This window comes from Ochrobactrum sp. XJ1, assembly GCF_024701725.1.
GTDB classification, from domain to species: domain Bacteria; phylum Pseudomonadota; class Alphaproteobacteria; order Rhizobiales; family Rhizobiaceae; genus Brucella; species Brucella anthropi.
The window spans coordinates 112,647-195,103 of record NZ_VDGD01000012.1 but is presented as its reverse complement, the minus strand read 5'-3'; the positions used below and the strand labels follow the sequence as shown (position 1 = coordinate 195,103).

The following is an 82,457-nucleotide window of genomic DNA, read 5'->3' as shown; positions in this document are numbered from 1 at the left end:
ATGGGTGCTGAACGTCAGCGCCTGTCGCATCCCTAACTTGCTGAAGATGGCGCATCCCTAACTTGCCAAAACAATGTACGTCACTAAGCATTAGCCGATTGTATCCTGCCCTTCATACCGATTGGACGCGCAGCAGCCTGCTTTACATCGTTGATTTCAATCATTTCGAAGAATCGCGTGACGTGAGAAACACGACCAGTATCACAGCAATCTGTCTTGGCATCTAAGACCAAAGCATGCGTGTACTGTCGGTCCATATAGGCTATTACCCGGGCGGCGCCGTATTTCGCAGATGGTCGGTAGCGAATTCTTGCTTTCGAGACGGTGAGCGCCATTTCCGGCTCAAGTCCGGATGGGAAGGAAGGTAGATTTAAAGATGTTGGAAGCACGTATTCGAAACACTTCGCTTCGAGACAAGATCATTACCGCTGAACAGGCCGCGAGCCTTATCCAGGACGGTATGGTCGTCGGCATGAGTGGATTTACCCGCGCTGGCGACGCCAAGGCTGTACCCGTTGCCATGGCTGCCCGTGCTGCGACAGATCCCTTCAAGATCACGCTGATTACTGGCGCTTCCCTCGGCCACGACGTCGACAAGATTCTTACAGAAGCACACGTGCTCTCGCGGCGCATGCCGTTTCAGGTCGACAGAACCCTGCGTGCCGCGATCAATCGCGGCGAAGTGATGTTCATCGACCAGCATCTTTCCGAAACTGTAGAGCAATTGCGCTCAAACCAGATCGGTCCTATCGACTACGCCGTGGTCGAGGCTCTTGCCATCACCGAGAGCGGCGGAATCATTCCCACGACATCGATCGGCAATTCGGCAAGTTTTGCCATTCTGGCCGATAAGGTCATCGTTGAAGTGAACCTTAATCAGCCTATGGCGCTTGAAGGTCTGCACGACATCTATATTCCAACGAAGCGCCCTTCCCGCGACCCTATACCGGTCACGGCGTGCGACAGCCGCGTCGGCCTGCCCTATATCCCGATCCCACCGGAAAAGATCGCAGGCATCGTAATCACGCAGGAAAATGACAGCGCCTCGACCGTGGAACCGGCCGACGGTGAAACAATAGCCATTGCGGGCCATCTGATTGAATTTCTGATGCAGGAAGTCGCTGCCGGACGTCTTGATCTGACGCTCAATCCGCTTCAGGCTGGCATCGGCACCATTGCAAATGCCGTATTGAACGGTTTTGCCGATAGCCCGTTCCACAATCTGCGCATGTATAGCGAAGTGCTGCAGGACAGCACCTTCGACCTGTTCGATGCCGGAAAGCTCGACTTTGCATCAGGATCATCGATCACGCTCAGCCCCACCTGTGGAGAGCGTGTCTTCAACAATATCGACCGTTACCGCGACAAGCTTATTCTGCGCCCGCAGGAAATCAGCAACCACCCGGAAGTCATCCGTCGTCTCGGCATTATCGGTATCAATACAGCGCTCGAATTCGACATTTATGGCAATGTGAATTCCACTCATGTCGACGGCACGCATATGATGAACGGAATTGGCGGTTCAGGCGACTTTGCCCGTAACGCCTTCATCTCGATCTTCGTGACCAAATCCGAAGCCAAGAACGGCGCGATATCGTCCGTCGTTCCGATGGTCACGCATATCGACCATACGGAGCATGACGTGGACATTCTGGTAACGGAACAGGGCCTTGCCGATCTGCGCGGCCTCGCCCCTCGTGAGCGGGCCCGTGTCATCATCGACAACTGTGCGCACCCGGATTATCGCCCACAACTCAACGATTATTTCGACCGCGCTTGCGCACGTGGCGGGCATACACCTCATCTAATTGAAGAGGCTTTCAGCTGGCATCAGCGCCGCCGCGAGACGGGCAGCATGCGTAGCTGAATATCTGAAAAATCTTGCACCGTTCGGTGCCAGCTTGATTTAAGTTATTGCTTACAAAGCGGAACCTTCTTTTCCTTGGAACGTTAACCGGCACATCGTTTTTGGATTGGAGACGATGTGCCGCTAGCAAGAGCCCTGCTCTTTCTTTCGGTTTGAACGGGCTCAATCGGCGGCGTCGAGGAACGGTCGTCGGTTAGGCAACGCAACCCCAAGTTCCGGGAAGGATCAGACCGCCTATGTCCATCCTCATCAGCCTTCTGATAACAATTCTTGTTATCTTCCTCGTACTTTATCTCATCAACATGCTGCCTCTGGATGCCAAGGTCAAACAGATCGCTCAAGTTATCGTGATCATTATTGGCATCATTTCGCTTCTGAAATATTTGGCGGTCTTCTGATTCAAGCCATCAGCAGTCATAGTGCCGGCGAAATCCCGGCCAAAATCCCGGAGTGTCAGGCCGCTCCGGGATTCGTTACAATGCCTAACCCAGGGTATTTCCTGACTTATATTAGCCACTTACGATTTATGTCTCATTGAGACGGTTCTTTTAAACATAGTTGTGCTTAATTACATTTCCTCGTAACATATATTCGCTATGCTACCTGTGATTGTGTCAATAATGGCACTCATAGACAAAAAATTGCAAGAAGCGCATGGTGGTATCTTTCCCCTCTCCGGCGTTCCTTTTATAAGGCCCACAAAATAAATGCCCGTTCTTAATAGGGATCAGGCGCGGGTCGTAGATCATCCTCACTCAGGGTTGGGAGCGCGAGGAAATGAAGAAGACTGCTCTACTAAAAGCAGCCTTGATAACGTTGTCTGTCGTGTTGTTCTCTCTCGGGGCAACCTCGATAGTGGCGTTCACTTCTGGCGTCACGCCTGGCATCGTCGCGCTCGGCCTCAGCGCGGGCATTCCCGCAGCCACGGCCTTCCCTTCTCTTGCCTATATTTTTCATCAACATAGCAAGTTGCAAGACGCATATCTCCAGCTTGAAAAAGCGCATGTCGAACTGCAGGCACGGTCACGGATCGACCACATGACTGGTCTTCTCAACCGTGAAGCGTTGTTCGAAGCCATGAAGATCAGCCGCTCCCGTATCGAAACCGGCACCTTGCTCGTTATCGATGCCGACCATTTTAAGGCGATCAACGATACGTTTGGCCATGGCGTCGGCGACCGTGCCTTGAAGCTGATCGCATTCGCGCTTCAGAATGTGACGCGAAAAGGCGATCTTGTCGGCCGTATCGGTGGGGAGGAATTCTGCGTTTTTCTGCCGGGTGCCAGTGGAGAGACCGGTATGCGGGTTGCACAACGCATACGCGCAGAAGTAGAAAATACGCCGTTTCACACAACGGAGTATCAGGTCTATCCGTTGACGATCAGTATCGGTGTTGCCTCTGCGCCGAAAAATGAGACGAACTCGCAGGTACTCAGCCGCGCTGATCGCTGCCTCTATATTGCGAAGCAGCGGGACGCAATTGCGTGGTCTTCGATGAAGAAAGTGAGCGCCTTGCCAGCGCATCTGTCGTTTCTATCGTAAGTGCTCGGGAAGTGGCGCGCGGATAGCGCCGCGCTTCATTCCCAGGGTTCAATTACCTCTTCAGACCAACCGACCGGCACGAATCCCATTTTCTGATAGAGTTGCAGAGCTCTTGGGCTGTCGAGCGTATTAGTATGGATCGTCACCTTTTCCGGTCCATGCACCCAGGCTGCGGAAATGGCCTCACTCAGGAAAAACTTTCCGAGACCCTGCCCCTGAAAATCATCGATGAGACCGAAATAGACAATCTCGGCAGCCTCCGGCAAAGCGGTCAAGTCGAGTTCGACAAATCCAGCGGGACAGCCTTCTGCATAGAGAACGTGGATTTCAGTCGTATCTGCATGAATTACGGCTTCAACTTCCGCGTCCGTCTGAACACGGCGCATCATCCAGTGATGCTTACGCCCGATCTGTTCATAGAGATAGCGGTAGTAATGGACCGGCATGGCACCCGCGCGCATCATAGCGAGGCGGATACCAGATGGCACCGGCACCTGAACTGCCTGACGGGCAGACATTTCCAGGTGGGTGATGCGGGCGGTCAGTTTTCCGGTCATGCTTATTCAGCTTCACCGGTGACAACTGGTGTATCCTGCCTGCTTCCCCATTCACTCCAGGAACCGTCGTAAAGACGATTATCCTTGTGACCGACCGACGCCAATGCAAGCATGATGACCGCTGCGGTCACGCCAGAGCCACAGCTCGTAACGACCGGTTGTGAGAGATCAACACCGGCCTCGTCGAAAATCTTGCGCAGGCTTGCAAGGTCCTTTAGCTCACCGTTTTCAGACAAAGTGCCAACGGGAACGTTGCGTGCACCGGGCATATGGCCGGAGCGCATGCCTGCCCGTGGCTCGGCATCGCGTCCGGTGAAGCGTCCGGCTGCGCGTGCATCGGCGATCTGCGAGCCTCGCTCGTCCACGATTTCGCGCATCTGCACGAAATCGACCACTGCGGCCTCGTCGAATGATGGCGTGAAAAGCGTTGGCGCAATCTTTGTAGCTTCTTCGGTCACCGGATAACCAGCCTTTTTCCAGCCGTCGAAGCCGCCATCAAGTACATAGACATTCTTCACACCCATCACGCGGAACATCCACCAGACGCGCGGTGCGGAAAACATGCCGACTCCGTCATAGACAACAACTGTCTCATCAGCCGTGATTCCCATGGCACCGACATGCTGCGCAAAAAGCTCTGGCGATGGCAGGGTGTGCGGCAGACCGGATTCCTTGTCGGCAATCTTGTCCTGATCGAAGAACACAGCGCCTGGAATATGTGCAGCGTTGTATTCTTCCTGCCCGTTGCGTCCAGCAGCCGGGAGATACCAGGAGGCATCGACAATCGCGATGCCCGGCTTGCCGAGCCGTTCTTTCAACCAGTCCCGTGAAACGACGAAGGCGCTTTTCTCTACCATAGGTAAACACTCCTCAAGCATGTTTCGTAAAACCGGGAAACACGCAGAAAACAATGGGTTCAGGCTTCTGGCAGGGGGCCAAAGCGAATGCGGAACCGGCGGTTTTCCTTGCCCTTTTTCTCGATCTTGCCGATGTGGATTTCACCCACTTCCTGCGTTTCGGAAACGTGCGTGCCACCACAAGGTTGCGAATCCACCACGCCGTTTTCACCGATAAGAACAAGGCGTATGCGACCGAGCCCCACCGGAGGACGCACATTCTTCGACTTTACGATATCCGGATTTGCAAGGAATTCTTCATCGCTGATCCAGCGAATGGCAACCGCGTCATTGGCATTCACCCGCTCCATGAGCCTTTCGGTCACGAATTCCTTGGTGTAGCTCGGATCGGGAAGATCGAAATCAACGCGACTTTCATCCTCGCCCACCGCAGCGCCGGTAATCGGAAACGGGCAGACAACGGAAAGCAGGTGGCAGGCCGTATGCATCCGCATCAGCTTGTAGCGACGCGGCCAGTCAACATGCAGGACCAGCTTTTCACCGACAGTGGGCGAAGCCTGTCCTTCTGCCGGAACATGAATGATTTCGTTCTTGTTTTCGCCCGTAACTGTTGCTGAAATCTCGATACGAGAACCATCCGCGCGCTCGAGAAAGCCGATATCCCCCGGTTGGCCGCCGGAGGTCGCATAGAAGTTTGTCTGGTCGAGAATAATCCCGCCCGTCTCGGTAATGGCGAGTACCGTGCCCTCCGCCGTTGAAAGATAGGAATCTTCGCGGAAAAGCGCTTCGGTCTCGTATACCATGATTATCCCTCGAACGGTATGTCTATCTCGGTCTTCCTCTCCAGCCATCCCGGTACTGGCAGGTTCTTGCCACGCAGGAAAGCAGGATTGAACAGCTTGGACTGGTAACGATTACCATAGTCGCAAAGCACCGTCACAATTGTGTGGCCCGGCCCGAGATCTTTTGCAAGCCGGATTGCGCCTGCAATATTGATACCCGAAGAACCGCCGAGGCAAAGTCCCTCATTTTCCACAAGGTCGAAAACAATATCGAGCGCCTCCGCGTCGGAGAGGCGATAAGAGAAATCAGGGGTGAACCCCTCAAGATTGGCGGTGACACGCCCCTGCCCGATGCCTTCGGTGATCGAGTCGCCTTCGGCTTTCAGCTCGCCCGTCGTGTAGAAGGAATGGAGTGCGGCTCCATATGGATCGGCAAGTGCGATCTTGATATCAGCATTGTGGTCCTTCAGACCGAATGCGGTGCCGACAAGCGTTCCACCCGATCCGACAGCGGCGACAAACCCATCCACCTTGCCGTCGGTATCCCGCCAGATTTCCTGCGCCGTAGTTTCAATGTGGGCCTGTCGGTTGATCGGATTATCGAATTGATTGGCCCAGACCGCACCGTTCGGCTCGCTTCTGGCAAGTTGTTCAGCCAATCGTCCCGACAGACGCACATAATTGTTCGGATTGCGATAGGGGGCGGCTGGAACTTCAATCAGTTCGGCGCCAAGCAGGCGCAGCGCGTCCTTCTTTTCCTGGCTTTGCGTTTCGGGAATAACGATAACTGTCCGATAGCCAAGCGCTTTCGCGACCATCGTGAGGCCGATGCCGGTATTGCCGGCCGTACCTTCAACGATGACACCACCGGGTTTCAGAAGCCCACGCTTTTCGGCATCGCGAATAATATAGAGCGCTGCGCGGTCCTTCACCGACTGTCCGGGATTGAGAAACTCGGCCTTGCCATAAATTGCGCAGCCGGTCAGTTCGGAAGCCTTTTTCAAATGGATCAATGGCGTATTGCCGATTGCGTCGAGCACCGATTGGAACATGGCTTCCGTCCTTCCTGTTTTGAAGAGGAAATTATGAGGAACGGCCCTGCCCTTCAAGCAAGCATGGAATATTTTTCCAAGCCATTACGCAAATTGAAACCCATCCTGCGCTCATAAATAGAAAAGCCGCCCGAAATGGGCGGCTTTTTGAAAAAATATTCAAGGCAAGCTTACGCTGCGCGCTGTCCGCCATTGCCGTTGGCATTGCGGCGCTTGCGGCGGAACGGACGCTTCGCTTTCGGAGCGGCTTCACCTGCTGCGTGACCGCCTGTACGATGGTCGCCTGACTTCGGGGCTGCACGACGCGGCTTCTGCGCCGTTCCGCCCTTGCGATGCTGGGTCTTCTGCGGGCGTTCGCCCGGAGCCGCCGTACGCGGTGCCGGAGCAGGTGCAAGCTCCACAGGTGCATCCTTGATCGGAAGCTTGTTACGCGTCACACGCTCAACGGCTCTCAGCTTGGATTCTTCCGCTGCCGGATCATAGAGCGTGATCGACGCGCCGCTGGCGCCATTACGGCCGGTACGGCCAATACGATGCACATAGGTTTCCGGCTCGTCAGGCAGATCGTAGTTCACGACGTGGCTAATACCCGGCACGTCGATGCCGCGAGCAGCAATGTCCGTTGCGATCAAAATCCGCAGCGATCCATCACGGAATCCGTTCAGCGCACGCTGACGTGCATTCTGTGACTTGTTGCCGTGAATGGCGGCGACTTCATAGCCATCGCGTTCCAGATGACGGACCACCGCATCGGCACCGTGCTTGGTGCGGGTGAAGACGATGACCGAACGCATAGCCTTGTCACCCAGCAGCGCGGAAAGAAGACGGCGCTTCTCCTTGGTGTGCACAGGATGCACAACCTGCGTGATTTCAGCAGCCGTCGTTCCCTGCGGAGCGACTTCCACACGAACCGGATCACGCAGCAAGCTTCCTGCCAGCGACGCGATTTCCTTCGGCATGGTGGCCGAAAACAGCGCGGTCTGACGATCAGAATGCGTCGCTTTTGCAATGCGCTTCACATCGTTGATGAAGCCCATGTCCAGCATACGGTCCGCTTCGTCGAGGACGAGCCAACGCGTCTGCGAGAGGTCAACCAGACCGTCACGCATCAGATCGGTCAAACGACCAGGCGTGGCGATCAGAACGTCGATGCCCGGTGCGATGCGCTTGATCTGGGACAGCTTGGAAACGCCGCCCAACACAAGCGCTGTCGAGATATGCGCGTGTTTGGAAACATTGCGGATCGTCTGTTCAATTTGCACGGCGAGTTCACGCGTTGGCGCCAGGATCAGTGCGCGCGCGGTCTTCGGACGGCGCTTGTCGCCGAGGCCGATGATCTTCTGCAGGATCGGCAGGCTGAAAGCTGCGGTCTTGCCGGAGCCCGTCTGCGCGATACCAAGAATATCGCGGCCTTCAAGCTGGTGTGGAATCGCCTGCAACTGGATCGGCTTCGGCTCGGTCATGCCAGCGGCTTCGACGCCCTTGAGCAAAATGCCGGTAACGCCGAGAGCGGCAAAGCCGCCCGTAATTTCTTTTGTCAATTCAATCTCTTTCGGCGGCACCATGATGTCATGGTCCGCATACAAATGCCGGTCAAGCGCAACTTGCCGAACTCTATCTGTTCAATGGTAACGACGGGACGCCGAAGCTTATAAACTCCAGGCGACTTGCGCTGCCGTGCCCGAACATTTTCTCGGGTCTCCCCGCTTCCGGACCATTCCGGAAGACAGAGGCGAGACGCAACAAGTCCAATGCCGGGAAAGCCGACGAACACGTCGGCCCATGCGCCTGACGCGGCATATGGGGTGTTTTCGTCGAAAAAGCAACTGATTTCGCTTAAGGCACCGAAATCAGATGATGAAATCAGCGAGCACCTGATTGTCCGTTATGTCCTGATAGGCCCAACCGGCTTCTGCGAATTTCTTTTCCAGAAGCTTGAAATTCGCCGCGTTCTTCGTTTCGATGCCGATCAGCACAGAGCCGAAATTACGCGCCGATTTCTTCAGATATTCGAAACGCGCAATATCATCTTCAGGACCCAGAAGATCAAGGAACGACCGAAGGGCGCCCGGCCTTTGCGGGAAGCGGAAGATGAAATATTTCTTCAAGCCTTCGAAGCGCAGTGCACGCTCACGAACATCCGGCAGGCGCTCGAAGTCGAAATTGCCGCCCGAAACAACAATGACGATGCGCTTGCCTTTGAGGTCGCTCTTTTTGAAGTCCTTCAACGCATCAATGCCGAGCGCGCCCGCTGGTTCAAGCACGACGCCCTCAATATTGAGCATTTCGATGATTGTTGCGCAAAGCCGGTTTTCCGGAACCGTTATAACAGTTTTCGGATCGAACCCTTTGAGAAGCTTGAAGTTTTCTTTTCCGATCTCGGCAACAGCTGCACCATCGACGAAATTGTCGACATGCGTAAGTTTGATACGCTTGCCTGCTTCAAGGCTCCCTTTCAGGCTCGCAGCGCCCTGTGGCTCGATAAAGCGGAAACTCGTCTTCCAGCCCAGATCTGAAACATATTGCGTAACGCCGCCGGACAATCCGCCGCCACCGACAGGCAGCAGAATAAAGTCGGGCTTCTTTCCCTCCGGCAACTGCCGCTCGATCTCAAGCGCCACCGTCGCCTGCCCCTCGACGATACCGGGATGATCGAAAGGTGGCACCATCACGCCCTTCTGGCTTGCGGCAAACTCCTGCGACGCGGCATAGCAAACGTCGAAAATATCGCCCACCAGCTTGATTTCAATGAATTCGCCGCCAAAAGCGCGGGTCTTGTCGATTTTCTGCTGCGGCGTCGTAACCGGCATGAAAACGACACCCTTGCGGCCAAAATGGCGGCAGACGAATGCAAAACCCTGTGCATGGTTGCCTGCGGAAGCGCACACGAACACCGCATTCTTGTCGGTCGTTTCGACTGCCTTGGAGATGAAGTTGAAAGCGCCACGAATCTTGTAGGACCGGACCGGTGTGAGATCTTCGCGCTTGAGCCAAATTTCCGCACCGTACTTCCGTGAAAGGTAATCGTTGAGCTGCAGCGGCGTTTCAGGAAACAGCGCGCGCATTGCCTTTTCGGCCTCGGATACGGATTTGACGAAGGCGGTCATTATTCAACTTTCTGCATTTCCTGCTGGATTTCCGCCCATGGCTACATGGGTTTGACAATGCAGACAAGGTTGAAGCTCGTCAGGTCGCCAAATCAACGATTTAGAGTAAGCATATATTCGGCAATACTAACTGTTGATGTTAACAGGCTTTGTGGCTTGAATTCGTGACACAAATCATGACATAGACGAGGGTAATTGCTGCGGTCGTGGCGAAATTGGTATACGCAACGGACTTAAAATCCGTCGTCTTTTAGACTTGCGGGTTCAAGTCCCGCCGACCGCACCACCTCCTCCTTTTGCGCTCAGTTTTCCCATATCCGCTCCAGGCAACCTCGCCTTGACAATTTGCTGCCCTATCCTCCAGTTTTCCCCTACTCGAAACAGATGCAGACGGAACAATGGAAGAGCAAGCCACACAGTTGATCGCAAATACAAACGCATTCGTTCTCCAGATGTACGACCTTCTCATACGATACTCAGTCTCCACACTCGGTGCGCTGATTATCCTTTGCGTCGGCTGGATACTGGCCGGAATCCTTCAAAAATGGACCATACAGTCGCTGTCGAAAATTCGCGGCTTCGACCAGACAATGGTCGGGTTCTTCGGCGCTGTCGTCCGCTACAGCATACTCGTCATCATTCTGGTCATGGTTCTCGGGCAGTTTGGCGTCCAGACCGCGTCCATTCTCGCAGCGCTAGGCGCTATTGGCCTTGCTATCGGCCTCGCCCTTCAAGGTACGTTGCAGAACATCGCAGCAGGCATCATGATTCTGGTCCTCAGACCATTTCGCGTTGGTGAATATATCAGCGCAGGCACCGTCGTCGGCACTGTGCAAGACGTCGGCTTGTTCGCGACGGAGCTCAAAACCATTGATGGCCTTTACGTGCTGGCACCCAATTCTTCTCTTTGGAATACGCCCGTCACCAATTACAGCCGCATGAAAACCCGCATGCACGAGTTCAAGGTGGGGATTGGCTACGAAGACAATATCGATCAGGCCTTCGCGATCATAAAGAAGGTTGTCGAAGATCAGAAAGGTGTTCTCTCAACACCCGCACCGGCCTATTTCGTATCGCAACTGGGCGACAGTGCCGTTGTTCTCAGCGCCAACTACTGGATAAACAGCGCCGATTATGCGCAGGTGTCGCGTCACACGATCAAAACGGTGAAGATCGAATTTGACAAAGCCGGGATCAACATACCTTATCCGCAAATAACTTATCATGTCATTGAAAAAGATAATAAAACAGAAACGGTTAACTGATCTTTCTAAACTCTTTTTTCAGAGAAGCCGCAGATTGAATCTGCGGCTTTTCAATAGCTGCTACTCCGCTCAACTGTTCAGCTTGGCAGTGATTTCCGCAACACGCTTGCCCTGAAATCGCGCCCCGTCCAGTTCCTGTTCCGAAGGCTGGCGCGAACCGTCGCCATCTGCAGTTGTCGTCATCCCATAGGGAGCACCGCCGCGCACCACATCATTTCCCATCTGCCCCTGATAGGCATAGGAAAGCGGGACGATAATCATGCCCTGATGCTGCATCTGCCACTGTGTGGAAATCAACGCCAGTTCCGCGCCACCATGCTGCGTGGCTGTGGAAACCATCACCGACCCGACCTTGTTAATGAGGGCACCCTTTGCCCAGAGACCGCCGGTCTGGTCGAGGAAATTCTTCATTTGAGCCGCCATCATGCCATAGCGGGTAGCAGTGCCGATGATGATGGCGTCGTAATCCGCGAGTTCAGCCGGCGTGGCAATCGGCGCATCCTGATCGATCTTATAGTGCGAGGCTTTCGCGACATCCGGCGGAACCAGTTCCGGCACCCGTTTGATCGTGACCTCCGCGCCGCCTTCGCGCGCACCTTCAGCCGCTGCCTTGGCCATTTTTTCCATGTGACCATAGGCCGAATAATACAGCACCAGCACTTTAACCATGTGACGTCTCCATATCCCGATTTGTGAGGCCCCAACCTCGACAGTTCAATTAGGGGAGCCGCCTTCTTTGGGAAGGCACAACTTCTCGCGCCCAAATAAAATGCTGCAATAAAGCAGTTGCAGCCTTGTCCTGCTGGCGCTTAACTGATGCCAGAAAATGGAGTCTGGATATGACCAACAATCCGCAGCAAGCCGTCAAGGCAGCCATGCTGGCAATTGGCGACGAGCTTCTCTCAGGCCGCACCAAGGACAAGAATATCGGACATCTCGCTGATGTCCTGACAGCGGCGGGCATTGATCTCAAGGAAGTACGGATTGTTCCGGACGAAGAAAACGCCATCATCGCCGCTCTGAATGCACTGCGACCGCATTATGACTATGTTTTCACGTCCGGTGGAATTGGCCCTACCCATGACGACATCACCGCCGATGCGGTTTCTGCGGCCTTTGGCGTGCCTTGTATCTATGACGAAAAAGCCATGAAACTGCTTGGCGACAATTATGCAAAGCGCGGGCTGGAATTCACCGACTCGCGCAAGCGCATGGCGCGTATGCCGCAAGGTTCTGAGCATATAGCGAACCCGATCTCCGCTGCGCCCGGTTTTCATATCGGCAATGTCTATGTGATGGCAGGCGTGCCTTCCGTGTTTCAGGCAATGCTTGACAATGTACTGCCGACACTGAAGACCGGCCGCAAGCTTCTGTCCAGGTCGGTGCTTTGTCCTTTTGGCGAAGGCGTGATTGGCGCTCCCCTGACGGAAATCCAGAAAGAAAACCCCGATACGATCATCGGTTCCTATCCGAAATTCGAGAACGGGCGCTTCAGCACGGAACTTGTCGTCCGCGGGAGCGATCCTCAAAAAATCGATACGGCAATTGATGCAATCGAAAAAATGATCTCGTCGCTCGAAACAAAAGGTGCCGCTTAATCCTTTGCAACCTTTTGCCCGCGCAACTCGTTGCACTATATGCTAAAATAGAAACACAGCCGGAAGGAGTTCGGTCATGTCCTACAAGACGGTGGTTGCCTATTCTCGCAGTGAATCCGAGTTGAAGCGGGTTGTGTCCGCCGTTGGACTTCTAAAGCAGAAGGTGCCCGATATTCACGTCATCGGGCTTTATTCAATCCCTTCGCCCATCGTCTATGCCGACCCGAACGGCTTCATCGATCCGGGAATGTTCGAACTGCATGACAAGCAGCACAAGGAGCTTTCCGAAAGGCTGAAACATCTCTTCGAGGAAGAGATGCGCCGTCAGGGCACCAACTATGAATATCGCATCACGCGGTCCGAAACCGGCACCGCTGCTGATGGCGTGCTGACTGCTTGTCTTGGAGCCGAATTGCTGGTCGCCGGGCAACCCGACCCCGACGATCCGGCCACCAACGACGAAACCGCCGATACGATTGTTTTCAATTCCAGCTGCCCTGTTCTGCTGGTTCCCTATGCACCGGTGCTGCAGATGATTTCGCTCGACCGGATCGTCGTCGCCTTTAACGGCAAGCGGGAAGCGGCCCGGGCCGCTTTCGACGCCCTGCCCTTGATGAAACATGCCGACAGAACGGAAATCGTTTGGGTCGATCCACCGGAAATTGAAGGCGAGGATCAGGCTTTGGCGAGCCACGATATTGCGGAATCACTGTCTCGGCATGGGATTGATGTGACGACCACAGCACTGGCATCCAACGGACGTTATGCGCAGGATGCCTTGAGGGAACATATCATCGCTGAACGCGCTGATCTTTTCGTGATGGGCGCTTACAGTCATTCCCGGTTGCGTGAACTCGTCTTTGGCGGGGTGACGCGCTCCATGCTGAACGAGCTGCCCATTCTCACGCTTTTCTCGCGTTAGAAGACACGATTGAAGCCAGTTTGATCCGGCAATTGGCCAACAACTGGCCGACAACTAGCCTGTGATGACACGACACGCTTGCAAGAACACCATTTTTGCGGTTATCAGCATCACCCGGCGCTGACTGTGCCGGGTGGAGAGCCTTTTCCTCTCTTGCCGCCCGCCTGAAAGGGCGCAGACGAAGAAAAGCCGCAGATCCTGACAGTTACAGCGCTTGGCAATCCGTCATAGCGCATTTTTGGTTTTTAAAGGTCCGGAGAACGAGCTCCGGATCGTTCCACGGAGCGTTTCGATGTCCTTGCCAGATAAAGCCTTCCCAGTTTCATGGGATCAGTTCCACCGTGATGCCCGCGCCCTTGCCTGGCGGATTGCCGGTATGAATCGTGATTGGCACGCAATTGTTGCCATCACGCGTGGCGGTCTGGTCCCTGCTGCCATCGTCTGCCGCGAACTCGGCATTCGTCTCATCGAAACCGTCTGTATTGCCTCCTATCACGACTACACGTCGCAAGGCGACATGCAGATCCTCAAGGGTGTGAGCGAAACACTGCTGGAAAATGGCGGCGACGGCGTCATCGTCGTAGACGACCTGACCGACACCGGCAAAACCGCAGCCATCGTGCGGGAAATGATGCCGAAGGCCCATTTTGCGACTGTTTACGCCAAGCCGAAAGGCCGTCCGCTGATCGATACCTTCGTAACGGAAGTGTCTCAGGACACCTGGATCTACTTCCCTTGGGATATGGGCTTCACCTATCAGGAACCGATCGCAGGCGACAAGCGCGGCTGAAGCCCGACAGACTTGAAGCCATAAATCCATCGAATGCACTTCCGATAAAACTGGCGGATTCACATCCGCCAGATCAAAACACTGCGAAACGAAAACAAACGAACGCGATTGCGGTGACATTTCCGCCGCAATCGCACCTTATGGAAAACGCAACGAAATAACGCTGATCGAGGGCGGATAGCGTTTTCAAAGCTGTCATCCCACCCTGAAATTTCAGTAATACCTTTAAAATAAAAGCTTTTTTCGGATATTTTCAAAGGTCTGTTGCCTAACTAATCAGTTGTTATTTTGGCGAATCGGATCATGCTATAGATAAAAAGGGGATTTTCGTGGTGAAGTCGCAGGCCAAACAACTGATTGCAACCGAAAAGCGTATTTTGACGCCTTCCGGTCGTTTGCAGCAGGTTGCGGCGCTTGTCTATCGTCGCGACATGGGCATCCTCAAGGTTCTCGTCATTACGAGCCGCGGTACAGGCCGCTGGATCATCCCCAAGGGCTGGCCGCAAGTCGGTCGCACTCTGGCGGATACTGCTCTTCGTGAAGCTTATGAAGAAGCCGGCATTCGTGGTGAGGTCTCACCAGTACCAATCGGCAGTTTCTGCTACTGCAAGACCGACCTACCGCCTGAACGCATAAACCAGTTCACGGCAGCAGTATTCGCGGTGCAGTTCACCGGGCAGGAGAAAGATTGGCCTGAGCGGGATCAGCGCATCTGCGAATGGGTGTCGCCACAGGAAGCGGCCAATCGCGTCGAAGAGACAGAACTGAAGCAGTTACTGAACCATTTTGGTGATTCGGGCATTGCCGCTGCTGCTGAGTAAGCAGCCGGCAAGCCGTCTTCAATGCAGCATTCCCCCGGATTATGATCCTTTTGCAGGGATTTTCTCTTTCGACAGTCGACACTGCCGTGCTTGTTCCTCTAACTGCTAGTAATAGCGGCTATCCAGGCTCCCCAAATCACATAGCCGGCTTGGTTCGCAAAAGTGTCGCTTCTCCCCGTTATCCACATTTGCCCCAAGCTGTTACGCACAATATCTAGATGCTGGAGCGTTACAACAAACCATTGCTTGACGCTCGAAGCCGAGTCGTTTTTTATGATACTATCGTTGCGTAAGTAGCGTGATCGGGCGTTGTAATCTGCCGGTCCTTTTTTCGGTCAAGTTGAGTATCGAACGAGCGTTGCGCTTTGAAAGTGCGGTTTTCGCTCGGTGCTTTCTTGCGCCCAAATTCTGGGTGCGCCCTTCTCTGGAGAAGCAGATGCAACATCGATCAGAAACAGCGTTAACACTAGATTTAGTATTTGCGCTCATGCTTCTTACAAGATAAGGTATTTTTCGTTCCGCCGATTTTTGATCGCGATCGCGCTAGCAAGGTTGCAATTAAGCTCCCCTGAGGCGTTTTTTCGTGGGCTTTGATGAGGTGGAAGCGGATTTCCGGGAGTTTTCTCCCCAACAAGACGCTCCTCCCCGCAGAAGAGCTGTTTTGACAGAGACGCGATACAGACAGGCCGTGGCTGAAAACCGTCACTAGAGCTACTATATATAGAACGTTTGGATGGGACAGATGAAGATCGAACGCCGTTTCACGAAAGAGAATCAGTCGGCCTATGCGGACATCGCGTTCCGGACTGCGACCAGCGAGATCAAGAATCCCGATGGATCCATCGTATTCCGTCTTGAGAACATCAATGTGCCCGCGCAGTTCAGCCAGGTCGCTGCGGACATTCTTGCACAGAAGTACTTCCGCAAGGCTGGCGTTCCCGCACAGCTGAAGAAGATCGAGGAGAACGACGTTCCCTCATGGCTGTGGCGCTCGGTCGCTGACGAGGACGCGCTTGCCAAGCTGCCTGAAAATGATCGCTACGGCTCCGAAATGGACGCCTGCCAGGTTTTCGACCGTCTCGCCGGCACTTGGACCTATTGGGGCTGGAAGGGTGGCTATTTCGCCTCTGAGGAAGACGCCCTCGCCTTCCGCGACGAGCTTGCCTATATGCTCGCGACCCAACGTGTGGCTCCAAACAGCCCGCAATGGTTCAACACCGGCCTGCATTGGGCCTATGGCATCGACGGTCCCGGCCAGGGCCATTTCTATGTCGACTGGCAGACCGGCAAACTGACCAAGTCCAAGTCGGCCTATGAACATCCGCAGCCGCATGCCTGCTTCATTCAGTCCGTTGGCGACGATCTCGTCAATGAAGGCGGCATCATGGATCTGTGGGTCCGTGAAGCGCGCCTGTTCAAGTATGGCTCCGGCACGGGCTCTAACTTCAGCTATCTGCGCGGCGAAGGTGAAAAACTTTCCGGTGGTGGCAAATCCTCCGGTCTGATGAGCTTCCTGAAGATCGGCGACCGCGCCGCAGGTGCGATCAAGTCGGGCGGCACGACCCGCCGCGCCGCCAAGATGGTCGTCGTCGACATCGATCATCCGGATATCGAGGAATATATCGACTGGAAGGTCAAGGAAGAGCAGAAGGTTGCTTCGCTCGTCACCGGTTCCAAGATCGTCAAGCAGCATCTGACCGCCATCATGAAGGCTTGCGTCAACTGCGAAGCGGACAATGATGATTGCTTCGATCCGGCGAAGAACCCTGCCCTGAAGCGCGAAATCAAGGCCGCAAAGAAGAACCAGGTTCCGGAAAACTACGTCAAGCGTGTGATCCAGTTCGCGCGTCAGGGCTACACCGACATTCAGTTCAAGACCTACGATACAGACTGGGATTCGGAAGCCTATCTCACTGTTTCGGGCCAGAATTCCAACAATTCCGTTTCGCTGAAGGACGAATTCCTGCGCGCTGTCGAAAACGACGGCGACTGGAACCTGACAGCTCGTCGCGACGGTCGCGTCATGAAGACGCTGAAGGCGCGCGATTTGTGGGAAAAGATCGGTTACGCCGCCTGGGCGTCCGCTGATCCGGGCCTGCACTACAACACGACCATGAACGACTGGCACACCTGCCCGACCGCCGGTCCGATCCGCGCTTCCAATCCGTGCTCGGAATACATGTTCCTTGACGACACGGCTTGCAATCTGGCGTCGATCAACCTGCTCACCTATCGCAACAAGGATGGTTCATTCGATATTGCGGCTTACGAGCACACGGCACGCCTGTGGACCATCGTTCTCGAAATCTCGGTGATGATGGCGCAGTTCCCGTCGAAGGAAATCGCCCGTCTTTCTTATGAATACCGCACGCTCGGCCTCGGCTACGCCAATATTGGCGGCCTGTTGATGACTTCCGGTATTCCTTATGACTCCGATGAAGGCCGTGCAATTTGTGGCGCGCTGACGGCGATCATGACCGGTGTGGCCTATGCCACCTCCGCTGAAATGGCAAAGGAACTCGGAACCTTCCCGAGCTATGAGCCAAACGCCGAGCATATGTTGCGCGTCATTCGCAACCACCGCCTCGCAGCCCATGGCCAGACGGAAGGTTATGAAGGACTTGCTGTCAATCCGGTTGCACTGATTGCCGAGGATTGCCCGGATCAGGATATGATTACCCATGCACGTGCTGCCTGGGACAAGGCGCTGGAACTTGGCGAAAAGCATGGCTACCGCAATGCACAGTCCACCGTCATCGCGCCTACCGGCACGATCGGCCTCGTCATGGACTGCGACACGACCGGCATCGAGCCTGATTTTGCGCTGGTGAAGTTCAAGAAGCTCGCTGGCGGTGGTTACTTCAAGATCATCAACCGCGCCGTACCGGAAGCACTCCGCACGCTCGGTTATTCGGAAAGCCAGATTGCTGAAATCGAAGCCTATGCTGTCGGTCACGGCAACATCAATCAGGCTCCGGGCATCAACCCGTCTTCTCTGAAGTCCAAGGGCTTCACCGACGAGAAGATCGAAGCCCTGAATGCTGCTCTCAAAAGCGCATTCGACATCAAGTTCGCTTTCAACAAGTGGACGTTGGGCGAAGACTTCTGCAAGGACGTGCTGAAGCTCACCGATGAACAGCTCAACGATTTCTCGTTCGAGATGCTCCCGGCGCTGGGTTTCGCCAAGAAGGACATCGAAGCTGCCAACATCCATGTTTGCGGCGCAATGACCCTCGAAGGGGCGCCGTTCCTCAAGGAAGAGCACTACGCCGTGTTCGATTGCGCCAATCCTTGTGGCAAGATCGGCAAGCGTTATCTCTCGGTGGATAGCCACATTCGCATGATGGCAGCCGCACAGCCGTTCATTTCGGGTGCGATCTCCAAGACGATCAACATGCCGAATGACGCAACCGTCGAGGACTGCAAGAACGCCTATATGCTGTCCTGGAAGCTGGCGCTCAAGGCCAATGCGCTTTATCGCGACGGCTCCAAGCTTTCGCAGCCGCTCAACGCCGCCCTCATCTCGGATGATGAGGACGAAGACGATGCAGTCGAGGCACTGATCGAAGCCCCTGCTGCAGCCCGCGCCGTTCAGGTAACCGAGCGTATCGTCGAAAAGGTTGTCGAAAAGATCGTGCATGAGCGCGAAAAGCTGCCGAACCGTCGTCAGGGTTATACGCAGAAGGCAGTCGTTGGCGGTCACAAGGTCTATCTGCGCACCGGCGAGTTCGGTAATGGACGTCTCGGTGAAATCTTCATTGATATGCATAAGGAAGGCGCTGCTTTCCGTGCAATGATGAACAACTTCGCCATCGCCGTATCGCTCGGCTTGCAGTATGGCGTACCGCTCGAGGAGTATGTGGAAGCCTTCACTTTCACGAAATTCGAACCGGCAGGCATGGTCATCGGCAACGATGCCATCAAGACCGCAACGTCGATCATCGACTATGTCTTCCGTGAGCTGGCGGTGTCCTATCTCGGACGCAATGACCTCGCCCATGTCGACACAAGCGATTTCGGTAATACGGCGCTCGGCAAGGGTATCAAGGAAGGTAAGACCAACCTGGTCTCGACCGGTTGGACGCGTGGTTACAAGCCCACTCTGGTGACCAACTCGACTAACGAAGCCAAGGGATCGACAAATTCTGCGCCGCAGGCTTCCAACGTCACAACCTTGAAGTCGACCACGCCGACGGGCAATCGCCCCGCAACAATCGGTCTGGTGACGGATGGTGCGACCGCCTTCAAGCGGGAGTTGGAAGAGCAACCTGCTCCGGCACAGCAGCAGGAAAGCACATCAGCAACGGCAACCGAACTTTTCTCGGATAAGGCTGCAGCAGACGCTGCTTCCGCCCGCGCGGAAAGTGCGAATGCCGCCAAGAAGCTGGAAGCTGACCGCCGCATCAAGTCGATGATGCAGGGCTATACCGGCGACAGCTGCACCGAATGCCAGAACTTTACCATGGTTCGCAACGGAACGTGTCTCAAGTGCGACACTTGCGGTGCAACAAGTGGCTGTAGCTAAGTCTAGTTCGTTGAATATGAAGATAAAAAAGCCCGCTTTATGCGGGCTTTTCTTTTCCATAAGTATTTTCAAAGAAAAATTATATAGAATTATATTTCTATGATGAAATATTGAGATTCAACAAATTTCGGAACGAACCGACTATTTCCACGTTCAACCTAAGCAACCGAACGTATAAAGGAGATAGTTATGTTCAGGACTACACTTCTGACGACGACGTGTGCATTGCTGATAGGTGGCGCTGCTTATGCTCAGACAACTGCACCAACGCCAGCACCTGCCGAGCCACCGGCTGCGGCAGAGGAAATGCCGGTTTTGTCCAAGGACATGTTTGGCAATCCCACATCGGGTGAGACCGACAAGGTCGGCTTTCTGGAACCGAAAGAGGGCCAGCTTCTCGTCACCTCTTTCATCGGACAGAGCGTCTATGAAAGTGATGCTGCTGACGCCCAGACTGTCGGCAAGCTGAATGATCTTATCGCCAGCCCCGAAGGTGATATTGAAGCTGCGGTGATCGGCGTGGGTGGTTTTCTTGGAATCGGCGAGAAGGACGTCGCTGTAAGCCCGGATCAACTGCAGCTTGCAACCCGCAGTGACGGCAAAAAATGGCTGGTCATAAAGGCGACCAAACAGCAGTTGACCGATGCGCCGGCATTCGATCGCTCGAAGCTTTTTGTGGACGGTGTAGCCGATCCATCAGCAGCAAACGAGACCAATGCCCCGACGACTGATGCCCCGGCAAGCGATACAACTCCGGCATCACCACCTCCAGCCCAATGATACGGTCTCGATGAGCAATACGACAAGTCTACCCCCCGGCCTTCTGGCCGGGGTTTTGATGCAAATAACCATTACTCGCGGTTGAAATATTCATATGGCCGCCTTAATTCCTGGTAGAACATGATACAAGCATCGCAACACGGCACCCAATTTTCACCAGGTTAATCTCAGGAAAGTCTATTGTCCGAATTTTTTATTGCTCATCCCTGGGCGGAAACCCTTGTGGCGCTTGGAGGATTATTTCTTTCAGCTTTCATTGCAAACTTTCTAATCAAGGCGATTTTACTCAAACTACTCGAACGTCTTGTCCAGAAAACCTCTTTCGGACAAGACGAAGAGCTTAAAAGACACAGTGTCATCAGCCGTCTTGCCAATATCGTTCCGGCGTTGATTATTTCATCTGGAATCATGGCGGTGCCGGGCCTGCCCGAAGGCGTGATCACCGTTATTCGGAATGTAGCGATAGCTTTTATCATTCTGACGCTGGCTTTGGCGGTCAATTCAGTCTTTGGGCTGATCGATACGCTCTATCATCGCCGTCCCGAAGCCAGATACCGCCCCATAAAGGGCTACATTCAGGTGGCCAAACTTGCTGTCTACATCGTAGCGGCAGTCCTTGTCATTGCGACACTGCTGGACAAGTCGCCGGTTATCCTTCTTTCCGGTGTCGGTGCTATGGCCGCGGTGCTAATCCTTGTCTTTCAGGACACATTGCTTTCTCTGGTCGCCAGTATGCAGATCGCTTCGTCCAACATGGTTCGTGTCGGCGACTGGATCGAAATGAAGAATCTCGACGCCAATGGCGATGTCACGGAAATCGCGCTCTATACCGTCAAGGTCCAGAATTTCGACAAGACGATCACCACCATTCCGATCCGCAAGCTCATCACCGAGCCGATGAAGAACTATCGCGGCATGCAGGAATCCGGCGGGCGTCGCATCAAGCGCGCGCTTTATATCGATCAAAACACCATTCGTTTTCTGTCGGATGACGAGCGAGCCAGACTTGGCACAGTTGATTGGCTGGCGGATTATCTGCCCAAGAAGGCCAAGGAAATCGCCGAATGGAACCAGAAGCTTGGCGACCGCGCCAACAATCCGGTCAACAGGCGTCAGTTCACCAATGTCGGTACGTTTCGGGCCTATGTAGACAATTATCTGCGCAATCACCCCGGCATACACAAAGGCATGACATTGCTGGTGCGCCAGATGGACCCTACTCCCGAAGGGCTGCCGCTGGAAATCTACTGCTTTACGAACACGACCGTCTGGGCGTCGTTCGAACAGATTCAGTCGGACATTTTCGATCACCTTTACGCGGTGTTGCCGGAATTCGGCCTCAGTGCCTTCCAGAATCCGAGCGGTAACGATTTTCGCAAACTGACAATCAATGCGCCTGTCGAGCAGCCTCAATCACCTTGGCGTTCAAACGTTGAACATTATAGCGTGCCCGGGACGGTGTCAGGCCAAGACGGACGACAGCAAGATGCATTGAAGGAACGATCATGACGCTTTGCCCGTCATGGCCCGACATCCAGAATGCGTCTTCCGGAATGCCATCCTCACCTGCCTTCACACCGCTAATCTGCAGCCAGACCTGAGCGGAACCATAGCGCCCTTCGGACTCGGGCCTGGGTTTGCGCATAAATGAAATATAGTCCGCAGGCAGGATCGGTTTTCCGTACAGGTTTCCACCGTCCGCGAGAAACGCGCCCAACCGAGCCCAATCACGGGCGGTAGCGTACATATAGGAAGAACCGGCAAAGACGCCTGACGCATCCGTCTCCAAAATGACGCTGTTCATGCCAAGCGGACCGAATAGGGCAAGCCGCGGATAAGCCAGCGCCTCCTCGCGGCTGTTAAAACTATCCATGAAAAGATCTGACAGAATATTCGCCGTTCCACTGGAATAATTGAATTTCGTCCCTGACGCCGCCTCCAGCGGCAAAGACGCAGCAAACCCGGCCATATCCGGCTCCAGATAAAGCATGCGCGTGACATCCGTTACTGTGCCGTAGTCCTCATCGAAGCGCAGACCGCTATTCATCGCCATCAGATTTGCGAGAGAAATCTTTGCCCGCTCATCGTTCTTCCATTCCGGTAAAAGGGCTGTGCTTTCCAAACTCATGCGCCCTTCAGCAATGCGCATGCCGATCAGTGTCGCGATGACGGACTTGGTCATGGACCAGCCCAGCAAAGGCGTATCCGCATTAAAGCCCGGACCATACGTCTCCGCGATCAGCTTGCCATCGCGAATAACTGCGATTGCACGCATTCCCGGCCCGGCCAGAGCCTGATCCTCAATCACAGCCTGCACCGCTGGATCGGTCTCAATCCGGATCGGTTCTGCGGGCACCTGCGGGCCGGTCGGAATTTCAACGCGCAAATCATCTTTCTGGATATTCGCGCATCCCAGCGCTGGGCGATAGATTGCGGTACTTGGTGCAAAGAAGCCGAAAATCCGCACCGTCACACTGCTATTATTCTTGTCGAGGGAGGCATTCAGAAACCGCAGCAGCGGGTTTCCCGGTGCCTGAACATCGTCTGCAAGGACGGCATCAGCATCCCGACCGGCAATGAAAACATTTGAACAGACAATCTTGGCAGCATAGCCGGTGCCGACACGCAACAGCTCAGGCGGCCGAACCGCCAGCCAGAGAATTGCTCCCAGCACGATGACGAGCAGAAGACCACCGACAAACTTCAGAATACGCTTCATGCTGCCCCTCGCAAATAGTCGTTACGTCAATCATACGAAGCCGAGATAACTTGCCAACTCCCGCGCGGCGGCACCACCTGCCCTGTTTGCACCGATGGTCGAGGCAGATGGGCCATAACCAACAAGATGAATACGGGGATCGGCGGCCACCTGTGTTGCCAGGCGTCCAGTCATGAGAATACCGGCTTCCGCATTGCGCAATTGCAGCGGGGCAAGATGGTCGAGCGAACTGCGAAATCCTGTGCACCACAAAATAACATCAAAGGATTGTTCACTTCCATCGTCCCACCGAACACCTGTTTCCGTGATTTCGCTGAACATGGACAAACGGTTGAGCACACCGCGAGCGTGTGCCGCTTCAATGGCCGGCGTCAACGGCAGCCCCGTTACTGAAACGACCGATCCAGGTGGCAAGCCCCGGCGTACCCTTTCCTCAACCAAAGCCACGGCAGCACGGCCCAACTCCGGTGTAAACGGACCTTTCCGGAAAGCAGGTTCTTTGCGCGTGACCCATACGGTTTTCGTCACACGCGATATCTCGTCCAGAAGCTGCACAGCCGAGATACCCGCGCCTACGACAAGAACACGTTTGCCCTTGAAGGCGTCAGCTGTCTGATAATCCCGCGTGTGAAGTTGCTGGCCTTTGAAAAGCTCCGCACCCGGATAGGGTGGGATATAAGGAGACTCCCATGTGCCGGTCGCGTTGATGATCCCGCGTGCCGAATAGTTGCCCCGATCTGTCTCCACACGAAGCCGTTCGCCACGATCGCAAACGACTTTCACGGCCACAGGACGGTGCACCGGAAGATCGAAGGCTTCCTCATAGGCGCGGTAATATTGTGGGACGGCAACCGATGCACGCACCTCACCATTGGTCGTTTCGACAATATCCTCGAACTTCATGCCGGGGAGATCGTGAATGGCGTTGGCAGTCTGGAGAGTTAGCGAAGGCCAGCGGAATTGCCAGGCTCCGCCCGGCCCTGCGGCCTTGTCCAAAACCACGAATTGCCGTTCGCCTGCGAGACCAAGTTTATTCAGATGATAGGCCGACGAGAGCCCCGCCTGCCCGGCTCCAATAACCACAATGTCGACCTTGCGGGCGACTTTCACATGGCCATTATCGGCTGGCTGCTGATCGACGGACTGTATATCTGACATGATGCGCTATAGGCTTCCGAAATATGATTTGTGTCCGTAGATAGGGATCGGACGGCGGCGTCGAAAGCCCACCTATCCTACCATCGCAGCCGAGCGCAGTCTTTTATTGCGCCCCTCCCAAACACTCACGACCAGCATGATAACCGTCGTCAATATGCCCATTTCCAATAAATCGGCCATATAGCCGACCGGGATCGCTGCCAGTAGAGCCAGAACGCCAAAGACGTGGGACGTGGGAATAACGCCATAGACAACCTTCTTGTAGATCGCGCTGCCAATCAGATAGATCGCCGGTCCTGCGACAAGAACAAGAACGTAAGCAGTCTTCAACGGATCATGTGGATGGGCCATGACAAGATCGTTTCCAACTGCCGTTGCGATAATCCCGGCCACCAGAATGGCGTGAACATAGTGGAAATATGCGCCAATCCGTCCAGGATCAGTGGAGTGGGTGATCGTATCTGTCGCATCCTTGCTGGAGGTGCCAAAGTAGAGCCACCACATGGCAAGCGTCCCGAGAAAAGTGGCCAGCAGCGCCGACATGAGGGCCAAATTCCAGACTTCAGCATTTGCAAGGGTTGCCCCGGTAGCCAAAACCGTTTCGCCAAGTGCCACGATTACGAACAACTGGCAACGCTCCGCCAGATGTCCGCCTTCAATGGTCCAATCACTGGTGTGAGAGCGTCCGAGACCCGGCAGTGCAAAGCCGAACATCGGCGATAAATACTCGCAAAGCACGGCAATAAGCCACAACACCATACGGGCTTCATGCTCGACGAAACAACCGGCTATCCAGAAGACAGCGGAAATAGTGAGCCAACCGAGCATACGCCTGTAATTGGCGGCGAGTGGATGGTTCTGCCCCAGAACAAACACGATATAGGCTGTTTTGCCGACCTGAATCGCCACATAGGCCAGAGCAAATATCCAGCCTTTGTCAGCGAAAGCACCGGGGATGGACGATGCCATCACCAAACCGAGCAGCATGACGCAGAACAAAAGGCTGCGTATCTGCGGCGTTTCCGGGTTGAACCAGTTTGTCACCCAGCAGGTATATTGCCAGCCGAGCCATACCGCGAACCAGAGGATCAGCGTTTCGACAACGCCGGTGAGCGTCAGATTATGCAGAAGTTCATGACTGAGCTGCGTAACCGCGAAAACATAGACCAGATCGAAGAACAATTCCTCGAATGTCACCCGGGCATGGTGCCCGTCTCTTTGTCTCAAAAGCGGATGTGAAGCGACGGCAGAAGCTGAATTCATGTGAATGTACCTTCCCCTCAGACGGCAAGCATTCAATGCCACTGTCCGGCAGCTTAGCCCGCAGTCGATCAGCCGTATATCCGAATGTGCTGATTTCCACTTAAAGAAGTCAGTGTCGTCTTATTTCCCGCCGAACGTGTTACCCGCCTCGAGCCATGCATTGATACCGTCCGCCGCCGCGCGGCCCATCGCGAAACAGGCAGTCAGGAGATAGCCACCAGTTGGAGCCTCCCAGTCGATCATTTCTCCGACAACGAAAATGCCGGGTAGCTTCGGCAGCATGTAGTTCTTGTCGATTTCATGCCAACGAATACCGCCTGCCGACGAAATCGCTTCATCCAGCGGGCGCGGACGGAGCAGTGGAATGGAAATAGCTTTGATCGCAGTGGCCAGCACTTTCGGGCTTCTGTCGCGGGTAAATTCCGTCACAAGAGCTGCCTTCACGCCCGTCAGACCTGCAGCCTTGCGCAACAGATTGCCGAAGCTCAGCTTTGTATCCTGCCGAGCAATGTCGCTTTCCAGTCGCTCGATAGTTCGTCCAGGAACAAGATCGAGCGTCAGAAATGCCTTTCCATGTTTCTGCAAGCTGTCGCGCAGAGCTGCGGAATGCGCATAGATGAGACTACCCTCAACCCCACCGCGTGTAATGACAAACTCGCCCTGTGTCGCGCCTGCATGGGAAGTTGCGATAACAGACTTCACCGGTTCACCGGCGAAGCGTTCAGCAAAGAAGTCGCTCCAGGCAACGTCAAAACCGCAATTTGCGGGTTGAAACGGCGCTATATCGATTGACCTTCGCTGAAACTCATTGATCCAGAGGCCGTTGGAACCGAGCTTCGGCCAGCTGCCACCGCCAAAAGCAAAGAGCGCGGCATCACATGTAATCGTCTGAACACCGTCGGGGTTCTCGATCTTGAGACTATTGCCCTCGAAGCCAATCCAGCGATGTCGGGTGAGAATGCGAACGCCCTGATCTTCCAGACGTTTTCCCCAAGCCCGCAAAAGCGGAGACGCTTTCATCGCTTTGGGAAAGACACGACCGGATGAGCCGACAAATGTCTCGGCACCCAATTCATCCGCCCAGGCACGCAATTCGGTCGAACCGAAAGCCGTCAAGGCTGGCAATATACGGTCAATGCTTGAGCCGAAGCGTTTCGCGAAAGTTACATAATCTTCCGAATGCGTAATGTTCAGCCCTGACTTTCCGGCAAGCAGGAACTTGCGGCCAACTGTCGGCATCTGCTCGTAGACCGTCACGCGATAGCCTCGCGCTGACAGTCTTTCAGCGGCCATCAGACCAGATGGCCCGCCTCCGAGAATGGCGATATTGCCTTCAGGCATCACGGTATCAGCCTCGCAGAAGTATTAATCCTGCTTCTCCAGCATTTCCTTAACTGTGGTCGCCAACTGCTTGAGTGAGAACGGCTTTGGCAGGAATCCGAACTTGGCATCAGCTGGAAGATTGCGCGCAAAGGCATCCTCCGCGTAACCCGACACAAAGATGAATTTGATATCAGGATACGTCTTGCGAAGCTCACGCAGCAGTGTCGGGCCATCCATTTCGGGCATGACGACATCCGATACGACGATATCCACCTCACCGCCAAGTTCTGCCATGACTTCAAGCGCTTCGACACCGGAAGCCGCTTCGTGGACTGTATAACCGCGTGACTGGAGTGCGCGCACGCCGCCCATACGGACCGCGTCTTCGTCTTCCACCAGGAGAACGGTCGCGGAACCGGAAAGATCGGTTGCTTTCTCGACCTTCTTTTCCTTCACGACAACCGGCGCATCGTCGGCGCGTTTTTCCTCGATGAGGCGCGGCAGGAAGATCTTGAATGTCGTGCCTTTTCCAACCTCGGAATCACAATAGATGAAGCCACCGGTCTGTTTAATGATCCCGTAGACCATCGACAGCCCAAGGCCCGTACCCTTGCCCACTTCCTTCGTCGTGAAGAACGGCTCGAAAATCTTTTCGAGCACATCCGCAGGAATACCCGTCCCGGTGTCTTCCACTTCGAAGACCACATAGTCCGCTTCCGGAAGATCGCGATAATGCAGCTTTGCGACTTCCTGCGCCGACACGTTACGGGTGCGCAACGTGATTTCGCCGCCGTCCGGCATGGCATCACGTGCATTGACCGCGAGATTGACAGCAACCTGTTCGAACTGTCCGAGATCGGCCTTGACCGGCCAGAGATCACGTCCATGATCGATCTTCAGCTCTATATCCTTACCGACAAGGCGAGCCAGAAGCATACGCAAATCTGCAAGAACGTCGGTCAGGTCGAGTACTTCCGGACGAAGCGTCTGACGGCGCGAGAATGCCAGCAGCTGGCGCACAAGCGAGGCCGCGCGATTGGCGTTCTGCTTGATGTTCATAATGTCCGGGAAGGACGGATCGGATGCGCGATGGTTGGTCAGCAGCAGGTCCGACGACATGATGATCGCCGTCAGAACGTTGTTGAAGTCGTGCGCAATACCACCTGCAAGCTGGCCGACAGCCTGCATCTTCTGGCTCTGCGCCATCTGGTTTTCAAGGGCTTTCTGCTCGGTTGTTTCGACAGCCGAGATAATCGCCGCTTCTTCGGCGCGCTCGCCGCCCAGATCAGTGACAGGGCTCAAATAAAAGCGGATGTGCCGCTCTTCGTTGCCCGGCAACACCGTATCAACAGGCGAAATGCTTGCCTGTCCTGCAAAGGCTGCGGCAAGCGCTCTGTTGAAGGTCTCGCGGTCGCGTTCATGCACGACAATTTCAAGCTTCGCATTGCCGTCAATCGCATCGCGATCGACAACAGGAGCGAAAATATCGAGGAAGCGCGCATTGGTGCGCAGTATATGTCCGGCAGAATCAACCGCAGCGATGGCCATTGGAGCCGAATTGAAGAAACGCGTGAAGCGCACTTCTGCAGAGCGCAGCGCCATTGATGAATCCTCGCCCTCCGCACGATCCAGAACGATGGTACGGCTCGTACCGCGCGTTCCATCACGCGCAGCCTGGACACGGTGATAGAAGCGGACGGCGAGGCTCTGTCCGTTCCGCTTGATCAGATCAAGATCGATGACGGTGTTGCGGCTTGTGCCCGGCTCGGCTTTCACCGCCTTGATGAGCGCCATTCCACTGCCTGCCACTATATCGTTGAGTGTTAACGATCCCGGTGTGAACTGGGTCAGATCGACACCGAGCCACTCTGCAAGCGTCGCATTGAGGTAGATGATCCGGCCGGAAGGGTCGGCAGAAAAGAACCCGGCTGGCGCGTGATCGAGGTGATTGATCGCTTCCTGCAGCTCTTGAAAGAATCGCTCCTGCTCCGCACGCTCGTCGGAAATATCGGCAATCTGCCACGCGACGAGCGGGCTTTTGAATTCGTGTCCGGCTTCAACGGGACGCGCCTTGATGCGATACCAGACAGGCGCCAGCGAGCCATGCCCTTCACGGGAAAGGCCGCCGGAAAGACGCACTTCCTCCTGTGCCGACAGACCATCGCGAACGGCATTCGTCAGACGGTATATGGCATCGGATGCCGCGGGTTCTGCCGTCAATACATTATCGAGCGAACGGACTCCTTCGGCATTCGCAACACCAGTCATGACGGCATAAGCCTGATTGGCATAAACGATCTGGCCGCGCGCGTCGGAAATGACAGTCCCTTCCGGCTGCGAATCCATGAAGGAATGAGCGAGGTCCTGTTCACCGTTCTTCTGGCTGAATTGAATGAGACCCGTTGCTGCGCCGAAAAGGTAGAATACGCCGACCATCGACAGAACGCCCATAAGAACGAGGGCGAATCCATCTCCAAGCTGGTCGCGGAACACAAAATAGGCGATTGCGGCGACCGTAAGCAGAATACCGACGATCAGCAGGCGAAGAGCTCCGCTGCGATTGCGCTTGGGCATTACGAGCGGTTTCGGGTAAGCGTTGTCCGTCTGTCGCGACATCAAGCCTGCTGCCCTTTCATGTTGCGTGGCCGAGCACCAACAGGCATCCGGGTGCCCCGGGTTCCAGGCATTTTTTCGATCAGCCAAGACGTCATTTCAATCATCCGCATATCCGATTTTCTCGAATGCACTTTTCCGCACAGTTCAGCTCTCACGTGGGAACACGCAGCCAATATGTCAGGGTATATCCGATTCGCAGAATGCTTTAATCGGCGAGCAGTACAAGCATTGCCGTACTGAAACGGTGCAAATTGGACTTTTTTGCACCGTTTTGCCTGGGGATCATATATTTCTCGCATTTCCAAGAAACATTCCCAAGGCTTAGAAATTCAACTACTGTACCAATCATGTGATGATGCGGAGTGCCGGGGGAAGCGCAGTCTCCATTCGTCGCAGGTTTTTCGTTTATTGTATAAGAGGGTATCCGCATGAAGGAATGGCTCAGCGGCATCGTTGGAGAGAGTGCGGCTAATATTGTTGGCTTCATCCTAATATTTGCGATCATTCTTGGCGGAATTTTCGTTGTTCTCAGTATCATTCGCCGTTTCAGCGGTGGTACTTTCGTTTCCAACGGGCGTACGCGACAACCGCGCCTTTCGGTAATGGACGCAGCAGCAGTCGACAGCCGACGCAAGCTCGTGCTTATTCGCCGCGACGACGTGGAACATCTCCTGCTCATCGGCGGACCAACCGATGTTGTGGTGGAACAGAATATTGTCATGGAATCGCGGGCTCATGCGCGTGTGCAAGCTTCACGCATCGAGCCTGAACATATCGAACGCTTCAAGCAGCACGAAGCAACCCTGACCAATGACAAGGCGGAGCGCCCTGCTCTCTCACTGCAAACACCGCAGGCCGAAGAGAAGGACGAAGCGATCCAGATCACCTCCGCAATTGAAGCACCGGTCTACCGCAAGCCTGAGCCAGCACGAGAAGAGCCGGTCCAGCAGGCTGCTGCACCTGTTCGTGTGCCGCCGCAGGCGCCGACGGCACCAATCCCGCCGCGACCACCTGTCGAGCAGAAATCCGCTCAACCACCTCAGCCACGGCCTCAACCGCGCCCGGCGCCGAACTATCCGCCACAGCCACGCACCGTATTGCCGCCCCGCCCCGCGCAAGCACAGCCGCAGTCAACACGTGCACATCCGGCCTATCCATTGAGCCAGGTTTCGCGCGGCGTTCTGAGTTCAACCTCGTCCGGTGCGACCGCCACTGCGGCCGGTGTTGCCGCCGCCGCATCGGTTGCTTCAGCAAATCTTGGCAGCATCGTTCCCGAGCGTGAAACAACGGTTGCAGATAAGTCTCCTCCGGTCGATGTAACCGGACCTACAGTCTCTTCGACTGCAGCTCCGGCATTCAGCGCCCCTTCGGAACCGGAGCGCGTCGAGCCTGAAATCGTGGTTGCCGAGTCAAAGCCTGTAGAAACAGAGGCCGTAGCAGTAGAAACGCCGAGCGATAATCTGGCCGATCTCGGCGGTGCGTTGCACGAAGCAATTGCTGCAGACGTCAATTCGGAGAGCGCCGCCAGCGATGACGCCAAGGACGCGATCTCATTCGATACTGAATTCTTCGAGAATGAGCTTCTAAGCTCACTTGATATTTCCGCAACGGACGACGTTGTCGAAGACAAGGCGAAGGATGATATCGAAGATGAAATGGAAAAGCTTCTCGGTGAATTGACCAAGGATGAAACTCGCAGAAGCTGAACTTCCGGCCAAAATTTGTCTCGATACAAAGAAAATAGGCTGCGGAAACCGCAGCCTATAAATTTTTCAAACCGTCTCGAAGCTTAGTCGTCGCGATAGACTTTCTCACGACGCTCATGGCGCTCCTGCGCTTCGATAGATAGCGTAGCGATCGGACGCGCATCAAGTCGCTTCAAGCTGATAGGTTCTCCCGTTTCCTCGCAGAAGCCGTATGTTCCTTCATCAATGCGGCTCAATGCTGCGTCGATTTTGGAGATCAATTTGCGCTGTCTGTCGCGAGCACGTAGCTCAATTGCCCGATCCGTTTCGGAGGATGCCCTGTCCGCCAGGTCCGGGTGGTTTGCATTTTCCTGCTGTAGCGCCTCAAGCGTTTCACGCGCTTCTCGCAGAATATCATTCTTCCACGCGACCAGTTTCGCGCGGAAGTAAGACTTCTGCCGCTCATTCATGAACGGCTCGTCTTCAGTGGGCCTATAGTCAAGGTCAATCAATTCACTCATTCTGAATTACCCCACATCTAGGAGACGCGAGCGGTTATATAGTTCCATAGCAACAAGGACACAACATCAAACAACCGTATCCCACTACTTTTTAGTGCATCAATTTTGTATGATTTTGCATCAAAATTATGCAATTCAAAACTGCACGCAAAAAATTGCTCTTTGGACTTTCAGAATAACTTCAATCAATTGCCAATAAAGTGGGTATATTTTCCAGTCACTGTCGCCATCAACCTATGGAAGCATAATCAGCCCAATAATTAGGCATGTGGCACCTGTAAATAATGCTGACAGACATCAAAAAATCGGGAGAATGGACCACCGGAGTGCTCAATTGCGCTCGAAATATGGTCGAAAATGCTCACAAAATACAGCTTGGAACGTTACAGATGAGTCGTTTGCTTCTCCTTAGACATGCTAAAGCCGTGTGGGCGAAACCTGGAATGAAGGATTTTGACCGCCCTCTTGATCAGGAAGGCAAAGCTTCGCTCGACCGGCTTGCAAGGACGATGAAGTCAATCGATCTTTATCCTGATCGGGTGGTTCTTTCCGGTTCATGTAGAACGCGAGAAACCGCGTTAGGCATTATTGAACGTCTGGGTATCGAGGTCGAAACCATCGTCGACGATACGATCTATAGCGGCGGCGCGGCTGACTACATGCAAGCCATACGTGAACATGGCGATGTGCCGACGCTGTTGCTCGTGGGACACAATCCCAGCATAGAGGATCTGGCGCTGGCCTTATGTGGCGATGGCAATAAGGATGGCCTCTTGAAGCTCCGGGCAGGTTTTCCCACTGCCGCACTGGCAAATATTACGTTTCCTGCCTCACTGGGCGAACTCGAACGTGGAGCAGGCTATCTCGAAAGCTTCATACTACCCCAGTAGATTTTCCGTAAGTGCACCAACATTCCTTGCCAAGACCGCTGACGCAACCCTATCTATACCGCTGACAGATCATTGAATTCGGCGAGGATTAATTGGCTAAGCTGACAAGTATCGGCGACGAAGCGAAGATCGCACTGGATACGCTGGCAGATCGTGCGACCGGGCTTTTGTCTCCATCATTGCGGCTCGGTGTGACTGGTTTGTCGCGTGCCGGAAAGACGGTCTTCATCACGGCTCTCGTTCACAACATGCTGCATGGCGGCAGGCTTCCAATGTTCGAGGCCTATAAATCGGGCCGCATTTCACGCGCGCTGCTCGAACCGCAGCCCGATGATGCAGTCCCCCGCTTTCAATATGAAGAGCATCTGTCGGCTTTGATTGATGAGCGTATCTGGCCGGACTCCACGCGCGCAATCTCGCAATTGCGCCTGACAATCGAATATGAATCCGCTTCTGCCTGGGGGCGCTGGTTGTCACCGGGCAAGCTTTCGGTCGATATTGTGGATTATCCCGGAGAATGGCTGCTGGATCTGCCTTTGCTGGGCAAATCCTATGCTGAATTCAGCGCGGACTCCTTTGCTCTGGCCCATGAACCGACGCACAAGGATCTGGCTCAGGGTTGGATCACCGAAGCTTCACTCATCACCTCTTCCGAAAAGGCAGATGAACTGACCGCACAGCGTCTGGCCAAGAGTTTTACGGCTTATTTGCGTGCAGGCAAAGCCGATGAGCGTGCATTATCGACCTTGCCGCCGGGGCGTTTCCTGATGCCGGGCGATCTCGAGGGATCACCGGCACTGACATTCGCCCCGCTTCCCGACCTGAAACCGGAAGATCTGAAGGCCGGCTCTCTGGGCGCAATGATGGAGCGGCGCTACGAAGCCTATAAAACCTATGTCATCAAGCCCTTCTTTCGCGAACATATTGCGCGGCTCGACCGGCAAATTGTGCTTATCGACGCCATGCAGGCAATGAATGCCGGTGGCGCGGTCGTTGCCGACCTCGAACGTGCACTCACCGATATCCTGTCTTGCTTCCGACCGGGACGCTCTAACCTGCTAACCGGGCTGATCCAGCGACGGATCGGCCGGATTCTCGTGGCTGCAACGAAGGCCGACCATCTGCATCATGAAAGTCATGACCGTCTGCAAGCCATCGTGCGCCGTCTCGTGGAACGGGCTATAGCGCGCGCCGATTTTTCCGGCGCGGATATTGATGTCCTCGCAATGGCTGCAGTGCGCGCCACGCGCGAGGCAACCGTTACACAAGGTAAGGAAACTCTGCCCGTCATCGTCGGCACGCCGCTGAAAGGCGAAAAGATCGACGGTGAAGTCTTCGATGGCGAAACCGAAACAGCTATATTTCCCGGCGACTTACCGAAGAATCCCAATGCGATTTTTGAAAAGTCCTTTGCGCAGGATGATCCAGCCATTCGTTTCGTCCGTTTCCGGCCACCCCGGCTTGAACGTACCGCCGAAGGCATCACGTTGTCCCTGCCCCACATAAGGCTGGATCGTGCCTTGCAGTTTCTGATTGGGGATCGTCTCGCATGACAGAGAAGACACCACGCAAACCAGCTTCCTTTACGGTAAGCCAGCCCTCCGCCCGCACAGAAACAGTGGATGAAGCGCCGCGCCGTCCTCGTGCAGTGCGGGACCTTGATGTTGTTGTCGCCCAACCAGATGTTTTTGCATTGAGCGAAGAAGAGGCGGCAGAGCTGGAAATCCTCGATCCGTCGTTTGAAGCGCCTGAACGCACGGGCTGGTCGCTCAGCAGAATACTTTTCGGTGCACTCGGTATCCTTGTTTCATTCGCCATCGGCATCTGGACCGAAGACCTTATCCGAGCGCTATTTTCCCGCGCGGATTGGCTGGGCTGGACTGCTCTAGGTGTTGCGATAATTGCGCTTGCCGCCTTTATCGCCATCGTCGTTCGCGAACTGGTCGCATTACGCCGCCTCGCTTCGGTGCAGCACCTTCGCAAGGACGCGGCAGATGCCGCGGAGCGGGACGACATGGCCGCGGCCAGAAAGGCAGTGGACGCCTTGCGCTCAATTGCGGCGGGCTTGCCGGAGACGGCACGCGGACGACAGCTTCTGGACGGTCTGACAGACGATATCATTGACGGCCGAAACCTGATCCAGCTTGCCGAAACAGAAATCCTTCGCCCCCTTGACCGTGAAGCACGCACACTTATTCTGAATGCTTCAAAGCGGGTTTCGATTGTCACGGCAATCAGCCCACGTGCGCTGGTCGATATCGGTTACGTCATTTTTGAATCAGCTCGGCTGATCCGCCGACTGTCACAACTTTATGGTGGTCGTCCTGGCACACTAGGCTTTCTGAAACTTGCCCGCCGGGTCATTGCCCATCTGGCCGTGACAGGAACGCTGGCCATGGGGGACAGCGTGATCCAGCAGCTCGTCGGCCATGGTCTTGCGTCCCGGTTATCGGCCAAGCTCGGTGAAGGCGTCGTCAACGGACTCATGACGGCGCGCATCGGGATTGCCGCCATGGATGTGGTGCGTCCGTTTCCATTCAATGCGGAAAAACGCCCCGGCATCGGCGACTTTATCGGCGATCTCGTGAAGATCAACGGCGAACGACCGGATAAAAAGCATCCCGGAAAATAGCGGTTTATTTCCGAAGCATTAACCATTCGCGACGATTATGGATAGATAGAAATCTGCGCCAGAATCGAGCGACCAGGTGTATCGGCACACTCCCCTGAACCGTGCCCTTCTCTGTCAATCGGCTTATGGCAACGTCGGCAAATCCGACGGTTTGCGAGGCGCGACCAGCTTTTGGTCGTGACATGCTGGAAAACAACGATTAGGAATGACGTCCGATCAAGGTCGTGAATCCGGGACAGAGCTGAATATGAAGAATTGCATCGCCGCCTGCCTGACGCTGCTGCCCGTGTCATTTTCCGCTGCGCCGGTTCTGGCCGCTGACAAGGACAAACAGTTCTTTCAAACGATCGAAGGCCAATGGTCAGGCCCGGGTGAAATCGTCGCCGGGAAATACAAAGGCACGAAGTTCGTCTGCAATCTCGCCGGGTCGACCCCGGATGAAGATATTGGCATGACACTCGACGGCACCTGCCGCGTCGGTGTCTTTTCGCAGCCGATGAAGGCCACCGTCACGCGTGTCGGGTCCGCTTATTCCGGCAAGTTCAATGACGGTGCAGCGGGCAAAGGCCTTGATGTCACGTCGGGTTCCGTCAGTGGAAACAAGGTTGTTTTCGGCCTGAACCGCAAGCAGCTCAATGGTGCGATGCTGGCACGTGTCTCCGATCCGAACACGATGAACGTGACGGTTTCGGTGCGGGTCGACAAAGAACTGGTTCCGGTCATCGGCATGAGCCTGAAGCGCGTCGATAATATCGCTGTCGGCAGTATCGCCAAGAACTGACCGGAACGCTATTCACGCCACCAGCCCGCATCCGTGCGGGCTTTTTCTATTCCGGATTGCTCTATCCCGGCATTCCAGTCCGCAACGGCCTTGCCTGCAATCTCGAGAGACGGTGCAATATCGTTCAGGGGCACGAGGACGAAAGCCCGCTCGTGCATACGCGGATGCGGAAGCTCGAGAGCAGCATCCGTCATGACGACAGCCTCTCCCGCATCATCCTGCATTGCCAGTATGTCGATATCGATGATGCGCGGGCCCCATCTTTCAAGCCTGACACGCTTCAAAGAACGCTCCACATCAAGGCAGGTCGCAATCAACTCCAATGGCTGCAACGACGTTTCTATCTCTGCACAGGCATTGTGAAACCACGCCTGATCCGTCTTCCCCCATGGCGGCGTGCGATAGACTACCGAAACCGCAACGACATCCGTGTCGGCTCGTTCGTCCAATATACGCAACGCCTTGCCCATCGAAGCGACAGGATCATCGATGTTTCCGCCAAGCCCCAGCCAGGCACGATAATGTCTGCCTGTAGTCACTGCGGATAAACCACCGTCACTTCAACATGGTCCAATACGCCCGGAACAGGTGCATTCGGCTTGCGGACGGTAATTTCTGCGCGCTTTACCTGCGGAAACCGGGCGGTCATTGCCTTGGCCACGTCGAGAGCCAGCGTCTCGATCAGATAGCGCTGACGACCAGTGATAATGTCTTCAATGACAGCAAAGGCGATACCGTAATGCACAGTACCGTCGATATCGTCATTCTCCAGCGCATTGCCCGGATCGACATCAAGGATAGCATCGACGTAAAAACGCTGACCGAGCTTGTGCTCTTCATCGAAAACGCCGTGATGCGCGAAAAACGCGCAGTTCATCATTCGGATCGTGTACACGGCTTCACTTTCTATTTTCACTGCGTCTGGATTGCAGGATATCATCTGCAACGGCAAGTGCATCTCTATTAAAAGCGACATTGTGAACACGGAAGATGTCGGCACCTGCCAAACGCAGTGCGACAGACGTTGCCGCAGTTCCTATGTCGCGGTCGAGCGGATTGTCCCTGCCCGTCATGCCGCCGATAAAGCGTTTGCGCGACGTGCCGACGAGCAACGGAAATCCGAATTTCTGCAATTCGCCTGCTCTCGCCAGCAGCGCAATATCCTCATCCTTGTTCTTGCCGAAACCAAAACCGGGATCGAGTACGATGCGGGTTTCTTCAATGCCTGCCTTTTTCGCTATATCCAGTGAAGCATCCAGGAACGAGAACTGGTCCTCGATGACATCAGCAAGAACGGGTCGATCCCTGCTGGTATGCATGATGACCAGCCCTGCGCCGCTCCTTTTGGCGACATGAGCGATTTCTGGTTCTCGTTGTAGCCCCCAGACATCATTGACGATATGTGCCCCGGCACTAACTGCCGCCTGCGCTGTTGCTGCGCGGTAAGTGTCGATGGAGATGATGCAATCGTATTTTTTCACCAACGCTTCGATGACCGGGACAACGCGCGTGATCTCCGTTTCGGAATCGATCGCAGCAGCTCCGGGCCGGGTCGATTCTCCGCCAACATCAATGATCGTCGCTCCATCGGCAAGCATCTGACCGGCCACTTCGACGGCCCTTTCCAGCTCATTGTGGTGGCCGCCATCGGAAAATGAGTCTGGCGTGACATTCAATATGCCCATGATCACGGACTTTTCCCCCAGACGAAGGCTTCTTCCATGAGCAATGTGCCATTCTTTCGTCATAGCGAAATGTTCCTGTGTCATTTCCTTGGGCTGTTTACCTGGGGCATTTCATTGCGGCGAGGTTGCAACCAACCTCGCCTGAAGTCATTTTGTGAAGGGCGTTATAGTTCTCTTGACGATTGCATGCCATGCTCGCGGCAATAAAAAGCGAATTTCTTACTGGTTTTAGAAAGAGGTGCCAGGACATGAATTTGAGGAAGAAGGTTCTGGCTCTCAGTGCAGTTCTTGCCATCGTAGCTCCCCAGGCGGAAGCCGCCGCGATCTTTCGCGAATTCAGCTACTATACCGTGAGCGGCAAAACGGCAGCGGACCTCGACAAGGCTCTTTCCCGCAATGGACCCTTCCTCAAGAAGACTGGTCAGCATCATCCCGGTGCCGCTGAAATCCGTTTCGATGCGAAGGTACGTTATGGTCGCGCGCCCGGGAAAGCCTGCAAGGTGCAGGACGTTTATGTAAACGTTCACGCAAAGGTCTCCCTGCCCCGCTGGAAACAGCGCCGCAAGGCCACGCCGGAACTGGCGCTGATCTGGGATACCCTGTTGCAGGATATTCGCCGCCACGAAGAGAGCCACATCGTCATTGCCCGCAGCTTTGCAAGCCAGATGGAACGGGAAATACGCGGACTGCGCACCCGCACGGATTGCTCTGTGCTTCGCGCTGACATCGACAAAGTGACTGCACGCCTTATGGAAGCGCATGATAAGGAGCAACAACGGTTTGACCGGGTTGAGACGATCAATTTCGAAAACCGCTTTGCACGCTTGCTGACTTATCGCATGGAGCGCGCCCAGCAGGCTTCCAAATAACAGTAGTGCCGAACTATCTCAATTCGCGGCGTATAGCCTGCGTCATCAATGCTGCTTCATGGAAGCCTGACAGGATAAGTTTCAGCTTGCCCGGATAGTGGCAAGCATCGCCGATAGCGTAGACCTTCGGACTTGAAGTTCTGAAGGTCTCGGGACTAACAGCCAGCATGTTGCCCGTCTTGATTAAGGAAACTTCGGCCAGAGGGTCGGGACGGATAACCTGTCCATCGAGACCGAAAGCACCAAGACCGGATGCAATCACCGCTGTCCGTGCTTCAAGCTTGTCGCCATTGCTAGTGTCAACAGCCACGCGGTCATCATCGACCGCGATGCTGACCGCGATCTTGTTGAAATGAAAAACAGGATTATATGGCGCGATCTGCTTGAGAAGCCTTTCGACAAGCTCCTCACCCATGATTTCAGGAAACCCGGGCACGTCGTAAATCGGCTTGTCGGCATAGAGTGCCGTACATTGACCACCGGGCCGATCACTGGCATCAATGAGATGGCACCTGAAACCGAACAGCCCAAGCTGAAAAACGGAAAAGAGTGCAACAGGCCCGCAGCCGATAATGACAATATCATTCTGCGGTTCGGCGCCCATCACATCACCATCTCTTTCAAAACTTAATTCTGGCGTTCGGGCACCTGCACGACAAGGCCGTCAATATCGTCAGAAACCCGGATCTGACACGAGAGGCGTGAAGTAGGACGAACTTCATAAGCGAAGTCCAGCATGTCCTCTTCCATCGCGTCAGGTCCGCCGACAGTGTCCGTCCAGTCTTCATCAACATAGACATGGCAGGTTGCACAGGCGCAAGCACCGCCACATTCCGCATCAATGCCCGGAATGCCATTGCGAATGGCAGCTTCCATCACGCTTGACCCGTTGTCGGCTTCGACTTCGGTCCGTGTCGCGCCATCAGCTGATACGAATACGATCTTCGTCATTTTTATTCCTTGAAACACGCAAGTTTCGCGCGATCTTCATCCTGAGCGCCCGTCACTGCCTTGGCAGGGAGACGCAAATAAACTCGGAATGGCAGATACGGCGTTCTGCAATTAGTTTCAACCTTGACCGCGCTTGCGCCTACAACTGCGCCAATATGCCGTGCATCGACGACGAGTTTCCCTGCCTGATAAACCCGACAGTTGGGCCCAAAACCCGAAAACTCTTCCTTGCCGTCTGCGGAAACTGCATCATATGATGTGAATTGAGGGACGGAATCCAGCGCTCCAGTGGATGCAATCATGAAATGAAATTCAGCCATCCAGACACTCTTTACGGGTATTTTTGTTAATAAACTCGTAGAGCCTTCCTAGATGAAGGAAACGGTCCGGATCGATTTCCACAACTTGCTGGTAAATGCGGAAAGCCCGGAAATGTCGAATTTTCATGAATTGAGCCGGTTTCTGTTAACCTTGTATTTAAAGTTTTAGGTATCGGCATAAGAGGCCTATTTCCTTAACAAGCCCGAGCCGATACGATGCAAAATGGCGGAGAAAGTTTTGTAACGGCCTTTTTATGGTCCGGCCGTCGCAGTAATGAGTACGAGGTAGGCAAACAATGGCTTCCAAATCCAAGGCACAGAAGCTCGACCTTGAGGTTGAAAAGGCGCTGGAACAGGCACTTGATATCGATTTCGGTGACGATCTTGATATCGACATGGACTTGAGTGCGTTCGATGAAGGCTTCTCCGTCGATGATCTGGAAGAGCAGATTTCGCGCGCGGCTGAAGAACTTGTTGCTGAGCAGAAGACCAAGACGGTAGAGCCCGTTGCCGTTTCCCCTGTGGAAACTGCTGCAAAAGTGGCCACCATCACCACTGCCTCGGTGATTGCAACGCCTGCAGCGCCGCCGGTCCCGCCGGTTGTGAAAGCTGCCGGACCAGTTTCGCAAGGTACGGCCAACGTTCAGCACAAGCCTGCCAACACCTCGAAGGTCGCAACGCCCGCGCCCGAACCTGTTGTCAGCAAGCCTGTTTCCGCTGCACCTGTTGCAACCGCCGCCACCGTTGCATCCCCTACCTTCATGCCGGCCAATGACGATTCCCGCAGTGAAAAAGCGATTATCGCCGCTCCACGCCGTGCGACGGAAACCTCCTCTAAGCTTTTCTGGACGACAACTGCAATCAGCGTGCTCTGGGCCGCTGGCGGCGTCGCCCTGAGCAAAGCCATCAATCCTGATGTCTTTTCGACCCTGCAAGCTACCAAGGACTTCTTCACCTCGCCCGCCGGCCTCGGCGTCGTTGCGGGTGTAGCATTGCCGGTAGCCATGTTCTGGGGCTTCGCGCAACTCGTAAAGCGCGCGCAGGAAATGCATACGGCAGCACGCAGCATGTCGGAAGCTGCGATGCGCCTGCTCCAGCCGGAAGCCGTATCCGGTGATCGCGTTTCTACCCTCGGACAGGCAGTGCGCCGCGAAGTCGCCGCCATGAACGAAGGCATCGAACGCACCTTGGCTCGTGCCGTCGAGCTGGAAACGCTCGTTCAGTCCGAAGTCAATCAGCTTGAGCGTGCTTATAGCGACAATGAAGTTCGCATTCGTTCGCTCGTCAGCGATCTGGGCAATGAGCGTGAAGCTGTTGTCAGCCATGCCGAACGGGTACGTTCATCGATCTCCGGCGCGCATGAGCAGCTTAAGGAAGAACTTTCCAGCGCGTCCAACATCATTCGCGACAATGTTCTGTCTGCCTCGCAGCAGCTGAGCACCCTGCTCGGCGAATCCGGTGAACGCCTGATCGGCAGCATCAACGAAAGCGGCGGCGCTATTGCCGAGGCCATTGAAACCCGCACCGGTGACATCGGCTCCCGCATCACGACTTCGGGCGAAGCTTTTGCAAACCTGCTCGATACGCGCATTGCAACGCTTGATGAACAGTCGCGCACTGTATCGGACCGCCTGACGGAAGCTCTGGACGAACGCACGACCGGTATTGCCAATCTGCTTGGCGGTGCAACGCAATCCATGGTCAGCGAATTCGACACCCGTCTTGCCAACCTCGAAAGCACCCTTTCCGAGCGTGGCCGGTCGCTTCTGTCCGAATTCGAAGCCCGTGCGCATGCTCTCGACAGCAGCACTGAGAAGCTCAATGCAGCTCTCGAAACCCGTTCGCGCCAGATCAACGAAAACCTCATCGCTCGTACTCGTGAAATCGCAGAGACCTTCTCCAGCGGTCGCACGTCTCTGAGCACGATGATCGACGAAACCAAGACAAAGATCGGCGAAGATCTGACGTCTATCGGCGAAAGCGTCGGCAATATTCTTGGCGAAAAGGCCGATGCCTTTGCAGGCAAGCTTGCCGAAAGCCGTGATGTTCTGGCTGCTTCGCTGGAAGGCGAAACGGAACGCGTTTCCTCCGTCATCCGCGGTCATGCCGATACGCTTGCTGCACGCACGAGCGATATCGAGAATGCCGTTAACGTCAGCGCATCTGCCCTCAACACCGTTGCCGATAGTCATGCGGCAATTCTGGAAGAGCGGACCAACGCATTGCGCGAGACGATGGCAAGCCATTCCGCACTGCTTGATGCAAGCTTTGCAGACCACGCTCGTTCGCTGGAAGAGCGCGCCACCACGCTTCATGGTGTCATTGCGGGCAATCAAGCCATGCTTGCTCAACTGATGGATGAGCGTGCCGCCGCAATGCGCGATAACTTCAACGAAAACCGTGAGGTTCTCGCTCGCACTTTCGATGAGCGCGTAAATTCGCTACAGGCGCTCATCACTGATAATCAGAACACGCTCGCACGCATTCTCGATGAACGTGCAAGCAGCATGACTGATTCCATTGGTGCCGGTCGCGATGCATTTGTTGCCGCCTTGGGCGAACATGTTCGTCAGGTCGAAGAGCGCACGAGCGGCCTTCATAACGTCCTGAACGATCACAACAATGCCCTCTCCGGCATTCTGGACGGTCACGAGCGCACAATTGAAACGCGTGCTGCCGAAATCCGCTCGACCCTGAGTGAGAGCACGACATCGCTGAGCCAGACGCTGCAGGATCACAGTGATATCCTGGAACAGCGCACGACCAACCTTCACAACGCAATTGCCGACAGCAGTTCGACCATCAGCCGCGCATTCGAAGGCCAGACCGGCATTATCGAAGAACGCACACAGACGATGGAAAAGGCACTCACCATCGGCGTCGACAATGTCCGCCGTGCACTCGAACAGAGCGCTGGCATCGTTGCTGGCACGCTGCGCGAGAAGATCGGCGAAGCCGCGAGCACGCTTTCGGCTGAAGCAGCCAAGGCTGGTGAAGCTCTGGACGGCTTCGGCGAAGCATTCAGCGCTCGCCTGATCGATAATCTGTCTGGCACGGAAGCACGTCTCGGCGACCGCGCCGACGCGATTGCCGGCCGCCTTGGTGAGATCGAAAACCGCCTTACCGGCGAGCTTGGCTCAATCGAAGCACGCATCGCCAACACGGCAAGCAGAACCAGCGAAACGCTTGCTGGTCACAGCGAAGCCTTCGCTGCAAGCGTCGCCGACAACCTTGCTGGCACCGAAACGCGCCTCAATGAACGCGCCAGCGCTATTGCCAGCGGTCTTGAAGCAATCGAAAGCCGCCTCACCGGCGAACTTAGCTCGATTGAAGCGCGGATTGCCGATACGGCTTCCAAGACGAGTGAAACGCTTGCAGGCCATAGCGAGTCCTTCTCGGCCAGCGTTGCCGACAATCTCGCTGGTACCGAAACGCGCCTCGCTGAGCGTGCTGACGCGATTGCAACCCGTCTCGGTGATATCGGCTCGCGCATCACGATGGAACTCGGCTCCGTCGAGGCTCGTATTGCACAGGTAACCGACACGACTGCGGTGACGCTGGAAGAACGTACTCGTGAGCTCAATGCCGTTCTCGCTGCCCGTTCGCAGGAAATCACCAAGATCCTCAACGATACTGCAGAACCGCTTGTACAGCGGCTTGCTGATAGCGGTCGTGGACTGGCGCAGCAGCTTGAAGAAGCAACCCATGCCGCAACAGATAGGCTTCGTTCGGAAAACGCCGCTCTGGTCAATGCGCTTGCAAGCCGCACAGCGGAAACAATTGCCGCTGTTCAGCAGGCCAAGACCGGTCTTTCCGACAATGTCAGCGAACTGATCGATCGTCTTGCAGCCTCCAACGGCGAACTGGGCAAGTTGATCGACACTGCAACGCGCAATCTCACCGATATCGATGGTCGCCTTGTCGACACGACGTCGAGCTTCGTTGAGAACACCAACCGTGCAGCGCAGATGTTCCAGGCCTCCACGGGCCTGATTGACGGCAATATCGGTACGCTGCGCGCTATCTCCGACAGCACGCTGTCGCAGATCGCAGACATCGCCGACCGTTTCGAAGAGCACGGAAAGGTTCTCTCTTCGGCTTCCGACATGATCAACACGGCCCAGAACGGCCTTGTCAGCACGCTTGAAGATCGCCATCAGGCGCTCGACAAACTGGCATCCGGTCTCGTCGAGAAGTCGGAAGGCGTGGAAAAGCTGATGCAGTCCTTCGAAGGGCTGGTGACCTCCGCATTCCAGCGCGCCGAAGGCCAGACCCGTTCGTCTGCCGAGAAGATGCGGGAAAGCGTTTCGGAAATCGTTGAACAGGCAGCACAGAAGTTCTCTTCAGCAACCGACGATATTCGCCGCACTGCAAGCGAAATTCGAAACGAGCTCAACACGACCCGTGGCGAACTGAAGCGTGGCGTTCTCGACATGCCTGCCGAGGCCAAGGAAACAACGACCGCTATGCGCAAAGCCGTGAGCGAGCAGATCAATGCGCTCAAGGAACTGGCCGAAATCGTCAATAAGTCTGGTCGTCTGGTAGATGTCGGCGAAAGCCGTGCTGATCGCCCGGTTTCGCGTCCGGCACCGGCAGCAGCTCGTCCAGCCCCTGTTCAGGCACCGGTGGTACAGGCAGATGTTGCAATTCGCCAGCGCGCCTACGAAGCGCCGAAGGCTCAGCCTGCACCGGCAGCCGCACAGGCAGAAAAGCCGCGTGGATGGGTGTCTGATCTCCTGGCCCGTGCTTCCCGCGAGGAAGAAGAAGCCGCGCAGCCGAAAGTACAGCCGGTCGCAACGCCTCGTTCACCAAGCCATGTCGTTGAATCGCTGAACTCGCTTTCGGTGGACATTGCCCGCGCTATCGACCACGAAGCTTCGGTGGAGCTTTGGGACCGTTATCGTCGCGGTGAACGAAACGTCTTTACTCGCCGTCTCTACACGCTGAAGGGTCAGCAGACTTTTGATGATATCAAGCGCAAGTATCAGACGGATGGTGAATTCCGCCGCGCCGTCGACCGCTACATGGACGACTTCCAGCGTCTGCTTGAAGATGTAGCCCGCAACGACCGTGACAACATGGTGACGCGGACTTACCTCACCTCGGACACTGGCAAGGTCTACACCATGCTTGCCCACGCAAGCGGTCGCCTTCGCTAAGACCAGAACTAAAAGGAAACGCGGCCTTCGGGCCGCGTTTTTGTTTGTCTGGCTCGGATTAAACCGGCTGGTTCCGTTCAATAAAAAAGGTCGGCGCAACACGCCGACCTTTTTTATTGTTCCACCTTGCCTCGGTTGGAGTGCATCTCGAAAAGTGTGAAACGGTTTTCAGACAATATGTGCTTTAAAAAAACGGTTAGAGCGCTGTCACTGTCCAGCTAACAATCTCACTAGCAGTCCGTTCAAAAGCCGCGTCGAGTGCCTTCACATAGGCCGCATTCGTCGCACCGCTTACCGGAATGGCCGTACGGAACACGCGGGTGGCCCGAACCTCGCCATTCTTGTCATTCATCAGTTTGACAGCCAGTTCGACCACTGCGAGCTTAGGCGATGCATAGGCCTGAATGCCGAACATGCGCAGATCGGTCAGAATCTGATAGTTGATTGCCAGCCCGTCTCCTGGGCGGCCAATCCCGCCGAACACACCTGTATTCTCATAGGCCTGCACCAGACGTGATTGCACAATGTTCGTCAGCCTGTCGCCCCATTGAGCACCCTTCAGATATTCGATGGAACCGGGCGCTGAGCTGACAACGATATTCTCGCTATCGAGCGCCTTAAGGGCTGTTGGCGTCGGAACCAGCAACTGCGTGTTCTTGCGGCTTGGCGAAGAAACACCCGGCTGCGGTGCAGACAGATTGAACGTGTCGAGCGGCGTTGTCGTCCCGCAGCCAGCAAGAAGTATGCTGAGCAGAACAGATATTGAAGTTGTACGACAAAGAGTGCGACGTGATTTCATGTCAACAAGGCTAGCTTTGGAAATCAATGACGCGTCCTCCCGTCATACTGAGGTACATTCCCTTTACCGCCAAAGATAAGGCGCTGAGGGTTACGCTCGAGATCGGTAATTGCCTGTTCTATCCGCTGAATGGAGCGGCGGCTATCCACCACGACGGATTGCACATCACGCAATCCCTGTCCCGAAAAACGCTGGAGATTGTCCGCAATCGGCCCCATCCGCTTGTCGAGATTGTCGGATGTCTGGCGGATGGATTCCAGCGTTGCCTTAGCCTGTGCAACAACCCCATCCTTGTCGTCGCTCGACAGGAGCTTGTCGGTCTTCGCCAGAATGGCGTCAACACGCACAGAAGCAGCGTTCAAGCGAGCCATCATATCCTTGGCGTCAGTGACGATCTGGTTGATGTTTCCGGTGTTCTCACCAAGTTCCTGAATAATGTTGGCGTTCTGTGCCAGTGCGTCGGTGAAAGTCTTCGTGTTGTTGATTGTATCCGTCAGCGGTCCACGAGCATCCTTTACGAAACCCTCCAACTGACCAAGCACGGCATTGGCTCGTGCAGCAATATCCTGTGCGGTAGCAAGAAGATTGTTGATTGAGGACGGATCGGCATCAATACGCGCAACAGAATCTACGTTTGCAGCCTCGGTCAGAAGATTGGGTTCATCAAGACGACCGCCCTTCAGTTCAATATAAGCCTGCCCGGTCAGTCCCTGAAAACCGAGGGTTGCTGCAGTTGAGCGGGTAATAGGTGTTGTCGCGTTGACGCGAGTTTTGACGATCACCATTTCTGGATTGGACGGATCAAGACGCAGCGCCCGAACATCGCCAACTTTGATACCGTTGAATAGAACCTGACTCCCGATCGAAAGGCCAGTCACGGAACCCGGGATGCGAACATCAAGCTCCAGAGAATCGCGTGCTTCCCCAAAACGGGCGATCCAGAACACAAACGCGAAAGCCAACAGGCTGACGATCAGCGTAAAGACACCCACCAGTACATAATTGGCTTTAGTTTCCATATCTTATCCAGTCTGCAAGCGGCTGCCGGGCCGCCGTCTCGTTGGCGCCGATGGATCAATCTGGCGCGCACGCTTGCCCCGAAAATAGGATTTAACCCACGGATCGTCTACCGTTAGCATGTCTTCAATGGTGCCGCTGACGAGTACCTTCTTGTTTCCAAGAACGGCAATCCGGTCGCAAATTGCAAAAAGACTATCGAGATCATGAGTGACCATATAGACGGTCAGACCCATCGTATCTCGAAGATTGGCAATCAGGTCGTCAAACTCTGCAGCGCCAATGGGATCAAGACCCGATGTCGGTTCGTCAAGGAACAGAATATCCGGATCTAGAGCCAGAGCACGTGCAAGCGCAGCACGCTTGATCATGCCGCCGGAAAGTTCGGACGGAAACTTTTCTGCCGTGTCAGGCTTCAAACCGACAAGGTCGATTTTCAGTCGCGCCAGCTCGTCCATCAGCTTCGGCGACAGATCAAGATACTCGCGCATCGGAACCTGAATATTTTCAAGAACATTCAGCGCCGAAAATAGCGCTCCGTGCTGAAACAAGACGCCCATACGCATGTCGATGGACATTTTTTCCATCTCATTCAGCTGATCGATGTTGCGACCGAGAATCTCGATTTCACCCGACTGTTTCTTGTTGAGACCGAGAATGGTCCGCATTAGCACTGATTTTCCCGCCCCCGAAGGACCGATGAAGCCCAGAACCTCGCCCTGGTAAATCTCAAGCGACAGCTTGTCGAGCACCGTCTGACGCCCGAACGAAACCGTCACGTCGCGCACCGAGATCATCGGCGCGGTCGTCTGGCGATTGTCTTCGTCCTGCAGTTGCGACCGGTAGTCGATGCCGTTCTCCATAACCATTCTTTAACCGAGCTTGGCTTCGGACTGAACCGTTGAACACGATTGAGGGGTCAATTTTCTGTGCAACTGTGTCTCAAAGAACCCATTAAAAACAAATAACATAAGCAGTTTCTAAAAATTAATGGCCGCATAGAACATCGCAAACAAACCATCCACGACAATAACCACAAAAATTGCTTTCACAACGGAAGCAGTAACACGACGGCCAAGTGATTCTGCACTGCCACCGACCTTCATACCTTCTACCGAGGCGAGAATCCCGATGATCATGGCCATAAACGGTGCCTTGATAAGACCGGCGAAATAAGTATTAAGCGCCACTGCGTCATGCAGGCGGCTGATGAAAGCATCGGGCGAAATATTGGAGTAGAACCAAGCGACCCCGCCTGCCCCGATCAATGCAGCCAGGTCGGAAATGATGGTGAGCAATGGCAGGACTACGACCAGCGCAACGAGACGGGGAAAAACCAGAACGCCGACCGGATTGAGGCCGATAACCGTCAGAGCATCCGTCTCCTCGCGCATTTTCATGGAGCCGATTTCAGCTGTGATCGCACTGCCTGAACGACCGGCGATCATGATAGCTGTCAGAAGCACCCCGAGTTCACGCAGCACCAGAATGCCAACCAGATCGACGACAAAGATTTCTGCACCGAAATAGCGCAACTGAAATGCGCCCTGCTGGGCGATGATCGCACCAACGATCGTCGACATCAGGATGATAATGGGAATCGCACCGACGCCCATGCGGTCCATCTGCGTAACGATGGCAGCGATTGGAATACCGCTTCCTCGACCGTATTTCAGCTGGGCCCCGCGGATGGTGGCGCCCAGGATATGCATCGCCATCTTGAAGTCGTTACCCATAGAGATAACGCCACCGCCAAGCGCGGCCAGAAACGAGATGAAAAAGAACGGCTTCTTCTGACGTGGAATATCCAGAGTACGTTCGACAGCCTGCCCCACTTCCTCCATCAGAGGGAGCCAGGATTGACGCACGCCTTCAAGCTGGGCGTCGGCACTCTTTGCAACGAGCCGCTGCCGCAAGCGTTCAATCAGCCAGGCACCTGCCGTATCGAGACCGGATACGCCAGAAACATCGATTATCGTTGCTTTGTGTTCGTCCGTTTTCTCAAGACTGCGCATCTTGTCATCGACAAGATTGACGCTCTGCGAGACCCAGCGACCGCTCAACCTGATATGGCGCGCACCGTCCTGCTCCGTCAGATCAATCTTCGGCGCAGGATTATTGGTGGCTCTTGCTTTGTCGGCAGTGTCGGTCAACATGGCCTACCTCATATACGAGTCGTTGAACGACCGAAATACTGCGTCCCAGAGGGCATCTCTATGCACAATACCTTGAATATCATTGTCGAACGCTATCCCATCGCCGGAAAATTCACAATCTCCAGAGGTTCCAAGACGGAAGCCGTTGTCGTTGTGTGTGTGATTGGCAACGGTCTCAATCAAGGGCGCGGCGAATGCGTTCCTTATGCGCGTTATGGCGAAAGCATTGAGAGCGTGAGTGCCCAGATTGAAGCCGCCCGTACAGCTATCGAAAGTGGCGCCACACGACAGGATATCCAGACTTTGATGCCAGCCGGCGCTGCTCGCAATGCGGTCGATTGTGCCTTATGGGATCTCGAGGCAAAGGCATCAGGCAGAAGCGTCGCCGATATGCTCGGTACGCCAACCCGACCACTTGAAACCGCAATCACCGTTTCGCTCGGCACACCCGCCGAAATGGCAGAGTCGGCAGCCAAGGTCGCTCACTATCCTCTCATCAAGGCCAAAATGGGTGGTGAAAACGATATCGAGAAGATACAAGCGGTCACGACTGCGGCTCCGAACAGTCGCATCATTATCGATGCGAACGAAGGTTGGACGGCCGACAATATTGCCGAGAACATGCGCGCAGCAGCCGACGCAGGCGTCGTTCTTATCGAACAGCCCTTACCAGCGGATAACGATCAGATTCTCAGTGAAATTGAACGGCCTGTCATTATCTGTGCCGATGAAAGCGTTCATACGTCGGTCGGACTTGAGGAACTGGCCAAGCGCTACGACGCGGTGAACATCAAGCTCGACAAAGCAGGTGGACTGACTGAAGGTCTCATCATGCGAGACAAGGCAATCAACTACGGTCTTCAGATCATGGTCGGCTGTATGGTCGGCACATCGCTCGGCATGGCGCCAGCTGTTCTGCTCGCCCAGAAAGCCAATGTGGTTGACCTTGATGGCCCGCTACTCCTCGCCCATGATCGTGACCCAGGCTTGCGCTATGATGGGGCTCTGGTTTACCCGCCGGAAGCCGCCGTTTGGGGCTGACTTGCACGTTGATAACTCTCGCTCGCGGTTCCGCTTATCGGAGCGAGAGCATCTTCGAAAATGTCCGCACAAGCGTCCCAGGTGAACTGCCTGAGCACCTGTGCGGGCTCAAACGGCTCCATTTGCAGGGCTGACAGACACGCCTTCCCAAGATCTTCGGAGAGAACGCCTGCCCCGGTTGCCCCCACGACATCCCGTGATCCGGGAACGGGATAGGCCGCCACCGGCAAGCCGGAGGCAATCGCTTCCAGCAAGACGAGACCAAACGTATCTGTCCGGCTTGGGAAGACAAACACGTCGGCTGCGGCATAGGTGTTTGCCAGCGTTTCACCTTCCTGCTTCCCGACAAACACAACCTCCGGGAAACGCGCACGCAGATCGTTGAGGGAAGGACCATCCCCGACGATCAACTTTGTGCCGGGAAGATCAAGCTCCAGAAACGCTGGCAGGTTCTTTTCCGTGGCGACGCGTCCCACACAAATGAACACCGGACGTGGCAAGTCCTTGACCACTTCCGGCCGAGGATAAAACAGATTGCGATCGACACCGCGCGTCCAGAGGTCCAGCCGCGTAAAACCTCGCCCCTTCAGATCATCCACAATAGATTGGGTCGGTACCAGCGTATGCTGGGCCGCATTATGGAAACGTCGCAGGAAAGCATAGGTCCATTGTGGCGGGACAGGAAAGCGTTCCGCGAGATATTCGGGAAACCGCGTGTGAAAGCTTGTCGTGAAGGACCAGCCCATTTTCAGGCAGGCGCGCCGTGCCATAAACCCGAGTGGACCCTCGGTTGCAATGTGCACATAGTCCGGTCGCATGACCTTCAGACGTCGCCTAAGCGCACCTGGCGTCGTCAAGGCGAGCCGGATTTCCGGATAGGTCGGACAGGGGACCGACCGATAATCCAGCGGAGATATGACGGTGACGTCGTATCCGCGCTCAATCATCAGATCACGACATTTGGTCAGCGTGCGCACGACGCCGTTGACTTGAGGATGCCAGGCGTCGGTAACGATGACAATTTTCTTCATCAGCGGAAGGTCGCCAGTTCGCGGACGGGAAGTGGGAGCTGGATTACCCTATCCTCGTCACGCTCTTCACTGTCGGAATTGACAATACCTGTCGTCGGGCGGCGATCACGGCGTTCCGTCCATTCGATGAGCTCCATACGGCCATCGAAATGTTCAATCACGGCCGTGCAGCTTTCCACCCAATCGCCCGTATTGATGTATTCCACGCCATTCATGCTCTCGATCGTGGCGTGATGAATATGGCCGCAGATAACACCATCAACCCCGATACGCTGCGCTTCTTCCGAAACCACGCTCTCGAACTGACCAATGAAATTGACCGCCTTTTTGACGCGAAACTTCGCCCAGGCTGAAAATGACCAGTAGCGCAGGCCGAAAAGCGAGCGAACCCGGCTCATAACCGTATTTATCCAGATCGCTGTGTCATATGCCCAATCGCCCAGATAGGCGATAAAGCGGGCATTGCGTACAACCACATCGAACTGATCACCATGGATTACCAGAAACTTGCGACCGTCTGCCGTCTCATGGATCGCGCGGTTCATCACTTCGATGCCGCCAAAATGCGTTCCCTGAAAATTGCGCAGGAACTCATCGTGATTACCGGCAATGTAGATGATGTTGGCGCCCTTGCGGCTCTTGCGAAGCAGCTTCTGGACTACGTCATTATGCTCTTGCGGCCAATGCCAATTGCGCCGCAGGCGCCACCCATCGACAATATCGCCGACAAGATAGATCGTCTCGGCTTCATGATAGCGAAGAAAATCCAGAAGCAGTTCCGCCTGTGCGGCCTTGGAACCGAGATGCACATCCGAGATAAAGAGGGTTCGGAGTTTTCTGGGCTGCGGAGCGTCGGTGCTCATGTGGTTGTCCCTTTCAATGGCAACCTGATCTGAGCGCAGAAAACCCGATTCATGTCACAGACATATGACGGTCGGCTTTGAGGCGCGGAAGGTGGCGTCCGCGCCTCCTGTTGTGTCCACTTTAGGCGACAAGTCCCACAGTTGGGCCGACATATCGCGACTGCGGACGAATGAGCTTGTTTGCCGCCACCTGTTCACGACAATGCGCTATCCAGCCCATGGTTCGCCCCATAGCGAAAACGCAAGTGAAAGCCTCACGCGGGAACCCCAGTTGTTCCAACAACAAAGCAGTATAGAACTCGACATTGGTTTCGAGGGAACGGTCCGGCTTGTGGCGCTTTAGAACTGCGATAGCGGCTTTTTCAACGGCCTCGGCCAATTCAACGCGGTGTTTTCCACGCCCTTGTTCTAGGGCTTCGATGTGCTTCAATGCACCTTTCAAGGCATCGGCACGAGGATCGCGTACACGATAGACCCTGTGACCAAACCCCATCAGCCTGTCTCCATCGGCAACAGCAGATTCAAGCCAACGCTCAGCGTTGTCGGGTCTACCGATTGCATCCAGCATATCGAGGACCGGTCCGGGTGCACCACCATGCAGCGGTCCTTTCAATGCGCTGATTGCGGCAAGCAGCGATGAGGTCAATCCGGCTCGTGTCGATGCCACGACACGCGCAGCAAAAGTCGATGCGTTCAATCCATGGTCGGAAACCGTCATAAGATAGGTGTTCAGCCCCGCAACTTCTGCTTCATCCGGCATTCCCGCATTCATCATACGAAGGATGTCAGCGCTATGGGGAAGCGTCGGATCAGGATGTATGGGACGGCGCCCCTTCTGGCCCCTCAGAATGGCCGTCGTAAAGACTGCCGGTGCCGCCATCAGGTGTAAGGCTGCGGTCAGATCATCGTCGTCAGGGATGCGCGCCATCAATGCGCGAAGCGCTTCGATGGGAGACATTTCCATCAATGTATCGTCAAGCGCATCCGTATGATGAAATACCTGTACGCGCGCTTCACCGAGCGCTTTTTGAAGCTCTTCCCCTTTGGGAAGGTCATTGAAAAAGCCGCCCCACAGAAGTTCTATTCCATCTTCGACGCTGCTATGCGGGACCAGATCGTCCAGCGACCGACCGCGAATAACCAGCCTGCCTGCAAGCCCATCGACGTCAGACAACACGGTTTCAGCAGCAATCACATCTTCAAGTCCGCTATTCATAATTATTCTCCTTGTTTGCCTTTCGACATTGAATCCAAGTATAGTTGACGTCAATCTTGACGAAATAGATCAATGTAGGGGGCAATAATGGACTGGCTAACTGCGGAGGAAGCCCTCGCTGTTCTCCAGACAAAGCCGCAGACTCTCTATGCAAATGTGAGCCGTGGCCGCATCCGTTCCAAGCCATTGCCGGATGATCCGAGACGCAGCCTCTATCGGTCGGAGGATGTCCATCGTCTGGCTGGCAAGCGTCCCGGTCGCAAGAGAGATAGCGTGGTTGCCGCCGACACCATTCGTTGGGGCCTGCCGATCATGCGCTCGGGCATTTCGACCATCCTGGATGGCCGCTTGCTCTATCGCGGCTGCGACGCTGCTGAGCTGTCCGAAACAGCGACGCTGGAGGAAGTGGCTGCACTGCTGTGGCAGATGGATTTCGACGGTATCATCAGGAGTGACAACGAATCGACCTTGAACATTCGTCAGACCGAAACTGCGCCTCTGGAACGGCTGTTTACTGTCCTTGGTATTCGCGCTGCGAATGATCTACCCAGTTCGGGGCGTTCAACATCGATTCTGCAGCAAGAGGCTTTTGGTCTGCTGCAACTGTTTCACAATACCGTTCTTGGCGTTTCCGCATCGAATATGCCGATGCATGAACGCATTGCTCAGGCTTGGCAAAAGCCGCAGGCAAGTGATGTGATCCGGCGCATTCTTGTGCTTCTGGCCGACCACGAACTCAATGCATCGGCATTCGCTACACGCGTTGCGGCGTCTACAGGTACACCGCTTTCCGCTGCGGTTCTCGCCGGATTATCAACATTGATTGGCCCGCGACATGGACGAGCGGCTACAGCGGCGGCGGCTATTATTACGCAAACCCGGCAAATAGGAGCAGAAGCAGCGATCAAGGGCCAGCTCAGGCAAGGAACACAGTTTCACTTTTTCGGCCACCCGCTTTACCGCGAAACAGGTGATATTCGCGCCGCCGCACTATTGGAACATCTGGAATTGCCTGCCTCCTATAGCGATCTGGAACAAAGTGCCGCGAACATTCTCGGAGAAAAGCCAAACGTCGATTTCGCCCTCGCCGCCGTTACAGAAATCTATGATCTACCGCCCGACGCACCGCTATTTCTGTTTGCGCTCGCACGCATTGTGGGATGGCTCGCCCATGCACTGGAACAGGCTGATAGCGGATCGCTCATACGCCCGAGGGCAGAATTCATGCCGCCGCTTGAATAGCACTTCACCAAATATTGTTCGCAATGAACGCATATTCTGCCGGTAAAAGGTGGACATATGCGCCCGTGAACCAGAATCCGGTTGATCGGACTGCTCGCTTGGTGGCATGTCTCTAAAACTTGAACAAGATGTGAGGATCGAGCCGTGGACTTGGGCCTGAAGGGTCGAAAAGCAATTGTGTGTGCTTCCAGCAAGGGACTCGGACGGGCATGCGCGGAGGCGCTCGCCGAAGCCGGTTGCGATCTGGTTCTCAATGGACGCAACGAAGAAACTCTCGCCACAACCGCGGAAGCAATTCGCAAAACATTTGGCGTGAAAGTCGATGCTGTCGTTGCCGACGTGTCCACTGCTGAAGGGCAAGCCAAACTGCTTGCCGCCTGCCCTGCACCCGACATTCTCGTGAATAATAACGGCGGTCCAGCCTTCAAGGATTTCCGCCTGCTCGACCGCGACGCGATCCTGCAGGGTGTGACACAGAATATGGTCACCCCCATAGAATTGATCAAAGCTGTTATCGACGGAATGGTCGAGCGCCGTTTCGGCCGTATCGTCAATATCACATCGACGTCGGTTTACGCCCCCATTCCCGGGCTTGATCTCTCATCTGGCGCCCGCGCCGGTCTGACTGCATTTCTGGCTGGCGTCGCCCGCACGGTTGCAGCCTCCAATGTGACGATCAACAACATCCTCCCCGGGGCCTTTGACACGGATCGCCTTCGCAATGGCTTTGCATTCTCAGCCCAGAAGAACGGCACGACAGCGGATGCGGAAGCTGCAAAGCGAGCATCAGCAATTCCCGCCGGAAGAATCGGGCAGCCAAAGGAATTTGGTCAGGCCTGTGCCTTCCTATGTTCGGAACATTCCGGGTTCATTACCGGGCAGAATCTCGTTATCGATGGCGGCGCCTATCAGAGTGCGTTTTAACAGCATCAAATAATAGATCTGCAAAATTGGAAAAACTCATTCTCGAAAACGGGCCTACTGAGATTTGAGCCGATAGACTAAGAACAATGACGGCCCAGAGTGCGGAAGTCGTGTACGGAAACTGTATGCGGATACCGCACCCTCCACGTGCAAACGAGCTTTTGCCCTGCACGAAAGATTTTGGAAAGCGATGCGACCATGACCAAGAAAACACCTTCCACTTCCCGTTCGGATTTCGATGAAGCAGCTCTGTTCTTCCACCGTTATCCGAAGCCCGGAAAGCTGGAAATTCAGGCGACAAAGCCACTTGGCAACCAACGAGATCTGGCGTTAGCTTATTCTCCCGGCGTAGCCGCTCCCTGCCTCGCAATCCACGAAGACCCGGCAACTGCCGCCGAATACACCGCTCGCGGCAATCTCGTTGCCGTCGTGTCAAACGGCACTGCGGTTCTCGGCCTTGGTAACATTGGTGCGCTTGCTTCCAAACCGGTCATGGAAGGTAAAGCCGTCCTTTTCAAAAAATTCGCCGACATCGACGTGTTCGACATTGAAATCGACGCGCACGAAATCGGTCGCATCGTTGATGTTGTTGCCGCTTTAGAGCCGACTTTCGGCGGCATCAACCTTGAAGACATCAAGGCACCGGAGTGCTTCGAAGTTGAAGAACAGCTTCGCGCGAAAATGAACATTCCGGTTTTCCACGACGACCAGCACGGCACAGCGATCATCGTTGCTTCGGCGGTGTTGAACGGTTTGGAACTTGCCGGCAAGAAAATCGGGGACGCCAAGATCGTTACATCGGGCGCTGGCGCTGCTGCCCTTGCCTGCCTCAATCTTCTCGTCAATCTCGGCGCGAAACGCGAAAACATCTGGGTCTGTGATCTCGAAGGCGTTGTCTACGAAGGCCGTAACACGCTGATGGATCGTTGGAAGGAAGTTTACGCCCAGAAGACTGACGCGCGCGTTCTGGCCGATGTCATCGGTGGTGCTGACGTCTTCCTCGGCCTGTCGGCTGCTGGCGTGCTGAAGCCTGAACTTCTGAAACAGATGGCCGAAAAGCCACTCATCATGGCCCTTGCCAATCCGAAGCCGGAAATCATGCCGGAAGAGGCTCGTGCGGCCCGCGCCGACGCCATGATCTGCACCGGACGTTCGGATTATCCGAACCAGGTCAACAACGTTCTCTGCTTCCCCTATATCTTCCGCGGCGCACTCGATGTCGGTGCGACTGCAATTAACGAAGAAATGAAGCTGGCGGCTGTCCGCGCAATTGCCGCTCTTGCCCGCGAAGAGCCTTCGGATGTCGCTGCACGCGCTTATTCCGGCGACACACCCACTTTCGGACCAGACTACATCATTCCATCGCCATTCGATCAGCGCCTGATTCTGCGTATCGCCCCGGCAGTGGCCAAAGCGGCCATGGAAACAGGCGTAGCAACACGCCCGATCGAAGACATGGAAGCCTATCTCGATCGTCTGAACCGCTTCGTCTTCCGCTCCGGCCTCATCATGAAACCGGTTTTTGCTGCCGCCCGCGCACAGGAAAAACCAAAGCGCGTCATTTATGCAGATGGTGAAGATGAACGCGTGCTCCGCGCTGCTCAGGTAGTCATTGAAGAGCGTATCGCAGCTCCGATTCTCGTCGGACGCCCGCAGGTTATCGAAACACGCTTGCGCCGCTACGGCCTCAAGATTCGTCCGGGAACGGATTTCGAACTCATCAATCCGGAAGACGATCCGCGCTATCGCGACTATGTAGACCTTTATCTGTCCTACACCGGCAGGCAGGGCGTCACACCGGAAGCTGCACGCACCATCGTGCGCACGAACTCGACCGCAATTGCCGCTCTCGCGGTTATGCGCGACGAAGCAGACGCCATGATCTGCGGTCTTGAAGGTCGCTTCGAACGTCACCTCCGTGTCGTACGGCAGATTATCGGCAAGGTTCCCGGTATCCGAGACTATTCCGCCTTGAGCCTGCTCATCTCGCAGCGTGGCGCCCTCTTCCTCACAGACACTTATGTCAACGTCGAACCGGGCGCGAACGAGATCGCCGAAATGGCAATTCTTGCCGCAAAGGAAATCAGCCGCTTCGGTATTGAGCCAAAGGCTGCCCTAGTATCCCATTCGAATTTCGGGTCGAAAGAATCAGCCAGCGCCGAAAAGATGCGTGAAGCAGCGGCAATTCTTGCCGAGAAGGCACCTGAGCTGGAATCCGATGGCGAAATGCACGGCGACTCTGCTCTCTCTCAGGCTCTGCGCGATCGTGTGTTCCCCAATTCGCGCCTGAAGGGCGAAGCCAATCTTCTTGTCTTCCCCAACCTTGACGCTGCAAACATCACGCTGAACGTAGTCAAAATGGTTACAGATGCGCTGCACGTGGGTCCAATCCTGCTCGGCGCGGCACGTCCGGCACATATTCTGACGCCATCCGTCACCTCGCGTGGCGTCGTCAATATGACAGCACTGGCAGTTGTTGAAGCCTTGCAAAAATCAGGAGAGACTCTTCGCAAGAAGAAGTAATTTAACAACAACTAAGTTAGATAATTATAACATAAGTTTAAATAACGGCGAGTATATTTAGATATACTCGCCGTTAGTATTTAATTTACTATATTTTTTAAACATGATATCGCCAGCATCGTTATCGAGGTTATCATGTCTTTTATTTCAATTAATTCTAATAGATCACTGACTTACTCAGTAGTTTTGATATTCTCGGGAATATTGGCTGGCTGTACAACTATACGCCCTCCAGAATTATGCACGCCTGCCGAGCAGATACAGCTTAAGAAGCAACTCCGCGTCACCCAGTCACTCCTTGATCACAAGGAAGCAGAGCTTTCTCAGATGAGAAAGACCTCGGCTCAGAATCGTTGCGTCGGGAGCCTATTTACACCTGCTGTCAAATCCGCACAGTGCACGAAATTGCTGACCAGAACAGATCATCTGGCAACCGAAACACAGACTTTGCGCGAACGCGCCAATGAGCTGAATATGGCGCTTGCCGGACGTCCGTCTGCGTCCAAACATGTCAAATCGTGCAAGGCCTCCTGGGTGGTGTCCCCTAAGAAACCTCAGTCGAAAACTCTCCACGTACCACAGCGGAAGTCCAGAGGCATCGCCAAGCCGAGCGCCGAGATGGCCAACTCAATTGCATTGCCTGCCTATGAAACTCCCGCTCCTGTCGAAACAGAGAAAGTGGATTACACGTCATCTGCAACGGTGCAGACCTCGAATACCACACCAGCCTATGTTGCACCTGTCGCAACGACACCGCCTGTGGAACGCCCCTATACGGCAAACGCAAAAGTCAGGGTCGTCGGGTCAGGGTTCTTTCCGGACCAATCAACACCAGCAAGTCAGCCAACTCCGGCCCATGCGCCTGCCCCGTAAGCGCCAGTCGCAAGGGCATGAAAAGGTTCTTGCCCTTGCGCCCAGTTGCAGCCTTCACTGCTTCGGTCCAGACTTTCCATGTCTGATGATCCCAGGGAGTTGGTGGCAAAAGGGCAAAAGCCTCTTCCAGGAAAACACGATCCTCTTCTGACAGGTCCGGCGTTTCTGGCAGATCACCGTCAACGATAGACCACCAATGTACCGCATCCTTGAAGCGGTCGAGATTTCCTCGCACCGCCTGCCAAAACGGCTCAGCCTTCTCGCCGCAAATGCCCATGGCAGCCAGACGTGGCTGGGCTTCTGAAAACGGCATCTCGTGCAACAGGGCACGATTGAGCGTGTCCAGTTCCGCAGGATCGAACTTTGCCGATGACTTCGATATGGATGCCAGATCGAAACGTCCGGCGAGACTTTCCATATTGGGTGCCGCCGAAACATTTTCCGAGGTGCCGATCAAAATCGCCAACGAGGCCACTGCCATCGGTTCGAACCCGGCGTCGCGCAGCGATCCTACAGACAGTGCGCCGGTTCGCTTTGAAAGCCCCTCGCCCGAAATTGTCGTCAGTAGATTGTGGTGCCCAAAAACCGGAGCCTTGGCCCCCAGTGCCTCGAAAATAGCAATCTGCACACCGGTGTTGGTTACGTGGTCGTCACCGCGAATGATGTGCGTGACACCGAGATCAATATCATCCACCACCGACGGCAAGGTATAAAGATAAGTGCCGTCTTCACGCACCAGCACAGGATCGGACATAGAGGCCAGATCGACAGTCTGCGGGCCCCGAACAAGGTCATCCCAATGAACCTCCGTGCGCTGGGTCTCGAACGGATCAGCCTCGAAATTTGGCAGCAGGAAACGCCAGTGCGGCTTGCGCCCTTCGGCTTCAAACGCAGCTTTCTCATCGTCAGTGAGTTTTAAACCTTCACGGCCATATACCGGCGGCAGACGACGTGCGAGGCGCAGTTTGCGGCGACGCTCCAATTCATCAGCCGTTTCATAGCAAGCATAAAGCAAACCAGCCTGTTTGAGCTTCTCTACCGCCTTGCCATAAACATCAAAACGCTTCGACTGATATTCGACGCGATCAGGTTTGACACCGAGCCAGTCAAGATCGACTGCGATTGCCTGTGCGTATTCTTCTTTGGAGCGTTCAACATCGGTGTCGTCATAGCGCAGAATGAACTTGCCGCCATTCTTCTGTGCGAAAAGCCAGTTTGAAAGCGCAGTGCGCGTATTACCAATATGGATATAGCCCGTCGGCGACGGAGCAAAACGAACGGTTACTGTCATCTTATTGTCTTTCAGCGGTCGCGGAAGCGGTTCGTTATAGGGTAGCGGCGATCGCGTCCGAAATTCTTCTTGGTAATTTTAACACCGGGCGCCGATTGTCGGCGCTTGTATTCAGCCAGATAGAGCAAATGTTCGATCCGTTGAACGGTTTCGAGCGGATGCCCGCGTTTAGCAATCTCGGTGTTGCTCATTTCGTTTTCGACAAGGCATTCAAGAATATCGTCCAGAACCGGATAAGGTGGCAGACTATCCTGATCCGTCTGGTTTTCACGCAGTTCAGCAGACGGCGCCTTGGAGATGATGTTGTGCGGGATCACGTCACCCGATGGTCCGAGTGCGCCGTTCGGAACATGGCTGTTGCGCCATTCCGACATCGCATAGACCTGCATCTTGTAGACGTCTTTGATCGGATTGAACCCGCCATTCATGTCGCCATAAAGCGTCGCATAGCCTACCGACATTTCAGACTTGTTGCCGGTGGTGACAACCATCGAACCGAACTTGTTTGAAACAGCCATCAGAATGGTGCCGCGTGCGCGGCTTTGCAGGTTTTCTTCGGTAACGCCACTCTCGGTGCCTTCGAACAGCGGATGGAGCGCTTCAAGAAAGCCTTCAACTGGCGCAGAGATCGGAACAATATCGTACCGAACACCGAGCGCTTTTGCACAATCGGCCGCGTCTTTCAGAGATTCATCGGATGTATAACGGTAAGGTAGCATGATGCAGCGCACGCGATCCTTACCCAACGCATCGACGCCGAGAGCCGCGCAGATTGCCGAATCGATACCGCCCGAAAGCCCGAGCACCACATCCTTAAAACCGTTCTTGTTCACATAATCCCGCAAGCCCAGCATGCAGGCGGAATAATCAGCTTCAAGCCCTTCAGGAAGATTAGCCTTTTCGCCTTCGTCACAGCGCCAGCCGTCATTCTCTCTACGCCAAACGGTCAGCGTGATCTGCTCCTCAAACTGAGGCATTTGCAGACAGAGCGACCGGTCAGTGTTGAATGCAAACGATCCACCATCGAAAACCAGTTCATCCTGTCCGCCAACCTGATTGGCATAGACCATCGGTAACTCGGTTTCGATCACCTGCTTCAGGACAACCTGATGGCGCCGGTCCATCTTCGCACGATGATAAGGCGAACCATTCGGTACGAGCAAAATCTCTGCGCCGCTCTCAGCCAGCGTTTCCGCCACACCGAGTTCGCCCCAAATATCTTCACAGATTGGAATCCCGATGCGAACACCACGGAAATTGACTGGCCCAGGCATTGGGCCTGCCTGAAATACGCGCTTCTCGTCAAACTCGCCATAGTTGGGCAGATCGACCTTGAACCGTTCGGCAATGATCTCGCCGCCATCCAGAACTGCGATAGAATTGTGCAGACCGCTTTCACGGCTAAGCGGCGTGCCGATAATGACGCCTGGTCCGCCGTCGGCAGTGTCGCTCGCCAGCGCACGAACAGCCTTTTCACACGCAGCAAGAAAAGATGGTTTCAGAACCAGATCTTCCGGCGGATAGCCGGAGATGAACAATTCTGTAAACAAAATGAGATCGGCCTTCATCCTGGCCGCCTCAGCGCGTGCCGCGCGTGCCTTGGTCAGATTTCCGGCGATATCGCCCATGATGGGATTAAGCTGCGCAACGGCAATACGGAGCATGGCAAGATTCTCATGAGAGGCTAACATGCCCAAGCTTTAGCGCGCTTGGGCAAGCAAATGCAACGGATGCAATCAACAGACTACTCTGTTTGTCAGGCCAAATAGGTATTGGCGAGGATATAGCCCCAGATCGCGACGACGAACACAATGGAAATCAGAACAGCAAGAGAACCGCAGTCCTTCGCAATCTGAATTTCCTTGTGAAAATCCCGCGAGACGGCATCACACGTTGCCTCGATACCAGTGTTCAACACTTCCACGAGGATGAGAAACAAGATCGAGCCAGTCATGAAGAGGAAAGCGAGCCATGTCGGCGCAAGGAAAAAAGCCACCGGCAGAGACAGAAGAAACAGCACAAGCTCCTGTTGGACGGCCTTTTCATGTCCTGCGAGGTACTTCAGTGCTCGCATGGAATTAAGAAAGGCCAGGAAAATGCGCTGCATCATTACCCTCAATCAAATTGGTTACAGCTTGGCCCGAAAATCAGAGCCAATTTTCTGAAAGCATAAAGCGTCCTTTATGCATCCATTCAGACACATGCCGCTCCAAGGCAATCAATAGGTGAGTTTCCCCGAAATGCAACAGGGCGGAGATCGAAACCTCCGCCCTGCAAGCTCTAGAATGTTGGAAGCCGGTCAGGCACTCGCAACCTGCTTGTCCGCACCGGCATCGCGCTCCTTCTTGAGGAGTTCGGCCAGCAAAAACGCGAGTTCCAGTGCCTGATCGGCGTTGAGACGTGGATCGCAATGCGTGTGGTAACGATCGTGCAGATCTTCTGCCGAGATCGCACGCGCGCCGCCCGTGCATTCCGTCACATTCTTGCCGGTCATTTCGACATGGATACCACCCGGATGCGATCCTTCAGCGCGATGGATCGCGAAGAAGGACTCCACTTCCTTGAGGATACGGTCGAACGGACGCGTCTTGTAGCCACCGGCAGTGATCGTATTGCCGTGCATAGGATCGCATGACCATACGACCTTGCGACCTTCCTTCTCGACAGCACGGATAAGCTGCGGCAGATGATCACCAACCTTGTCGTAGCCAAAGCGCGCAATCAACGTCAGGCGCCCTGCTTCGTTTTCCGGATTCAGAAGATCGATAAGGCGGATGAGATCATCCGGCTGCAGCGACGGCCCACACTTGAGACCGAGCGGATTCTTGATTCCACGGCAGTATTCGATATGCGCATGGTCAGCCTGACGTGTGCGATCACCGATCCAGATCATGTGGCCGGACGTGCCGTACCAGTCGCCGGACGTCGAGTCCACACGAGTCAGCGCTTCTTCAAAGCCAAGAAGCAGCGCTTCATGGCTGGTGTAGAAATCGGTTTCACGCAGCGAATGATTGCTGTCAGCCGTGATCCCGATTGCACGCATGAAGTTCATGGTCTCGGAAATACGCTGCGCCAAAGCTGCATAGCGCTCTGCCTGCGGGCTCTTGCCGACAAAGCCGAGCATCCACTGGTGAACGTTCTCCAGATTAGCGTAACCGCCCTGGGCGAATGCCCGCAGCAGGTTAAGCGTAGCCGCCGACTGGCGATATGCCATGTCCTGACGCTGCGGATCGGGAATGCGCGATGCCGCGTCGAACTCGATACCGTTGATGATATCACCACGGTAGGACGGCAGTTCCACACCATTCAGCGTTTCCATGTCCGATGAACGTGGTTTGGCAAACTGACCGGCGATACGACCGACCTTCACGACGGGCTTCGACGCACCGAATGTGAGTACAACGGCCATCTGAAGAAAGACGCGGAAAAAGTCGCGGATGTTATCCGCGCCATGTTCAGCAAAACTTTCGGCACAATCGCCGCCCTGGAGCAGAAATGCCTTGCCTTCCGCCACTTCAGCCAGTTGCTGCTTGAGCTTGCGTGCTTCACCTGCAAAAACCAGCGGCGGATAGGTGCGAAGACGAGCCTCAACGTCGTTCAGAGCCTGTGCGTCCGGATAAAACGGCACTTGCTTGATCGGTTTGTTTCTCCAGGAATGCGGGGTCCAGTTCTTCGTCATTTGAGCACCTGTTTGCTTCTATCCGCTCGATTTCTCTCGGATTATATCCTCCTTACACGAATGCTGGAATCCTTTAACGGACAGCTCGCATCTGACAAAGATGACAGCCTGCCCCGGAAAACCGGCCTGCGTGGTCGCGCTGATATAATGCAGGCCGAGACTTTATGCCAGCAATAATCGTTAACCGGAGAAACCGGTCGCGAAAGAGTTAGCCGCCGACTTTCTCACCATTCACGACGCGATAGGTCGGCTTGTACATGGTGACCAGTTCTTCGGCCGCAGTCGGATGAACCGCCATCGTGCGATCGAAGTCATCCTTGGTCGCACCAGCCTTGAGGGAAATACCCAGAAGCTGAGCCATTTCACCGGCATCTGGCCCCATGATATGCGCCCCGACCACCCTGCGGCTCGCGGCATCAACGATGAGCTTCATCAGCATTTTTTCATTGCGGCCGGAAAGCGTGTTCTTCATAGGGCGGAACAGCGCTCGGTAAACCTCAAGTTCCGGATACTTCTTCGCAGCCTCATCTTCCGGCAAACCGACCGTGCCAATTTCTGGCTGAGAGAACACCGCCGTCGCAATCAATTCATGGTCGGGCTTCGTCGGATTGTCCTTGAACGCCGTTTCGAGAAAGCACATGGCTTCGTGAATTGCCACCGGCGTCAGCTGGACGCGGTTCGTAACATCACCGACGGCCCAGATATTCGCGACATTGGTACGCGAATAATCATCGACCGGAATTGCGCCAAGCTCATCCATCTTGACGCCAGCTCTCTCTAGCCCAAGACCCGTCGTGTTGGCCTTGCGCCCGATCGCCATCATTGCCTGACCGACTTCCAATGTATCGCCATTGTTCAACGCGATTTTCAGATTACCGTCGGACTGCTTCTCGATTTTCTCGAAAACCGCTTCGCAAATGATACGGATACCTTTTGCTTCCATGGTTTCATGCAAAAGATGGCGCAAGTCCGGGTCGAAACGGGAGAGGATTTCCTTGCCTCGATACACGAGTGTCGTTTCGACGCCAAGGCCGTGGAATATGTTCGCGAACTCAACAGCGATATATCCGCCACCCGCAATGGCAATCGCTTTCGGCAGCTCAGCGAGATGAAACGCTTCGTTGGAGCTGATGCAATATTCATGTCCAGGCATAGATTCGGGCATGCTCGGATGACCGCCGGTCGCAATCAATATCTGGTCTGCAGTAACGCGACGACCGTCTGCCTTCAGCTCGACAGTATGTTCATCGATCAATTCGGCGCGGCTGGCAAAAATTTCGACATCGGAATTCTGGAGGCCCTTGGTGTAGAGCCCTTCAAGCCGGGCAATTTCTTTGTCCTTGGCATCGATCAGCTTTTTCCAGTCAAACGTCGATGTGCCGACCTCCCAACCATAGCCGACTGCATCCTCGAAATGCTCAGGAAACTGCGAAGCATAGACGAAGAGTTTCTTCGGTACGCAGCCACGAATAACGCAGGTTCCGCCCATGCGATATTCTTCTGCAAGACCGACCTTTTTGCCCATGGCCCCAGCGAGACGCGCTGCCCGAACACCGCCAGAACCGCCGCCGATAACAAAAAGATCATAGTCGAAGCCGGTCATGGGATTCTCCAATAGAAATTAGGTTGGCTGTTATGTAAGCAAAAGAAAAAGCCCGGCCAAGGGACCGGGCTTTCAAATTCCTCGTTACCGCAAAAATTACTGCTGCGCAGGCTGTGCCGGAGCTGCAGCAGCGCCAGCCTGTGCCGCCAGAACCTCAGCTACGCCGGTCGCCAGATCACGGGCGATGCCATTCTGCCAGATATTTGCTGCTTTCACGACTTCGCGCGTCACAATCGGGCCTTCGGACAGGAGCTTCTTGCCTGCGGGCGACGTATAGAATGCTGCTATGGCTTTGAGTTCGTCTTCGGAAAACGCTTTTGCATAGGCGCGAGCGGATTCGGTTTCGAGATCGGCACGACGGGAAGCAAGAGCGAGAGCCTTGTCATCGACAGTCTTCGTGATCAGGGCTTCCAGATTCGGATCTTTCTGGATCAGTTCACCCTTGAGGGAGCGCGCTGCGTTCGGCAGAATTTCGTCGAACTGCTCAGTAGCACTAATCGCAGAAATAGCAGCACGGGCAGCTTCCAGATGAGCTTCAGTGATTTCCTGTGCCGAAGCTGCATGAATGCCCGACATCAGTACGAGCGCGGAAAACGGTGCAATCAGACGGCGAAAGCCAGTTGCCGGGATCATAAGGTCAGTACTCCGTTCAATCAGTTCAAGACCGGTTCATGGTGCGGATGCCGTCGTTGCCGGCAACCACTGCCGCACGCGCCAGTCCGATGAAAAGTCCGTGCTCGACAACGCCTGGAATTGCGAAGAGAGCGTCAGATAGTGTCTTTGGATCGGGAATGCGGCCAAAAGATGCATCCACGATATAATGCCCACCATCTGTTACGAAGGGTGAGCCATCTTTTAAACGCAGTGCCAGTGGGCCTGCAAGACCACACTTCGCAGCTGCCTCTTCAATCGCGTGCATGGTAGCACCGAGACCGAAGCGATTGACTTCTATAGGCAGTGGAAAACGCCCAAGCGCCTCAACTACCTTTGAGCTGTCGGCAATAACGATCATTGCGTCAGATGCCGCAGCCACGATCTTTTCACGAAGAAGCGCTCCACCGCCGCCCTTGATGAGCGAAAGGTTGGTATCGACTTCATCGGCACCATCCACGGTAAGATCGAGATGAGGCGTTTCATCGAGCGTCGTAAGCGGAACCCCGAGTTCCTCGCAAAGTTTTGCGGTGCGTTCGGAAGTAGGCACTCCAATGATCTTGAAGCCGTTGCTTACCTTGTCGGCAAGCAGGCGCACGAATTCCTCGGCTGTCGAACCAGTACCAATCCCCAGACGCATTCCGTCCTTGACGTGCGTGAGCGCTTCTGCGGCTGCTGCGATTTTCAGCTTGCGAGCTTCGTCCATACTTGAATTCCCGATATTCCCCTGCGGATTCTCATTGTGGTCCGGTTCGCCTCTAGCATGCGGACGCGGCACAACAAAGCGCCTATTCGAACTATGACGCAGAATTTCGGTTTTTAGAGCGCATCCCGATCGCGAGGTTGAGCCGAAGTCGACAATCAGATAGGACTTCCTTATTCCCCATTTCACACACGAGAAGCTAATGTCTGCTGCCAACCCCAAGCCCATCATCGTTTTCGATCTCGACGGAACCCTTGTCGACACAGCACCAGACCTTCTCGACAGTCTCAATCACTGCCTCGCTATATCGGGCCTGAAAACAGCAGATCGTGAATCGTTACGCAGATTCGTAGGGCAAGGCGGGCGCGTCATGATCGAGCGTGCTTTCGCTGCGCAGAAGAAACAGGCTGACGAAGCACTGCTCGACAACCTCGTGGAAGAGTTCCGCGAACATTATGCGGATCACATGCCGGGACATTCAACCTTTTTCCCAGGCGTTGTGGAAGCAATGGACCGCTTCTCGGCAAGTGGCTACGAGTTGGCAGTTTGCACGAACAAATTTGAGGCCTTGTCGGTAAAACTCCTGACTTCCATGGGTGAAGCCGAACGATTTGCTGCAATCTGCGGAGCCGATACATTTGCTTATCGCAAGCCTGATCCGCGCCATCTCACCGAGACCATCGTACGGGCTGGTGGCAATCGTGAACGGGCAATCATGGTCGGGGATAGCCGAACCGACATCGACACCGCAAAAGCTGCAGGCATCCCCGTTGTTGCCGTCGACTTTGGGTATACCGATCTTCCCGTGCAGCATTACGATCCAAGCCGTGTGATTTCGCATTTTGACGAGTTCACCCTCGAAATGGCCGAACAGCTCATCGATGCGGTCACCGATCCCGTATAAAGGGAGAATGGTAAATGATTACGCAGCGTTTTCTTATATTTGGCTTTGTTTTCTTAGCCACGGTATCAACAGCGTCTGCGAACGACGGATCGCCGGGACTGCCCGGCGTTCAGGCTCAAAAACCCATTGTGACCGCCCCGCCGCCTGCTCCCGAACCGGAACAGGCACCAAGCGGTAACTGGAAAAATTTTCGTGTTGGCAATACTGACGTTTCGGTCTCTGGAAGCATCACGATTGATGTCGGCACCAAGAACAGCCGGACGTCCGGTCGTTAATTGCGAGAGGATCGCACCAATGCCGACAGGACAGCAGGTATCTGAGCAGGCAAATCTTCCGCAATAAGTCCATGGCCAAAGCGTCGCGCAGCGTCCGCATGCATCCACACGGAAGCACAGGCCGCTGCAAATGCGGGCATCTTTTGAGCAAGCAGGCCGCACACAATTCCCGTCAAGACATCGCCTGATCCTGCAGTGGCGAGCAGCGGGGTTCCATTGGCATTGACCACTGCCAGACCACCCGGTTCTGCGATCACGGTATCGGGACCTTTATATATAAGGACTGCGTTAGCACGCCTTGCAGCCTCGCGAGCCTTTTCGATCTTTGATGTCGAACTCTTTGCTATATCTGGAAAAAGCCGCCGGAACTCTCCCTCATGTGGTGTAAGCACAAGAGCAGTCTTTATGCCCTGTCGCTTATCGAAAAGCTCAGCTGGATTCTGCTCAAAGGCCGTAATCCCGTCGGCATCAAGAACCAAACCATGAAACCCCTCAGCCTCACCGCTTGCGAGAAACAGGGCGTGCTCACGCGCGAACGCGGGATTTCCATAGCCCGGACCGAGTACCGCTGCTGCGACCTTACGTTCGGCAAAGAACTGTCGAACATCCCTCAAACCACGGGTTTCACGGATCATGATACTGGTCAAATGCGTGGCATTGACCGTCATAGCATCGGGTGGAGAAAGAAGTGTTACCGCACCAGCTCCACTACGGGCCGCGGCGAGGGCTGATAAGCGTGCAGCACCTGTCGAATGAGCGCCACCGGAAAACACGGCTGCATGGCCGCGACTATACTTATGGGCCTCAACGCCAGATACTGGCAGGGCGCTTGCCCAAAGGTCTGGAGCATTCTCGAATGCATGCGGTTCGATCGCCGCGAGTATGTGATCGGGAATGCCGATATCGGCCGCATGAAGTACACCGCAATGCGCCCTTCCCGGTTGTAGCAAATGGCCGGGTTTCTTGCGAAAGAACGTAACTGTTGCTCGTGCACGGATCGCCGTTCCGAGGATATGGCCGCTTTCACCGGATATGCCGCTAGGTAAATCAACCGCCACAACCGGCACATCAGAAGTGTTCACAGCATCAATCGCAACGCCTTCAGCTCCGTGAACATCGCGGGCGAGGCCTGCGCCAAATAATGCATCGATTACGCCACCGAAACTCGCGACCGAAAATTCACCTAAGTTCGAGACAGGCCCCTTGTAGAACAACGACGCACGCATGGCATCGGAGCCTTTCCTCGGGGGAGCGGATGCGAAGCACACAACTTCCAAACCCGTTTCCAGGAGAAACTGCGCCGCGATGTAGCCGTCGCCACCATTGTTGCCAGGCCCGCACAGAACAGCAACTGGAGCATTGCGAGGAAACATCCGCTGTGCAACCTCTGCGACGGCCCGGCCTGCAGCAAGCATCAGTGAGAAACCATCCTTGATACCAGCCTCGATCGTCTGGCGATCCGCTTCTGCCATTTCCTGCGGGGTCAGCAACTCGTACATCGCGTACCTTCTCAATACGGGGTCTCATTGTGATTAAATACGCGGCACCGGACTTTATGCAAGCTTGCCCTCTTTTGATGCACAATGACTAATTTTTAGACAGATAAACCAGAATGATAGTGCCTATTTCATACCCGTCAGCAGAGTCCCGCTTGCACAAGCGTCATGAATAGTGCCACTCTGCCTGCGGATGAACGAAATCGAAGAAATTTTTTATACAGACTTCAAACTGGCACACTTCATGCTTCTCTATTGGTGAAACGGGCACAATGTCCATTTCCGTAGAAGAGCGGAGACCATTCTCTGATGAAAAAGATCGAAGCCATCATTAAGCCCTTCAAGCTGGATGAAGTGAAGGAAGCCCTTCAGGAAGTCGGCTTACAGGGGATCACTGTCATCGAAGCCAAGGGCTTCGGACGACAGAAAGGTCATACCGAGCTTTACCGCGGCGCCGAATATGTCGTCGACTTTCTTCCCAAGGTGAAAGTTGAAGTCATCGTCGCAGACGAAACCGTGGACAGCGCCATCGAAGCCATCCGCAAGGCTGCCCAGACGGGACGCATCGGCGACGGCAAGATTTTCGTCTCCAACATCGAAGAAGTTATCCGTATCCGTACCGGTGAATCCGGCGTGGACGCAATCTGATAATACCTGCGTACAATCCATCGTCGTGCAAACAGGGAATTAAAATGACGACTGCCAACGATATTCTCAAACAAATCAAAGACAACGACATCAAGTTCGTCGACCTTCGCTTCACCGACCCGAAGGGCAAACTGCAGCACGTTACGATGGATATCGGCCTCGTCGACGAAGAAATGTTTGTCGACGGCGTGATGTTCGACGGCTCTTCCATCGCCGGTTGGAAAGCCATCAATGAATCCGACATGGTTCTGATGCCGGATCCGACGACGGCCCATATCGACCCGTTCTTCGCTCAATCCACGCTGGTCATCCTTTGTGACATTCTTGACCCGATCTCGGGTGAAGCCTATGGCCGCGATCCGCGCACGACCGCAAAGAAGGCGGAAGCCTACATGAAGTCGCTCGGTATCGGCGACACGGTCTATGTCGGTCCGGAAGCTGAATTCTTCGTCTTTGATGACGTGAAGTACAAGGCTGACCCGTACAATACCGGTTTCAAGCTCGACTCGACCGAACTGCCGTCGAACGACGATACTGAATATGAAACAGGCAATCTCGGCCACCGTCCGCGCGTCAAGGGCGGCTATTTCCCGGTACCGCCGATCGACAGCGCGCAGGACATGCGCTCGGAAATGCTGACCGTCCTCACCGAAATGGGTGTCACGGTTGAAAAGCATCACCATGAGGTTGCTTCCGCACAGCACGAACTCGGCGTGAAATTCGATACGCTGGTCCGCAACGCCGACAAGATGCAGATCTACAAGTATGTCGTGCATCAGGTTGCCAATGCCTATGGCAAGACCGCAACCTTCATGCCGAAGCCGATCTTCGGTGACAACGGTTCGGGCATGCACGTCCATTTCTCGATCTGGAAAGAAGGCAAGCCAACCTTCGCTGGTAACGAATATGCCGGCCTGTCGGAAAACTGCCTTTACTTCATCGGTGGCGTCATCAAGCACGCCAAGGCCGTGAATGCCTTCACCAACCCGTCGACCAACTCTTACAAGCGTCTGGTTCCGGGTTACGAAGCCCCGGTTCTGCTTGCCTACTCGGCTCGCAACCGTTCGGCTTCGTGCCGTATTCCATTCGGCAATTCGCCGAAGTCCAAGCGTCTGGAAGTTCGTTTCCCTGATCCGGCGGCAAACCCGTATCTGTGCTTTGCTGCCCTGCTCATGGCTGGTCTTGACGGCATCAAGAACAAGATTCATCCCGGTCAGGCCATGGACAAGGATCTTTACGATCTGCCTGCCAAGGAACTGAAGAAGATTCCGACCGTCTGCGGTTCGCTGCGTGAAGCACTGCAGTCGCTCGATAAGGATCGTGAATTCCTCAAGGCTGGCGGCGTGTTCGATGACGATCAGATCGACAGCTTCATCGAACTCAAGATGGCCGAAGTGATGCGTTATGAAACGACGCCGCATCCGGTCGAGTACGACATGTACTACTCGGTTTAAGAAAGCTGCGCGGGCGTTAATGCGTTCGCGCCATTTCTTTTGCTCTTACCGAGGGGAACGACGCGCAAGACTTGATGATTGCGCGCGCAAAAGAAACCCCGGCATTGCCGGGGTTTCTTTATTAGATCAATGCGATAAGTCTGATATTTAAAGTGCTTTGAGCACGCGCGCCGCCATCATCATTTCAATTTCGCGGTTTTCTCGCCGCTCTATGGCTTCCGCGTCCGAACCCCAATGCTCGATAGTCCAGTCCTCATCAATATGAGCCAGATTCCAGCCTTGCTCTGCTGTTATTTCACCCTTTGCGATAGCAAGTGCAATAATCGCTGACCCGGTCAGCGTCGTCATTGTATGCAGTGATGCCAGCGCGATTGGGTCTTTGAAACCAGCCAGATGAACACCGAATGCCGCGATGGCTTCCCGAGGCTGTTCAACGTGCATTACACCTTCGGCAAGTGAAAAACGTGCGCCAAGGCCTTCCATCCAATCGATCAGCGGATCCCATTGCTCGGTCTGCCGGGAAACGAGTTCCTGCGGACTATCGGCGCGATAGCAAAGCATATCCGTGCCCGCGAAACGCAAAATGTCCTCAAAAACTGCCTGTGGATCCTGCGCAATCCCGTCAATCGCTGTGTTGACGAGACGGGTCGCAGGCATTTTCCCCGGGTCGATAACCTTTTCCTGAGCGGTGAATTCATCCGCTACAATCTGGGCCGCCGCCTTGGTCGGCAACAGCAGCAGATTGCGAGCCGGCGTCTTGACAGGGCGACCATCCAGATGGACGGCAAAGCCGCCTTCAACTTCCGCCACTTCTGCCTTTTCGTAGAAGCGTTTAGGCAGTTGCGCCAGCATCTGCTTTTGTGCCCGCACGATCGGGTTTTCGTCCGAAAGCTGCTTTCCTGCTTCAAGATCACTCAAAATATCACGCATAGATTTGTCCAGTTCAGTGTCGCTGACTTGGTGGAAGGCTCAACAACTAGAGAACCTGTTCGTCCATACCTTGCAGCAATGCATGGAGTTCAGATGGCGTGTCCAGAATGTGATGGGCGCCAGATTCAATCAGTCCCTGTCGGTTATGATACCCCCAGGAGACGCCCACCGCCATAGCCGCCGCCGCGCGTGCCATCTGCATATCATAAACAGCATCGCCGATAACAATTGTCTGGCTGGGTTCCATCCCCATTTCCGCACAGGATTCAAGCACCATGGCCGGGTGTGGTTTCGACGGGCAATCGTCAGCAGTACGCGTCACCACGAAATGATGCCCGATGCCATGACGTTCGAAAACAGAGCGGACGCCACGCTGGGATTTTCCGGTCACTATGCCAAGCAGAAGATCGTCCCTCGCCCCGAGCTCCGTCAGAAGCGGCATAATTCCATCGTAGAGCGGCTCCGTGAAATCGGGCGCCTGTCGCAACATCACAAAGTTTTCCTTGTAGCGTTGCGTCAACCAATGCACCTGCTCATCCGGCTCGCGATCCAGAATCTTAGCAATAGCCAGATGCAGCGACAGGCCGATGATCGAATGCGTTTCCTCGATTCCGGGAGGTTCCAGACCGGCATCTGCGAAGCTCGTAGCCATGCATCTGTGAATGAAGTCACCGCTGTCGACCAGCGTACCGTCGCAATCGAAAAGGACCAGTTTCATCGGGCGTTGGTGACCTTTGCCGGCTTGTTGATAATCATCAGTCCGCAACCAATCAGCGCAAGAGCCGCGAATATTTTCCAGCTCAGAAGCTCATTCAGGATCAGACCGCTCAATAACACGCCGAAAGCGGGCGTGAGAAAGGCGAAATTAGAAAGTTTCGATGCCGGATAACGGCGCACCATCCAGAACCAGAGCGGATAGGTGAAAGCCACCACGAATATCGCCTGAAAGAGAAACGCCGATATGGACAAGACATCCGGGCTACGAAGCAATGGGCCGCTCAACGCGATGAATGGCAGCGGCACCAGTGTCGCGACCACCAGCTGATAAAGAAGCGTCTTTTCTGGAGCCGTATAGGCAAGCCGGGTTCGCTTGATAACCAGTGTGGTAAGCCCCCACAGCACACCTGACACCAGGGCCAGCATATCACCATAGATCGCATGCGGCCCCGGTCGGCTGACATGATCGGAGAAGACGAGAAACACACCCAGAAAGGCGATACACATGCCAACGAAGGCCCGGACAGACATCCGCTCGCCGAGAAGGAAATGACTGCCAATAGCGACCCAGAACGGCATAACGTTCATCATGAGCGTGACGCGCCCCACGCTCGTCAGCTCCATCGCCAGAAAAATCAGGACAAATTCGCTTCCGAACAACAGCCCGGCTGCAATTCCGGCCCAGAGCGTGCCATCACGCTTGAAAAGCGGAATACGGCGCCAGTAACACCAGAGAAAAACGCACAGGCCACCGAGCGCAGCACGCCCCGCTGCCATCAGCATGGGATTGAACCCTCGATTGCCGATCTTGATGGCAACCTGATTGAGCCCCCAGCTGAACATGATGAACATGACCAGCATGATGGCCAGTCCATCGAACGAAACTCGTCCCTCGGACGATCCCCCCGCTTCGCCTGACATTTTTAATCTTCCGCACTTTCCTCATCAAAGCCGAGCAGGTTCCACGACTGAACCATATGCGGCGGCAGTGGCGCGGTCACATCGATAGTACCGCCCGACGGGTTTGGAATACGAATACGGCGCGCATGAAGATGCAGACGTTTTTGTATACCGCCCGGGAATTCCCAATTCTGGTCAGCTTCAAAATACTTTGGATCACCGATGATAGGATGACCGATATAGGCCGCATGAACGCGCAACTGATGGGTTCTGCCGGTATAAGGCTCCATCTCCAGCCAGGTCAGATTGTTCCCTGCCTTCTCAATGATGCGATAATATGAGACAGCGTGATCGGAATCCGGCTCACCATGCTGGCAAACACGCATCTTGTCGCCATCCGGTGTCTGTTCCCTGACCAGCCAGGTGGAAATTTTGTCTTCGCGCTTGCGTGGAACGCCTTTGACCAAAGCCCAATAGGTCTTTTTGGTGTCGCGTTCACGGAAGGCGGTGGTCAACGCCTGCGCTGCGCCCCGCGTACGAGCAACGACAAGCACGCCCGATGTGTCACGGTCGATACGATGCACAAGACGCGGTTTTTCGCCCTTCTTGTTGCGCCATGCCTCCAGCATTCCATCAACATGACGCGATACGCCTGAACCGCCCTGCACGGCGAGACCTGCAGGCTTGTTGAAAACATACACTTTCGGGTCTTCATAAAGAAGCATCTGTGAAAGCACGTCGCCGTCCTGCTGACTGCGGATTGTGCGCGCCGTGACCGGGCCGACGGCCTTTTCATCGACGCCAAGAGGTGGAATACGAACAGTCTGTCCGGCCTGAATACGCGTATCTGCCTTGGCCCTTGAGCCGTCGATACGAACTTGCCCCGACCGCAGAAGCTTCTGCAGATGGCCGAAACCCAGCCCCGGATAATGGACCTTGAACCAGCGGTCGAGCCGCATGCCCGCCTCGCCTGTATCCACAATCTTCTGTTCAACGCCTGCCATGGAGAAACCCGATCAACTCTTGCTATTGCGGTGCGTACGCGCGCGCCGGTCATTAAGTCCTGTCAATAGACGCGAGTTCCGACGATTGCTAGGCGGAATTCCTGAAAACTGCAATTTGGCTGCTTTAGCCGAAACTGGTCCAGCAATCCCTAAAGAATTCCATTTCGACTACTGAATCTTCACACTCGGTTACACACGTTCTTAATTTATGGTCGATCTTGACACCCAATCGCCACTTCTTGTCGTCATCAGATATTGATAGAACTAAGGGGCTATACCATTTAGTCCCGTGAAATAGAACGAGCGGGAGTGCGAAAGTGTCATTGCTCAAAATCTACTGGCGAGCCATGGAATACCTTGCGGTCGAAAAGACTGCAACGATTACCATGTGTGTCGCCAGCGTGCTGGTTGCCCTGGTCACACTTGCCGAACCTATTCTGTTCGGTCGGGTCATTCAGGCTATCTCCGATAAGGGCGACATCTTCTCGCCTCTTGCGATGTGGGCTGCGCTTGGCGGCTTCAACATCGTTGCTGCAGTCTTCGTGGCGCGCGGAGCCGACCGCCTCGCACACCGCCGTCGTCTGGGCGTGATGATCGATTCTTATGAGCGTCTCATCACTATGCCGCTTTCGTGGCACCAGAAGCGCGGTACATCCAACGCACTCCACACGCTGATCCGCGCAACAGACTCGCTTTTCACGCTCTGGCTCGAATTCATGCGCCAGCATCTGACGACCGTGGTTGCTCTGGCAACGCTCATTCCGGTTGCAATGAGCATGGATATGCGCATGTCGCTGGTGCTCATTGTGCTCGGTGTCATCTATGTGATGATTGGCCAGCTCGTCATGCGCAAGACCAAGGATGGTCAGACCGCTGTCGAAAAGCATCACCACAAGCTGTTCGAACATGTGAGCGATACGATCAGCAACGTCTCGGTTGTGCAGAGCTATAACCGCATCGCGTCGGAAACCCAATCTCTGCGTGATTATGCCAAGAACCTGGAGAAGGTACAGTTTCCTGTTCTCAATTGGTGGGCGCTGGCCAGCGGCCTGAACCGCATGGCATCGACCTTCTCAATGGTGGTGGTTCTCGTTCTCGGCGCTTACTTCGTTACCAAGGGCCAGATGCGCGTCGGCGATGTAATTGCCTTTATCGGCTTTGCACAGCTGATGATCGGTCGTCTCGACCAGATCAGCGCCTTCATCAACCAGACCGTTACGGCACGCGCCAAGCTTGAAGAGTTCTTTCAGATGGAAGATGCCACGGCTGATCGTCAGGAGCCCCAGAGCGTCTCAGACCTGAACGACGTCAAGGGCGACATCATTTTCGACAATGTAACCTTCGAGTTTCCGAACTCCGGCCAGGGCGTCTATGATGTATCGTTTGAAATCAAGCCGGGACAGACGGTGGCCATCGTCGGCCCAACCGGTGCAGGCAAGACGACGCTCATCAATCTGTTGCAGCGCGTCTTTGATCCGGCAGCTGGCCGCATCACGATCGACGGAACAGATACGCGTACCGTCAGCCGTCGTTCGCTGCGTCACGCCATCGCAACCGTCTTTCAGGATGCAGGCCTGTTCAATCGATCGGTCGAGGAGAATATTCGTGTCGGTCGCGAAAGCGCCACGCATGAGGAAGTGCATGCTGCAGCACGTGCCGCAGCAGCCCACGACTTCATTCTGGCCAAGAGCGATGGCTACGATACGGTTGTCGGCGAACGCGGCTCACAGCTTTCGGGCGGTGAACGTCAGCGCCTTGCGATTGCGCGCGCAATCCTGAAGGATTCGCCGATCCTCGTTCTGGATGAAGCCACCAGTGCGCTTGACGTTGAAACCGAAGAGAAGGTGAAGCAGGCGGTTGACGATCTCAGCCACAACCGCACGACCTTCATCATTGCTCACCGTCTTTCTACAGTCCGCTCCGCCGATCTGGTCCTTTTCATGGACAAGGGCCACCTGGTCGAAAGCGGCAGCTTCGATGAACTGGCCGCACGCGGCGGTCGCTTTACCGACCTTCTTCGTGCTGGCGGCCTCATGCTGGAGGACAAAGCGCCCAAAGCTGTCGAGGGTAGCAATGTGATGCCGTTCCCGTCCAAGGGCGCGGTGGGCTAAATCATAGAGCTTTCAAATGAAAAGCCCGCGATGATCTCATCGCGGGCTTTGTCTTCATGGCCTAAAATCTAAAACGGTACCTCGAAGCGGAGCCCATCATATCCCGGTTCGACATTGCCCGGTGTCTCACGCATGACGGTCTCGTAATCGAGTGGAACGTGCATATGCGTGAGAATGGCGCGCTTGGGCGCCAGCTTCTCGATCCATTCCAGCGCTTCGCCAAGCGAGAAATGGCTTGGATGTGGGCGGTATTGCAATGCATCGATGACGAGCACGTCGGCCCCGCCCAAATACTTGAGGCTTGTTTCAGGGAAAGCGCTCACATCGGTGCAATAAACAACATATCCGATACGAAAGCCGAGCGATTCAATATCGCCGTGCACCTGACTAAACGGCTCGAAGCGGATTGGGCCACCCGCTCCCGATATGGAAAACGGCGTCTCCGGAGCAATGTCGTGCATGCTGAGGATCGGCGGGTAGCTCGATCCGGCAGGTGTTTCGAAACAATAGCCAAATGCCTCGAAGAGCCGGTTCCGCGTCAATCGATTGGCATAGACATCCATGAGACGACGATTTTCAACGACATATGTGCGAAGATCGTCGACACCGTGAATATGGTCAGCATGCGGATGTGTATAAACAGCCGCATCGAGGCTGTGTGCGCCTGCATCAATCATCTGAGCACGGAAATCCGGCCCGGTATCGATCACAACTGTTGTGCTGTTACCTGTATCGTCAAATCGCTCAACCAATAGCGATGCGCGACGACGTTTGTTTCTCGGATTATTGGGATCGCAACTGCCCCAATCGCCATTGATACGCGGCACTCCGGGCGACGAACCACAGCCCAGAACCGTGAAACGCAGGCAATTTTTGGGGGGAGTCACGCTCAATCTTCCCCCCTTACAATGCCAGTGTAGGCCGAGGCATCTTGGAAAACAGCCTGAACACATTGTCGCTCGTGATACGCGCGACTTCGTCATTGCTCACGCCAATTGTCTCAGCCAGCACGGCCGCCGTATGCTGCACGAAAGACGGTTCGTTACGCTTGCCCCGGTGCGGCAACGGAGCAAGGAACGGCGCATCCGTTTCCACCAGCAGGCGGTCACGCGGAACGATGGTCGCTATTTCGCGGATCTCCGGTGAGTTCTTGAAAGTCAGAATCCCTGAGAAAGAAACATAACCGCCGAGCGCGATGCCCTTTTCAGCCAGAGCACGACCGGAAGAGAAGCAGTGCAGGATAAACGGAAAAGCGCCCTTCTCCGTCTCACGCTCCAGTATCTCGGCCATATCCTCATCCGCACTGCGGGCATGAATGACTAACGGCAACTGAGTCCGACGCGCCGCCTCGATGTGTACGAGGAAACCTTGGCGCTGCGCTTCCGGTGGGGCATAGTCGTAGTGATAATCGAGACCCGCCTCGCCTATGGCGACAACCTTCGGATGTTCCGAAAGACGCACGAGATCATCAGCCGTAATATCGAGTTCTTCATGCGCGTTGTTCGGATGGGTGCCGACCGAGCAATAAACGGAATCATAGGCTTCCGCGATCGCACGGATCGTATCGAATTTCTTCACCCTCGTGGAAATCGTCACCATGCGCCTAACTCCGGCATCCAGAGCGCGCTGAACAATATCATCACGCTCCGGTTCAAAGTCGGCAAAGTCGAGGTGACAATGACTGTCGACAAGCATCATCGAACTCAGTTCTGTTCTTCTGTTTCCACATAGCGCGGAAATACCGGCTGCGGGGCTGGCAGATCGGCCCCCCCGACAAGCTGGCTTGCCGTAACGTCAGAGAACTGACGCTTGTCGGCAGGAATTGCCAGTATGTCGAGAAGCTTTTCTGCCGACTGCGGAATGAACGGCTGCACCATAATGCCGACACGGCGAATGACTTCAGCTGTTACATAAAGGACAGTGCCCATGCGTGCAGGATCGGTCTTGCGCAGAGCCCAAGGCTCCTGCCCTGCGAAGTAACGATTGGCTTCCGCAACGACGGCGAAGATCGCGCCGAGCGCCAGATGCAGCGCTTGGTCGTCCATAGCTTTACGCGCCGTTTCCAGCGCCGCATCGGCCTGATCGAGAATGGCTTTATCCGCGTCGGAGAATTCACCCGGAACCGGAACCTTACCTTCGCAATTCTTGGCGATCATCGACAGCGAACGCTGCGCCAGATTACCGAGATCATTGGCCAGATCGGCATTGGTGCGGTTGACGATGGCGTCATGACTGTAGCTGCCGTCCTGACCGAATGGTACTTCACGCATCAGGAAATAGCGCAGCTGATCGAGCCCATAACGTTCAACGAGACCGAAGGGATCGATCACATTGCCAAGGGACTTCGACATTTTCTCGCCGCGGTTGAACAGGAAGCCATGTGCGAAAACCCGCTTCGGCAGCGGAATACCAGCAGACATCAGGAATGCAGGCCAATAGACAGCGTGAAAGCGCGAGATATCCTTGCCGATGATATGCGCATCGGCAGGCCAATAACCCCACTTTTCATCCGAAGTATCAGGATAGCCAAGAGCAGTAATGTAATTGGTCAGGGCGTCGACCCAGACATACATGACGTGTTTCTCGTCACCCGGCACCGGAATGCCCCAGTCGAATGTCGTACGCGAAATCGACAGGTCCTTCAGACCCGACTTTACGAAGCTCACGATCTCGTTGCGACGTTCCGCAGGCATGATGAAGCCCGGATTCTTCTCGTAAAGATCGAGCAATTTGTCCTGATAGGCTGAGAGACGGAAGAAATAGCTTTCTTCCTCAACCCATTCGACAGGAGTCCCTTGCGGACCGTAGCGCACACCATCCTCGCGGACTTCCGTTTCCTCTTCGCCGTAATAGGCTTCGTCACGCACGGAATACCAGCCGGCATATCCACCCTTGTAGATATCGCCATTGTCAACCATCGCTTTCCAGATAGCCTGACTCGCCTTGTAATGGCGCTCTTCCGAGGTGCGAATATAGTCGTCATTCGAGCTGTTCAGCACATCCGCCATCTGGCGGAACGCAGCCGTATTGCGATCTGCGAGCTCGCGCGGCGTAATGCCTTCCTTGCGCGCGCTCTGCAACATCTTGATGCCGTGTTCGTCCGTACCGGTCAGAAAGAAAACATCCTTGCCATTCAGGCGCTGAAAACGCGCCATTGCATCGGTCGCGATCAACTCATACGCGTGGCCGATGTGCGGCTTTCCGTTCGGATAAGCAATCGCGGTGGTGATGTAATATTTTTCGCGGCTCATTATGGACCCGGTCTTTCGAAGTTTGAAAGCGCGCCTGAATGATTAGCAGACACACGAGGAGAAAATTATCAGCGGTGACATAACGCATGTCAGCGGCCATGTCACGCAAGCGGAGGCTGACCGGAACGAAAAGCGCGATGCGTTTTTTCCAAAAGGATTACCACAGCTTGCCGGCGGTCGAGATTGTAGGTTTCAGCATCCACGGTCTCGCGTACGAGATCACTCCAGAAACGCGACCAGCGATCTGCATCACGCAGTTGCCCTGCCTCCGCACGACGACGAGCTTCGATTGCAACCTGCCCAAGCAGATGATCACGGAACAGCTCATATTGAACCTCCGACTCACGACCATTCAATATGCCGCCGAGCGCCTGCGCTTTCGGCAAATCGAAATTTTGTCCTTCGAGAAGGGAATCGACAGTGTCGGAGATTTCGATACCGCCATTCGCTACCAGCAGAAGTGCCTTACGCACACTGCCTTCCGATCGCTGGAGCAGTGTTTGCGTAACAGCATCAGCCTGCATTCCGACACCGGGACCGACATGTGTCAAGGCATCCGTCAACCCAGCATCGTCGAGTGGCTTGAAGCCGATGCTCTGGCAACGCGACCGGATTGTCGGGAGCAAGCGTCCCGCCGAATGGGAAATCAGGATAAAGAGCGCCCGTGCAGGAGGCTCTTCCAGGGTTTTCAGGAGTGCATTGGCGGCATTGCGGTTCATATCATCGGCAGGGTCGACAATAACGATGCGCCAAGCGTGGTCTGATGCCGTTCTGGTCAGAAAATGTGTAACCCGGCGGATTTCCTCCACAGGAATACCCGTTTTGAATTTCCCGGTCTTCTGATCGAATGGGCGATTAATATGCAGGACAGCGGGATGCATCCCGCCTGCAATCTGTCGCCAGAGCGGTCTTGCAAAATCCGGAACAGCAATATGCTCCGGCGCCTCGCTATTGTCGCCATGCGCCAGCATATGCCCTGCCAGGTGAAAAGCGAGCGTTGCCTTGCCGATCCCCTGCGCACCTTCAAAGAGCAGCGCATGATGCATACGCCCCTCGCGATAGGCTTGCGCCAAAAAGTCACTAATCTCCCGGTGCCCGGCAACATAATCACTCGCAGAAGGCTCTGGTACACCCTCAATGGAATCGTGCGCTTTAGGGACGTCGAGTTCCTCAATCACAACAACCCCCTTTCCTTCAAAGCACTATCAACCTCTTTTGCGACATCACTTGCAATCTGGTCTTGCAGGCGATCAGCATCGATCACCTTGCAGCGTTCAGGTTCCGCCTCGGCGATTGCGAGAAAGGCTTGCCGTCGTGCCTCGTGCACCGCAATATCTTCCTTCTCGAACCGGTCCGCCGTCTCGCTACCGCGCCGTTTTCCAGCACGAGACAAACCCTTCTCTGCGGGAATATCGAGGATGATCGTCATGTCAGGCATGGCGCCATCGATCGCAATGCGCTCCACCGCCGCCATATAGGTTCTGTCGAGATTGCCGGTAACACCTTGATACGCACGACTTGAGTCGATGAAACGGTCACAGAGGACCACCCGCCCCTCATTCAGTGCCGGGCGGATAAGCTGGTCCACATGGTCTGCTCTTGCCGCCGCGAACAGAAGCGCCTCCATCGCTGCGCCGTAGTTCTCCGCATTGCCGCTCAATATGACATGGCGAATTGCTTCCGCACCAGGAGAACCACCCGGTTCTCGCGTGGTGACCGGATCGAAGCCGTTTGCCCGCAAATGCTTGGCCAGCAACGCAATTTGCGTTGATTTGCCCGCTCCTTCGCCGCCTTCGAATGTGATGAACAATCCCGACAAACCAACTTCCAAATGTTTGAATCGATGTCCGAATGGACTTCTATGAAAGTTATTATCGGCCTTTGGCTATCAGGTCGAGCCTGGAATACGCGTAGCACAGGTTAAAGATATTTCCGCAGCCAGCCAGTGGAAAGCTCCATTGCCGCACCCAATGCGCGCTTCGAAAGGCTCCCCTCTTCTACAGATTGCGCTGTAAAAACAGGAACATCGCGAAGAATACTACCATTAAGCTCCAGCCGAAGAACGCCGACCTGCTGGTTGTCGGCAACAGGTGCATCGAGTGGACCCTTATAGACAAT

At 54.9% G+C, this 82,457-nt stretch carries 70 protein-coding genes, 1 tRNA gene and 2 pseudogenes (1 of these 73 only partly in view); 28 read left to right on the top strand and 45 right to left on the bottom strand.

Annotation, left to right across the window (positions count from 1 at the left end):
* Window positions 1-83 precede the first annotated feature (83 nt).
* The gene (locus FG152_RS21645; RefSeq protein ID WP_498988293.1) at window positions 84-335 is read right to left on the bottom strand and encodes a hypothetical protein; all 252 of its coding nucleotides are present in this window, start codon (window positions 333-335) and stop codon (window positions 84-86) included.
* A gap of 41 nt (window positions 336-376) precedes the next feature.
* On the opposite strand from FG152_RS21645, the gene scpC reads away from it, so the two are divergent.
* The 3 genes and pseudogenes from scpC to FG152_RS21630 all read left to right on the top strand — a co-directional run bounded on the left by scpC (window position 377) and on the right by FG152_RS21630 (window position 3,435).
* Window positions 377-1,867, top strand: coding sequence for a succinyl-CoA:acetate CoA-transferase ScpC (scpC, locus tag FG152_RS21640; protein WP_010660092.1), 1,491 nt, complete (start codon window positions 377-379; stop codon window positions 1,865-1,867).
* A gap of 236 nt (window positions 1,868-2,103) precedes the next feature.
* Window positions 2,104-2,265 carry a Thivi_2564 family membrane protein gene (locus FG152_RS21635; RefSeq protein ID WP_010660091.1) on the top strand — a complete coding sequence of 54 codons (162 nt, stop codon included), beginning with the start codon at window positions 2,104-2,106 and terminating at the stop codon, window positions 2,263-2,265.
* A 379-nt stretch (window positions 2,266-2,644) separates the two neighbouring features.
* Window positions 2,645-3,435, top strand: a pseudogene (locus FG152_RS21630) (GGDEF domain-containing protein).
* 9 nt (window positions 3,436-3,444) lie between these two features.
* On the opposite strand, the gene FG152_RS21625 reads toward FG152_RS21630, so the two are convergent.
* The 6 genes from FG152_RS21625 to ilvA form a co-directional block, all read right to left on the bottom strand.
* Window positions 3,445-3,966 carry a GNAT family N-acetyltransferase gene (locus tag FG152_RS21625; RefSeq protein ID WP_498988289.1) on the bottom strand — a complete coding sequence of 174 codons (522 nt, stop codon included), beginning with the start codon at window positions 3,964-3,966 and terminating at the stop codon, window positions 3,445-3,447.
* Window positions 3,967-3,968: 2 nt separating this feature from the next.
* Window positions 3,969-4,823 (bottom strand): 3-mercaptopyruvate sulfurtransferase, encoded by an 855-nt coding sequence (sseA, locus tag FG152_RS21620; protein WP_125334241.1) that lies wholly within the window; start codon window positions 4,821-4,823, stop codon window positions 3,969-3,971.
* Window positions 4,824-4,882: 59 nt separating this feature from the next.
* Window positions 4,883-5,626: an alanyl-tRNA editing protein gene (locus FG152_RS21615; RefSeq protein WP_498988286.1), complete on the bottom strand. Its 744-nt coding sequence runs from the start codon at window positions 5,624-5,626 to the stop codon at window positions 4,883-4,885.
* Between the two features lie 2 nt (window positions 5,627-5,628).
* Entirely contained in the window at window positions 5,629-6,657 is a 1,029-nt protein-coding gene (locus FG152_RS21610) for a cysteine synthase A (protein ID WP_125300246.1), read from the bottom strand.
* Between the two features lie 170 nt (window positions 6,658-6,827).
* Window positions 6,828-8,222, bottom strand: coding sequence for a DEAD/DEAH box helicase (locus tag FG152_RS21605; RefSeq protein WP_036586887.1), 1,395 nt, complete (start codon window positions 8,220-8,222; stop codon window positions 6,828-6,830).
* Between the two features lie 285 nt (window positions 8,223-8,507).
* Window positions 8,508-9,767 carry a threonine ammonia-lyase IlvA gene (ilvA, locus tag FG152_RS21600; protein ID WP_029376102.1) on the bottom strand — a complete coding sequence of 420 codons (1,260 nt, stop codon included), beginning with the start codon at window positions 9,765-9,767 and terminating at the stop codon, window positions 8,508-8,510.
* Window positions 9,768-9,964: 197 nt separating this feature from the next.
* Between ilvA and FG152_RS21595 the strand changes: the two genes are divergently transcribed.
* Window positions 9,965-10,050 (top strand) — tRNA-Leu (locus tag FG152_RS21595).
* A gap of 112 nt (window positions 10,051-10,162) precedes the next feature.
* Window positions 10,163-11,029 carry a mechanosensitive ion channel family protein gene (locus tag FG152_RS21590; protein ID WP_498988282.1) on the top strand — a complete coding sequence of 289 codons (867 nt, stop codon included), beginning with the start codon at window positions 10,163-10,165 and terminating at the stop codon, window positions 11,027-11,029.
* A gap of 69 nt (window positions 11,030-11,098) precedes the next feature.
* Here FG152_RS21590 and wrbA read toward each other — a convergent pair whose 3' ends face one another.
* Window positions 11,099-11,698: an NAD(P)H:quinone oxidoreductase type IV gene (gene wrbA / locus FG152_RS21585; protein ID WP_010660082.1), complete on the bottom strand. Its 600-nt coding sequence runs from the start codon at window positions 11,696-11,698 to the stop codon at window positions 11,099-11,101.
* 170 nt (window positions 11,699-11,868) lie between these two features.
* Between wrbA and FG152_RS21580 the strand changes: the two genes are divergently transcribed.
* The 7 genes from FG152_RS21580 (at window position 11,869) to FG152_RS21550 (ending at window position 21,974) form a co-directional block, all read left to right on the top strand.
* Window positions 11,869-12,627: a competence/damage-inducible protein A gene (locus tag FG152_RS21580; protein WP_433846410.1), complete on the top strand. Its 759-nt coding sequence runs from the start codon at window positions 11,869-11,871 to the stop codon at window positions 12,625-12,627.
* 76 nt (window positions 12,628-12,703) lie between these two features.
* Window positions 12,704-13,549, top strand: coding sequence for a universal stress protein (locus FG152_RS21575; protein ID WP_010660080.1), 846 nt, complete (start codon window positions 12,704-12,706; stop codon window positions 13,547-13,549).
* A gap of 292 nt (window positions 13,550-13,841) precedes the next feature.
* Window positions 13,842-14,339 (top strand): xanthine phosphoribosyltransferase, encoded by a 498-nt coding sequence (gpt, locus tag FG152_RS21570; RefSeq protein WP_010660079.1) that lies wholly within the window; start codon window positions 13,842-13,844, stop codon window positions 14,337-14,339.
* 332 nt (window positions 14,340-14,671) lie between these two features.
* The gene (locus FG152_RS21565) at window positions 14,672-15,160 is read left to right on the top strand and encodes an NUDIX hydrolase (RefSeq protein WP_010660078.1); all 489 of its coding nucleotides are present in this window, start codon (window positions 14,672-14,674) and stop codon (window positions 15,158-15,160) included.
* A gap of 742 nt (window positions 15,161-15,902) precedes the next feature.
* Window positions 15,903-19,685: a vitamin B12-dependent ribonucleotide reductase gene (locus tag FG152_RS21560; protein WP_151664383.1), complete on the top strand. Its 3,783-nt coding sequence runs from the start codon at window positions 15,903-15,905 to the stop codon at window positions 19,683-19,685.
* Window positions 19,686-19,874: 189 nt separating this feature from the next.
* Window positions 19,875-20,465 carry a PRC-barrel domain-containing protein gene (locus tag FG152_RS21555; RefSeq protein WP_498988276.1) on the top strand — a complete coding sequence of 197 codons (591 nt, stop codon included), beginning with the start codon at window positions 19,875-19,877 and terminating at the stop codon, window positions 20,463-20,465.
* A gap of 180 nt (window positions 20,466-20,645) precedes the next feature.
* Complete coding sequence (locus tag FG152_RS21550) at window positions 20,646-21,974, top strand: mechanosensitive ion channel family protein (protein ID WP_080574587.1); 1,329 nt, start codon at window positions 20,646-20,648, stop codon at window positions 21,972-21,974.
* Here FG152_RS21550 and FG152_RS21545 read toward each other — a convergent pair.
* From FG152_RS21545 to cckA, 5 genes and pseudogenes are all read right to left on the bottom strand, one after another.
* A pseudogene (locus FG152_RS21545) lies at window positions 21,871-23,184 on the bottom strand (serine hydrolase domain-containing protein); the annotation flags it as partial. The gene FG152_RS21550 and the pseudogene FG152_RS21545 overlap by 104 nt on opposite strands.
* Before the next feature lie 30 nt (window positions 23,185-23,214).
* Window positions 23,215-24,342, bottom strand: a complete 1,128-nt coding sequence (locus tag FG152_RS21540; protein ID WP_498988273.1) for an NAD(P)-binding domain-containing protein — start codon at window positions 24,340-24,342, stop codon at window positions 23,215-23,217.
* 72 nt (window positions 24,343-24,414) lie between these two features.
* Complete coding sequence (locus FG152_RS21535) at window positions 24,415-25,605, bottom strand: low temperature requirement protein A (RefSeq protein WP_498988271.1); 1,191 nt, start codon at window positions 25,603-25,605, stop codon at window positions 24,415-24,417.
* A 120-nt stretch (window positions 25,606-25,725) separates the two neighbouring features.
* A complete protein-coding gene (locus tag FG152_RS21530; protein WP_498988267.1) occupies window positions 25,726-26,946 on the bottom strand; it encodes a TIGR03862 family flavoprotein in 1,221 nt (406 codons plus the stop codon).
* Window positions 26,947-26,970: 24 nt separating this feature from the next.
* The gene (gene cckA / locus FG152_RS21525) at window positions 26,971-29,544 is read right to left on the bottom strand and encodes a cell cycle histidine kinase CckA (protein ID WP_498988264.1); all 2,574 of its coding nucleotides are present in this window, start codon (window positions 29,542-29,544) and stop codon (window positions 26,971-26,973) included.
* Between the two features lie 428 nt (window positions 29,545-29,972).
* Here cckA and FG152_RS21520 point away from each other — a divergent pair, with 428 nt between their 5' ends.
* Window positions 29,973-31,250, top strand: coding sequence for a flagellar biosynthetic protein FliO (locus tag FG152_RS21520; protein ID WP_043061848.1), 1,278 nt, complete (start codon window positions 29,973-29,975; stop codon window positions 31,248-31,250).
* A gap of 83 nt (window positions 31,251-31,333) precedes the next feature.
* Here the strand turns inward: FG152_RS21520 and dksA are convergent, their stop codons facing one another.
* Window positions 31,334-31,750, bottom strand: a complete 417-nt coding sequence (gene dksA / locus FG152_RS21515; protein WP_010660068.1) for an RNA polymerase-binding protein DksA — start codon at window positions 31,748-31,750, stop codon at window positions 31,334-31,336.
* A 389-nt stretch (window positions 31,751-32,139) separates the two neighbouring features.
* Between dksA and FG152_RS21510 the strand changes: the two genes are divergently transcribed.
* The 4 genes from FG152_RS21510 (at window position 32,140) to FG152_RS21495 (ending at window position 36,053) form a co-directional block, all read left to right on the top strand.
* Window positions 32,140-32,640 carry a SixA phosphatase family protein gene (locus FG152_RS21510; protein WP_010660067.1) on the top strand — a complete coding sequence of 167 codons (501 nt, stop codon included), beginning with the start codon at window positions 32,140-32,142 and terminating at the stop codon, window positions 32,638-32,640.
* Window positions 32,641-32,732: 92 nt separating this feature from the next.
* Complete coding sequence (locus FG152_RS21505; protein ID WP_498988262.1) at window positions 32,733-34,193, top strand: YcjX family GTP-binding protein; 1,461 nt, start codon at window positions 32,733-32,735, stop codon at window positions 34,191-34,193.
* Complete coding sequence (locus FG152_RS21500; protein WP_433762254.1) at window positions 34,190-35,272, top strand: YcjF family protein; 1,083 nt, start codon at window positions 34,190-34,192, stop codon at window positions 35,270-35,272. Before FG152_RS21505 ends, FG152_RS21500 begins: the two co-directional genes overlap by 4 nt.
* Window positions 35,273-35,519: 247 nt before the next feature.
* Window positions 35,520-36,053 carry a hypothetical protein gene (locus tag FG152_RS21495; protein ID WP_012092019.1) on the top strand — a complete coding sequence of 178 codons (534 nt, stop codon included), beginning with the start codon at window positions 35,520-35,522 and terminating at the stop codon, window positions 36,051-36,053.
* An 8-nt stretch (window positions 36,054-36,061) separates the two neighbouring features.
* Here the strand turns inward: FG152_RS21495 and folK are convergent, their stop codons facing one another.
* From folK to folP, 3 genes are read right to left on the bottom strand one after another with little or no spacing between them, the layout of a single operon-like run.
* Window positions 36,062-36,592 carry a 2-amino-4-hydroxy-6-hydroxymethyldihydropteridine diphosphokinase gene (gene folK / locus FG152_RS21490; protein ID WP_498988258.1) on the bottom strand — a complete coding sequence of 177 codons (531 nt, stop codon included), beginning with the start codon at window positions 36,590-36,592 and terminating at the stop codon, window positions 36,062-36,064.
* Entirely contained in the window at window positions 36,589-36,948 is a 360-nt protein-coding gene (gene folB / locus FG152_RS21485) for a dihydroneopterin aldolase (protein WP_010660062.1), read from the bottom strand. The genes folK and folB overlap by 4 nt, the downstream gene beginning before the upstream one ends.
* 4 nt (window positions 36,949-36,952) lie before the next feature.
* Entirely contained in the window at window positions 36,953-37,801 is an 849-nt protein-coding gene (gene folP / locus FG152_RS21480; RefSeq protein WP_498988255.1) for a dihydropteroate synthase, read from the bottom strand.
* Window positions 37,802-37,986: 185 nt separating this feature from the next.
* On the opposite strand from folP, the gene FG152_RS21475 reads away from it, so the two are divergent.
* Window positions 37,987-38,607: a DUF922 domain-containing Zn-dependent protease gene (locus FG152_RS21475; RefSeq protein WP_012092016.1), complete on the top strand. Its 621-nt coding sequence runs from the start codon at window positions 37,987-37,989 to the stop codon at window positions 38,605-38,607.
* A 13-nt stretch (window positions 38,608-38,620) separates the two neighbouring features.
* Here the strand turns inward: FG152_RS21475 and FG152_RS21470 are convergent, their stop codons facing one another.
* Genes FG152_RS21470 through FG152_RS21460 form a run of 3 tightly spaced genes read right to left on the bottom strand, consistent with a single transcriptional unit; the run spans window position 38,621 to window position 39,878 of the window.
* Entirely contained in the window at window positions 38,621-39,211 is a 591-nt protein-coding gene (locus FG152_RS21470) for an NAD(P)/FAD-dependent oxidoreductase (protein WP_498988252.1), read from the bottom strand.
* Between the two features lie 23 nt (window positions 39,212-39,234).
* Window positions 39,235-39,558 carry a 2Fe-2S iron-sulfur cluster-binding protein gene (locus FG152_RS21465; RefSeq protein WP_010660058.1) on the bottom strand — a complete coding sequence of 108 codons (324 nt, stop codon included), beginning with the start codon at window positions 39,556-39,558 and terminating at the stop codon, window positions 39,235-39,237.
* A gap of 2 nt (window positions 39,559-39,560) precedes the next feature.
* Entirely contained in the window at window positions 39,561-39,878 is a 318-nt protein-coding gene (locus FG152_RS21460) for a hypothetical protein (RefSeq protein WP_498988250.1), read from the bottom strand.
* Window positions 39,879-40,174: 296 nt separating this feature from the next.
* Between FG152_RS21460 and FG152_RS21455 the strand changes: the two genes are divergently transcribed.
* The gene (locus FG152_RS21455; RefSeq protein WP_498988247.1) at window positions 40,175-45,037 is read left to right on the top strand and encodes an apolipoprotein A-IV repeat region-like domain-containing protein; all 4,863 of its coding nucleotides are present in this window, start codon (window positions 40,175-40,177) and stop codon (window positions 45,035-45,037) included.
* A gap of 196 nt (window positions 45,038-45,233) precedes the next feature.
* On the opposite strand, the gene FG152_RS21450 is transcribed toward FG152_RS21455, so the two are convergent.
* From FG152_RS21450 to FG152_RS21435, 4 genes are all read right to left on the bottom strand, one after another.
* The gene (locus tag FG152_RS21450; RefSeq protein ID WP_010660056.1) at window positions 45,234-45,836 is read right to left on the bottom strand and encodes an ABC-type transport auxiliary lipoprotein family protein; all 603 of its coding nucleotides are present in this window, start codon (window positions 45,834-45,836) and stop codon (window positions 45,234-45,236) included.
* 23 nt (window positions 45,837-45,859) lie between these two features.
* The gene (locus FG152_RS21445; protein WP_010660055.1) at window positions 45,860-46,855 is read right to left on the bottom strand and encodes an MlaD family protein; all 996 of its coding nucleotides are present in this window, start codon (window positions 46,853-46,855) and stop codon (window positions 45,860-45,862) included.
* 3 nt (window positions 46,856-46,858) lie between these two features.
* Window positions 46,859-47,722, bottom strand: a complete 864-nt coding sequence (locus tag FG152_RS21440) for an ABC transporter ATP-binding protein (RefSeq protein ID WP_498988243.1) — start codon at window positions 47,720-47,722, stop codon at window positions 46,859-46,861.
* Between the two features lie 111 nt (window positions 47,723-47,833).
* The gene (locus FG152_RS21435; protein ID WP_010660053.1) at window positions 47,834-49,009 is read right to left on the bottom strand and encodes an ABC transporter permease; all 1,176 of its coding nucleotides are present in this window, start codon (window positions 49,007-49,009) and stop codon (window positions 47,834-47,836) included.
* 60 nt (window positions 49,010-49,069) lie between these two features.
* Between FG152_RS21435 and dgcA the strand changes: the two genes are divergently transcribed.
* On the top strand, window positions 49,070-50,050 hold the full coding sequence (dgcA, locus tag FG152_RS21430) for an N-acetyl-D-Glu racemase DgcA (RefSeq protein WP_036586714.1): 981 nt from the start codon (window positions 49,070-49,072) through the stop codon (window positions 50,048-50,050).
* Here the strand turns inward: dgcA and FG152_RS21425 are convergent.
* The 3 genes from FG152_RS21425 to FG152_RS21415 all read right to left on the bottom strand — a co-directional run bounded on the left by FG152_RS21425 (window position 50,020) and on the right by FG152_RS21415 (window position 53,160).
* A complete protein-coding gene (locus FG152_RS21425; RefSeq protein ID WP_043061854.1) occupies window positions 50,020-51,081 on the bottom strand; it encodes a glycosyltransferase family 4 protein in 1,062 nt (353 codons plus the stop codon). The two genes, dgcA and FG152_RS21425, sit on opposite strands and share 31 nt — an antisense overlap.
* A complete protein-coding gene (locus FG152_RS21420) occupies window positions 51,081-51,944 on the bottom strand; it encodes a UDP-2,3-diacylglucosamine diphosphatase (RefSeq protein WP_010660050.1) in 864 nt (287 codons plus the stop codon). Before FG152_RS21420 ends, FG152_RS21425 begins: the two co-directional genes overlap by 1 nt.
* A gap of 121 nt (window positions 51,945-52,065) precedes the next feature.
* Complete coding sequence (locus tag FG152_RS21415; RefSeq protein ID WP_010660049.1) at window positions 52,066-53,160, bottom strand: citrate synthase/methylcitrate synthase; 1,095 nt, start codon at window positions 53,158-53,160, stop codon at window positions 52,066-52,068.
* Window positions 53,161-53,247: 87 nt separating this feature from the next.
* On the opposite strand from FG152_RS21415, the gene FG152_RS21410 reads away from it, so the two are divergent.
* The 3 genes from FG152_RS21410 to FG152_RS21400 all read left to right on the top strand — a co-directional run bounded on the left by FG152_RS21410 (window position 53,248) and on the right by FG152_RS21400 (window position 57,849).
* Window positions 53,248-54,402 (top strand): citrate synthase, encoded by a 1,155-nt coding sequence (locus tag FG152_RS21410; protein WP_043061856.1) that lies wholly within the window; start codon window positions 53,248-53,250, stop codon window positions 54,400-54,402.
* Between the two features lie 144 nt (window positions 54,403-54,546).
* Entirely contained in the window at window positions 54,547-55,326 is a 780-nt protein-coding gene (locus tag FG152_RS21405) for an SDR family oxidoreductase (RefSeq protein WP_010660047.1), read from the top strand.
* 198 nt (window positions 55,327-55,524) lie between these two features.
* A complete protein-coding gene (locus tag FG152_RS21400; RefSeq protein ID WP_029924749.1) occupies window positions 55,525-57,849 on the top strand; it encodes an NADP-dependent malic enzyme in 2,325 nt (774 codons plus the stop codon).
* 790 nt (window positions 57,850-58,639) lie between these two features.
* Here FG152_RS21400 and gltX read toward each other — a convergent pair.
* The 7 genes from gltX to rpiA all read right to left on the bottom strand — a co-directional run bounded on the left by gltX (window position 58,640) and on the right by rpiA (window position 66,652).
* Entirely contained in the window at window positions 58,640-60,013 is a 1,374-nt protein-coding gene (gene gltX, locus FG152_RS21395) for a glutamate--tRNA ligase (RefSeq protein ID WP_498988237.1), read from the bottom strand.
* A gap of 11 nt (window positions 60,014-60,024) precedes the next feature.
* The gene (locus FG152_RS21390) at window positions 60,025-61,704 is read right to left on the bottom strand and encodes an NAD+ synthase (RefSeq protein ID WP_433762275.1); all 1,680 of its coding nucleotides are present in this window, start codon (window positions 61,702-61,704) and stop codon (window positions 60,025-60,027) included.
* Between the two features lie 65 nt (window positions 61,705-61,769).
* On the bottom strand, window positions 61,770-62,120 hold the full coding sequence (locus FG152_RS21385; protein ID WP_010660042.1) for a diacylglycerol kinase: 351 nt from the start codon (window positions 62,118-62,120) through the stop codon (window positions 61,770-61,772).
* Between the two features lie 192 nt (window positions 62,121-62,312).
* Window positions 62,313-63,692: a class II 3-deoxy-7-phosphoheptulonate synthase gene (locus FG152_RS21380; RefSeq protein WP_010660041.1), complete on the bottom strand. Its 1,380-nt coding sequence runs from the start codon at window positions 63,690-63,692 to the stop codon at window positions 62,313-62,315.
* A gap of 208 nt (window positions 63,693-63,900) precedes the next feature.
* Entirely contained in the window at window positions 63,901-65,295 is a 1,395-nt protein-coding gene (gene gor / locus FG152_RS21375) for a glutathione-disulfide reductase (RefSeq protein WP_498988234.1), read from the bottom strand.
* A 96-nt stretch (window positions 65,296-65,391) separates the two neighbouring features.
* Window positions 65,392-65,928: a DUF2059 domain-containing protein gene (locus tag FG152_RS21370; RefSeq protein ID WP_010660039.1), complete on the bottom strand. Its 537-nt coding sequence runs from the start codon at window positions 65,926-65,928 to the stop codon at window positions 65,392-65,394.
* Window positions 65,929-65,953: 25 nt separating this feature from the next.
* A complete protein-coding gene (gene rpiA, locus FG152_RS21365; protein ID WP_010660038.1) occupies window positions 65,954-66,652 on the bottom strand; it encodes a ribose-5-phosphate isomerase RpiA in 699 nt (232 codons plus the stop codon).
* 199 nt (window positions 66,653-66,851) lie between these two features.
* Here rpiA and FG152_RS21360 point away from each other — a divergent pair, with 199 nt between their 5' ends.
* Window positions 66,852-67,553 (top strand): HAD family hydrolase, encoded by a 702-nt coding sequence (locus tag FG152_RS21360; RefSeq protein WP_010660037.1) that lies wholly within the window; start codon window positions 66,852-66,854, stop codon window positions 67,551-67,553.
* Between the two features lie 14 nt (window positions 67,554-67,567).
* Window positions 67,568-67,828, top strand: a complete 261-nt coding sequence (locus FG152_RS21355; RefSeq protein ID WP_010660036.1) for a hypothetical protein — start codon at window positions 67,568-67,570, stop codon at window positions 67,826-67,828.
* Here FG152_RS21355 and FG152_RS21350 read toward each other — a convergent pair.
* Window positions 67,825-69,327 (bottom strand): NAD(P)H-hydrate dehydratase, encoded by a 1,503-nt coding sequence (locus FG152_RS21350; RefSeq protein ID WP_498988229.1) that lies wholly within the window; start codon window positions 69,325-69,327, stop codon window positions 67,825-67,827. The two genes, FG152_RS21355 and FG152_RS21350, sit on opposite strands and share 4 nt — an antisense overlap.
* Before the next feature lie 306 nt (window positions 69,328-69,633).
* Here FG152_RS21350 and FG152_RS21345 point away from each other — a divergent pair, with 306 nt between their 5' ends.
* Window positions 69,634-69,972, top strand: a complete 339-nt coding sequence (locus FG152_RS21345) for a P-II family nitrogen regulator (RefSeq protein WP_002964122.1) — start codon at window positions 69,634-69,636, stop codon at window positions 69,970-69,972.
* A gap of 44 nt (window positions 69,973-70,016) precedes the next feature.
* A complete protein-coding gene (gene glnA / locus FG152_RS21340; protein WP_010660034.1) occupies window positions 70,017-71,426 on the top strand; it encodes a type I glutamate--ammonia ligase in 1,410 nt (469 codons plus the stop codon).
* Between the two features lie 147 nt (window positions 71,427-71,573).
* Here the strand turns inward: glnA and FG152_RS21335 are convergent, their stop codons facing one another.
* From FG152_RS21335 to FG152_RS21320, 4 genes are read right to left on the bottom strand one after another with little or no spacing between them, the layout of a single operon-like run.
* Entirely contained in the window at window positions 71,574-72,356 is a 783-nt protein-coding gene (locus FG152_RS21335) for an ATP12 family chaperone protein (RefSeq protein WP_010660033.1), read from the bottom strand.
* Window positions 72,357-72,402: 46 nt separating this feature from the next.
* Window positions 72,403-73,074 carry an HAD-IA family hydrolase gene (locus FG152_RS21330; protein WP_029924738.1) on the bottom strand — a complete coding sequence of 224 codons (672 nt, stop codon included), beginning with the start codon at window positions 73,072-73,074 and terminating at the stop codon, window positions 72,403-72,405.
* A complete protein-coding gene (locus FG152_RS21325) occupies window positions 73,071-73,994 on the bottom strand; it encodes a DMT family transporter (RefSeq protein WP_029924736.1) in 924 nt (307 codons plus the stop codon). The genes FG152_RS21330 and FG152_RS21325 overlap by 4 nt, the downstream gene beginning before the upstream one ends.
* 2 nt (window positions 73,995-73,996) lie before the next feature.
* The gene (locus FG152_RS21320; protein WP_010660030.1) at window positions 73,997-74,977 is read right to left on the bottom strand and encodes an RluA family pseudouridine synthase; all 981 of its coding nucleotides are present in this window, start codon (window positions 74,975-74,977) and stop codon (window positions 73,997-73,999) included.
* A gap of 317 nt (window positions 74,978-75,294) precedes the next feature.
* On the opposite strand from FG152_RS21320, the gene FG152_RS21315 reads away from it, so the two are divergent.
* Window positions 75,295-77,088 (top strand): glucan ABC transporter ATP-binding protein/ permease, encoded by a 1,794-nt coding sequence (locus FG152_RS21315; RefSeq protein ID WP_010660029.1) that lies wholly within the window; start codon window positions 75,295-75,297, stop codon window positions 77,086-77,088.
* 68 nt (window positions 77,089-77,156) lie between these two features.
* Here FG152_RS21315 and FG152_RS21310 read toward each other — a convergent pair whose 3' ends face one another.
* The 6 genes from FG152_RS21310 to FG152_RS21285 form a co-directional block, all read right to left on the bottom strand.
* Entirely contained in the window at window positions 77,157-77,975 is an 819-nt protein-coding gene (locus FG152_RS21310) for an MBL fold metallo-hydrolase (protein ID WP_029924733.1), read from the bottom strand.
* 16 nt (window positions 77,976-77,991) lie between these two features.
* Entirely contained in the window at window positions 77,992-78,783 is a 792-nt protein-coding gene (locus tag FG152_RS21305) for a TatD family hydrolase (protein ID WP_010660027.1), read from the bottom strand.
* Between the two features lie 8 nt (window positions 78,784-78,791).
* A complete protein-coding gene (metG, locus tag FG152_RS21300; RefSeq protein ID WP_010660026.1) occupies window positions 78,792-80,339 on the bottom strand; it encodes a methionine--tRNA ligase in 1,548 nt (515 codons plus the stop codon).
* Between the two features lie 101 nt (window positions 80,340-80,440).
* A complete protein-coding gene (locus tag FG152_RS21295; RefSeq protein ID WP_029924731.1) occupies window positions 80,441-81,517 on the bottom strand; it encodes a DNA polymerase III subunit delta' in 1,077 nt (358 codons plus the stop codon).
* The gene (tmk, locus tag FG152_RS21290) at window positions 81,514-82,158 is read right to left on the bottom strand and encodes a dTMP kinase (protein ID WP_029924729.1); all 645 of its coding nucleotides are present in this window, start codon (window positions 82,156-82,158) and stop codon (window positions 81,514-81,516) included. Before tmk ends, FG152_RS21295 begins: the two co-directional genes overlap by 4 nt.
* Before the next feature lie 101 nt (window positions 82,159-82,259).
* On the bottom strand, window positions 82,260-82,457 hold the final stretch of the coding sequence (locus FG152_RS21285) for a D-alanyl-D-alanine carboxypeptidase family protein (RefSeq protein WP_029924726.1). Its footprint extends 999 nt past the window's final position; the window shows 198 of its 1,197 coding nt (coding positions 1,000-1,197); its start codon lies off the right edge, out of view; its stop codon occupies window positions 82,260-82,262.

Bases quoted from the DNA above. Each gene is read 5' to 3' on its own strand.
- FG152_RS21345 (WP_002964122.1), top strand. From the start codon at position 69,634: ATGAAAAAGATCGAAGCCATCATTAAGCCCTTCAAGCTGGATGAAGTG.
- gltX (WP_498988237.1), bottom strand. From the start codon at position 60,013: ATGACAGTAACCGTTCGTTTTGCTCCGTCGCCGACGGGCTATATCCAT.
- FG152_RS21580 (WP_433846410.1), top strand. From the start codon at position 11,869: ATGACCAACAATCCGCAGCAAGCCGTCAAGGCAGCCATGCTGGCAATT.
- FG152_RS21440 (WP_498988243.1), bottom strand. From the start codon at position 47,722: ATGGTTATGGAGAACGGCATCGACTACCGGTCGCAACTGCAGGACGAA.
- gor (WP_498988234.1), bottom strand. From the start codon at position 65,295: ATGACCGGCTTCGACTATGATCTTTTTGTTATCGGCGGCGGTTCTGGC.
- FG152_RS21350 (WP_498988229.1), bottom strand. From the start codon at position 69,327: ATGTACGAGTTGCTGACCCCGCAGGAAATGGCAGAAGCGGATCGCCAG.
- FG152_RS21635 (WP_010660091.1), top strand. From the start codon at position 2,104: ATGTCCATCCTCATCAGCCTTCTGATAACAATTCTTGTTATCTTCCTC.
- dgcA (WP_036586714.1), top strand. From the start codon at position 49,070: ATGCACAATACCTTGAATATCATTGTCGAACGCTATCCCATCGCCGGA.
- FG152_RS21420 (WP_010660050.1), bottom strand. From the start codon at position 51,944: ATGAGCACCGACGCTCCGCAGCCCAGAAAACTCCGAACCCTCTTTATC.
- FG152_RS21510 (WP_010660067.1), top strand. From the start codon at position 32,140: ATGAGTCGTTTGCTTCTCCTTAGACATGCTAAAGCCGTGTGGGCGAAA.
- FG152_RS21445 (WP_010660055.1), bottom strand. From the start codon at position 46,855: ATGGAAACTAAAGCCAATTATGTACTGGTGGGTGTCTTTACGCTGATC.
- FG152_RS21390 (WP_433762275.1), bottom strand. From the start codon at position 61,704: ATGTTAGCCTCTCATGAGAATCTTGCCATGCTCCGTATTGCCGTTGCG.
- FG152_RS21400 (WP_029924749.1), top strand. From the start codon at position 55,525: ATGACCAAGAAAACACCTTCCACTTCCCGTTCGGATTTCGATGAAGCA.
- FG152_RS21540 (WP_498988273.1), bottom strand. From the start codon at position 24,342: ATGTCAGATATACAGTCCGTCGATCAGCAGCCAGCCGATAATGGCCAT.
- dksA (WP_010660068.1), bottom strand. From the start codon at position 31,750: ATGAGTGAATTGATTGACCTTGACTATAGGCCCACTGAAGACGAGCCG.
- glnA (WP_010660034.1), top strand. From the start codon at position 70,017: ATGACGACTGCCAACGATATTCTCAAACAAATCAAAGACAACGACATC.
- gpt (WP_010660079.1), top strand. From the start codon at position 13,842: ATGTCCTTGCCAGATAAAGCCTTCCCAGTTTCATGGGATCAGTTCCAC.
- FG152_RS21385 (WP_010660042.1), bottom strand. From the start codon at position 62,120: ATGCAGCGCATTTTCCTGGCCTTTCTTAATTCCATGCGAGCACTGAAG.
- FG152_RS21615 (WP_498988286.1), bottom strand. From the start codon at position 5,626: ATGGTATACGAGACCGAAGCGCTTTTCCGCGAAGATTCCTATCTTTCA.
- FG152_RS21330 (WP_029924738.1), bottom strand. From the start codon at position 73,074: ATGAAACTGGTCCTTTTCGATTGCGACGGTACGCTGGTCGACAGCGGT.
- FG152_RS21520 (WP_043061848.1), top strand. From the start codon at position 29,973: ATGAAGGAATGGCTCAGCGGCATCGTTGGAGAGAGTGCGGCTAATATT.
- sseA (WP_125334241.1), bottom strand. From the start codon at position 4,823: ATGGTAGAGAAAAGCGCCTTCGTCGTTTCACGGGACTGGTTGAAAGAA.
- FG152_RS21320 (WP_010660030.1), bottom strand. From the start codon at position 74,977: ATGGCAGGCGTTGAACAGAAGATTGTGGATACAGGCGAGGCGGGCATG.
- FG152_RS21305 (WP_010660027.1), bottom strand. From the start codon at position 78,783: ATGCTTGTCGACAGTCATTGTCACCTCGACTTTGCCGACTTTGAACCG.
- FG152_RS21530 (WP_498988267.1), bottom strand. From the start codon at position 26,946: ATGCCTGAAGGCAATATCGCCATTCTCGGAGGCGGGCCATCTGGTCTG.
- FG152_RS21535 (WP_498988271.1), bottom strand. From the start codon at position 25,605: ATGAATTCAGCTTCTGCCGTCGCTTCACATCCGCTTTTGAGACAAAGA.
- FG152_RS21455 (WP_498988247.1), top strand. From the start codon at position 40,175: ATGGCTTCCAAATCCAAGGCACAGAAGCTCGACCTTGAGGTTGAAAAG.
- FG152_RS21470 (WP_498988252.1), bottom strand. From the start codon at position 39,211: ATGGGCGCCGAACCGCAGAATGATATTGTCATTATCGGCTGCGGGCCT.
- FG152_RS21500 (WP_433762254.1), top strand. From the start codon at position 34,190: ATGACAGAGAAGACACCACGCAAACCAGCTTCCTTTACGGTAAGCCAG.
- FG152_RS21435 (WP_010660053.1), bottom strand. From the start codon at position 49,009: ATGTTGACCGACACTGCCGACAAAGCAAGAGCCACCAATAATCCTGCG.
- scpC (WP_010660092.1), top strand. From the start codon at position 377: ATGTTGGAAGCACGTATTCGAAACACTTCGCTTCGAGACAAGATCATT.
- wrbA (WP_010660082.1), bottom strand. From the start codon at position 11,698: ATGGTTAAAGTGCTGGTGCTGTATTATTCGGCCTATGGTCACATGGAA.
- FG152_RS21370 (WP_010660039.1), bottom strand. From the start codon at position 65,928: ATGATCCCGGCAACTGGCTTTCGCCGTCTGATTGCACCGTTTTCCGCG.
- FG152_RS21605 (WP_036586887.1), bottom strand. From the start codon at position 8,222: ATGGTGCCGCCGAAAGAGATTGAATTGACAAAAGAAATTACGGGCGGC.
- FG152_RS21335 (WP_010660033.1), bottom strand. From the start codon at position 72,356: ATGCGTGATATTTTGAGTGATCTTGAAGCAGGAAAGCAGCTTTCGGAC.
- FG152_RS21560 (WP_151664383.1), top strand. From the start codon at position 15,903: ATGAAGATCGAACGCCGTTTCACGAAAGAGAATCAGTCGGCCTATGCG.
- FG152_RS21465 (WP_010660058.1), bottom strand. From the start codon at position 39,558: ATGACGAAGATCGTATTCGTATCAGCTGATGGCGCGACACGGACCGAA.
- FG152_RS21450 (WP_010660056.1), bottom strand. From the start codon at position 45,836: ATGAAATCACGTCGCACTCTTTGTCGTACAACTTCAATATCTGTTCTG.
- FG152_RS21475 (WP_012092016.1), top strand. From the start codon at position 37,987: ATGAATTTGAGGAAGAAGGTTCTGGCTCTCAGTGCAGTTCTTGCCATC.
- FG152_RS21590 (WP_498988282.1), top strand. From the start codon at position 10,163: ATGGAAGAGCAAGCCACACAGTTGATCGCAAATACAAACGCATTCGTT.
- FG152_RS21360 (WP_010660037.1), top strand. From the start codon at position 66,852: ATGTCTGCTGCCAACCCCAAGCCCATCATCGTTTTCGATCTCGACGGA.
- folP (WP_498988255.1), bottom strand. From the start codon at position 37,801: ATGACGAAAGAATGGCACATTGCTCATGGAAGAAGCCTTCGTCTGGGG.
- FG152_RS21625 (WP_498988289.1), bottom strand. From the start codon at position 3,966: ATGACCGGAAAACTGACCGCCCGCATCACCCACCTGGAAATGTCTGCC.
- FG152_RS21380 (WP_010660041.1), bottom strand. From the start codon at position 63,692: ATGACGAAGAACTGGACCCCGCATTCCTGGAGAAACAAACCGATCAAG.
- rpiA (WP_010660038.1), bottom strand. From the start codon at position 66,652: ATGGACGAAGCTCGCAAGCTGAAAATCGCAGCAGCCGCAGAAGCGCTC.
- FG152_RS21415 (WP_010660049.1), bottom strand. From the start codon at position 53,160: ATGAATAGCGGACTTGAAGATGTGATTGCTGCTGAAACCGTGTTGTCT.
- FG152_RS21425 (WP_043061854.1), bottom strand. From the start codon at position 51,081: ATGAAGAAAATTGTCATCGTTACCGACGCCTGGCATCCTCAAGTCAAC.
- cckA (WP_498988264.1), bottom strand. From the start codon at position 29,544: ATGTCGCGACAGACGGACAACGCTTACCCGAAACCGCTCGTAATGCCC.
- FG152_RS21325 (WP_029924736.1), bottom strand. From the start codon at position 73,994: ATGTCAGGCGAAGCGGGGGGATCGTCCGAGGGACGAGTTTCGTTCGAT.
- metG (WP_010660026.1), bottom strand. From the start codon at position 80,339: ATGAGCCGCGAAAAATATTACATCACCACCGCGATTGCTTATCCGAAC.
- FG152_RS21610 (WP_125300246.1), bottom strand. From the start codon at position 6,657: ATGTTCCAATCGGTGCTCGACGCAATCGGCAATACGCCATTGATCCAT.
- FG152_RS21645 (WP_498988293.1), bottom strand. From the start codon at position 335: ATGGCGCTCACCGTCTCGAAAGCAAGAATTCGCTACCGACCATCTGCG.
- FG152_RS21460 (WP_498988250.1), bottom strand. From the start codon at position 39,878: ATGGCTGAATTTCATTTCATGATTGCATCCACTGGAGCGCTGGATTCC.
- FG152_RS21555 (WP_498988276.1), top strand. From the start codon at position 19,875: ATGTTCAGGACTACACTTCTGACGACGACGTGTGCATTGCTGATAGGT.
- FG152_RS21410 (WP_043061856.1), top strand. From the start codon at position 53,248: ATGGACTGGCTAACTGCGGAGGAAGCCCTCGCTGTTCTCCAGACAAAG.
- FG152_RS21575 (WP_010660080.1), top strand. From the start codon at position 12,704: ATGTCCTACAAGACGGTGGTTGCCTATTCTCGCAGTGAATCCGAGTTG.
- FG152_RS21355 (WP_010660036.1), top strand. From the start codon at position 67,568: ATGATTACGCAGCGTTTTCTTATATTTGGCTTTGTTTTCTTAGCCACG.
- FG152_RS21495 (WP_012092019.1), top strand. From the start codon at position 35,520: ATGAAGAATTGCATCGCCGCCTGCCTGACGCTGCTGCCCGTGTCATTT.